101 protein-coding genes and 1 pseudogene (1 of these 102 running past the window's edge) are annotated in these 115343 nt (G+C 38.9%); 23 read left to right on the top strand and 79 right to left on the bottom strand.

Features of this window, described 5'->3' with window-relative positions:
• From BHF68_RS09085 to BHF68_RS09065, 5 genes are all read right to left on the bottom strand, one after another.
• Positions 1–120, bottom strand: the 5' portion of a protein-coding gene (locus tag BHF68_RS09085) for a TorD/DmsD family molecular chaperone (protein WP_069643331.1). Its footprint begins 507 nt before the window's first position; the window shows 120 of its 627 coding nt (coding positions 1–120); its start codon is at positions 118–120; the stop codon falls past the left edge of the window.
• Between the two features lie 35 nt (positions 121–155).
• Positions 156–1328, bottom strand: coding sequence for an NrfD/PsrC family molybdoenzyme membrane anchor subunit (nrfD, locus tag BHF68_RS09080; RefSeq protein ID WP_084019330.1), 1173 nt, complete (start codon positions 1326–1328; stop codon positions 156–158).
• A 15-nt stretch (positions 1329–1343) separates the two neighbouring features.
• The gene (locus BHF68_RS09075) at positions 1344–1883 is read right to left on the bottom strand and encodes a 4Fe-4S dicluster domain-containing protein (RefSeq protein WP_069643330.1); all 540 of its coding nucleotides are present in this window, start codon (positions 1881–1883) and stop codon (positions 1344–1346) included.
• 1 nt (position 1884) lies between these two features.
• Complete coding sequence (gene srrA, locus BHF68_RS09070; RefSeq protein WP_069643329.1) at positions 1885–4071, bottom strand: respiratory selenite reductase catalytic subunit SrrA; 2187 nt, start codon at positions 4069–4071, stop codon at positions 1885–1887.
• Positions 4072–4405: 334 nt separating this feature from the next.
• Positions 4406–5608, bottom strand: coding sequence for a YeeE/YedE family protein (locus BHF68_RS09065; protein ID WP_069643328.1), 1203 nt, complete (start codon positions 5606–5608; stop codon positions 4406–4408).
• A gap of 60 nt (positions 5609–5668) precedes the next feature.
• Between BHF68_RS09065 and BHF68_RS09060 the strand changes: the two genes are divergently transcribed.
• A complete protein-coding gene (locus BHF68_RS09060; protein ID WP_069643327.1) occupies positions 5669–6592 on the top strand; it encodes a LysR family transcriptional regulator in 924 nt (307 codons plus the stop codon).
• Positions 6593–6603: 11 nt separating this feature from the next.
• Here BHF68_RS09060 and BHF68_RS09055 read toward each other — a convergent pair whose 3' ends face one another.
• The 7 genes from BHF68_RS09055 to BHF68_RS09025 form a co-directional block, all read right to left on the bottom strand.
• Positions 6604–6840, bottom strand: a complete 237-nt coding sequence (locus BHF68_RS09055) for a sulfurtransferase TusA family protein (protein WP_069643326.1) — start codon at positions 6838–6840, stop codon at positions 6604–6606.
• Positions 6841–6956: 116 nt separating this feature from the next.
• Positions 6957–7916 (bottom strand): GGDEF domain-containing response regulator, encoded by a 960-nt coding sequence (locus BHF68_RS09050; protein ID WP_069643325.1) that lies wholly within the window; start codon positions 7914–7916, stop codon positions 6957–6959.
• Positions 7917–8011: 95 nt separating this feature from the next.
• Complete coding sequence (locus BHF68_RS09045) at positions 8012–8935, bottom strand: GGDEF domain-containing response regulator (RefSeq protein WP_069643324.1); 924 nt, start codon at positions 8933–8935, stop codon at positions 8012–8014.
• 291 nt (positions 8936–9226) lie between these two features.
• A complete protein-coding gene (gene argS, locus BHF68_RS09040; RefSeq protein ID WP_069643323.1) occupies positions 9227–10909 on the bottom strand; it encodes an arginine--tRNA ligase in 1683 nt (560 codons plus the stop codon).
• A gap of 32 nt (positions 10910–10941) precedes the next feature.
• Positions 10942–11415 carry a YwiB family protein gene (locus tag BHF68_RS09035; protein WP_069643322.1) on the bottom strand — a complete coding sequence of 158 codons (474 nt, stop codon included), beginning with the start codon at positions 11413–11415 and terminating at the stop codon, positions 10942–10944.
• A gap of 154 nt (positions 11416–11569) precedes the next feature.
• On the bottom strand, positions 11570–12400 hold the full coding sequence (gene speE, locus BHF68_RS09030) for a polyamine aminopropyltransferase (RefSeq protein ID WP_069643321.1): 831 nt from the start codon (positions 12398–12400) through the stop codon (positions 11570–11572).
• Between the two features lie 15 nt (positions 12401–12415).
• The gene (locus BHF68_RS09025) at positions 12416–12877 is read right to left on the bottom strand and encodes a pyruvoyl-dependent arginine decarboxylase (protein WP_069643320.1); all 462 of its coding nucleotides are present in this window, start codon (positions 12875–12877) and stop codon (positions 12416–12418) included.
• Positions 12878–13209: 332 nt separating this feature from the next.
• Here BHF68_RS09025 and BHF68_RS09020 point away from each other — a divergent pair, with 332 nt between their 5' ends.
• A complete protein-coding gene (locus tag BHF68_RS09020) occupies positions 13210–15153 on the top strand; it encodes a transglycosylase domain-containing protein (RefSeq protein ID WP_069643319.1) in 1944 nt (647 codons plus the stop codon).
• 131 nt (positions 15154–15284) lie between these two features.
• Positions 15285–15797: a hypothetical protein gene (locus tag BHF68_RS09015; RefSeq protein WP_069643318.1), complete on the top strand. Its 513-nt coding sequence runs from the start codon at positions 15285–15287 to the stop codon at positions 15795–15797.
• Between the two features lie 19 nt (positions 15798–15816).
• On the opposite strand, the gene BHF68_RS09010 is transcribed toward BHF68_RS09015, so the two are convergent.
• The 8 genes from BHF68_RS09010 to BHF68_RS08975 all read right to left on the bottom strand — a co-directional run bounded on the left by BHF68_RS09010 (position 15817) and on the right by BHF68_RS08975 (position 24360).
• Complete coding sequence (locus BHF68_RS09010) at positions 15817–16650, bottom strand: metal ABC transporter permease (protein ID WP_069643317.1); 834 nt, start codon at positions 16648–16650, stop codon at positions 15817–15819.
• 31 nt (positions 16651–16681) lie between these two features.
• Positions 16682–17440: a metal ABC transporter ATP-binding protein gene (locus BHF68_RS09005; RefSeq protein ID WP_069643316.1), complete on the bottom strand. Its 759-nt coding sequence runs from the start codon at positions 17438–17440 to the stop codon at positions 16682–16684.
• Positions 17441–17549: 109 nt separating this feature from the next.
• Entirely contained in the window at positions 17550–18605 is a 1056-nt protein-coding gene (locus BHF68_RS09000) for a metal ABC transporter solute-binding protein, Zn/Mn family (protein WP_069643315.1), read from the bottom strand.
• Between the two features lie 234 nt (positions 18606–18839).
• A complete protein-coding gene (locus BHF68_RS08995) occupies positions 18840–20396 on the bottom strand; it encodes an ammonia-forming cytochrome c nitrite reductase subunit c552 (protein ID WP_069643314.1) in 1557 nt (518 codons plus the stop codon).
• A complete protein-coding gene (locus BHF68_RS08990) occupies positions 20389–20856 on the bottom strand; it encodes a cytochrome c3 family protein (protein WP_069643453.1) in 468 nt (155 codons plus the stop codon). The genes BHF68_RS08995 and BHF68_RS08990 overlap by 8 nt, the downstream gene beginning before the upstream one ends.
• A 469-nt stretch (positions 20857–21325) precedes the next feature.
• Positions 21326–22840 (bottom strand): ammonia-forming cytochrome c nitrite reductase subunit c552, encoded by a 1515-nt coding sequence (locus BHF68_RS08985; RefSeq protein ID WP_069643452.1) that lies wholly within the window; start codon positions 22838–22840, stop codon positions 21326–21328.
• 25 nt (positions 22841–22865) lie between these two features.
• The gene (locus BHF68_RS08980; RefSeq protein WP_069643313.1) at positions 22866–23345 is read right to left on the bottom strand and encodes a cytochrome c3 family protein; all 480 of its coding nucleotides are present in this window, start codon (positions 23343–23345) and stop codon (positions 22866–22868) included.
• 262 nt (positions 23346–23607) lie between these two features.
• A complete protein-coding gene (locus BHF68_RS08975) occupies positions 23608–24360 on the bottom strand; it encodes a DUF3153 domain-containing protein (protein ID WP_069643312.1) in 753 nt (250 codons plus the stop codon).
• A gap of 141 nt (positions 24361–24501) precedes the next feature.
• On the opposite strand from BHF68_RS08975, the gene BHF68_RS15145 reads away from it, so the two are divergent.
• Positions 24502–24747, top strand: a complete 246-nt coding sequence (locus BHF68_RS15145) for a GIY-YIG nuclease family protein (RefSeq protein ID WP_218070350.1) — start codon at positions 24502–24504, stop codon at positions 24745–24747.
• Here BHF68_RS15145 and BHF68_RS08970 read toward each other — a convergent pair.
• From BHF68_RS08970 to BHF68_RS08945, 6 genes are all read right to left on the bottom strand, one after another.
• A complete protein-coding gene (locus BHF68_RS08970) occupies positions 24734–25513 on the bottom strand; it encodes a pseudouridine synthase (protein WP_069643311.1) in 780 nt (259 codons plus the stop codon). The two genes, BHF68_RS15145 and BHF68_RS08970, sit on opposite strands and share 14 nt — an antisense overlap.
• Positions 25494–27968 carry an ATP-binding protein gene (locus BHF68_RS08965; RefSeq protein WP_069643310.1) on the bottom strand — a complete coding sequence of 825 codons (2475 nt, stop codon included), beginning with the start codon at positions 27966–27968 and terminating at the stop codon, positions 25494–25496. Before BHF68_RS08965 ends, BHF68_RS08970 begins: the two co-directional genes overlap by 20 nt.
• Complete coding sequence (locus BHF68_RS08960) at positions 27949–29415, bottom strand: metallophosphoesterase family protein (protein ID WP_069643309.1); 1467 nt, start codon at positions 29413–29415, stop codon at positions 27949–27951. The genes BHF68_RS08965 and BHF68_RS08960 overlap by 20 nt, the downstream gene beginning before the upstream one ends.
• Positions 29416–29469: 54 nt before the next feature.
• Positions 29470–31488 carry a transketolase gene (gene tkt / locus BHF68_RS08955; protein ID WP_069643308.1) on the bottom strand — a complete coding sequence of 673 codons (2019 nt, stop codon included), beginning with the start codon at positions 31486–31488 and terminating at the stop codon, positions 29470–29472.
• Between the two features lie 183 nt (positions 31489–31671).
• The gene (locus BHF68_RS08950; RefSeq protein ID WP_069643307.1) at positions 31672–33684 is read right to left on the bottom strand and encodes a TRAP transporter permease; all 2013 of its coding nucleotides are present in this window, start codon (positions 33682–33684) and stop codon (positions 31672–31674) included.
• 150 nt (positions 33685–33834) lie between these two features.
• On the bottom strand, positions 33835–34896 hold the full coding sequence (locus BHF68_RS08945) for a TAXI family TRAP transporter solute-binding subunit (RefSeq protein WP_069643306.1): 1062 nt from the start codon (positions 34894–34896) through the stop codon (positions 33835–33837).
• A 411-nt stretch (positions 34897–35307) separates the two neighbouring features.
• Here BHF68_RS08945 and BHF68_RS08940 point away from each other — a divergent pair, with 411 nt between their 5' ends.
• Positions 35308–35742, top strand: coding sequence for a universal stress protein (locus BHF68_RS08940; protein WP_084019324.1), 435 nt, complete (start codon positions 35308–35310; stop codon positions 35740–35742).
• Between the two features lie 90 nt (positions 35743–35832).
• Positions 35833–36261 (top strand): universal stress protein, encoded by a 429-nt coding sequence (locus BHF68_RS08935; protein ID WP_069643304.1) that lies wholly within the window; start codon positions 35833–35835, stop codon positions 36259–36261.
• Between the two features lie 126 nt (positions 36262–36387).
• Here the strand turns inward: BHF68_RS08935 and BHF68_RS08930 are convergent, their stop codons facing one another.
• On the bottom strand, positions 36388–36588 hold the full coding sequence (locus tag BHF68_RS08930; RefSeq protein WP_069643303.1) for a cold-shock protein: 201 nt from the start codon (positions 36586–36588) through the stop codon (positions 36388–36390).
• A gap of 113 nt (positions 36589–36701) precedes the next feature.
• Positions 36702–40499 (bottom strand): phosphoribosylformylglycinamidine synthase, encoded by a 3798-nt coding sequence (locus BHF68_RS08925; RefSeq protein ID WP_069643302.1) that lies wholly within the window; start codon positions 40497–40499, stop codon positions 36702–36704.
• 259 nt (positions 40500–40758) lie between these two features.
• On the opposite strand from BHF68_RS08925, the gene BHF68_RS08920 reads away from it, so the two are divergent.
• The gene (locus BHF68_RS08920) at positions 40759–41205 is read left to right on the top strand and encodes a PH domain-containing protein (RefSeq protein ID WP_069643301.1); all 447 of its coding nucleotides are present in this window, start codon (positions 40759–40761) and stop codon (positions 41203–41205) included.
• Here BHF68_RS08920 and BHF68_RS08915 read toward each other — a convergent pair.
• The 4 genes from BHF68_RS08915 to BHF68_RS08900 all read right to left on the bottom strand — a co-directional run bounded on the left by BHF68_RS08915 (position 41177) and on the right by BHF68_RS08900 (position 44958).
• A complete protein-coding gene (locus tag BHF68_RS08915) occupies positions 41177–42628 on the bottom strand; it encodes a sensor histidine kinase (protein WP_069643300.1) in 1452 nt (483 codons plus the stop codon). The two genes, BHF68_RS08920 and BHF68_RS08915, sit on opposite strands and share 29 nt — an antisense overlap.
• The gene (locus BHF68_RS08910; RefSeq protein WP_069643299.1) at positions 42629–43324 is read right to left on the bottom strand and encodes a response regulator transcription factor; all 696 of its coding nucleotides are present in this window, start codon (positions 43322–43324) and stop codon (positions 42629–42631) included. It abuts the gene before it with no gap.
• A gap of 106 nt (positions 43325–43430) precedes the next feature.
• Positions 43431–44198 (bottom strand): ABC transporter permease, encoded by a 768-nt coding sequence (locus BHF68_RS08905; RefSeq protein ID WP_069643298.1) that lies wholly within the window; start codon positions 44196–44198, stop codon positions 43431–43433.
• Positions 44191–44958, bottom strand: coding sequence for an ABC transporter ATP-binding protein (locus tag BHF68_RS08900; RefSeq protein ID WP_245669655.1), 768 nt, complete (start codon positions 44956–44958; stop codon positions 44191–44193). The genes BHF68_RS08905 and BHF68_RS08900 overlap by 8 nt, the downstream gene beginning before the upstream one ends.
• Before the next feature lie 290 nt (positions 44959–45248).
• Here BHF68_RS08900 and BHF68_RS08895 point away from each other — a divergent pair, with 290 nt between their 5' ends.
• Entirely contained in the window at positions 45249–46151 is a 903-nt protein-coding gene (locus BHF68_RS08895) for a LysR family transcriptional regulator (RefSeq protein WP_069643297.1), read from the top strand.
• Between the two features lie 83 nt (positions 46152–46234).
• Positions 46235–47080, top strand: a complete 846-nt coding sequence (gene speE, locus BHF68_RS08890; RefSeq protein WP_069643296.1) for a polyamine aminopropyltransferase — start codon at positions 46235–46237, stop codon at positions 47078–47080.
• 37 nt (positions 47081–47117) lie between these two features.
• On the opposite strand, the gene BHF68_RS08885 is transcribed toward speE (BHF68_RS08890), so the two are convergent.
• Entirely contained in the window at positions 47118–48269 is a 1152-nt protein-coding gene (locus BHF68_RS08885) for a polysaccharide deacetylase family protein (RefSeq protein ID WP_069643295.1), read from the bottom strand.
• 181 nt (positions 48270–48450) lie between these two features.
• On the opposite strand from BHF68_RS08885, the gene BHF68_RS08880 reads away from it, so the two are divergent.
• Positions 48451–49182, top strand: coding sequence for a VanZ family protein (locus BHF68_RS08880; RefSeq protein ID WP_069643294.1), 732 nt, complete (start codon positions 48451–48453; stop codon positions 49180–49182).
• 169 nt (positions 49183–49351) lie between these two features.
• The gene (locus BHF68_RS08875) at positions 49352–50875 is read left to right on the top strand and encodes a M14 family zinc carboxypeptidase (protein WP_176719911.1); all 1524 of its coding nucleotides are present in this window, start codon (positions 49352–49354) and stop codon (positions 50873–50875) included.
• A 62-nt stretch (positions 50876–50937) separates the two neighbouring features.
• Here the strand turns inward: BHF68_RS08875 and dtd are convergent, their stop codons facing one another.
• The 3 genes from dtd to BHF68_RS08860 all read right to left on the bottom strand — a co-directional run bounded on the left by dtd (position 50938) and on the right by BHF68_RS08860 (position 53160).
• Entirely contained in the window at positions 50938–51390 is a 453-nt protein-coding gene (gene dtd, locus BHF68_RS08870) for a D-aminoacyl-tRNA deacylase (RefSeq protein WP_069643292.1), read from the bottom strand.
• On the bottom strand, positions 51386–51880 hold the full coding sequence (locus tag BHF68_RS08865) for a low molecular weight protein-tyrosine-phosphatase (protein ID WP_069643291.1): 495 nt from the start codon (positions 51878–51880) through the stop codon (positions 51386–51388). The genes dtd and BHF68_RS08865 overlap by 5 nt, the downstream gene beginning before the upstream one ends.
• Before the next feature lie 113 nt (positions 51881–51993).
• Entirely contained in the window at positions 51994–53160 is a 1167-nt protein-coding gene (locus tag BHF68_RS08860) for a polysaccharide deacetylase family protein (RefSeq protein WP_069643290.1), read from the bottom strand.
• Between the two features lie 232 nt (positions 53161–53392).
• Here BHF68_RS08860 and BHF68_RS08855 point away from each other — a divergent pair, with 232 nt between their 5' ends.
• A complete protein-coding gene (locus tag BHF68_RS08855) occupies positions 53393–55090 on the top strand; it encodes a methyl-accepting chemotaxis protein (RefSeq protein ID WP_084019322.1) in 1698 nt (565 codons plus the stop codon).
• Between the two features lie 97 nt (positions 55091–55187).
• Here the strand turns inward: BHF68_RS08855 and BHF68_RS08850 are convergent, their stop codons facing one another.
• From BHF68_RS08850 to addB, 4 genes are all read right to left on the bottom strand, one after another.
• Positions 55188–56519, bottom strand: a complete 1332-nt coding sequence (locus tag BHF68_RS08850) for a trypsin-like peptidase domain-containing protein (protein WP_084019321.1) — start codon at positions 56517–56519, stop codon at positions 55188–55190.
• A 183-nt stretch (positions 56520–56702) separates the two neighbouring features.
• The gene (locus BHF68_RS08845) at positions 56703–58433 is read right to left on the bottom strand and encodes a methyl-accepting chemotaxis protein (protein WP_176719910.1); all 1731 of its coding nucleotides are present in this window, start codon (positions 58431–58433) and stop codon (positions 56703–56705) included.
• A gap of 173 nt (positions 58434–58606) precedes the next feature.
• Complete coding sequence (gene addA, locus BHF68_RS08840; protein WP_069643288.1) at positions 58607–62536, bottom strand: helicase-exonuclease AddAB subunit AddA; 3930 nt, start codon at positions 62534–62536, stop codon at positions 58607–58609.
• Positions 62514–66029, bottom strand: a complete 3516-nt coding sequence (addB, locus tag BHF68_RS08835; RefSeq protein ID WP_069643287.1) for a helicase-exonuclease AddAB subunit AddB — start codon at positions 66027–66029, stop codon at positions 62514–62516. The genes addA and addB overlap by 23 nt, the downstream gene beginning before the upstream one ends.
• 198 nt (positions 66030–66227) lie before the next feature.
• Between addB and BHF68_RS08830 the strand changes: the two genes are divergently transcribed.
• Together BHF68_RS08830 and BHF68_RS08825 are read left to right on the top strand one after the other, a co-directional pair.
• Positions 66228–67175 (top strand): sulfurtransferase, encoded by a 948-nt coding sequence (locus tag BHF68_RS08830; RefSeq protein ID WP_069643286.1) that lies wholly within the window; start codon positions 66228–66230, stop codon positions 67173–67175.
• 140 nt (positions 67176–67315) lie between these two features.
• Positions 67316–67786, top strand: a complete 471-nt coding sequence (locus tag BHF68_RS08825) for a hypothetical protein (protein ID WP_069643285.1) — start codon at positions 67316–67318, stop codon at positions 67784–67786.
• An 18-nt stretch (positions 67787–67804) separates the two neighbouring features.
• Here BHF68_RS08825 and BHF68_RS08820 read toward each other — a convergent pair whose 3' ends face one another.
• From BHF68_RS08820 to BHF68_RS08785, 8 genes are all read right to left on the bottom strand, one after another.
• A complete protein-coding gene (locus BHF68_RS08820) occupies positions 67805–68602 on the bottom strand; it encodes a DUF2797 domain-containing protein (RefSeq protein ID WP_069643284.1) in 798 nt (265 codons plus the stop codon).
• A gap of 27 nt (positions 68603–68629) precedes the next feature.
• On the bottom strand, positions 68630–69268 hold the full coding sequence (locus tag BHF68_RS08815) for a 3'-5' exoribonuclease YhaM family protein (RefSeq protein ID WP_218070344.1): 639 nt from the start codon (positions 69266–69268) through the stop codon (positions 68630–68632).
• A gap of 354 nt (positions 69269–69622) precedes the next feature.
• Entirely contained in the window at positions 69623–70210 is a 588-nt protein-coding gene (locus BHF68_RS08810) for a YdcF family protein (RefSeq protein ID WP_176719909.1), read from the bottom strand.
• 101 nt (positions 70211–70311) lie between these two features.
• Positions 70312–71505 (bottom strand): DUF8173 domain-containing protein, encoded by a 1194-nt coding sequence (locus BHF68_RS08805; protein ID WP_069643281.1) that lies wholly within the window; start codon positions 71503–71505, stop codon positions 70312–70314.
• Between the two features lie 19 nt (positions 71506–71524).
• The gene (locus BHF68_RS08800; protein ID WP_069643280.1) at positions 71525–72091 is read right to left on the bottom strand and encodes an NAD(P)H-dependent oxidoreductase; all 567 of its coding nucleotides are present in this window, start codon (positions 72089–72091) and stop codon (positions 71525–71527) included.
• A 111-nt stretch (positions 72092–72202) separates the two neighbouring features.
• Positions 72203–73240: a UDP-N-acetylmuramate dehydrogenase gene (gene murB / locus BHF68_RS08795; RefSeq protein WP_176719908.1), complete on the bottom strand. Its 1038-nt coding sequence runs from the start codon at positions 73238–73240 to the stop codon at positions 72203–72205.
• A 61-nt stretch (positions 73241–73301) separates the two neighbouring features.
• The gene (locus BHF68_RS08790; RefSeq protein WP_069643278.1) at positions 73302–74354 is read right to left on the bottom strand and encodes an alpha/beta fold hydrolase; all 1053 of its coding nucleotides are present in this window, start codon (positions 74352–74354) and stop codon (positions 73302–73304) included.
• Positions 74355–74383: 29 nt separating this feature from the next.
• A complete protein-coding gene (locus tag BHF68_RS08785; RefSeq protein ID WP_069643277.1) occupies positions 74384–75088 on the bottom strand; it encodes a cell wall-active antibiotics response protein in 705 nt (234 codons plus the stop codon).
• Positions 75089–75363: 275 nt separating this feature from the next.
• Between BHF68_RS08785 and BHF68_RS08780 the strand changes: the two genes are divergently transcribed.
• Positions 75364–76110 carry an SIMPL domain-containing protein gene (locus BHF68_RS08780; RefSeq protein WP_069643276.1) on the top strand — a complete coding sequence of 249 codons (747 nt, stop codon included), beginning with the start codon at positions 75364–75366 and terminating at the stop codon, positions 76108–76110.
• A 166-nt stretch (positions 76111–76276) separates the two neighbouring features.
• On the opposite strand, the gene BHF68_RS08775 is transcribed toward BHF68_RS08780, so the two are convergent.
• From BHF68_RS08775 to BHF68_RS08765, 3 genes are read right to left on the bottom strand one after another with little or no spacing between them, the layout of a single operon-like run.
• Positions 76277–77221: a glycine betaine ABC transporter substrate-binding protein gene (locus BHF68_RS08775; protein ID WP_069643275.1), complete on the bottom strand. Its 945-nt coding sequence runs from the start codon at positions 77219–77221 to the stop codon at positions 76277–76279.
• A 20-nt stretch (positions 77222–77241) separates the two neighbouring features.
• A complete protein-coding gene (gene choW / locus BHF68_RS08770) occupies positions 77242–78072 on the bottom strand; it encodes a choline ABC transporter permease subunit (protein ID WP_069643274.1) in 831 nt (276 codons plus the stop codon).
• Complete coding sequence (locus BHF68_RS08765; protein ID WP_069643273.1) at positions 78073–79284, bottom strand: quaternary amine ABC transporter ATP-binding protein; 1212 nt, start codon at positions 79282–79284, stop codon at positions 78073–78075. It lies immediately after the preceding gene.
• Positions 79285–79566: 282 nt separating this feature from the next.
• On the opposite strand from BHF68_RS08765, the gene BHF68_RS08760 reads away from it, so the two are divergent.
• Together BHF68_RS08760 and BHF68_RS08755 are read left to right on the top strand one after the other, a co-directional pair.
• Positions 79567–80121 carry a GbsR/MarR family transcriptional regulator gene (locus BHF68_RS08760; protein WP_069643272.1) on the top strand — a complete coding sequence of 185 codons (555 nt, stop codon included), beginning with the start codon at positions 79567–79569 and terminating at the stop codon, positions 80119–80121.
• A gap of 10 nt (positions 80122–80131) precedes the next feature.
• Entirely contained in the window at positions 80132–81787 is a 1656-nt protein-coding gene (locus tag BHF68_RS08755) for a CoA-disulfide reductase (RefSeq protein ID WP_069643271.1), read from the top strand.
• Between the two features lie 142 nt (positions 81788–81929).
• Here the strand turns inward: BHF68_RS08755 and BHF68_RS08750 are convergent, their stop codons facing one another.
• The gene (locus BHF68_RS08750) at positions 81930–83240 is read right to left on the bottom strand and encodes a Na+/H+ antiporter family protein (protein ID WP_069643270.1); all 1311 of its coding nucleotides are present in this window, start codon (positions 83238–83240) and stop codon (positions 81930–81932) included.
• Between the two features lie 160 nt (positions 83241–83400).
• On the opposite strand from BHF68_RS08750, the gene larA reads away from it, so the two are divergent.
• Positions 83401–84672 carry a nickel-dependent lactate racemase gene (larA, locus tag BHF68_RS08745; protein ID WP_069643269.1) on the top strand — a complete coding sequence of 424 codons (1272 nt, stop codon included), beginning with the start codon at positions 83401–83403 and terminating at the stop codon, positions 84670–84672.
• Positions 84673–84740: 68 nt separating this feature from the next.
• On the opposite strand, the gene typA is transcribed toward larA, so the two are convergent.
• Complete coding sequence (gene typA, locus BHF68_RS08740) at positions 84741–86546, bottom strand: translational GTPase TypA (RefSeq protein ID WP_069643448.1); 1806 nt, start codon at positions 86544–86546, stop codon at positions 84741–84743.
• 250 nt (positions 86547–86796) lie between these two features.
• On the opposite strand from typA, the gene BHF68_RS08735 reads away from it, so the two are divergent.
• Positions 86797–87342, top strand: a complete 546-nt coding sequence (locus BHF68_RS08735) for a LemA family protein (protein ID WP_069643268.1) — start codon at positions 86797–86799, stop codon at positions 87340–87342.
• A complete protein-coding gene (locus BHF68_RS08730) occupies positions 87342–88244 on the top strand; it encodes a M48 family metallopeptidase (protein WP_084019318.1) in 903 nt (300 codons plus the stop codon). The genes BHF68_RS08735 and BHF68_RS08730 overlap by 1 nt, the downstream gene beginning before the upstream one ends.
• 123 nt (positions 88245–88367) lie before the next feature.
• Here BHF68_RS08730 and BHF68_RS15240 read toward each other — a convergent pair whose 3' ends face one another.
• The 15 genes from BHF68_RS15240 to BHF68_RS08655 form a co-directional block, all read right to left on the bottom strand.
• Positions 88368–89027, bottom strand: a complete 660-nt coding sequence (locus BHF68_RS15240) for a stalk domain-containing protein (protein ID WP_069643267.1) — start codon at positions 89025–89027, stop codon at positions 88368–88370.
• A gap of 124 nt (positions 89028–89151) precedes the next feature.
• Positions 89152–89898, bottom strand: coding sequence for a stalk domain-containing protein (locus BHF68_RS08720; protein ID WP_069643266.1), 747 nt, complete (start codon positions 89896–89898; stop codon positions 89152–89154).
• A 246-nt stretch (positions 89899–90144) separates the two neighbouring features.
• Positions 90145–91434, bottom strand: coding sequence for a BaiN/RdsA family NAD(P)/FAD-dependent oxidoreductase (locus tag BHF68_RS08715; protein ID WP_218070343.1), 1290 nt, complete (start codon positions 91432–91434; stop codon positions 90145–90147).
• A gap of 19 nt (positions 91435–91453) precedes the next feature.
• Positions 91454–92296 carry a Cof-type HAD-IIB family hydrolase gene (locus BHF68_RS08710; protein ID WP_069643265.1) on the bottom strand — a complete coding sequence of 281 codons (843 nt, stop codon included), beginning with the start codon at positions 92294–92296 and terminating at the stop codon, positions 91454–91456.
• 197 nt (positions 92297–92493) lie between these two features.
• Positions 92494–93744 (bottom strand): NAD(P)/FAD-dependent oxidoreductase, encoded by a 1251-nt coding sequence (locus BHF68_RS08705; RefSeq protein WP_069643264.1) that lies wholly within the window; start codon positions 93742–93744, stop codon positions 92494–92496.
• Between the two features lie 152 nt (positions 93745–93896).
• The gene (locus BHF68_RS08700; protein WP_069643263.1) at positions 93897–94421 is read right to left on the bottom strand and encodes an isoprenylcysteine carboxyl methyltransferase family protein; all 525 of its coding nucleotides are present in this window, start codon (positions 94419–94421) and stop codon (positions 93897–93899) included.
• Positions 94422–94507: 86 nt separating this feature from the next.
• The gene (locus BHF68_RS08695; RefSeq protein WP_301553615.1) at positions 94508–95671 is read right to left on the bottom strand and encodes a type III polyketide synthase; all 1164 of its coding nucleotides are present in this window, start codon (positions 95669–95671) and stop codon (positions 94508–94510) included.
• Between the two features lie 94 nt (positions 95672–95765).
• On the bottom strand, positions 95766–96311 hold the full coding sequence (locus BHF68_RS08690) for a DUF2812 domain-containing protein (protein ID WP_069643261.1): 546 nt from the start codon (positions 96309–96311) through the stop codon (positions 95766–95768).
• Positions 96312–96313: 2 nt separating this feature from the next.
• Positions 96314–96637, bottom strand: coding sequence for a PadR family transcriptional regulator (locus BHF68_RS08685; protein WP_069643260.1), 324 nt, complete (start codon positions 96635–96637; stop codon positions 96314–96316).
• 292 nt (positions 96638–96929) lie between these two features.
• Positions 96930–98117 (bottom strand): dicarboxylate/amino acid:cation symporter, encoded by a 1188-nt coding sequence (locus BHF68_RS08680; protein WP_069643259.1) that lies wholly within the window; start codon positions 98115–98117, stop codon positions 96930–96932.
• Between the two features lie 164 nt (positions 98118–98281).
• Entirely contained in the window at positions 98282–99610 is a 1329-nt protein-coding gene (locus BHF68_RS08675) for a dicarboxylate/amino acid:cation symporter (protein WP_084019314.1), read from the bottom strand.
• Between the two features lie 227 nt (positions 99611–99837).
• Positions 99838–101982, bottom strand: a complete 2145-nt coding sequence (locus BHF68_RS08670; RefSeq protein WP_069643258.1) for an ATP-grasp domain-containing protein — start codon at positions 101980–101982, stop codon at positions 99838–99840.
• A gap of 15 nt (positions 101983–101997) precedes the next feature.
• Positions 101998–102873 carry a response regulator gene (locus BHF68_RS08665; protein WP_069643257.1) on the bottom strand — a complete coding sequence of 292 codons (876 nt, stop codon included), beginning with the start codon at positions 102871–102873 and terminating at the stop codon, positions 101998–102000.
• A gap of 32 nt (positions 102874–102905) precedes the next feature.
• Complete coding sequence (gene ggt / locus BHF68_RS08660; RefSeq protein WP_084019313.1) at positions 102906–104525, bottom strand: gamma-glutamyltransferase; 1620 nt, start codon at positions 104523–104525, stop codon at positions 102906–102908.
• A gap of 84 nt (positions 104526–104609) precedes the next feature.
• Positions 104610–105638, bottom strand: coding sequence for a CapA family protein (locus tag BHF68_RS08655; RefSeq protein WP_069643255.1), 1029 nt, complete (start codon positions 105636–105638; stop codon positions 104610–104612).
• Between the two features lie 229 nt (positions 105639–105867).
• Between BHF68_RS08655 and BHF68_RS08650 the strand changes: the two genes are divergently transcribed.
• Positions 105868–106371: a nitroreductase family protein gene (locus BHF68_RS08650; RefSeq protein ID WP_069643254.1), complete on the top strand. Its 504-nt coding sequence runs from the start codon at positions 105868–105870 to the stop codon at positions 106369–106371.
• 39 nt (positions 106372–106410) lie between these two features.
• Here the strand turns inward: BHF68_RS08650 and BHF68_RS08645 are convergent, their stop codons facing one another.
• The 6 genes and pseudogenes from BHF68_RS08645 to BHF68_RS08620 all read right to left on the bottom strand — a co-directional run bounded on the left by BHF68_RS08645 (position 106411) and on the right by BHF68_RS08620 (position 110406).
• Positions 106411–107682 carry an MFS transporter gene (locus tag BHF68_RS08645; protein WP_069643253.1) on the bottom strand — a complete coding sequence of 424 codons (1272 nt, stop codon included), beginning with the start codon at positions 107680–107682 and terminating at the stop codon, positions 106411–106413.
• Between the two features lie 103 nt (positions 107683–107785).
• Positions 107786–108001: pseudogene (locus BHF68_RS08640) on the bottom strand (NUDIX domain-containing protein); the annotation flags it as partial.
• 179 nt (positions 108002–108180) lie between these two features.
• Positions 108181–108849 (bottom strand): class I SAM-dependent methyltransferase, encoded by a 669-nt coding sequence (locus tag BHF68_RS08635; RefSeq protein WP_069643252.1) that lies wholly within the window; start codon positions 108847–108849, stop codon positions 108181–108183.
• Positions 108850–108989: 140 nt separating this feature from the next.
• Positions 108990–109616 (bottom strand): hypothetical protein, encoded by a 627-nt coding sequence (locus BHF68_RS08630; protein ID WP_069643251.1) that lies wholly within the window; start codon positions 109614–109616, stop codon positions 108990–108992.
• A 216-nt stretch (positions 109617–109832) separates the two neighbouring features.
• Complete coding sequence (locus BHF68_RS08625; RefSeq protein ID WP_069643250.1) at positions 109833–110147, bottom strand: type II toxin-antitoxin system RelE/ParE family toxin; 315 nt, start codon at positions 110145–110147, stop codon at positions 109833–109835.
• A complete protein-coding gene (locus BHF68_RS08620) occupies positions 110140–110406 on the bottom strand; it encodes a type II toxin-antitoxin system prevent-host-death family antitoxin (protein ID WP_069643249.1) in 267 nt (88 codons plus the stop codon). Before BHF68_RS08620 ends, BHF68_RS08625 begins: the two co-directional genes overlap by 8 nt.
• A gap of 299 nt (positions 110407–110705) precedes the next feature.
• Between BHF68_RS08620 and BHF68_RS08615 the strand changes: the two genes are divergently transcribed.
• Positions 110706–111149, top strand: a complete 444-nt coding sequence (locus tag BHF68_RS08615; RefSeq protein ID WP_084019312.1) for an IS110 family transposase — start codon at positions 110706–110708, stop codon at positions 111147–111149.
• A 30-nt stretch (positions 111150–111179) separates the two neighbouring features.
• Here BHF68_RS08615 and BHF68_RS08610 read toward each other — a convergent pair whose 3' ends face one another.
• The 5 genes from BHF68_RS08610 to BHF68_RS08590 all read right to left on the bottom strand — a co-directional run bounded on the left by BHF68_RS08610 (position 111180) and on the right by BHF68_RS08590 (position 115173).
• Positions 111180–112028 carry a hypothetical protein gene (locus BHF68_RS08610; protein ID WP_069643247.1) on the bottom strand — a complete coding sequence of 283 codons (849 nt, stop codon included), beginning with the start codon at positions 112026–112028 and terminating at the stop codon, positions 111180–111182.
• A 220-nt stretch (positions 112029–112248) separates the two neighbouring features.
• A complete protein-coding gene (locus BHF68_RS08605) occupies positions 112249–113073 on the bottom strand; it encodes a pentapeptide repeat-containing protein (protein ID WP_069643246.1) in 825 nt (274 codons plus the stop codon).
• A 384-nt stretch (positions 113074–113457) separates the two neighbouring features.
• Entirely contained in the window at positions 113458–113904 is a 447-nt protein-coding gene (locus tag BHF68_RS08600) for a hypothetical protein (protein WP_069643245.1), read from the bottom strand.
• Positions 113905–114100: 196 nt separating this feature from the next.
• On the bottom strand, positions 114101–114853 hold the full coding sequence (locus BHF68_RS08595) for a hypothetical protein (protein ID WP_141706255.1): 753 nt from the start codon (positions 114851–114853) through the stop codon (positions 114101–114103).
• A 44-nt stretch (positions 114854–114897) separates the two neighbouring features.
• Positions 114898–115173, bottom strand: coding sequence for a hypothetical protein (locus BHF68_RS08590; RefSeq protein WP_069643243.1), 276 nt, complete (start codon positions 115171–115173; stop codon positions 114898–114900).
• A gap of 72 nt (positions 115174–115245) precedes the next feature.
• Here BHF68_RS08590 and BHF68_RS15845 point away from each other — a divergent pair.
• A partial coding sequence (locus BHF68_RS15845) for a LuxR C-terminal-related transcriptional regulator (protein WP_141706230.1) occupies positions 115246–115343 on the top strand: 98 nt, incomplete at its 3' end.

Genomic DNA, 115343 nt, shown 5'->3' with positions numbered 1-115343 from the left:
CTCTTCTTGGATGTTTTCCTCACTGATATATTCATAGAATTCACGATTTGGATATTTGTAAAACTCAGCTAATAATTGAAACATTTCGACCATTGCTTGCTTTTGCATATTGTTTTGCATACGCGCCAACACCTTCCCCTGTAGTAAGTTACTGATTATGCTTCTGCGTTTACAACTTTCTCTGCTTTTTCTGCTGGTTCTTCATGTGCATGCTCTTTATAGTCTAGCGGTAGCTTTTGCTCAGCTAGCAAGAATAAGAACAATGCCATCCCTAGTGCTCCGATGATAACTCCCCACGCTGGTAATGCAGTATGGTATACATGTAGCACCGTTTCTTGTAGTCCATCTACGACTTTAAGTGGTACAATCTGACCAGCCACGACTAAATCGTAACGCATGAAGAATATCCCAATCATTGTGAAAACCGAAGCGATAAAGACTCGCCTCACTTGGAAACCGCCTGGTAGCATAAGAATTAGGAATGGTATAAGCATGCCAAATCCTACTTCAAAGACCCAGAAATTAAATGCCAATGGCCCACTGATAAGCGCCATTACACCTTCGTACTTACCGTACATACCACCATATAATCCAGTAATTAACTTCCAAGTTACGAAGAACATCGTCATTCCAATAAACATAGCAAGTAACTTACCTAGTACTGGTACGATATGTTCTCCTTTGTATTTAACCGTTCCACCTTTTTTCTCTACAAAGTAAAACATGATTGAGAGAATAGCAGCCCCTGACAAGAACGCTGACATGATAAAGTAGATTGATAGATACGGTCCTGCCCAGAATGGTCTGGCATTGATAAATCCGAATACAGCACCTAGGTTACTGTGGGCAGCAATCGCTGAAATAAATGCTAATGTTCCAGCTATAGTTGCATACTTGTGATTATTCTTAATCATAAAGAATAATTCAACGAACAGCAGAACCATATACAGTCCATATAGTGCTCCCATCCACCAAATTGCTGACATGAAATTTGGTGTGAATAGAATCCATATCATATTTAGGGGGCTTCCCAGTTCAAGTCCAATCACGACAAATCCTGCTAGAAGAGTTATGATGGCAAATGTGACTGCACGCTTGCCTATAATTTCAAATCTCTCAATTCCAAACACGTGGCCTAAGGAAGATACTAGGCATAATCCTGTACTAGAAACTACAAAGAATACATATGCCCCTATCATCGCTCCCCATGGTACACGGTCTGTTGTTCCCATGGCAGATTCTCCATTGATTACAATCAATGCTCCACCTATTATTCCGATTACTATCATAACGGCTGAAATAATCATCCATAATTTTGCTTTACTCACGTTCTCACCTCCACACTATTTCTTTACATAATAGATTCTTGGTTTTGTGCCTTTTTCAGTAATAAGTTGATACACATCAACCTTAGCCATCTTTTTACTAATTTCACTATTTGGGTCATCCAAGTCACCAAAAGTACGAACGCCACACATACATGTGCTTGCACACGGCGGCTCTTCACCTTGAACTACAGTATCAGCACAGAACTTACACTTCTCTGGTACACGATCATCGTTTAATGTCCGCACATCGTAAGGGCAGGCCGTCATACAGTATTTACATCCTATACACTTCCTATGATCAACTAGCACTAATCCATCTGAGCGCTTATATGTCGCGTGTGTTGGACATACATGTAAACACGGTGGGTTGTCACAATGCATACATTGAACAGGTACGATTTCCTGTCGTACATTTGGATATTTGCCACGCTCTCTAAACTCTAAACGATTAAATTGCAAGTGTGGCGGTAGTTGGTGCTGCATTTGGCAAGCAATTTGGCAGGCTCCGCATCCAGTACAACGGGAAGCATCTATTAACATTCCGAATTTAGCCATCTTAGCTTACCCCCTTTGTAATGCTTACAATTATTTCTTGGCAATTAGTTCCGCCTGCCATTGGCTCAACCATTACCTCCAGGAAGTCATTAAAGTTTACACCTATCCCATAACCGTTCTTTTGTCTTGGCGAATAGTTACCATAGGAGTTTGCAACCCAGACACAGTCAGGGTGTAGCAATTCAGTAACTTTAACTTTCGCTTGTTTCGTGGATACGGACGAGTGAATTGTTACAACATCACCATTTTTAATGCCAAGTTTTTCAGCACGTATTGCGTTCATCCACATCCATTCTCCGTTATATTTTTTCGTCATTTCTAACAGGTATGGATTATTTGAAGTGACACTATGGGAATGCCATGGTTGTTTTCCATGAATTAAACGGAATTCATTCTCTGCTTTCGGCCAAGTAGCCGGTGGTACCCATGTTGGGAATCCACTAAATCCATGCTCTGCATACTCAGGTACACTGAAATTGACTTTTCCTGTTGAAGTATTATGCTCGGATGGAATTCCTTCTACGAAATGACTAGTGAATTCTATTACACCTTCCTCATACAATCGTTCGCGACTAACATCTTCAATCGTTGTAAGTGCTGCTTCAACCTCTTCATCTAACGTAAAATCAAAATACCCTTCATATCCCATAGATGTTGCTATTCCATCAATTATGTCCTTAAGGTGTCTTGTGTTATGAATTGGCTCAAGCGCCGTTTGACGTATTGCTATTTGTGGATAAATGTGTGCCACATGACCATTAACATTACGAGGGGCTTCCGTTCTTTCCAAATAGTAATGTTCTGGTAATACATAATCAGCTGTGTAAACTGCTGTTTCATTCCAATCTGTTGGAATTACAACCACAAGCTCGGCATTTTTGATTTTTTTCTGTTCTTCTGGATTTGGTGCCGTACGTAATGGGTTGTAATGATATATAAATACTGCTTTGATAGTGCCATCTTCAATCAACTTCGGTGTAAGCTGAGCAATTCCGCGCCCTGGCTCAACTGTTGGATACTTTCCAGCTACACCTGCTCCATCAGCTCTGTCGCCTCGACGCTTGAATCGTGGAATTTTACGATCAACTGAACCAAATGGTACATTCTGTGCAGGATACAATCCTCCAATTTTATAGAAGTTGCCTAGTAAGGCATTCACAATAACGTTCATCTGTGCCGTTTGGGTACTATTTGCATAGTGTGCATGAAGACCATGCCAACCTGGTTCTAGGATAGCTTTAGGCGCTTTTGCTGCCATCTCTCTAGCTATTCTGCGAATAGTTTCTGCTGGAATGCCTGTAACCTCAGCAGCCCAGTCAGCATCGGCAGTTTTGTTCGCTTCCCAAAACTCATAAAACCCGTGAACATGACGACCAATAAATCTATAGTCGTATAGATTCTCAGAGATGAGAGTGTGGGCAATCCCTAAGAAGAATGCTAAATCTGTACCTGGACGAATAGGTATCCACTCATCAGCGAGTTTTGCCATTTCATTGTACTTTGGATCGACAACTACTAATTTGGCGCCTCGTTCTAGAGCTTTATGGATTTTTGACATACCGTTTGGAATAATCCCACCGGCAAAGTTACGACCTGCAAATAATAAATAATCTGCATTTTCGTGGTCAGCCGCTAATGAAGATCCTACCATCTTAGGCCATACATTAGTTTTCGATGTAAAGCATGTTGAATAGTGTGTACAATAGTTCGGCGAACCAATTAAGTCTAGGAAAATATCAGCATAGAATTTACCTCTAGGACCATGCTCTACCCAAAGTACTGAATCTCCTGAGTGTTGGTCTACAATATTTGTAAGTTTTTCACCAATTTCAGCGTTAGCTTGTTCCCAACTAATTGGTTCAAAACTATCCCCCACTCTCTTGTACGGTTGATCTACTCTTGATGGATTATATACATCAATAGCAACTCCATGACCACGAGCACATAGTCTTCCTCCAGCTTTTAGGTGTAATGGATGTCCTTCTACTTTCCAAAGTCGGTTGTTCTTCGAGTAAACAGCTTTGGTGCACATACTAGAACAGCCATTACACTGGGTCCACACTTTTTTAAGTGGAGCTTCAGAAGCTACTTTTTTGTGCTCTGAGAAATTCAGATAAACAGGCACAGCAGCAACAGCGCTCGCTGCGGCCGTCGCTTTTAGGAAGGTACGACGGTTGAACTTATTCATACGATTACTCCTTTCCTTCACCTTTATAAATGAAATGTTTTATTCAGATAGCTTTTTTGCAACTGCTTTGTGAAGAATCCTTGATTCTATTTCCACTATATTGCGGCAAATGTCACAGGTCAATTCATCAAAAATTCATAAATTTTTTGAGTACTATTCCGTTTTCGCATAACAGCAGTCTGAGCTTCAAAAAGTGCCATAAGAAATTTTTATAGCCATAAAAAACAAACATATCCTTCGCTGAAGGATATGTTTGTAATAATTATAAAAATCGATTATGCTGTTTTTATAAGCTATAGACTACCATCAATAGTAATGAAATAGTGTAAGAGCTTCAAACTAAGTAGCGAGTTAGAATCCTTATCCCTACAAGCACTCCTAATGTCATAAACAATAAAAACACCCAGCCATGGAGGGATAATGAAGGAATACCCGACATAACGGCACTAACATTACAGCCGTTAGCTAATCGAGCTCCAATTCCCATAAGAAACCCGCCCACGAGCGCTGAAACTACAAAACGGTTATGGGCAACAGAGCGAATTCGGAATTCACCAGCTAATAGAGCTGACATAAAGGAGCCTACTACCATAGCGATTACAAGTGGGACTAATGGATGCCATAGTAAGATTTCAGATTGATCAATAACACGAGCGAAAATCTCCCATTGGCTAATATTTATAAAAAATTTATTTGTAAGACCTGCAAACAAATGGGTCAATCCGCCAGTAATTCCCCAGGTTTTATTCCAGAGGAATACCAGTGATGTTAAAATCGCTAAGCTTATTGCCCCCCATTTGTAGGACCAGGGCTTAAGCAGATTCTCTACTGAAACTTTCTTATAATTTTTAAAATTTGTTGCTGCTACTTCCTCGCTCGCTTTGTTGCTTACTTCAGTTGCATTAGCGTAATTGATATCATATTGATTTTTTGTCTCGACCCATTTAAAGGTCAGGTATATGGATGCAAGGACCAGTAATTGTGCCACCATTGCACCACCTATACCAAAGCTATCTGCTAGAAATAGCTGCGGAAAGCCATAGTTATAATCAACATACAATGGGTAAGTCCAACTACCGATGAGAAGACCAGAAATAAGACCTAAAAATGCCCACCATTGCATAACCAAACCTTCACCCATTCGTATTAATGTACCAGAGGCACAGCCGCCAGCTATAACCATACCGATACCAAACACAAATGCACCTATGACAGTTAAGATTCCGACCGCTTCAAGCTTACTTGTAATTGTAATCGGTGTTTGCAAAGAAACTGCATAGAGAAATCCAAATATTGAAGTAGCTAGGGCTAGATATAACAAGATGCTTTTTGCTAATGTAAAGTTTTGTAATAAGAATACATCCCTAATAGCTCCCACTGTACAAAAGCGTGAGCGTTGAAATACAAAGCCAAAGGATAAACCTAAAAACCAAGCTATAGCTATATTATAATGGGACATTAATGATGTAATTAGTAGAAGCACCGCACTTGCACCAAGTATCATGTAGCCGACCTGTCTTTGCTTCTCTTTGTTCATAACGCCCCTCCTCACTATAATTTTATACTATCTTCATTAATTATAAGGACGTGATCTCAAGTGAATTTATCTGCCATTGAATCCTTTTGCTTAGTTGTTAAGTTGGGAAGTATTTCTAAAGCAGCAAAAGAATTGCACATTAGCCAGCCAGCCTTAAGCTTACAAATACAAGAGTTAGAGAACCAGTTAAATGCCAAATTATTAGAACGTAGTAACCGGGGTGTTTCGGCAACAGAGGTTGGTCATATTGTCTATGAATACGGACTAAAGCTTGCAGTTCTCGCTTGTAATTTAAGAAAAGATGTTGAACGTGTTAATAACAATCAAACGGAGCTAACCGTTGCAGTCTCTAGTACAATTGGGCAGTTTGCTTTACCTTGCACTTTATACATTTTCCACGAGCAATATCCTGAGAGTAAAATTAATACTAAAAGCTCAAATACCCGTGAAGCTATTGAATTAACCCTTAATGGTAGCGTAGACTTTTCAATTCTCGAAGGTCCAATAAACGACGACGATAAGCTTAAATTAAAAGATGAAGGCATTATTCTACAACGGATTGCCCGTGACGATTTAATTATCATTGCCCCATATAACGAGTACTGGAAAGATGTTGATGAAATCTCCATGAGTGATTTCCTGAAATTACACTGGATTTTCCGAGAAAAAGGCTCAGGAATACGCTCCACTATTGAAGCCAAATTACTACAAGAGGGATATAATCCCAAGGACTTACATATTACAATGGAGCTAGATCAGACGAGTTCTATTATCTCATCCGTCGCTGCTGAACGTGGCTTATCTATTGTTCCAAGGCTAGCTGTAAAAAAAGAGCTCCATTACAAAACACTTAAAGCCATTCGTGTTAAAGAATTTCTATTCTATCACACTATTAGTCTCGCCTATAGTCCAAAACGTATTAAGTCAGGTCTTGCAAATGCGTTCCTGGAGTTATTGCAATCTAAAGAAAGGGGTTTTTGCTAACCCCTTTCTTTTTATTTCTTCACTTGTTTACGAATCTTAATATTCCAAATTCCATAATCAATCTCTTCCGACGAGCTAGGGTAACCCATTTTCCTTTGGAAATGATTTACTACGGCTTGCATAGTACAGCTATGATCTGTTTTGATGTGTAATTCATCACCAGTCTGAAGGTTTTGTAGTTGTTTTTCTGCTTTAATTATAGGGATTGGACACATCTCACCTATACAATCAATTGCCACCACTTGCATGATACTACCTCCATCTATGTTGTAAGAAAATGAATTTATATATATATATTTCTGTGACTTTAACATAAATTCATTATATAATATTTATATTTTTTTCACAATTAGAATATTCTTAGTTACAATTCACATGTGTTAGATAAGAATGAACACTGAACAAGCTCTTTATTGTATGACACTGTTTTATTTCTCCCATTATTCTTAGCATGATACAGAGCTGCATCTGCATGCTTAATTAACATGCTAGGCGTCTCAGCTTTTGCATCAGTTAGCTCAGCCACCCCTAGACTTACAGTAAGCACCTCAGAAATTTCCGAATCCTCATGTGGTAGCTGAAGTGCTTCTATCGCCCTTCTCATTTCTTCTGCGACGATAAAAGCCCCATCAATTCTAGTATCAGGCAGTAACACAACAAATTCCTCTCCGCCATAACGGCAAACTATATCAGCGGGGCGTTTGAGCTGCTGTCTCGACACTTCCGCAATAGCTTTCAGAGCTTCATCCCCAGCTAAATGACCGTAACGATCATTGTATCGCTTAAAGAAATCGACATCAAATAAGATTAGCGATAACGGAGTTCCATTACGTGTAGCCGTCCCCATTTCTCGCTCTAGCATCTGGTCAAAATAACGGCGATTCGAAACACCAGTTAAGCCATCTAAAGTCGATAGTTTTGTAAGCTCTAGTTCCTTTTCCTGACGTTTTTTCATTTCTTTGCTCAACATCATCATTGAGCACACTCTCGCCCTTAGTTCAATTCTATTAAACGGTTTGCCAATAAAGTCTGATGCACCTGCTGCAAAAGCCTTTTCTAGTACGTCGATTTCTTTATGCTGAGTGACTATTATAATCGGAATATCTTTATAAGCTGTCATCGACTTAATCTCTTTACAGGTTTCAATACCATCTTTACCAGGCATAACTATATCTAGTAAGATTAATTCTATTTCGTCGTTAAGAGTTTCTATACCTGCTTGACCTGAATCAGCAAAGACAAGATTGGCTTTACAATCATCCTCCAAGAATTTTTTAATTAACATCTGCGTGTCTTTACAGTCATCAATAATCAATATTGCCATTCTTACCCTCCTCAAAAGCAAACAAACTTTATACGTATCCGTTCAAAACACTACCATTAATGCCAAATGTTTTATCATTTACTATTTTACCATATTTAATAGGTTTCATATATGTATACTACTTGATTTCTCCCCTGTTTTTTCGCTAAATATAAAGCTTTATCTGCTTCGCTGATTAATATGTCAGGTGAGCCATCTAAACACTTTTTATATTCTGCTATGCCAAGACTTACAGTAATCTTGTTTGAAGCAAGCGAATACAGATGCGGTATTTTGAGTTCTTCTATGGATTTGCGAATATCTTCTGCCACTAGATAGGCTCCTGATGCTGGTGTATTAGGTAAAACTACCACAAACTCTTCACCACCATATCGTGCAATAATGTCTGAGCTGCGCTTTAATTGCTTTTTCGCAGTTATTGCCAATGCCTTAAGCACTTCATCTCCAGCTAAGTGGCCAAAATTATCGTTATAAAGCTTAAAATAATCCACGTCAAATAAGATAATTGATAGGGGCTGCTGGTTACGAAGAGCTAACTTCCACTCCCTATGTATCATATGGTCAAGAAAACGCCGATTTGCAATACCTGTTAAACCATCCACCATAGTTTGCATCATTAGCTCTTCTTCCCGTGCTTTGCGTTTCTTCATTTCTTTGCAAAGCTGCAATAACGACCTGACTCTAACCCTGAGTTCTACTTCATTGAACGGCTTACAGATGTAATCAGAAGCCCCTACTGAAAATGCTCGCTCAAGGGTAACGACATCGTCGTTTTGCGTTATAATCATCACAGGTACATCTTCATAATTTTGTTTTTGTTTGATTATGTTACAGATTTCGAGTCCATCTTTTCCAGGCATAGTGATATCTAATAAGATTAAATCTATATCCTCCGAAAGCTTCTCTAAGCACTCCTCACCTGAGAATGCCTGCCTTATTTCTATGCCGCTATTCTCTTGTAATACATCTTTTATGAGCCTTTGTGTTAATTGACAGTCATCTACTGTTAATACAATCATTTCGACACTCCTTAACCCATATATTACTATTCATATCTTTTAACCTGGAAAAATAAAAAAACCGACCTGATGGTCGGTTGCGCTACTTGCTCCAAAATCACCGAAGCGCCCATATTGAAAGGTGATTTTAATGCCCCAAAATTGAATTATATAATGTTTTTATACTTAATTGTTACTTCACTTTGAGTTATTCTATTATTCGTTAGCGACTTAAGCAATAGGACCAAAGTATCATTCGTAAACTAATCGGATCTAGTACGCTAATATTTTAGCTTTATAATAACTCTATACTTACATCTTCTCTGGGGCAGAAATCCCCATCAGCTTCAATACATTTTGAAGTGTCTGCTGAACTGCTAGTACAAGTCCGTAGCGTGCATTCGTCAATTCTTGGTCGTCGCTAATAATCCTTTCAGCTCCATAGAAGCTATGGAATAACGTAGCTAGGTCAAATGCGTAACGAACGATTCTGTGTGGTGCTAGCTGCTCGGCTGCATACGCAAGCTCCGTCGGCCAGTCTGCTAGCTTCTTCATCAACTGTACTTCATGCTCAGCCTGAAGCACCTGCCAATTAACCTGTTTATAGTCAAATCCATCTACAATCGCCTTTGCCTGCTCGGACATCTGTCTTGTGATGCTACATATGCGGGCATGGGCATATTGCACATAGAATACAGGGTTCTCATTTGACTTCGTCTTTGCTAAATCTAAGTCAAAATCTAAGTGCGTGTCGATACTGCGCATAATGAAGAAATAACGGGTAGCATCAACACCTACTTCCTCCATCAACTCAGCCATTGTCACAGCTTTACCAGTACGTTTAGACATCTTGACTAGTTCGCCATTTTGATATAGATTTACTAGCTGCCCTAGTAAGCAAATTAGGCTATCACGATTATAGCCAATCGCTTCAACGGCTGCCTTCATGCGGGCTACATATCCATGATGGTCTTGACCCCAAATATTGATAACCTTATCAAAACCACGGTTATACTTATCCCTATGATATGCTATATCAGGAGTTAAATAGGTATAGCTTCCGTCAGATTTTACAAGTACACGATCTTTATCGTCCCCTAGTCTCGTACTTGCAAACCATACCGCACCATCTTCTTCGTATATATATCCCTGCTCTCTTAGCTTGGCTATGGCATTTGGTATAGTGTCTGTATTGTATAGAGAACGTTCACTAAACCAGACATCGAATTCTACCCCGAACTTAGCAAGGTCTTTCTTAATATTTTCGAGCTTTTGTTTAAGCGCATACTCCTTTAACTGCTCATGGCGCTCTACTTCATCCATTTCCACATAAAGGTCGCCAGATTCTGCTACTAGCTGCTCACCAATTTCAACAATATCCTGACCAAAATATCCACCCTCAGGCATCTCAGCATCTTGGCCTAATGCTTGTAAATAGCGAGCAAAGACTGATTTCCCTAGGTTGTCTATTTGATTGCCTGCGTCGTTAATGTAGTATTCTCTAGTTACGTCATAGCCAGCAAAGTCTAATATATTCGAGAGCGTATCGCCAACGGCCGCCCAACGTGCATGCCCTAGATGTAGGCTACCTGTTGGGTTAGCACTAACAAACTCTACCTGAATCTTCTGCCCCTGACCTAAGGTACTTGCTCCGTATGATTTTCCTTGCTGGAAAACCTGCTCTATACCTTCATATAAATAATCATTGCTCATATAAAAATTAATAAAACCAGGTCCGGCAATCTCTACCCGCTCTACTCCAGCTTCCTTCTTATCTAAATTGTCCAATATTGCTTCAGCAATCTGTCTAGGGTTTTTCTTAGCAAGCTTAGTCAATTGCATAGCAACGTTGGTTGCAAAATCTCCGTTTTTAGTGTCTTTAGGAATTTCAATAATAAAATTTGGAAGCTGTTGCTCTTCAACAAGCTCCGCTTTCTTAACGGCTTCTGTCACATTTTTATGTAATTTATTCTTTAATTGTTCGATAATGCTCATAAACTTCACCTCATCTATGAAATTTGTGTAAATCAATGCTTATAACCTTTTTGTTTCATAGTTCCAGGCATGATACGAATATCTACCTTTCTTGAACCTAGGCGCTCGCCAGCAATATCTAAGACATAATCGATCTGAATAAATCCATCATCTCTAGAGACAAACTCAACGACCATATCCTTAGTGTCTACTTCTAGAGGCAGCACTCCAAATGGAGTTTCGTATTCTGAGTAATGCTGTTTACCTTTGATAAATTTCTGTTTTGATTTAATATTGCCAAACTTAAGGATAGTCACTTCCTGTCCTTCAATTTTAATGACCGTTTTAATCTCCTCGTCCTGCTCTGTGTCATTATAATGAATGTAGGTCGTGCCTTCTTTAACCTGTAGTACTCCTTCGTACCAGTTTTCAATTTTTTCTACTGAACTATAAATACCTTCTTCTAATAGCTCCTGATCTTCTATCTGATGTATCGCTTGTATGTATAAATGAACTTGTTGATCCATAGGCGCTCCTATCCTTTGTCTTTTTTAATATTTCTATGCTGATTTAGGAATTATTTTGCTACTGTATCCTTATGCTATCCAAAAAAGTGAAAAAAGGCAACCGTTTCCGATTGCCTCCGCCATATTTATCTCAGTATATTTTACGATTTATATTTTACTTTAATAAATCCTGTACAAACTTCGGTAGCGCAAACACTGATTTATGAATTGCTGGTGTATAGTATTTAGTGCTTGTCTCCTTTAATTGTGTCTCTGGAACCTCTAACGGGTTATACTTCTTAGAGCCCATCGTAAAGCTCCAAACACCACTTGGATAGGTAGGAATATGAGCTAAGTACAATCTCGTAATCGGAAATAATGATTTAATATCCTTAAAGACACGGGTAATCAAATCGTCATTGAAAAACGGCGACTCTGTTTGTGCAACTAAGATTCCATCATCTTTAAGTGCTTCATAAATGCTTTGATAAAAAGTCTTAGCAAATAGTCCTTCAGCAGGGCCAATTGGCTCTGTTGAGTCTACCAGAATTATGTCATATTCACCTTTATTTTCTTCAACGTGCTTGATGCCGTCAATCACTCGCACATCTACCCTTGGATCACTTAAACCAGCAGCAATCTCAGGTAAGTACTGCTTAGAAAGCTCAATTACACGTCCATCAATTTCTGCAAGTACTGCTTTTTCTACAGTTGGATACTTAATAATTTCACGAATCGCACCGCCGTCACCACCACCTACTACTAAAACTTTTTTCGGATTTGGGTGTGTGTTCATAGCGACGTGGGAAATCATCTCATGATAGACAAACTCGTCTTTATCTGTGGTCATAACCATTCCATCAAGAACGAGCATTGTGCCGAACTGATTCGTCTCTATTATATCTATTTTTTGAAAATCTGATTGTTCACTATGTAGCACATCTGTAATTTTACAAGTAATCCCTATATTAGGCGTTTGTTTCTCTGTATACCAAAGTTCTGACATTGCAATCAACCTTTCTTAATACCAAAGTGGCGCCGCTGCAAATGCACAGCCTATTTTTTCAACCTTGTGGTCTACAGCACAAACCTTAATCTCTTTTAGTGCTAGGTTACGAACTTCGAAAGCTTCCTCAACCATTTTACGGATTGTTACTTCCGCCTCTTCCTTAGAGCACTTTCCTGAAAACTCCATGATAACACCCATAGTATCTTCCTCAGGAACTCCGACAGCTACAGCTGCTGAAATTGTTTCTCCAGGTACATCAGATACGATTGATCCGTAAGCAATTGGAGTTAAAGCTCCTAATGGTAATGCAAAATCTGGGTCAAACTCGCAATACGGTGGTAAGATTGAACTTACTTTAACGAGGTTTACATTTCCTACTCCTGCTTTTAATAATGCGTTGTCAAATGCAGTAAGCTTACTTTTTCCCTCTGCACCGCCCGCTACTACTTTAAACTTTTTTGGTGTCGGTAACACGACAATCACTCCTTAATATATAATATCAGGCGAAATATTACCGGCTATCCTCAAAAGCTGCGATGCTCTTTTTGGAAGCTTTTCTAAATGCCAATACGTATTATACCTACATTCGCCTTAAAAATAAATAGCTTTTTTAAAATTGTTCCTCTATTATTTTTTATTATTCTTTATTCCTAGACAAATTGCAAATAATTAACTCACCTATTGTGCAAAATTTTATCCCAGGGACTAAGTTTTCTTTATACTTTTTTAGTATAAAAATGGTTTCAACGGCAAAACTGGATACTAGTAATTTACAGAATGTATCTGGATTTGTAGGAGGAACTAGTATGTGGGGAGCTACTAAATGGGTTATTAACAAGCTAATTACATTGACAGTCATTGGTGTTATTGGACTTGTCGGGTTTGCAATATATTTAAAAGGTCAGCCTTTACCAGAGCAAAACATTCATTATACGACTAAAGTTTTTGCACGTGATTATCAATTGATTGACACACTGTCAATTGCCGAAAATCGCGTGCACGTACCTTTAAATGAGATTAGTGATTACTTAAAGGATGCTACTATCGCTATCGAAGATCATCGCTTTTATAGCCATTTAGGCTTTGATATTAAAGGAATTATACGTGCTGTTTACGTTAACTTACAAAACCAATCTCGAGTACAGGGCGGAAGTACAATTAGTCAGCAACTAGCCAAAAACTTATATTTAAGCCATGAAAAGACCTGGGAGCGTAAGTTCTCGGAGATGATCCTTACAGCGCAAATTGAGCTTCATTATACAAAGGACTACATTTTAGAAAAGTACTTAAATCAAATTTATTACGGACACGGTAGCTATGGCATAGAAGCTGCTTCCCAGTCTTATTTCGGCAAATCTGCTAGTGAACTAAACCTAGCAGAGGCTACTATGCTCGCTGGAATCCCAAAGGGCCCTAGATTGTTCTCGCCATTATTAAATTATGAAAATGCTGTTCATCGCCAGCAGCTCATCTTGCAACGCATGTATGAAAACGGTTATATCACACAAGCTGAGCTTGATGAAGCTGTGCAGGAAGAGCTTGTTTTCCATGAGTCCTTGGCTAAGAATGCAGCTTCATACTACTTTCGTGATTATGTAATCAATGAGCTCATACATTTAGGCTTTGAAGAGGAATTTATACGTTCCCAGGGGCTAGAAATAGTAACAACATTAGATAAGGAAAAACAGCAAACTGCTGCATCCTTAATCGATAGCCATCTTCAGGATCGTGATGAGATTCAAGCAGCACTTGTTACTATTAACCCAGAGAACGGTGATATCTTAGCAATGATTGGCGGTAAAGATTATCGCGAAAGTCAATTTAATCGAGTTACAGCTAGACGACAAGCAGGCTCGACCTTCAAGCCCTTTGTTTATTTAGCAGCCCTCGATAGCGGGTTAACATCCGTATCCAAGCTAAAGAGTGAACCAGCACGCTTTACATATGATAGAGGGCGTCAGGAATACACTCCGAGGAACTTTAATGATTTTTATTTTAACGACGATATTACATTCTTAACGGCATTAGCTGCCTCAGATAATGTAGTGGCAGTTAAGGCAAACTTAATGGTACGTCCTGAGCTTGTGAAGGACACTGCGCACCAGCTTGGGATTAATAGTAACTTACAGGCAGAGCCGTCGTTAGCGTTAGGAGCATTTCCTGTTAGTCCCTTAGAAATGACCGTGGCCTACGGTGCGATTGCTAACCAAGGAATCCGTGTTGAGCCGAGAAGTGTACTTGAGGTGCGCGATCATCGCGGGCGCTTATTATATAGTGGTGAGCCTGAGAAAAAGGTTGTCCATCAGCCTGAAACTATGTATATACTTACAGATATGATGCGTTCTGTATTCGAGCCTGGTGGTACTGGGTTTCGTGTCGCGCACTTGCTACCCTTCGATGTTGCTGGTAAAACAGGAACAACCGATACTGATGCTTGGATGATTGGCTTTACCCCAGACAATGTTACGACTGTATGGGTTGGTTATGATCGAGATCGTTTTATTAGTCGCCAGGAATCTTATCTAGCTACACCTATTTGGGCCGACTATATGTCACAGGTTTCTGGTACAACTATGACTGTTATGTCGCAGGACTCTAATACGGTTGAAACTACTATGCATTATCGTCAGTTTCCAATCCCTAGAGGTTTAAATGCGGTAACAATATGTCTTGATACAGGCGAACGACCTGTAGACGGTTGCACCAATACACGTACATTGTACTTTTTGCCCGGTACTGAGCCTAACTAAGTTGATTTAAAAGATAACTAACCCTATAGCACTATTGAGCAAAGCTTGTCTAATATGCCTAGGGGTGGTAAACTAACAATAGTATTTAAATATATGACATGACATAGAGAATACAATGGGAGTTAAAGTGAATGAGGCTAAAAGGAATCTTTATTGGGATGTTTGTCGTAATAGGTCTAACGGCGATTATATATTATATCGAACGTGGACCCGACCACTCTGCCGTCTTTGACGGAGAATTATTAGTAATCGAGGACTCTGTCTATGATACGTTATCAGGGGCAGAAATTGAGCAGATGCAAAACTTTGCCATACGAGCTATCAACGCTGCCGATGGGGAGCCAGCTATTTATTCTCCACATGCAAAGTATTTAGATAATGGCGCAATCCTTGCCTACATGATGTTCGTAAATAATACTGGCGAAACAGTAACAGAATTACACTCTATTAGCGTAAAACTTATCTCAGGTAATAACCAAACAGTGGCCGGCGGGATATTCCCTAGTGTTACAAATATGCCAGCCATCGCACCTGACAACTTGTTTTTATTCTCCTTAATATTCCAGCCCGAGGCTGTCAGACAGCAAGAAGCTGACCTAGCCTCATATTTTACGGAAACATTCTTTGAATATACTAGTCAGTGATAATAAATCACTGGCTTTTTTATATGCTTTTAAAATACCGTTTGCAGGCAAGTGTAAGCAATAAAATCACGACAGCAACCAAGACTATTGTTCCACCTGTAGGCCAGCTTAAATAGTAGGCAAGTACAATTCCAGTAATAATTGCTATCTGGGCAAAGACTATGGCATAAACAATGGTTTGGCGAAAACTCCTGGCAATCTTAAGGCTAGCAGCTACGGGTAATGTTATCATTGAAGAGATTAATAAAATCCCTACAACCCGCATACCAACAGCAATAACCAATGCTACTAGAATAATAAACAGAATGTTAATTCGACGACTTGGTATGCCAGCTAACCTAGCCCCCTCTTCGTCAAATGTTAGATACAATAGTTCATTAAAAACAAAGTACACTAGAGTAATAACAATCATTGTAACTGCTAGAATCAGCCATACATCTGTCTTATTTACTGCATTTACACTACCAAACAGATAACCGAAAAGCTCAGAATTAAAACCATCCGCTAAGCTGATAAGAATCACACCAAGCCCAAGTCCTGTAGCCAAAATAATTGGTATTGCAAGCTCTTGATAATATCTATATACCTTGCGAAATTGTTCAATCAGCATCGCGCCTACAACAGACATGCCCATCCCAGAAATAACCGGATTTATTAGTAGCATTGGGTTCAGTTTATTCCACAGCATCCCAGCAGCGATTCCCGTTAATGTTACGTGGGACAGAGCATCTGCAATTAGCGATAAACGCTTGAGCACTAAGAAAACACCGATTACAGGTGCAATCACGCCTAGTAATATACCAGCCATAAAGGCACGCTGTATAAATCCATAGTTTAGTAGTGCTTCTATCAATGTAATCCTCTCCTACGATACTTATTCTTATTTAGTGCCCGTGCTCCATTATATGAACAGCGTGCTGATAGGCTTTGGTCATAATTGCTTCTTGATTCTTTATAAATTCTTGGTTATCCCCATGGAAGTAAATTTTTCTATTGAGACAAGCGACACGGTTGACACAGGTTGTAATTGCCCCGATATCATGACTTACGAGTATTATTGTCTTTTTATGTATGCAGTGCAGTACCTCTAATAACTTATAGAAACTGTTCATTGACTTAGTATCCACACCAACTGTCGGCTCATCTAATACCAGTAATTCAGGATTACCCACTAAGGCCTTAGCTATAAATACTCTTTGCTGTTGACCTCCAGACAGAGCTCCAATTAGCTGATTCTTATAGTCCATTAAATCGACTAACTCAATAGTGTCTAGTATTATTTCTTTATCTTCTTTAGTAAATCGTTTAAACAGGCCCTTCTTGCCAGTTAGCCCCATCGAAACAACCTCATATACAGTTGCAGGAAATCCCATATTGAAGCTATTTGCTTTTTGCGATATATATCCGATTCTATTTCTCTGTTGCCATTTAGAGTTCGGTTTCCCATACAATTCAACAGAGCCACTATCAGCTTGCAATAGCCCAAGGATGATTTTTAATAATGTTGATTTTCCAGAACCATTAGGGCCTACAATGCCTAAGAAATCTCCCTCGTTGATGCACATATTTATATCCTCTAACACAAGCCGATTTCCATAGGAGAAGCTTACATTAGATACCTTTATAATGGTTTGCTTATTCATATGTCTCACTGCTTTCAATTACTATTTTTTATCTGCTTTAAAATACTTTTTTTGACTACTTCCAGTTGCTACTTTTCTGCAGACAAGACGCTCACATATAATCTTATTATTATTGCAATGCAATTAACAAGTTTTCTAAATTTTGATACATAAGACTAAAATAAGTTTCACCAGCATCTATGTCTTGTTGTGTTAAATTCTCAATTGGGTGTAGAATCAACACCCTTGCCCCTACCTCTTCAGCTATTACTTGAGCAGTCTTATTGCTTACAGTTGTCTCAAAGAACACATATTTATTGTCAGACTCCCTAAGAAAGTCAATAATTCCACGAAGCTCACGGCTACTTGGTTCTGACCCAGGATGAATACCCGTAATCGGTATTTGCTCAAGATTATAGCGATTTGCAAGATAACCATATCCTGCGTGAGAAACGACAAACGTTCTGCTAGTTACATCCGCCAACTCCTCTGACAATACTGAGTCTAACTCTATCAATTCAGCCTTGATTTCATGAAAATTAGCTGCAAATAATTCTGCACTTTCGGGCTTCACTTCTTTAAGACCTTGATATATTTGCTCTGCTTGCATACTTGCTAAAGTAGGGTCTAACCAAACATGGGGATCGTATGCTCCATGACTATGACCGTGGCCTTCGATTCCAAATAGACCTAAAAACCAATACCATGCACTTACATACCAAGAACGAACACCACAGCATGAATCATGTTCTGCCTCCACTAAAGGCAATCCTTCAGTACTATTGATAATATGTAGGTCATGATCCCCTTCAAGTGCTTGTAGCAGCTTATCTATCCACAACTCAAAACCAGCACCGTTATATACAAACAAATCAGCATTTGCTATCCCCATCATCTGCCTCGTGCTTGGCTCATAGTCATGGGCATCTGCACCAGGTGGCATAATTGAATATACGGCAACCTCGTCTCCACCAATCCGTTTTGTGAATTCATATAATGGGTATGTTGATGTAAATACAATTAACTTTCCTGCCGCTTTTGCTTCGTTGATACTTTCTTCAGCGTATGCAGTTGCGTCTATCGTAGCAACGTTATTACTGCAACCTGTAGTGCTGATTATCAATAAGAGCAACATAAATACAATGAATACTCTATTATAGCATTTATCTTTCTGATATTGTTTCACCATACATCCTCCCCAGAATCAACTCGTATATAGTATATTTCGTCCTTTAGCAGTTGTAAATTATAAGCGCTCTAAACAACTATTAAATCACAATTATATTAAATAATATGTATTGCTGGAGACCACAAGATATTACCTAGATATACAATTCTATAGGTCTATAGGACAGAAGAAAAGAAGCAGCGGGAGTAGCTGCTTCTTTTCTTCTTATACTATATATGATTGGGGAATCAATTAGCGAATACGGTTGTTCTCGTCATCCCATAGTCTTTCAGCTTCCGGTAATAACGGAAGGTATTGTAACCATTGGTGGGAATCTAAGTGAGCTTGGCTTTGTTGTAGCTTGCGGCTATGCTCTAAGATTGGTGGAACGATATCTTTAATATCTCCCTCTAATTGAGGAGCAATTCCGTAATTAGTAGCTCTCTTAGCTAATTCTACAGCTCTCATACTGTCTTGAATTGAGATAGAAAGCGTCTCTAAAGCTTTAGCTGGGTTATGGAATCCTGCGCTGTTCTCAGCTGATACATAATCCCAGAATAATTGTCCTTTACGTGTTAATTCCACAGCTTCTGCTAATAATTCATCAAAGTTAGCACGCTTTTCACCTTCGAACTCTCTAGCTAAACGTACAGCTTCGTGTGCACGAACTGATTCGTTTTGAGCTACCATAAGTTGATCCCAAGTTTTTTGTTGCGAATATACTACACGATCTTTAGCCCAACCAGCGTCTTTGTCACCATGGCACTGTAAGCAAGATTGCTCAACTGTAAATAATGGTGATCTCCAGTGATGCGAAGAAATCTTTTTCTTACCATCTACACGTACATAAGGCATATGGCAGTCAGAGCAAGATACGCCTGCAGAACCGTGAGGTCCATCTTGCCACATTTCAAACTCTGGATGCTGAATTTTAATTAGTGGTACTCCAGATACTGGATGTGTCCAGTCGGCGTATTGACCGCTAAAACCATCAATCTCAGGTGTTCCATCTGCAAAGAATTCATACATATCTTGAGGGTCAAAACCTTGATCCCATGGGAAGTGTGGTTTTAACTGAGCTCCACCTTGTGCTCCACGTTGGAAATAATACTCAATATGACACTGTGCACATACATATGAACGCATGTCGTTCTTAGGAGCTTCTCTCCAATCAATGCCTAAACGTAGTAATGCTTCGTCTAATGCTACTTGAGTAATAACTAATTCCATTGTTTGTGGATCATGGCAGTTAGAGCAACCGATTGTGTGCATACCTAAGTCATGCTCTTCACGAAGTTCATGAATATCCATCGCCCAAAAATCATCGCCATATTTTTCTAAGTATTTTGGAATTGTTGTAGTCTTACAAGAGTAACAAGCAGCTCCAAAGTTTGCTTTCTCATTATAGCTATCCACACGGTCAATACGTAGCATATCTTGTAATGCGTATGTGTGACCACGAGCGCGATCGTATTCATACATGAAAGGTAATCCTAGCCAAAGGTTCTTAAGATATGGTTGTGCATATGTGTAACCTTTAGGCAGAGGATTTACTCCGTCATTCTTTCTGTGTGGCACAGAACCACCAAATACAGTCATTTGTGTATCATCATTATTTCTCATATAACTTTCCCAGTGTAATGGGAATAGCTCTTTAAAGGCATCATTTCTATACTCATCTGCAGCTAGGCCTGTGTTATATACCGGACCAGCTGTCGTTGGTACATTCGAAGATGTACATCCAACAGCTACTAACATAGCAACTAACGCTACAAGAGCAAATACTACTAGTAATCTTGATTTACTCACCTGCTACCATCCTTTCTGAAATAGGTAATTTGTTAAAATGCGGTACTGTTTGGTGACAGTCAAAGCAATACTGTTTTGCATCAGTTGCCACGTTTTTATTTGTCATTCCGTGACAGTTTAAGCAGTTTTGGTTAACGATTTCTTTTGTTTGGTTTGTTGAATGAATAACATCACTAACTTCACCGAAGGTGTTGATGTAAATGTCCTTGGCACCAGCTTTCATTTTGAAAGGAATCTTTGATGTTATATTGTGTGGTGCATGACAGTCGTTGCAGGATAGATTAGCATGTGTAGAAACCTGATGAGTGCGTACAACTTCGTTCATAACGTGACAGCTACTGCAGAATTCTGCTGAGTCTGTAGCTTTCATCGATATTGCAGTTCCTGAATATACGACCACTAGCGCAATTAGCACAAAGAACATTACTGCCCACTTGTTAGCACTTTTGATTTTGTCCATAATATTGCTCACCTACATTTCACTCCTCTCTTAGTATTTTTTATAAGCCCCTTCTTTAGTACTAGGTGGAACTTTACTTGTATAATATAAAAATTTGATATGTAAGTCTGTGATGAGTGTCACAAAATTGAAGTTTTTTTCAAATTTCCTTCGATTATGTGTCATATTTTTGACATCATTAATCACAATGTGAATATTTCTTCACATTATTTCATTTGACCGTGATGTTAGTCACTTTTTTCTATGGCTACTTATAGTTCTTGTTCAATATCAAAAACTTTTTTGCTGTTTATGGAATTTTGACTTCATACCAGTATGAAGTCACGTGATAAACATCAAGTTGCTTTACGCATGATTGTCTTATAATTGTCTTATGATTATCGCATTATTATATTAAGTGCAAAAAAGACGGGGGCTAATATTCTAGCCCTACCGTCTTCTATCAACTTCTCTACTTAAAAATATTTAATTAACGAAGTCTTTCAGTACCATCCCACATTAATTCTCTTTCAGGTAATAGTGGCAGGTATTGCAGCCAAGTATGCGAATTCAAGTGTTCCTGTGATTGCTGTAGCTTACGGCTATGCTCTAAAATCGGAGGTACAATTTCATAAATATCTCCCTCTAATTGTGGTGCAATTCCGTAGTTCGTTGCTCTTTTAGCAAGCTCAACCGCTCTCGCACTATCTTGCTGAGAAATCGCTAATGTTTCTAATGCTTTCATAGGGTTATGGAATCCAACACTGTTCTCTGCAGATACATAATCCCAGAAAAGCTGAGCTTTACGAATTAACTCACGGGCCTCTGCTAAAAGCTGGTCATAATCAGCATGACGCTCTCCTTCATACTCTGAAGCTAAACGTACTGCTTCATGAGCCCTTACAGAAACCTCTTGGGCGATTAATAACTGATCCCAAGTTTTTTCTTGTGTGTATACTACACGATCTCTAGCCCATCCTGTGTCTTTATCTCCATGGCATTGTAAACATGACACTTCTATAGTTTTTAGTGGTGATGTCCAGTGATGGGAGGAAATCTTCTTCTTACCATCTTCACGCACGTATGGCATATGACAATCTGCACATGTTACACCAGCAGCTCCGTGCGGGCCATCATGCCACATTTCAAACTCAGGATGTTGAATCTTAATCATTGGTGTCTGTGAAATAGCATGGGTCCAATCAGCAAATTGGCCTCTAAACCCATCTATCTCTGGATTGCCATCAGCAAAGAATTCATACATATCTTGCGGATTCATACCATTATCCCAAGGGAAATGTGGTTTAGCCGCTACACCGTAGTCAGCAGTCTCAAAATAGTACTCCACGTGACACTGTGCACAAACATAAGAGCGCATATCATTTTTTGATGATTCTCTCCAGTCAATACCTTGACGCTGTAAAGCTTCATCTAATGGCACACTTCGAATTGCTAGCTCCATCGTCTCAGTATCATGGCAGTTGGCGCAGCCGATAGAGTGCATGCCTGGTTGTTGAATTTCACGTAGTTCATTAAAGTCCATAGACCAGAAATCATCGCCATACTCTTCTAGGTAAGCAGGCATCATAGTAGTTTTACAGTTATAGCACGTAGCTGGTAAACCGCCTTTTTCTTCATAACGATTTATACGATCAATTCTTAGAATATCTTCAATAGCATATGTGTGACCACGAGCACGGTCATATTCGTACATAAATGGATAGCCCATCCAAAGATTCTTTAAGTACGGTTGAGAAAAGCGATAGCCTTTAGGTAGTGGATTTACACCATCGTTTTTTCTATGGGGTACAGATCCACCGTAAACTGTCATTTGTGTATCATCATTATTTCTTAAATAGCTGTTATAGTGAACTGGAAAAATATCTTGAAACTTTGTATTATCAGGTTCATATGAGCCCAACCCAGTACTGTACGTAGGCGTTGCAGTTGTTGGAACATTTGAGGAACATCCAACAGCTATAAGAAGCGCTACTAGCGCAACCATCGCAAATACAGTAAGTAATCTTATTTTACTCACCTGCTACCATCCTTTCTGAAATAGGTTTTTTACCAAAGTGAGGTACTGTCTGGTGGCAATCGATGCAAAAATCCTTAGCATCCATAGCTACATTCTTATTTGTCATATCATGACAGTTCAAACAATTTTGATTCACGATTTCCTTTGTTTTCGAAGTTGATTGGATAACATCACTCACTTCTCCGAATGTGTTAATATAAATATCTTTAGCCCCTGCTTTTGCTTTAAAAGGTATCTTAGATAAGATATCATGGGGTGCATGACAGTCATTACATGTTAGATTTGCATGGGTTGATATTTGGTGGGTCCGCACTACTTCATTCATAACATGGCAGCTACTGCAAAATTCTGCTGTATCTGTTGCTTTCATTGAAATTGCTGTTCCCGAGTATAGTAGAATAGCAACTAATAAAGCAAAAAACATGACTGTCCATTTGTTGGCACTTTTTAATCTGTCTTTCAAAGTACCCATTCTCTCACTCCTTCCTTGATAATGAATTTTAAATTTCCCCAATGTAGATGTTTAACTATACTACAAATATATCATAGCTCTTTTTGACCATGTAGTCTGTGTGTGTAGTCACAACATATTAGATTAATTCAAAAAAATGCAACAAATTTGTCACATTATCTGCAAACGCTATTTATCCCCATAACAAAAGCACTTAGCCAGTGTTGCTAAGTGCTAAAAATAATGTTAACTAACTTAAAAATGAATATAATTTGATTTTTGGTTACATGTGTCTACCAGATGTTACCGAAAATCTATAATATATGAAACCAATTACTGTACTAATTATAATCAAAGCAATCAATAATAGAATCCTGTTCACATTTGGTAGCCTAGCAGTTACTTCAATCTCATTATTCTTACCTGGTTTTATATCCCAAACTAATGTATAGCCGTTATCCCGCACTTCATCTGCGTTATGCTTAGTCGGCTGCATTGGTAGCGTTAGAATAAATTCGAGATTAATCTGTTCTATCGCTAGTGCGCCAAGCTGCGATAGCTGACTAGGCAGATTTATGTCGATTGCGCTTAAATCAATATTCCCTGAAGCATTATAGGTTGTGAAAAACATTCGTTCACGGACAGTCAGCATTGGCTCATTAACCGTTACCTGCTGCTCAGTTGCTTCTCCTATAAACGGTAACTTTATTTCAAACATATCAAAATCAAAACTGGCATCATCTAATGTTTCCAAGGTTTTACGTAGCTGCAGCCCTGAGAATTGGTCTGTAGTATAGCTGGAAACTATATAGCCCTCCTGTTTTGCCCCTCGACGCAGGTCTAATACTAGATTATCCCCCGCCAAAGCCAATAGCCCTAAGGTCGAGCGATGAACACCTAGCTTGTAGTCTAAATCTGCTGAGCCATCAGCATTAATAGTTATATGGAAGGCGCCTTCTGCACAACCAGTAGCTACTAAAGCTACTAATAGTAGTATTACAATTATCCCCATACGTCTCAGATGATGTTTCCCCATAAGTAGTAGCTGACCTCCCATTTTGATATCGAGTATCCAAAGCAAAACAAAGACTTAAGCTATTTAAAAGTCTACTATAGTATTTTAACACAGTGAATAGTATACTTGTTCTGGAAATGTCTATCATTAGGACGGTGATTTATTATCTACTATGTATATATTTTAAAATGTGCTGATAGCACTTTATATATAGGATATACGAACAATCTAGAAAAAAGAACAAAACTCCATAACGCAGGTAAAGCTTCAAAATACACTAGGTCTAGGTTGCCTGTGCAAATCGTATACACCGAAGACCACGACACAAAGTCAAGCGCTCTCAAGAGAGAGATGGAGCTAAAACAGCTTACAAGACAACAAAAGCTTAGCCTGATTAAAAATTATTGATTTCCTCTTCCGTCAATTCTCGGCAGTCCCCCAAAGAAAGCTTCGAATCTAAAATTATGTTGCCCATGGAAAGACGCTTTAGATAGACAACTTCACTTCCTACCGCCTCTGCCATTCTTTTTATTTGATGGAATTTACCCTCTTGAATCGTTAATAAGAATCTTTGCTTGCAATAGGGACTAACTGGCTGCTCTGGGATAACCGCTTGCAGCCCTTGTGGTATTATTTGCTCCGCTACTTCTTCGCCCACAAGCATCTGTACCTTTGCAGGCATTGTATGGTATCCATCTTCAAGGGTAACGCCCTGCTCTAGTTCTAATATTTTACCCTCTGTTAGCGAGCGATTAACTTCAACATAATACATCTTATCTACATGTTTTTTTGGTGATAAAAGTTGATGAGAAAACTGTCCATCATTAGTTAATATCAGTAGCCCCTCAGTATCTTTATCTAAACGCCCTACAGGGAATGGTTCGAAAACCTGATATTCCTCTGGCAAAATATCTGTAACCGTTTTATGCAAATAATCCTCAGTAGCCGAAATTACACCTGCAGGTTTATTAAGCATGACATAGATGTGCTTTCGATAATGTAACACCTGACCATCAAAAACTAACTCGTCGGTTTCTGGGTCAATTTTTTCGCTACTATCCTTTACAGGTACACCGTTAACTGTAACTGCACCTGACCTACATATCTTCTTAACCTCCTTACGTGTACCAACTCCAAGGAATGCTAAAATTTTATCAATCCGCTCTTGTGCCATTATTAATCCCCTTTCTATAAGACTCGATATTCTGTTCTCTTAGCTCGAATGTGGCTAGCCCATCTGGCGCTATTTCTTCAAATGCTTCTATAACATGTTCATGGCAGGTAAAAAAGAAAATCTGATGCTGTGCACTTAAGCCACTTATAGTCCGCATTGTCGATAACATTCGTTCTCTGTCAAAGTTAACTACTAGATCATCCATAAATATTGGCCAGCCAATTTGACGGTTATTGAACTGCTGCATAAATCCTAAGCGCAAGGCAAGGTATAGCTGCTCTTTAGTTCCTTGACTTAATTGCTCCGCTTGTAGCCAATCGCCCTTTTTATTTCTAACCCTTATTTTTTTCTCACCTATAGGTAGCGCTACTTGTTGGTAGGCTTGTTCTGTAAACGCTTTAAAAAACTCCGAAGCTAATCGCATTACTTCAGGCTGATGCTCTGCCTCAAAGGTTTGCTTAGATTTTTCTAATACCCATTTAGCCATTGTTGCAATTGTCCATTCTTTAACATTTGCGAATAGCGCTTCATGCTCTTTAGTGCGTTGAAGATTAAGTTCAACTAGTCGATTATCTGTCGCTAATTGTTCTAATTGTAGTTGCAGCTTCCCTAGCTGCTCCCTTTGAGTTGATAGTGTTGAATTTACATCGGCTATTTCTTTGGTTGTGAGTTCTATTTGGGCTTGTATTTGTAAAATGTTAGTTTTCTGTAGCCCCTGAACAATTTCCTCCATCTGATGTTCTGGCTGTGCAAGTAGCCTTATACTTTGCTCAAGCTGTTCCAATAAATTAAGCTTTACACTTATTCTTTCATTTAGGCGTTCAAAGTAGCTCTCTATTTGCAAATCATCCTGTATAAGATGGTCCTTATCTGGTAATAAGTTTAATTTCTCCATAATATTCTTCATTTGCAGACACTTGCTTTCAAGCTCTTGTCTGTAGTCTGTTAGTTTAACCTTCATGTTATTCTTTGTGTTAATTTGATATTGGATATTCTCTATGACGACTATCATTGTATTGATTTGGCTTGGATTTGCTTCTAGTGGAAGGTTGCGCTCCATTAACCATTGCTTCCATTCACCTATAGCGTGCTGATTGCGTTCATCAGCTAATCTATGCTGATATTTAGCCTGTTTAATTCTTAGCTCCCTGTCTTTAAGTACTGCCCGCCACTGGTTATATGCGTATCCCCATGCAAATAAAACAGCTGTACCACTTCCTATAAATAATAGCAGTGTCACTAAATCATCAATAAACGACCCTGCATCTCCGCCTAGCAATACGCCAGTCATAGCGCCGAGTACAACAATCGTTAATAGACTAGGTTGTATAAGCTGCGACCAAGGTTTTTGCGAGCTCTTATGCAAGAATTTTTGCTCTTCTAACTCATTAACAATACCTCGTTTATGATTTTCTTCCTGTTCTTGCTTGCTAAGTTTATTATCGATAGTCCTTAGCTGTTCTTTCAAGGACAGGTCAATTACAAAATCAGCTATCCTATGTTCATCCCACGCCAAACCTAATTTATCTATTTCTGCTCGAATTTTTGCTGATAATTGTTGTTCATCTATTTCAAGCTCCTTTACTTTTTCACGAAGCTGTCTTTGCCTAGGTATATTATCGAGTATTAATTCTATGTCTGCTTGCGCTTCTTGCCAAAGTCGTTGCTGTTCGACCGAACAAAGACTCTCTAGCTGCTCTCTTGTATTTATGTATCGCTCCCAATGGGCCCATGCGCGCTCAAGCTTCTTACTGAATAATAGTTGATTTTGTAGCTTTCCCACAGCAGTTGTAAGCCCTTGTATTTCCGTCTCTATTATTTGTTTACTTTCACTGATCTGACTATAGCAATCAAGCTCAAGCTTTACTTGATTGTACTGGTTATCCAAATTGCTGAGAGTCGATATCTGTTGAATTATGGGCTGCTTCTTACCTTTTCTCCTGAACAGCCCCTGACGCTTATTATCTAATGTGTTAATCGTCTCAACGTAATTAACTCCATGGGCACCAAGGCTTGCGCTGTATAAATAATCGGCCAACCTTCCCTGCTCAAGGGGCAGTTTAGTTAGCTCCTCATATGACAACCAAAAAATCGCTTTGAATAACTCTTTGTCAATGTTTGCAAAGTTCATGTCCCATAAGGCATTTGCATCCTCCCCTTGTTCATCAATGCACAAAAACTCCCCCGACTTTTTTCGAGGGTTTGCAAGACGTTCGAGGGTATAGTAGCGACTATATGAGTCTTGTATGTAGATTTTTCCACCATGTACGCCACCCTGTAACGGTGGGCATTCATGGGATTGCAGTCCATAAAGTACACAGGCTACAAATGACATTAAGGTCGATTTTCCTGCTTCATTACTACCGTAGATTACGTTTAATCTGTCTGAAAATTGCGGGCTCATGAGATCACGGAACTGTCCATAGCCATTTATATTAATTTTCTTGATTTTCACTCATTTCAACTCCTACCACACATGCACTATTCCCATTTCTATCTATTATATCAAGCAACAAATCTAATCCAAGCTGTTCTACTTCATCGAGCCACATAGTCCAGTCTTTTTCTAGCTTGATTAGGTTCCATTGTTCCTTTCCCAACTGCCCCGCATTAGTTTTGGTTATTTGTTGAAATGTTGGTAGTCCATACAGTTCATCCAGCTCTTTTCTTAGTTCTTTAAAGACCTGAGGATTTGTCCTAAGCTCCTCAATTAAAGACAGGAATTCTCCCAATAGGGTATCCTGTTGTCTTAGGTTTCCAATATTAACGATAGGAAGGGTTTTGTTTACTATCGATATTATTAATAGTTTCTCTAATGATAGCTCTTCTGCAATATATTCTAGTACGCCCTGCTGTCGAAGCGCCGTATAGTAAGGTGTTTGACCCTTAAGATTAAGCTTAATTATATGATGTTTATCTTCGTCTTTTATATTCCTAGATAACTGGTTTTTGATATTATCTACAATTATTGATATAGCATTATCTTTATATTCGTTATCGTTATAATTGTTATATTTGTTTTCCTCGTTATCCTCGTTAGAATCCTCATCTTCATTATTGGTCTCGACTAAAACCTCTAGCTCCTGCCAGCGTACAGCATCCAAAGCATGAAAGTTTAACTCTACCTGCTGCTGATCTATACATTTAACAAGGTAGCAGCCCCGTTCACCAATCTCTCCAGAATGTCTGCCTTGAACATTGCCTGAGTAAACAATGTAAGGATGTTGATTATTCAAAATTGTTGGTTTATGAATATGCCCTAAGGCCCAGTAGTCAATATTTGATTGCTTAAGTTTTTCCAGCGTAAATGGTGCATAAGGTTGAGCGTCTGTGTCTAAACCAGATTGTCCGTGCAGGATTGCAATTTTCAGTATTTCTTCCTGCGGTTTATCCTGTGGTACTTGCTGTAATTCCTGCTGCTGTTTGGCAATGCATTCCGAAGCTAAATCCTTAGTAACCTGGCGCTGCCAGTAGCTTCTCCCATACAGCCTTGCTACTTCCTGTCCCAGCTTGTAGTGACTTATACTAATAGTCTCATCAGATGGAAAGATATGAACATAGGGATGACCCCCTATATCTATGAAGTTCCTCGTGGGATCCTCCGTTAAGGGGTCATGGTTTCCATGGATTATATATATATGGATTTTAGCGTCCGTTAGTCTTTTCATTTTATTGATGAATCTTACTTTGGCTTTTACGCTATAGCTTTCCTTATCAAAGATATCTCCCGCAATAATCACAAAGTCTACGCTTTCCTTTAAAGCCAGTTCAATAAGATTATCCAACGCCTGCCAGGTTGACTCTTTTAAAAGCTCTTTCCAAGATCCATCAAGACCCTTTGTATGTTGAAATGGGCTATCTAAGTGTAAATCCGCAGCATGTATGAAGGTTATAGGATGCACGCATTTTCCCCTCTCATCCTTATAGTATACTAATTTCTAATGCAATAATAGCTGTTACCGTAGCTGCAACACTTTTTCAACAACAGCTTCCGTGGTTATGCCAAATTTCTCATATAACTTTTTATATGGCGCTGAGGCACCAAAATGGTTAATGCCTATACACGCCTGAGAATTCAATGTGTAGCGTTCCCAACCAAGTGTCATCCCTGCTTCAATCGATACTCTGCAGGTTACGTTATCGGGTAAAACCTGCTGTTTATAATCCTCTGATTGCAATTCGAACATCTCCCAGCTTGGCATACTTACAACCCTAGCATCTATATTATGATTCGCTAATTTGCTAGCAGCCTCTAAGGCAAAATGCGTTTCTGAGCCAGTGCCTATAATTATTGCATCTGGATTCTGTTTTTGTTCCTTACGTAAAATATATGCTCCTTTAGTTGCATCCGCTACATTTGGGTAGCTTTCCTCATCAAGCACAGGTAGATTTTGTCTTGTTAACGATAAGACTACAGGACCACTTGCAGCATCAACAGCCCATTGCCAAGCTCTAGAAGTCTCATTGGCATCAGCAGGCCTTATGACTGTTAGTCCTGGAATAGCCCTTAGACTAAGTAGATGCTCTATAGGTTGATGGGTTGGCCCATCCTCTCCCAAACCAATACTATCATGGGTGCAAACATATATTACCTTCAAACCCATTAACGCAGCTAAGCGGATAGATGGGCGCATATAGTCAGTGAATATAAGGAACGTACCTCCATATGGTATCAGTCCGCCATATAAAGCCATTCCATTCAGAATTCCGCCCATTCCATGCTCTCTAACCCCAAAGCGTATATTCCTAGCTTCGTAATTTAACGCTGAAAAATCCAGCTCTGATTCTATAATTGTTTTATTGGATGGTGCTAAATCTGCCGAGCCTCCAATAAGAGCTGGTACTTTTTTAGCAATCTCGTTTAAAACTTTTCCTGAAGCGTTTCTCGTTGCAATCCCCTTGTCGGTTTTAGGAAACTTAGGAATTGTGCAATCCCACTTCGTTGGTAGCTTGTTATCTTGCATATGTAGCCACTCTTGACCAAGTGCAGGGTATTCCTGAATATACCTTTCTAACTCCTTATTCCAAGATTGTTCTCGGTTATTTCCACCCTGCTTCATAACACGATAATGGGATAAAATCTCCTCTGGAATCTTAAACGGCTCTGTTTCTGTCCAACCAAGCTGCTCCTTTGTTCTTGCCAATTCTTGTTCACCTAGTGGCTCACCGTGGGCCGAGGCCGTATTCTGTTTGGTTGGGCTGCCATAACCAATGTTTGTTTTAGTTATAATAATTGATGGCGCTTGATTCTCAAGTTTAGCTTGTGTTATTGCGTTGTCTATAGCAGTAACGTCATTACCATCTTCAACAGTTATTACATGCCACCCATATGCTTCAAAACGCTTTTTAGTATCATCTGTAAAAGCTAAATGTGTATGTCCTTCAATCGAAATTTCATTATCATCATAGAGGCATATTAGCTTTCCAAGCTTTAAATGACCAGCCAAGGATGCTGCTTCGTGGGAAATTCCTTCCATCAAGTCGCCATCACTAGCTATGACATATGTATGGTGATCTACAATTTGAAAACCATGTTTGTTAAAGCGTTCTGCTAAGTGCGCCTCTGCCATAGCCATCCCGACAGCATTTGCAAAGCCTTGACCTAATGGCCCAGTAGTCGTCTCCACTCCTGGGGTATGCCTGTACTCTGGATGGCCTGGTGTTTTACTATCCCATTGGCGGAAATTTTTAATATCTTCAACGCTAACATCATATCCCGTTAAATAAAGTAATGAGTACAGAAGCATCGAGCCATGCCCAGCCGATAATACGAACCGATCTCTGTTTTGCCAGTTTGGATTATTTGGATTATAGCGCATGTGCTTCATCCATAATACATAGGCTGCCGTTGCCATGCCCATCGGCATACCAGGATGACCTGAATTTGCTTTTTCCACCGCTTCTGCAGATAATACGCGAATAGCATTAATATACGTCTGCTGATTATCAAATTGTTGTTTATTCTGTTCCGTCATCTGTACCACACTCCCTTTGTTAACTTTAAACTCTAAAGGCTTTATCTTTTCCCTTTTCGTTATACTGTTATCTACATTATAATTTATAACTTGTGATATGTACAAAAAAGAAACTATCAACACACTTTTAATGTGCCGATAGCTCCTCTAATCCAAGCTTTTTTACTTGTAATCTTCTTTCAGTTATGCTGATTCAGTCGCCCGGTGCTCATATTGACTAATGACCGACTGCTTCAATGCTCCATACTTTCTGTACTGCATAAAGATAACAACTGCTAACAGTGCTGCACCAGTAAGGTCTAAATATACAGGCTTAGATACTAATAGGAATGTAGACACCAATAGTATCAATTGTTGTAAGCGTGTAACCTTACCGAAGCACCAGGCTTGAACAGCCGATGCTAGTGCATATAAACCAACTGCTGCGGTAACTGATCTAATAACTATATCTATTATTTCACCCTGTAGTAGAATTGCTGGCGCATAATAGAACATAAATGGAACAATATATGCCGATATTCCTAAACGGAACGATGTAATACTTGTCTTCATTGGATCAGAGCCACTAATTCCCGAAGCAGCATAAGCAGCTAAGGCAACTGGTGGTGTAATCGCTGATAAGCATGCATAATAGAATACGAAAAAGTGTGCCATTAGCGGATCAATACCCATACGGATTAATCCAGGTGCAATAACAGAAGCTGCTACTGCATAGGCAGCCGTAGTTGGCATACCCATTCCTAAAATAATAGAAATTAACATTGCAAAGAATAAAGCCATAAAGAACGAGGTTCCTGCAAGACCTAATAATAGCGATGCAAACTTCAGACCAATACCTGTTAAGGCGATAACCCCCATGATAATACCAGCGGCCGCACAAACAGCCATAAGCTGAATACTACCACGCACACCAAGGTCTAGAGCGTTCCATATTTCCTTAGGCCCCATACGATTTTCTTTAGTTAACCAACTGACTAAGAAACTAGCAAAAATCGCACTTACACCTGACATGATAACAGAAAACCCACTTGCTAGCATACCAAATAGCATTAATACTGGAATAAACATGTAACTGCGTAACATAACACTCTTAATATCTGGTAGCATATGGCGTGGGAATCCGTCTAGACCAAGCTTACAAGCTTCCTTATCTACCATAAGATACGTCGACCAGAAGTATAGAGCTGCTGGTATAACCCCGGCTACCATAATACTCTGATACGGAATACCCGTCATTTCCGCCATGATAAAGATACCAGCACCCATAATCGGTGGCATAATCTGACCACCAGTTGACGCAACAGCCTCTGTCGCTGCGGCAAACTTCGGGTTATAGCCAACCTTGCGCATCAACGGAATCGTTAAACTTCCTGTTGCAACTGCATTACCTGCTGATGTACCATTCATCGTACCCATAAGAGCACTTGATAATACAGCAACCTTAGCAGGTCCTCCACGTGCGTGTCCACTTATAGCGAAAGCCCATTCAACGAAGAACTTACCAACGCCCGATACTTGTAAAAAGGCACTAAAGATAATAAATAGTATAATATATTTGGATGAGATCGAAATTGGTACACTAAATACTCCATCTAAGCCGTAGATGTAAGTGAAAAAGCGTTCCATTGAATAACCGCGATGCTCTAAAATCCCAGGCATATACGGCCCTGCAAATGCATAGGCAATAAATACCATTGCAAGAATAGTTAGCGACCAACCACTAGTACGGCGAGCTAACTCCAAAACTAGTATAGTACCTATCAAAGCTACTACAAAGTCCATTGTTGTAGGCAGTACACCCATACGGAATATTAACTGATCAAAATACAAGAAAATGTATACAGCTATACCTATACTTGCGGCGATACACACCCAGTCAAGCAAGTGAATTTTTGCCCTTGCCCTCTTCCAGCCTGGTACTAATGCGAAACCTAATGCTGATAATAACACTACGTGCATAACTCTAAACTTCCACGGATCCATCGGTGCTATTGTCAATGTGTACATGTGAAATAATGCAGTAACTACAGCAATTAAAGATAGTGCTCTTCCTAACCATCCCACAATTTCACGATGCGAGGAAAACTCCGCTTCATCGTTCGTCTCTAGTACAATTTTTCCGTCCTTCATCTGAAAATTTCCATGCTTTTGCTCTGGAGACGATGCTTTGACTTCTTTTGTCTCTTTTTCAGTCATTGGGAAACTCCTTCCATAAAAATACTTGCGTATTCTTCAAGTTTAGTCTCGATGTCAAAATGAAAATCCCACCCACCGAAAGGCGAGTGGGATTCAAATAGCTATTTTAGTCTATCACAAATTCCCTTTATTGGAACTAGTAATTAACGACTATTTTACATCAGGATGTATTTGAATGCCAATCTCTTCAAAGTACTTAATTGCTCCTGGGTGCATAGGCATCCAAGTGTTGTCAGCTGCGAACTCTGGTAAAGTCTCTGCTGCTGCTTGGTGCGCTTGCATCATCATATCATTGTTCTCCATAATCGCTTTAACAATCTCATATACTAAGCTGTCTGGAAGATCTTTATTAGCAATTGCCCAGTTACCAATCGCAACTGTTTCAACTGGCTCAGTTAAGAAGTCAGGGTAAGCCGATACTGGAATTTGCGCTGCAGTCCAGAACGGATATTTCTCCATAACTTTATCTCTTAACTCACCATCAACACCGAACATAACAAGGTTCATTTGTGAAGAAGTTTCTAAAACCCCTGCAACTGGTATACCAGAAGCAAAGCTATTTGCATCTAATTGTCTGTCTAAATGGTTACCTACTAGATCACTAAGTCCTGCAAAACGGAAGTTTGGATTAACTCCTGCTAATTCAGCAAAGCTCGGGTGATATACTCCTGCAGTACCACCTTGTGGTCCTGCTCCTATACGCTTACCGTCTAAATCTGCAATGCTCGTAATTCCAGAGTTAACACTTGCCCACCATTGTGAGTAAGTATTGTACATTGGGAAAATAGCTCTCATGTTTTGGTGCTCGCGACCGTTCGTCCAGTCACCTTCGCCATGCCAACCTTCCCAAGCTGGTCCCATCGTTACAAGACCTAAGTCTAAATCTCCAACTTCTACTAATTGAATGTTGTGTACAGGGCCACCAGTTACCTCTACTCCTGTTGAAATTCCAACTTTTTCTTCTAATACGTTAGCAATACCACCAGCGTATACATAATATGCTCCACCAATAGAAGCAGCTCCTAATTGAAGACTTCTTGGCCAATCAGACTTGTCTGGGCCATCTGGTGCTGGTGCTGGATCGCCATTACCTGGTTGTGGTGCTGGATCTGAAGTTGATGTATCTTGCCCTCCGCCGCCACATCCTACTACTACTAAAGATAGTACAAGTAAAGCTGTTAACAATACGGTTAATTTCTTACTTCTCAACATATTATTCCTCCCCTTCTTCTGTGCACATTGTTTATCTGTTATACAAACTGTGCTATTACACAAACTAATATTAACACTGTTTTTAGCACAGTTCAACATTTTGTTCATATTGTTCATTGTGGAATTTATTTGAATTTTCTTGTGCTTCAAAAAAACTCCTGGTACAACAATACTTATCTGCACTAAGCAATGTTTCAGTCAAATATAACTACTCATCATACTCTATAACTATATAGCATTATTTTGAAACTGTGTTTCAATAGGCGAATCATCAGTTTTGCTAATAACTCAAGCAAAAAGCACATAATACTTTTATAAATTGTGTGTTTTTTATTATTATATAAGTAAGAACAGTGAGCCTTGGCGATTATCAAGATTTATAAACAATTTCAGAAGGAGAGGTTGATTATTATGTACAAAAAAGTATTGTTAGCAATGGACCGTTCAAACGAATCTGAAAAAGCCTTTAATCGTGCAGTAAGTATCGCTAGGGATAATCAAGCAATTTTGACAATTGTACACGCACTTGGCATACCAACTGATTACGACTATAAGCTGTTAGCACCAGATGATGATAAGCGCGATTTAGCCCGTGAAGAGGCAGGAAAAATGTTAAATACTTATAAAGAAAAGGCATTTCAGCAAGGTGTTACAGCCGTTGATTTGGTCATTAAGCATGGGATGGCCAAAAGAGTGCTCACAGAAGACGTTATCCCCAGTGTGCAGCCTGACTTGGTTGTAGTTGGTGCTACTGGAATGAGCGCCTTAGATCGTATACTAATTGGTAGCGTATCTGAATACGTTGTGCGACACTCTCCAGTAGATGTACTTGTTGTAAGGTCTTAAACTTTAAAACAGCTTGCATATTGCACAACTTTTCGAGATAGGATAGATTTAATACAAACAATACTTTTATGAACTTAAGGAGGTTATCAAATGGCGTATAAATCAATTTTAGTTGCAGTAGACAGTTCTAATGAATCTAAGAAGGCTTTCAGCAGGGCTGTTACATTAGCTACAGAAAACAATGCAACCTTAACAATCACCCACGTTGTCGACATTCCTATTTACTCAGATTATAAGCCTTATGACGCTGAAATTCTCAATTTAGCAAAGCAGAGTGCCGAGGAGCTCATCGTAGAATTTAAAAATTCTGCCTTAAACACTGGAGTTTCAAAAGTTGAAACTCTCTTAGAAACAGGGTCAGCTAAACGCGAGATTATTCAAACTATTATCCCTAAGGCTAATCCAGATTTAATTGTAGTCGGAGCAACGGGAACTAACGCCCTTGAAAGGGTATTAGTTGGTAGTGTATCTGAATACATTATACGCCACGCCCCATGTGATGTTTTAGTTGTAAGATAGGTTATATAACGGTTAGTTGATAAATTATTAACAAAACTAGTTAAGGGCTGTTGCAAAACGAATGATTAAATTCGTTAGCAACAGCCCTTTTCTAATGGAATAAACAGCTATCTATATATTTATATATTAGACTTTGTTTACATTCGCAGCCTGTGGTCCACGAGCACCATCGACAACTTCAAACGATACTCTCTCACCTTCTTCTAAGGTTTTAAATCCATCTCCACCGATAGCAGAGAAATGCACAAACACATCATCTCCACCTTCAACTTCGATAAAACCAAAACCTTTGCTAGCATTGAACCACTTTACTGTACCTTGTTGCATAATTCTTTTCCTCCTAAAATTCAGTACCCACTTTATTAGTGCATACTATATAAAATTTACTTCTGTCTTAGTTTGTAGCAATTTAACAAATTTCATACCTAAAAATGTAAAAATTATTGAAAGTAGCGTACCCCAGCGTTAAAGAGCTGTTGATCTTTATTACCACTCGTATTAATTCCAACCTGCTTACCGATACGCTCAGAGTGACCCATTTTCCCTAATATACGTCCATCTGGACTTGTGATTCCTTCAATGGCAAACATTGATCCATTTGGGTTATAGCGGATATCATAGGTTGGCTGACCCGCTTCATCGACATATTGCGTCGCTATTTGGCCATTTGCTGCAAGCTGTTGTATTACGTCTTCAGGAGCTACAAAACGACCTTCACCATGGGAGAATGGTATGTTATGCATATCTCCTACCTGTACGTTATTAAACCACGGTGACTTGTCAGATACTACTTTAGTCATTGCCATACATGATATATGACGACCAATGGTATTATAGGTCAGTGTTGGTGACTCTGGTGTCATCTCACGGATTTCTCCGTGCGGCAGTAATCCTAGCTTGATTAAGGCTTGAAATCCATTACAAATTCCCAGAATCAGACCATCACGTTTTTGTAAAAGCTCCATAGTTGCTTCTTTAATTCTAGGGTTTCTAAAGAGGGTAGCATAGAATTTCCCTGAACCATCAGGCTCATCACCACCACTAAAGCCTCCTGGCAGCATCATAATCTGCGCTTGACTCAGCTTGTCAACTAGTACCGCAACGGATTCTTCAATATCACTAGCTGTTAAATTACGGATTATAAGTGTATCGGCGAGGCCACCAGCCTGTTCAAAGACTTTTTGTGTATCATATTCACAGTTTGTCCCTGGAAATACTGGTATGACAATCCTTGGCTTAGCTATCCTTGCTAAGGCAGTGCTTTTTACAACTTTTGTTTGCTCTTGCGAATAATCTTCTATTGCTTTATCACTGTTAATTGATGCTGTCTTTGTTGGGAAGATGTTTTCTAATGGCTGTTCCCACGCCTTATACAAGTCAGCAATCAAAATTTGCATAATAGCTTCAGTAGAATCTTTTTCTTCTATAAGTCTAATTTCAGGTTGCTCTATTGTCTGACCTAGCACTTGATAGTTTGCATCCCCTAAAGCTGCTTGAACATTTATATCAGCAGGCATCTCTAGCACAATTGACCCGTAATCTGGGCTAAACCAATCTATCGCTTGCGCCGCCTGTAGCGATACGCCAATTTTATTACCAAAGGTCATTTTCGAAACTGCCTCAGCTAATCCGCCATATTTCACAGTGTGAGCCGCAAGAACACTACCATCTTCAATCAGCTTTGTGATTGTCGCGAAGTTTGTTTTTAGTTGAGCGAAATCAATTACGCCCTGCTCATCACGGTCTGCCTTTACTAATACTAGCTGACTGCCTGCTTGTTTTAGCTCAGGCGAGATTACGTTTGCTGCATTTACGACAGCTACCGCAAATGCAACTAGGGTTGGTGGAACATGAATATCCTTAAATGTTCCAGACATACTATCCTTACCACCAATTGCTGGGATACCGAACTCCTTCTGAGCTAGATATGCTCCTAACAGTGCACTAAACGGCTTACCCCACTTCGTTTCATCAGTTCCTAGCTTTTCAAAGTACTCTTGCAATGTAAGTCTAATTCCTTCATAGCTACCACCGATAGCTACTACCTTAGCAACTGCTTCAACAACGGCATACATTGCACCGTGGAACGGACTCCATTTGGATAATTTAGGATTGTATCCATGGGTCATAATTGTTGCTGTGCTTGTCTCGCCCTTAAGTACAGGGATTTTTGCTACCATTCCTTCAGTTGGTGTAGCTTGATGCTTGCCGCCAAATGGCATTAACACAGTGCCAGCACCAATGGAGCTGTCAAAGCGCTCGACTAATCCCTTCTGACTACATACATTTAAGTCCTGTAGGTTATTAAGCCATTGTTGCTTTAAATCGACTGATGATTTGGTCGCGAAAAACGGTGCTTGCTCATCAGGTGCTTGCACGTGTACTTTTGTAGCCTGTTTGACACCGTTAGTATCTAAGAAATCCCTACTTATATCAACTATTGCATTGCCACGCCAGAACATTTGTAGGCGTCTCGAATCCGTAACCTCTGCTACAACTGTTGCCTCGACATTCTCTGTCTTTGCAAGCTCGATAAATCGTTCTGCATTCTCAGCAGCTACGACGACAGCCATGCGCTCCTGGGACTCAGATATTGCTAATTCTGTTCCGTCAAGGCCTTCGTATTTTTTCGGAATTACATCAAGATTTATTTCAAGACCGTCTGTCAATTCACCAATGGCGACTGATACACCACCAGCACCGAAGTCATTGCATTTTTTAATCATTTGACTTACTTCTGGTTTGCGGAATAGACGCTGAATTTTACGCTCTGTCGGTGGATTACCCTTCTGCACCTCTGCACCACAGCTAAACAGTGAATCTTCATCATGCTCCTTCGAGGAACCAGTTGCGCCACCGCAGCCATCACGGCCTGTGCGTCCTCCAGCTAGGATAACAACATCACCCTTAGCAGGACGCTCACGCACGACGTTTTCCTTTGGCGCTGCAGCTACTACTGCACCAATTTCCATGCGCTTAGCTATAAAGCCTTCGTCATATACTTCTGCAACATGTCCAGTAGCTAGTCCAATTTGATTACCATATGAGCTATAACCCGCAGCAGCTTCCGTTGTGATTTTACGCTGTGGAAGCTTACCTGGAAGAGTGTCTTCAATTTTCGTACGGGGATCGCCACTACCAGTAACACGCATCGCTTGATAAACATAGGAGCGTCCAGATAATGGGTCACGAATGCAACCACCTAAGCAGGTTGCAGCACCACCAAATGGCTCTATTTCCGTCGGATGATTATGGGTCTCGTTCTTAAACATAACAAGCCATTCTTGATTCTCGCCGTCAACATCTACATTTACTACGATACTACAAGCATTAATTTCTTCAGAGGCATCTAAATCATCAAGCTTTCCGAGTTTACGCAGCTCCTTCATACCGATAACTGCCATATCCATCAGGCACATTGCCCGCTCCTGACTTCCATAAACAGCTTCGCGCGCATTAATATAGTGCTTATACGCTTGTTCAATTGGCTCTGTTAGCTTGCTTTTATCAATCTGAACGTCAGTAATCTCTGTCATAAAAGTAGTATGACGACAATGATCAGACCAGTAAGTGTCAATTACTTTTAGCTCAGTAATCGTTGGATTACGTTTTTCCGTATCACGGAAATACTCCTGACAGAACTTTAAGTCTTCATAGTTCATCGCAAAACCAATGTCATCCATGAATGCTTTAAGTGCTTGGTCATCCATATCTACAAAGCCATCAATAATCGCTACATCTTTAGGCTCGTCCATTACCATCTCAAGTGTTGTCGGTTTTTCTAGCTTTGCTTCCCTAGATTCTACAGGGTTAATGTAATAATCTTTAATTTTAGCCACGTCAGCTTCTGTGATATTGCCTTCGAGAACGATAACACGCGCCGTGTTTACATTCGGTCTGTCCCCTTGGGTTAATAGCTGTACACATTGAGCAGCGGAGTCTGCCCGTTGGTCGTATTGTCCTGGCAAGAACTCAACTGCAAAAACCTTGGCACCTTCTGGCAATGGATACTCTTCCTCATAAACCGTATCCACCGGTGGCTCTGAGAAAATTGTGTTCTTTGCTTGGGCAAATGTTGCGTCATCCATCCCAGAAACATCGTAGCGATTAATTGCACGTACTTTCTTTAGCTCTGATATGTTTAGATTAGTAACGAATTCCTTAGCTAGCTTTTGAGCCTCGATGTCAAAACCTGGCTTCTTCTCTACATAGATTCTTCTTACGTCGTTATTGACCATGATTCATTCTCCTTTACCGCATATCATCTAATGAGTTTCTCTTATATTGTCCCGTACTTACACTACTATTATTGTAACAGATTTTCTTTTATGATTGTTATTAATGTTAATAATGCATTATATAAGGTCCGCTAATATATGCATGCTATTTGCATTTCAATAATTAATATAACCAGTATAGGTTTTTAAGTAAAAATATGCTACTATACTATGGGCTACCTACTACTTTTAATAATCATATACTGGAGGGTCAACATTAATGAATTTTAAAACTAAAAGAGACCGTTTTTTCGTTGTTATATGGATATCGCTGGTATTACTGATCAACTTATCTTTCCTAGTGCCTTTTCTCCTTACTGAGTTTCACTCGAACGAATTTATGATTATTATGTTTTTAAACATCATTACTACGGGCTTGCTTATATGGCTAGCAGTCGATATAAAGTATGTTTTATACGAGGACTATCTATACGTAAAAGGTGGACCGTTCAGGTCCAAAATTAAGTACCAAGATATATTTAAAATTACAGGAGATCCAAATATTTGGGTAGGATACCGTATTCTATTTGCCAAGGATGCGATAGAGGTTCACTACAAAACTGGATTTGGCAGTGTCATAATTTCCCCTGAGAATAAACAAATTTTTATAGAGGAATTGTTAAAAAAGAATAATTCCATTAAGGTTTCAAAAATACTGGCAAAGTAAAATGCACCGTAGTTCCTTGTCCTAATCTGCTTTCAATCCACATCTTACCACCATGGGCATCAATAATATATTTACTTATAGATAGACCTAGTCCTGTACCGCCAAATTGACGGGAACGGGATTTTTCCCCACGATAAAATTGGTCAAATACATAGGGCAAATCTTCTTCAGCAATCCCCCTACCATTATCTTTGATAGACACTAGCAGAAATGCAGTATCAGCTTGCTCTACTTTAATCTCTATTTTGCCCGTTTTGTCGTCAATATAGCGTCTAGCGTTATTTACTACATTCTCCATTACCTGCAGAATGCGTTGTTTATCTGCCCTCAGATAGCCATCAGAAGCTTTTGCTTCTATAGTTAATTCAAGAGTGTCTGCAGCAAACTGCATCTCAAACTGAGCCAATATCGAATTGAAAAATTCGTCAAGCTGATACTCATTAAGTATTACATCCATTTTCCCTACTTCTAACTGGGAGTACTTATATAGGTCGTCAACCAAGCGGTCCAATTGATCTGTCTTGTCATGAATGACAGATAGGTATTTGTCTAGCTGTTGTTGATTGTTCGCAATTCCATCCTGAATACCTTCCACGTAACCCTTGATAGACGCTACTGGCGTTCGGATATCGTGCGAAATATTTGCTACAAGCTCTTTTCGCAGGCGTTCCTGCTCTGCTTGCTTATCTATCGACTCCTTTAACCTATCCTTCATTAACTGAAAAGCTTTGACCAGTCTGCCAAATTCATTATCTTTGTGGTAGTTCATGGTGAAATCAAAGTCACCATCAGTAATGCGTTCTGTAGCACGATTAAGCTCAGACAACGGACGTAAAATGCTACGGGAAATAAACCAGGTAAAGCCGCCTATTGCAAGCACTAATGATATAAAGCCAAATAATAGACTTGCACCTAGTACTTTTGCAAAACCGACCATAATTTGAGACGGCATTGAGGTTGGGCTAAAGTAAACTATTACATGTACGTTTGTATCATAGTTCACCTGTACAGTCATAGTGCTTTGCGAGAAATTATCGATTAGCCCACCAAAGCGCTCATCACGTGCTTCAGTATCAATCGCTGCATTATTAAGCCTTTCAAAGGAATCAAACAGCAGACTGCCGTCCTCTGCATAAATTTGCACATCAATCTCATAGTGCTCTAAAACACCTGCAATTTCTGTGGCGAACAATTCTGGTTGATTAATGAGTTCTGTATAGCTTGCAGTTATAGCATCTCTAAGTTCGATATTTATATATTGCAAGCTTTCAAGCTGTTCCATATCATATTGGTTTTGCATTTGTCCAACCAATAACCACATAGAACCCGCAGTAGTTACTATTGGCACTACGATAACTGCCAAAAAAGCTAGAATAAGCTTGGTCTGAATGCTAGTTTTTATTGCTTTGGAGCTAAGCTTCATTTATTTACCTCCAAACTTATAACCAACACCCCAAACAGTTTTGATATACATTGGAGCAGCTGGGTTAGGCTCAATTTTTTCTCGCAATCTTCGAATATGTACAGTTATTGTGTTAATATCGCCGAAGTCATCATATCCCCATACCTGATTAAAAATTTGTTCTCTAGTGAAAACCTGTCCTTGACTAGTTGCCAGAAAACTCAGCAGAGAAAACTCCTTTGCCGATAATTCTACTGCTTTTCCTGCAACATAAGCGTTATGCCCCTTAGTATCAAGCTCTAAATCTAGGTATTTTAACGTTTCGTTTTTTGCTTTTACCTCAGATAAATGAAAATACCTACGCAAATGGGCTTTAACCCTAGCAACTAACTCGCTAGGGCTAAATGGCTTTGTCATATAATCGTCCGCTCCCAAGCCTAAGCTCAGGACTTTATCAATATCGTTCTTCTTAGCACTAAGCATTATGATTGGAATTGTTGAATGATTGCGTATTTGCCGACAAAGCTCCGTTCCTTCTAATTTTGGCAGCATAATATCAAGCACTGCTAAGTCTGGCTGTTTATCATGGTAAAGTCGAAGCCCCTCTTCACCATCAAATGCCATTATTACTTCATAGCCTTCGTTTTCTAGGTAGTCTTTAACTAATTCTGTTATTTCCCGTTCATCATCGACAATTAATATTTTCTCACCTGACATCTTTTCACCTACTCATTCAGAAGTCATAGCTACTTGGTTTAACGTTTTATTTTGTCATTATGCATTCTACATCTATCATACTACTTATACGTCCTACTGGAAAGTATTACAATATAATTTGCTTGCGTTTGAACATAGCCACTGCAAGCACTAGGAAAGCAACAGCATAAGCAGCTAAAACTACAACTGTGAACAAAAGATTTTGTCGTAAAGCAGGTTCAATCACTTGAATGTAAAAGGAAAGATGGGTAGTGATAAGATATGGGCGCACCTGCTCGACTAACTGTCCAAGAAAAGTTAGTGCAAAAAACACACCTATACTAACACCTATAGCTGTTGTGCCACTAGATGCAGCAACGCAAATCGCTAGAATTACAAAGGCAAATGCCATTAATGGTATCAGCGAAACTAAGTGACTGGCTAAAGTAATTAGCACTCCGTTGATTCCTGATACTGTTTCACCACCAATTAAAACCCCTTCACCCCAGCCGAATAACAGAGTTCCAATTATATAGCTAAAGATCATCGACACTAGTAGCAGTACTGAGGTAATAATCCCTACAGCAATAACCTTAGCTGCTAAGACTTCTGTCCTTAATACTGGTTGAATCAGGCTATTTTTCAATGTGCCTTTCTCGTATTCAGAGGCAAACATTTCAGCCAACATAACTATTATGAATAACGGCAGCAGCATGGAAATTGTGCCAGATAGCATGTTTATGGCATAATCCTGCCCTGTAAACGGGATATCAAGTTCAGGTATTATTAACGAAGCCGCTGGCAGCAATAGTATACCTATTGTTAGGAATAAGAAAATCACCAGTTTACGGTTCGCAATCATTTTATATATTTCATTGTAAATTAAGTTAGACATGCAGTTCACGCTCCTTCTTTGTCAGCTCGATAAAGTAATCCTCGAAATTATCAGCGTTTGCTTCTTTTAATAGCTCCTGCACTGTACCAGTAGCTAATAATTTTCCTTCGTTTAAGATAGCTACACGGTCACAAGTAACCTCAACTTCCTTCAGTAAATGACTCGAGATAAAAAACGTTATATCCCGCTCAATAGCTAGCTGTCTGATTAATTCACGTATTTCCCGCATACCCTGGGGGTCAAGGCCATTGGTTGGCTCATCTAGGATTACCAGCTTTGGTTTATGCAATAATGCTCGCGCAATACCCAGGCGCTGTCTCATACCAAGGGAATATGTGCGAACCTTATCCTTACTACGCTTTTTCATCTGTACCATTTCAAGGACTTCATCAATATTCTCTTTGGTTACACCATCGTATACGTTTGCTGCAAGACGTAGATTATCATAGCCACTCATATACGGATAAAAGTATGGCGTTTCTACTATTGCTCCAACTTCACGAACTGCGCTTTTAAAATCCTTTTTTATGTCATGACCATGGATTTTTATAATGCCCTGCTGAAAATCTATCAAACCTAGCATCATGCGCACAAGGGTAGTCTTACCAGCCCCGTTAGGACCAAGAAAACCATATACCTCTCCTTGTCTTACTTCAAATGTAATATCATGAATCACCTTGTTTTTAGCAAAGGATTTAGCCACATTGTTTACTTGCAGAACAACATTATCGTTAATCATTTGTTCGGAACTGTTTTTCACATTAATCACCCTCCTGCGTTGATTTATCTCAGCGGCGTTACTAATCTCCCAGTGGAGATAAGTGCCGCCAAGCTTCGAAATAAGTGCAACTAGAGTTCAGGTGGTGTAAAAACTCCATCTGAACTAAGTTTTCTTTATATACAATTTGTGCTACAATTTTTTCTATTAGTATTATTGTGCCCGAAAATACTTACATACTGCTTATTAAATTATTAAGAGTTTATTAACTATTCGGTATTAAATCGCAAGCTATTAAATCATATTTAGGAACTCTAAAAAGGAGATTAACTATGGATATAAGCTTTGAACTCTACAAGGTCTTTTACCACGTTGCTTCAAGCTTAAGCTTTTCTGAAGCGTCTAGTAGGTTGTATGTGTCACAATCAGCCATTAGTCAGTCAATTAAACTCCTTGAGGATAAACTCGGCTGCAAGCTTTTCTATAGAAGTACAAAAAGTGTCAGCTTAACCCGCGAGGGTGGAGTTTTGTTCCAGCACATTGAACAGGCCTACTATGCTATTAAAAACGGAGAGCGCAAGCTGTCTGAGTTAGCATCCCTACAATCTGGCGAGGTACGCGTAGGTGCAAGTGATACCATTTGCAAGCACTATCTGTTGCCATATTTCCGTGAATTCAACAGAAAATATCCACAGATAAAAATTCATGTTACAAATCGCCCTTCCCCTACCTGCCTCGAATTGTTAAGTAAAGGCGCCGTCGATGTTGTGATTATTCATCTGCCAGAGAAGCTAAAGCATGACTCTGTGCGGATTCTTGAATCAAAATTGATTCAAGATGTATTTGTGGCTGGTAATGGGTTTTCTAAACTAAAAAATAAAGCACTTGCACTTCAGGAATTAGCTGACCTGCCATTATTAGCATTAGAGAAAAATACCACTACGAGGGATTTTCTCGACCAATATTTATTAACCCACAAGATATCACTAGAGCCTGAAATAGAACTTAGCAGCTTAGATCTACTGATTGATTTGGTGAAAATCAACTTTGGTATATCCTTTATAACTAAGGATTATATCCAGCAGGAGCTAGCGTCGGGTGAATTATTCGCCCTCAATGTCCAAGAATACATACCAAGCCGACAGCTAGCAATTGTCGCTAACAAGCATATTGAATTGCCTAAAGCAGCGTTGGAGTTTGTTAATTTATTAAAGCCATCTTTTCAAAACGATTGAATAATGAATAAGGCTTACATAGATTAGTTTTTCTTAATAGGAATAGAGAGATATTATATTATTTACTGGGGAGGTAATGATTTATGAAATGGCTTAAAGAAGTAGACGGAGAATTATGGTTAACAGAGGATGACCGCGAAAACCTTAAGCTAAGTTATCGAGTTAAGAAAGTAATACATGCTGAACAATCCCCGTTTCAACATGTTATGATACTAGATACTTACGATTTCGGACCAACATTAGTGCTTGATGGAGTTATTCAAACAACTTCAATTGATGGTTTTATATATAATGAAATGATTACCCATATACCAATGATGACCCATCCAAAGCCAGAAAATGTATTAATTATTGGTGGTGGTGATTGCGGTGTTGCCAGGGAAGTAGTAAAATACGACAGCGTGACCCGAGTTGATATGGTGGAAATTGACGAATTGGTCGTGAAGCTATCTAAGAAGCATCTACCTGAGGTTTCTGGCAACCTATCTGATCCACGCGTGAATTTCATTTATGCTGATGGCACCAAGCATGTTAGAAATCAACCAAATCAGTATGATGTCGTTATAATCGATTCTTCTGATCCAATCGGACCTGCAACTCAGTTGTTTTCACTAGAATTTTACACTGGTGTCGCAGCTTCTTTAAAGGCTGACGGACTAATGGTGTGTCAAAGTCAATCTCCAATATTTCATATGGATATCGTAAATGAAACGCAAACAAAGCTTAAGACGCTATTCCCTCATACAGACGTCTATACTGCCGTTGTGCCAACATATCCAGGGGGCTTATGGAGCTTTTCTCTAGGCTCTAAGAAGTATACACCTGAATCAATAGCTACGGGCTGGGATAAGGCAGCATCCTATGTGAACGCTGATATCCTCGAGCGTTGTTTTAGCATTCCTGAGTTCATGAAGCAGGCATTAAAGTAATTAGTTTAACGATTTATGGTAGGATAGGTGATGTGTTTCACCTTATTCCTACCTTTCTTTTAAATGTCCTTAAGTCATCGGAGTAATTAATGCGTATCCGTGCTAGTTGATAATAATCTTGATTGCTGTTAGCAAAGCCATATTGAGTAGTCAATGCTGTTTTATACCCTATGTCTTCTAGGGCTTTTAATGTATAGCTCTGATAGCGACCATAAGGATAACAAAAATGCTCCACCATTCTTCCTAGCCAGCTCTCTAGAGTTGCTTTTGACCATGATAGCTCTATATCGGTTAAGTGCGCTGATAGCATTGATAAATCCGAGTGATAGTATCCGTGACTACCTATCAAGTGTCCATAGCCAGCTAGCATTTGAATTTGCTCTATTGACATCAGGCCAGGACTGTTGTTTAACACTCCCCCAGGATTCACATAAAAGTTGCCTCTATATTCGTGTCTTATTAAAATTGGGTTTGCATTGATTAAATCAGTTAGGTAACCGTCATCGAAGCTTAGAACTATTGGCTTTTCAGGTAGTGGGTCTCCATATTCCCAATGCCTATATACCTCCTCCATTGTTACCGTGTTATATCCATTCTCTTTAAGCGTTCGCATTTGCTCATTAAAATTTTCAGTAGATACATATAACTGCCTCATAGGATTACCTGCACTAGGCTCTGCAATCTTGTGATACATCAATATTGGAATACTATTATGCTTAATATTTGTCGTCGGTAGATTTATACTTTTAATTAAGAAAACATGAGCTTGCGTTTCTTCATTGTTAGCTATTGAAGCATTAGTTATAATTACATTATAAGTGTACTTATTAAGCCCTAACCCTAATATATATAGAAAAGTTTCATCAATATAAATTTTTGAATCAATTCGCTTATATGGAACTAGCAACATATGCTTATATCCTTTATATGTAAAGGTCTGCTTATCGATATAGATGATATCTTCTGCTGAAGTTTGCCCACGAAATGCAAGAAATGCTCCAGAATAGTCTGCTTGCATATCTAGTAACTCTGCTATTTCATTTGCTTCTATGAATACTACGTTGTTAACATTTCGATAAACATGCGTACCGTCTTCTTTTACATTACGGCTTTCACCTACAGCGATTCCATAACCAGTAACGATTATTAATAATGCAATTATTAAAGCAATTGTTGTTCGCTTTCCCATATATCAATTTCCCACCTTATAAGCACTTGTCTAACATGGTGCTATGTCAATATATGTGTGGGAATTTAGATTTATACTTTAATTTAAGAGAAGCTACACCTTCTCACCTTGCTTTATGGTAAACTTTTATATAGTAGTTATGAATTTATGTAGAAACAAGAAAGCTTATGGAGGTGATATTGTGAGGGCGCGCGCTTGGATTATTGTCATATTGTTAATTGGAGGGCTATATTTCTTATCTTCCATACCAGGATTACGTGTTTTACCAGTACTAAGCTCGATTAATTCTGCAATGTCGAACATAGACTTTCTAATCGTGCGATTGTCTGAATGGCTTGCTGCTAAGGTCCCACTAAACTTTGGTGAACTACGACATATAGATACTTTAACTCAGGATTTCCTCGCCTATGCTCGAGATAACCCAATCATTATTGAGTTCTTCTTACGAAAAGTTGCCCACGTTGTCGTGTTTTTCATAATAACTATTGCACTTTTTTTCTTATACCACCAATATATAAAGAGTTCAAAAATCTCAGTGGCACTAGCATTTATTAGTGGCGGTATCATAGCATTCGTCGATGAATATAGACAATCATTCGTCGATGGAAGGGTTGGAAGTACTGTTGATGTTTTTATCGATATGATAGGAGTAACCCTAGCAACCTGTTTAATTGTATTCTCTTTGTTCTTAACTAAAGCTGGAAGACAAAGATTCTATCAACAAAGCAACCATGAAATAGATGGTGATGAGGATAAAGAAGTAAAGAGCGATAAAGATAACGATAAAAAAGTAGTTAGTAGTGACGAGGAAAAAATCGATGAAGCCGAAGCTGCTAATCAAGCTAAAATCATGGAGCTGCAGAAAAGGATTGACGAGCTGGAAAAAGACCTAGCCAGCAAAGATATTACATAATAAAATACCATGAAGCTAGTAACGAACCGAAACTATCGTTTCAATTCGTTGCTAGCTTCTTTTTTGTAACTATTTCTGGGTCTAACTTCACTCCCGATGAATATACTTTTTAAAAAATTCTAATATATTATATGAAAATTGATAATGAGAGTATTGACAGAAGGGATGATTGTTATTGAAAAGAAGGGATTTTCTAGTTAGCACCTTTGCCAGCGCTTTAGCAATAAGTGCTTTAGATTTTAAGCAAGCTCACGCCTATAATATTCCCTATAATGGGCTTATAGACATACAGATGAACGGTAAGTCTCAGTACCTTGATGATTATACACCTTTTATCGACGAAAATAATAGAACTATGGTGCCTTTACGTTTTGTATCAGAGAAATTTGGACGGACCGTGGATTGGCACGAGGAATCTCGCTATGCGATTATCAGAGACGATGACAGCAAGGCTTTATATTTTCCTGTTCATAGCAATTTCTATATACGTAATGATGGCGAAACAATTGAGATGGACACGGAATCAGTAATTCATAATAACCGACTTTATATACCACTCAGATATCTAGCAGAAGAGCTGAGCCTAAGAGTTGACTTTACATTTAATAACAATAAGCCGCTGATTGTATTAGAGGATAAACTCTATATAAATTCTAGAAATCCAGATTTAAAAAGTTATAGTGTATACCCATTTAACGCCACCATCTTATACACCTATAATGATTTAGTAGCTGACCTTAACTGGCTAAAACGCTATTATGGTGACGTTTTAGATATTCATAGCATGGGCAAATCCACTTCTGGAGAGTATGATATCTGGGGGATTCGCTTAGGCAACGGAGAAAAAGTTGCAACAGCCCATGGTGCTATGCACGGCAACGAATGGTTGAACATCCCGATATTGATAGAACAAATTAAAGAATATGCTAGCTTGTATAAAAGCAATGGATACTATCAAGGTAAAAACGTAAGACAGCTCCTAGATGACGTTTCGATACACTTTATCCCTTCAGTAAATCCAGATGGTACAGCCCTGTGTCAATTCGGTGCATACGCTTTTCCGCAGCGCGCGGAAGAGCTCTATCGCTTAAATAATAACCATGTTCCCGCAGGATATGATTTTACACGTTGGAAAGCAAATATTAATGGTGTGGATTTAAATAGAAATATGGATACTGGTATGCGAGAATTACTTCGAGATGATATTTCTAACAGACGAAGGCCTGGTTTCCTAGAACCTACTTACGCTTTTTTCATGGGGGATGATGTCGAGAGTGAGGTAGAGTCTAAAATACTATGCAACCATTATCGTCAGAAAAACTCTGTGTTACTACTAGATTATCACAGCAGTGGCAGAATCTTGTACTGGAACTTTAGCAATACCAACTATAATAGACAGGACGACGGCAGCTTCGTTCAAGTACCTGATTTATTAACTACGCAGGCACGTAAGATTGCTAGTGCTATGTCCTCTGTAACAGGATATATTAACCATGATGCTTCTGCCGTTCATAATAATACTACTATAAATCGCTGGGGTACTTATAGACTGCAAATACCGAGCATTACTGTGGAGACAACAAACGTAGTCGATGTACAAAGAACTGTCGGTGCAATGAAATTTATGAACGCCTACTTCAATGAAAGAAGCAGGGTTCTTTACGCTACCTTAACCGCTGTTGCTGCTATATAATGTTTATAATTGCGTGGAGATTGTTGACGCTTCTATGCAGAAAGGTGATTGTTCAAAAACAATCACCTTTCTTTACTATCAAGTATTATGGTTACTGGCCCATCATTTATTAGCTCTACTTGCATAAATGCTCCGAATTTCCCTGTGGCAACTGTAAAACCTTCGTCCTTGAGCTTTTGTACAAACTGTTCATACATGGCATTGGCTTTATCAGGTGGTGCTGCTTGCGTGAAGCTGGGACGTCTCCCCTTCCGACAATCAGCGTACAGAGTAAATTGAGATACAACAAGGATTTCTGCACCTATATCTTTAGCTGACAAATTCATTTTCCCAGCCTCATCCTCGAAAATCCGCAAATGTATCATTTTATCAATTATATACTGCATGTCCTCATCAGCATCTTCTGGACCAACTCCCAAAAGCACCAATAAGCCTTTATCAATAGCCCCAGAAGTTTCCTGCTCCTTTGGCAGATATACATTGCTACTAACTACTCTTTGAATTACTACCTTAATCTGAATCTCCCCCTATGCTATGTTGCTTCTTAATAGTTGTTAATAACCCTTTGCAGCCATCTTCAATCAAATCATAGACCTTGTCAAATCCACCTACGTAATAAGGATCTGGCACATCCTCATAAGATTTATCAGTAGCAAACTCTAATAATTTAGCTACATAATTGTCTTTTTGTTGTTTTATGCTTTGTAGCAATCGATTAACATTTTCTAAATTCTCTTGATCCATAACTATAATGTAATCAAATCTATTAATATCATCTGGATGCAATTGTCTTGCTTTAATCCCTTGATAGTCAACCCCATGCTCCTGAAGAATATCCTGCGTACCTTGGTGAGGGGGTTTACCAACATGCCACCCCCCTGTTCCAGCCGAGTCTATGAAAATATGATTATTTAGGCGCTCTTGTTTTACTAATTTTCTAAACACCGCCTCTGCCATTGGCGACCTACAAATATTGCCTAAACAGACAAATAGAACATGTATCATCCTACTTTTTCCTCCCCATAAATACTCCAATTTCATCATTTTAACATAACTTAGTAAGCTAATCTAATACTTATTAACTTATCTGCATATATCAACTCTGATTATATCAACTCTTATTCACTCATATCTTCTATTCCAACGAAGTTTTTAAAGTAGGCTAACTTAGTCTTGGAAACTACGCATAGCCTGGAAATTTTATATTTATCTGTTCCAGGCTCAACACGGTAAGGATTAGTAGTAAAAGCCATGGTATATCCAGCTTCATTTAGTGCTTGGATAATATTTTTGTTGTATTGTCCGTAAGGATAGGCGAAATAATCAGTACCTAGAAGATCACGCGACTGCTTTAAATCCTTAGTTATTCTACTTTGGGAGCGTGACTTTAGAAAACTCACATTCATTGATATGTAATGCAAATCATGTGTGTGACCAGCGTAATCGAACACATCCCTGTAGTCATCCATCTCCTGCCAGCTAAAAAATTGTAACAAATCTGGATCAAATTCTACTGGTTCATCCCTAAGCATTCCTGTTATCGTAAAGATTGTTGCGCGAAAACCATAATCCTTTAATATTGGGTAGGCATAAACGAAGTTACTTAAGTATCCATCATCAAAGGTTATTACTACACTTTTTTCTGGAATTTGAATTAAGCCATCGAGAAACAGTGCAAGCTCATCCATAGTGAGTGTAACAAATCCATGTTCATTTAGTAAAGACATATGCTCCTCAAACATTTCCACGGATATAGCAATGTTGTTATTGCTATATTTTCTGTTTTCCTTAGCTCGCAGCAAGTGATGGTAGGATAGTACAGGCACATCCTTGGCGGGTTTTATTGTATACAATGAAGCAATCAATGCCCGTGCTTCTTCAGGCTCTAAAAAGGTCTGTCTGCCCGCCGAACCACTTATCGACTCCAACAATCGTACAGGCATGTTATGCTTATCTGCCATAACCTGCAGAATGTTGTCCCTTGTAATAAATTTATTATTTGGTTCGCTATACAATTGCTGTAATTGCTGTAATTTCTGCATTGCTTCTATATTAGGAATTAAGCTCCACCATCTCACTGTCCCTTGAACATATATTGGTTCGAGCTGATTATAGAGCGCGTCAATTTCAACTTGAAAATCAGAAATAGCTACGTTGGTATTAGTCGCACTGATATTAATTGCACAGGTATAAATAGCAGTGTTTATGTAACTTATATATAAACTCGTTACAATAGCTAAGGCAATAGTAAAAACGCCAAACCTTTTAAATACAGTCTTGAACATTTGCATACTCCTTCAACATTTAGATATATTCCTTGCTTATACAGTATCATTACCCAGAATCTATATTGAAATGTGCAAAATGAGATTTATGCTAAATATTCCCACTGTACTAAGACACTATTTCCTAGTAATTTAGAGCGATTGTAATTTTTGCTTCTTATTATATACTATGACTTTGTAATAGTTGTTTCACAACAGTTATATAACAGTATTTTCCTGGAGGTAAGGAACATTGAAGCTATGGAAGAACTTAAAACTAGGCTATAAAATCGGCATTATTACTATTAGTTTGCTTTTAATGTTTGCTGTCATTGCTGGAATAGTAATGATTAAACAAATTGAAGCTGGAGTGAAATCTACAGCTTTAGAGAAGGCAGTTTCTGATTTATATTTAGGGTACGAATATATAGACACCCTATACCCCGGTGACTGGCAGGTAGTCGATAACGAACTATACAAAGGAAATATCCGCATGAATGAAAATTTCCAGCTAGTGGACAGAATTGGTGAGTTAACAGGGGATACAGTAACTATATTCCTTGGAGATACGCGAGTCGCAACAAATGTTACGATAGATGGCAAACGAGCCGTCGGAACACAGGTTTCAAGTCAGGTTGCTGAAGCAGTCCTAAGCCGAGGTGAAGTCTTCTTAGGAGAAGCAAATGTTGTAGGAACTGTATACCAGGCTGCATATATGCCTATTAAAAATGCTGCTGGAGATTTAATTGGTATATGGTATGTTGGTGCACCGCAGGAATTTATTGATTCTACAATCACATCAGCAAAGACTGCATTATTCATTTCCCTTTTAGGTATAATATTCATTGCAATTGTTGTGATAGTTTTCTTCGTGTTAGATATCAATAAGCGTTTACGCTCCTTAACAGATGTGTTTGCCGAAGCAGGAAATGGCAATTTTACCATTCAACTTACTGATGTGTCTAATGACGAGATTGGTATATTAAATAAAAGCTATAATCAAATGCGCAACAATTTAAGTGATTTGATTAAGCATATTATACGCTTATCTGATAACCTAGTCCATTCCTCAACAAGTCTTGCTGCGGGCTGTGAGCAAACCATCAAAGGTACTGAGCATATTAACGCAGCTATAGAAGAAGCTGCTGCTGGTTCTGAACAGCAGGCAATTTCTGTTGAAAAGAGCAACACGGCTACAACTGATATAACATGTGACATACAAGCAGTAACAAGTAATATTATAGACGTTGCAGCTATCTCACAAAAAACATCTGAACAGGCCGATGATGGTAATCACTCTATTCAAAAAACTATGTCACAGATGAATCAGGTGCGCGACTACGTTAACGATACAGTTACAAATATACAATCCCTAGAGGAACGTTCTAAGGACATAGAGAAAATCGTAAGTGTAATAACAGGCATAGCTGAGCAAACAAACCTATTGGCATTAAATGCTTCCATTGAAGCTGCAAGGGCAGGAGAGCATGGCAAAGGTTTTGCTGTAGTAGCCGAGGAGGTTCGTAAGCTTGCTGAACAGTCAGAGATTTCTGCCCGTCAAATCACAGAGTTAATAGGTCAGGTTCAGGCAGATACTAATACTTCTGTAAAGGCTATGAATACTGTTCAAACTGAAGTGCTAGCAGGACGACAAATGGTTGAAAATGCACAAGCTATCTTTGCTAACATAGCTCAATCAACAAAGGGTGTATCATCACAAATCCAAGAAATCACTGCTACATCAGAGATGCTTGCCAATAACATTGAACATATATCAGGTGCAATTAAGGATATAAGCGATATTGCGCAGGCCTCCTCAAGCCAATTCGAGGAGGTCGCAGCCTCAACAGAGGAACAAAGTGCCGCCATTGAACAGATAACTGCCTCCGCTAGCTCTTTGCAATCTATGGCAGATGAACTTAAGAACTCAATAGCGAAATTCAAAGTCTAAAGTAAAAATTTAAAGTCTAAATAAAGGCGCTAATAATCACTTACCTGATTATTAGCGCCTTATCTATAATATTTGTTGTTTTCAATAAAAGTCAGTTTTAGCGTGAGTTAGGCAGTTCTGCTAGCTGTACTTGGACTTGTTGGCGATCTTGACCTCTGTAGAAAGCAACTATTACGGTCTGCCCTACGGATTTCCTAAACAACACCCTGCGTAAATCAATGACATTATTAACTGGCTCACCATCAATAGCTACAATTATATCCAGCATCTGTAAGCCTACTTGTTGGGCTGGCCCTATTGGCTGCTCCGCTATAATTACACCCCTATTAACAGGTAGCTCCGCACGTTGTTGCACTGGTAGCGATTGTACATCCCTAGGTGTTATTCCTAGGTATGGACGTACAACATAACCGTGCTCCATAAGATCTGATATAACAGGCATAGCGTTTGATATAGGAATAGCAAATCCGATTCCTTCAACACCACTTTGGGCAATCTTTGCACTATTAATGCCTATCAAATTACCCTTAACATCAACTAGCGCCCCTCCACTATTTCCGAAGTTAATGGCCGCATCTGTTTGAATAACTTCAACTTCATGTACAATAGAGCCAGCAATAGTAACAGGCAACAAACGATTGGTACCACTAACTACTCCTACTGTCACAGTCTGTGCAAAACGTTGCCCCAAGGGATTGCCAATGGCTATAGCAGGCTCACCTTGACGCAATTGATTGGAATCACCAATAGATATCACCGTAGTTCCCCTCAGCTCTGAAGCGTTAGCCCTTAGTACCGCTAAATCTGTCAGCTCATCAGAACCAATTAATTCTGCATTTATACGGTCACCATTTGGCAAAGAGACGTTAATTTCATGTGCATTCTCGATAACATGATGATTTGTTATTATGTATGCGTTTCCGTTTTCTATCATATAGATAACTCCCGATCCAGTACCAGCTTCTGTAAGCATTGTCCCTGAACGGAAGGTCCTCTGTAGATTCACTACCCCAACTACTGAATGTTTAGCCTTTTCTACTGCTTCTATTATCGGACTGTGGAAGTCATCACCAACAATTTGCCCTTGAGTTTCTTGGGTTTGTTGATTTTGCTGTACATTTGTTGGAGTCCCTTGCGGCGTTGTTAATATGATGCTCCTAGTCTCTGGATCATAATCTACATCATACCCTAGTAAGTTTGCTACTTCCCTAACTGGAAGGTAGGATCGATCATTATAAACGATTGGCTGGTTTTCAACTTGTCTTTGTTCACCGTTAACAGTAAAGTTAAAGCTTGATAATTGTGCTATTATCTCACTAGACGCTGATACGTTCACTGATGCCATTAGTATAGCACCTAATAAAAAACCGAAGAGTATTTTACGCATATTCTCAGCTCCCATTCTCAATTCTCTGTTCTCGTTTTTCATTTCTCTTTTCTCAATTCATTATTCTCTTTTCTTATCTACTAATATATCAGATTGTATTGTCTTGAGAACAACTGTTATATGTTAAAAGGTGTATAAATATATAAAAAAAGCATCTAATACTACAAGACTATTCGTAATATTGGATGCTTTCTATTTAAGAAGATGTATTTATAGTTTTAGATTTTAGTTAGTTTTGAACTTTTGCACTTCTGCCTTCAGCTTATTTGACATATCTGCCAACTCATTCGAGTTGTTTGAGATTTCTTCGATAGTGGCTGATTGTTCTTCAGCAGCTGCTGCTACCTGCTGACTTGAAGACGCCGACAAAGCTATGATTGAAGATATCTCTTCTATTGCCTCCATGACCTTGTTCGCATTTTCCCGCAAACTATTAAATACGTCTTGAATATTAACCGCGTCAGATTCTGACTCTTCAACGTTCTTAACAATCTGATCTAAAGCTTCCCCACCATCACGAATGATGCTTACTTGTGTCTCTACCGCTTCAAGATTGCTCTCCATTGTTCTAACTGTAACTGATGTTTCAGCCTGTATATCTTGAATTAAGTTTGCAATTTTTTCTGCGGCCTGGTTAGATTGCTCTGCAAGCTTTCTTACCTCATCAGATACGACTGCAAAACCTCGACCCTGTTCCCCTGCGCGAGCTGCTTCGATTGCTGCATTAAGTGCCAATAGATTAGTCTGATTAGAAATATCTGAAATAATTGTAACGATGCCACCAATCTCGTCTGAGCGGCGTCCAAGCTTTTGGATTGCATCTGTTGCAAACTGCACCGTTTTAGTAACCTCACCTAAATTGTCAATTGCTTTGTTAATAGAGGCCTGCCCCTGTCTAGCTGTAGTTGTTGAGTTTTTGGCTTTTTTAACAGTTTCTATAACTTCATGATGCCCAGCTTCCACACTTTGTTGAGTGCTCTCCATCATGCCCATGATATTATTTGCATACTCAGATTGTCTATTTGTTCCATCAGCAACTTCATTAATATTTTGGGCTACCTGCTGAGAAGCCTGCTCTGTTTGCTTTGCTCCATCTGAAAGGTTATTTGATATATAAGCAACCCTTTCGGCGCTATTTGTTACACTTCCTACAATTTCTTTTAAATTATTAAGCATTTGATTAAAGGACTTGGTTAAATCACCAATCTCGTCCTCTCTATATTTATCTATTGGTTCAATCGCTAAATTATAATGAGAGATTTCATAAGCTGATTTCTGCAGCCTACGAATTGGTGTGAAAATCAAATACTTTAAAATAAAGAATAGAATAGTAGCATAAATACTAGCTGAGAAGTACGCGACAATAACATTTGGAATAATTCCATCTCTAGCTAATTGAAAATAATAATCCTCAGGCACGCCAGTATACCAAATTCCTATAACATTGCCCGAACCGTCATAAATTGGGTCATAGGCAGTCTGATTCCAAGTGCCAACAACGTCAGCCCTACCTAAAAAACGCTGCTGTTGGTTGAGCACAACCTGGCCAACAGCATCAGATATCTGCGTACCAATTGCTCGATTACCTTGAGCTGTTACAACATTAGTAGCTACCCTGGTATCCCCTTGGAATATTGTCACAGTATTATTGCCCATTAAGGCACCCATGTAATCTACCAATTCGAGAATTTCTGGATTGTCATTAATTCGGGTAGCACCTTTGTATAGGCTACCGTCCTCGATACGCCATTCCCCTGGAATTCTAGCATCAAACAATTCATATCCAAGCTGCAAATCGCCAATTAGCTTTTCCTGAGAGCTTGTAATTAAATCATCTCTATTTAATCCATAGCCAAATCCAACCTGCATAATAGCTGCTATGAATATTCCTATCCAAACAACTACCATAACTTTTACACCGATATTTTTAGAAAGCTTAATTATCCAGTTAAGCACGTTCTTCTCCTCCCACATATCCCAATCTTTAGCTCGTGTTCGTATCTATACTTTATATAATTATTTTTTACATCCTTCAACTCTATTGTAACACGAAACTATAGAAACTGTGAAAAAAATTAGATTTTCCAGATTATTTATATTAAGTTATATCACACGAGCATAATTATTTATTATGCTTTGACTATTCTCATGCCATTGAAGAAGTATAGATACTTTTCCTGTAGCGTCCGCTTCCATATTTGTTCAATAGCTTTAGTATATAGCTCAATTTGCAGCTTATATCGATTTGCTAAATCTTGATTTGATAGCTTGTGAATCCTATCAGTTTTATAATCTAAGAGCACTAGCCCGCCTTCATCTTCAAAAACGCAGTCAATAACTCCCTGGATTAAAACATGTTCTATACTGTCAATATAGTCTGCATTTTGTGTGCGGTCCTTTTCGCATCTCCAGTCTGAATAAATCTCGTTAGCCAGTAGCGCAAGGCTGAATGGAATCTCACGTTGAACGACAGTCGCCTTATTAAGGCGCACACCTATATCAGTTTTGAAGAACGCAGCAATATCGTTTAAGTCAACCTCCTGCAATTGCTCTGCAGTAGCAAATTCATTGTCCTCCATCCACTTAGACTGCTTTCGTAGGCTGTCAATGGTTACTTCCACAGATAAATCTACATGCTGCATAAACAAATGAATAATAGTACCCCGCTCCGAGGCAGTCAGCTTCTTATCCTGCATAAAATTTGGTCGTTCAATAACGACCGATTGCTTGTTGTCTAATAACATATTTGTACTAGAATGCTGGTTATATAGCTCAGAATGCATAGAATTACGTTTTATCTCAGATACAGATTGTTTTGCTAAATGCTGTGTTGCCATGTCCTGAGGATAGCCCCATTCCAAACGTCTAATTACTTGCTCACGATAGTCACTAGAAACAGGAACTGGCTGCAGCGCTTTAATTGATTCTGAGTAAGCTTGATCACCTTCTGTAAGCTCTTTATTTGCTTTAACTAAATCCTCAATATTGTAGGTGGTAATCTTCCAGCTTGCTTTGTGCTTAAGAATCTGTTCAAAAATCTGCTCCTGAAAGTCGTTGCAACAACCAGGTAAGTGCTGCTGCAATGAGCCCGCCTCACGATGACGTATTACTGCTGGACCTATCCAATCCAAGTATGTTTTACCGCCTGCCCGCTCGTAATCAGGTAGTATCCAGTCTTGTAGTGCTATATGCTGTCCCCATTTGTTAACTTCCTTCTCTAGCCCTTTTAGCGAGCCTACAAGAAATAGCTTTTCCTTAGCGCGCGTCAGGGCAACATAGAGAATCCGCATCTCTTCAGCTAATTGCTCCATTTTCACACGCTGCCGTATGGCCAATTGAGGTAGTAACGGATAGCTAACCCGTTGTTCTGGATTTACGTATATCGTTCCAAACCCAAGCTTTTTGTGAACTAAATATTTACCACGGATATCCTGGAAGTTAAATTGTTTCCCGAGCCCTGCAACGAATACAACTGGAAACTCAAGGCCCTTACTCTTATGAATGGTCATAATTCTAACCACATCTTCCTGCTCGCCGATAGCCCTCGCAGTTCCGAGATCTCCGCCTCGCTCCTGCATACGCTCGATAAAATTCAGGAAGCGGAAAAGTCCCCGAAAAGATGTTTTCTCATATGCACGCGCCCGATCATATAAAGCGCGCAAATTCGCCTGTCTTTGATTCCCAGCTACCATCCCGCCAACGAAATTATAATAGCCAGTCTCACGATATAGCTGCCAAATCAGGTCAGATAATGCTCCTTGACGTGCTCTGGTACGCCATGTTTGGAGCTGATTGTAGAATTCTTGTAGTTTTATATGTGCACTACTATCAATATAGGCTTTTAGAGCCTCATAAAACGGTGCTTTTTTGTTCGCAATCCGAACACAAGCCAGCTCTTCCCCAGACAAACCGACGATTGGAGAACGCAACACTGCGGCAAGAGGAATATCTTGATATGGATTATCAATGATTTTTAGCAACGACATCATTACCGTTACTTCAGTTGCCGAAAAATATCCTGAAGCTAACTCTGCATATGCAGGAATCCCCTGCTGCTTTAGCTCATCTATTATCACAGGTGCCCAATTAGCTGTAGCCCGTAGTAAAATTACTATATCACGAAACCTAATATTTCGCATTGGCTGTGCTTCATCTTGATTTTTATCAAATATTTTATAGCTCGGTTTATCACCTTTGCCAATTAAGTCATGTATTTGCTGTGCAATTACCCTTGCTTCAAGCTGAACTACCTCTAAGTCCTCTACATCTTCATCAACCGTGCTTGTTGATACACCTCGTTGTTCATCTTGATCTATGTCCTGGTCTGTGACCTGATATACATCATCAAATTTGTCGTTTGTTTCATCCACTTCTTCATCCTGTTTGTCGTTTGTTTGCAAACGGTCAATAAGCAGCAATTCCGCTCGACAATCCTGCTCAGGATAATAGGTTGCACCATATTCTAATTGTGCCTTTTCATCGTATGGAATTTCTCCAACGGTCTCATCCATTATTTGCTTGAAAATAAAGTTCGTGCTATGGATGACCTCCTGCCGACTGCGGAAATTCTTCGCCAGGTCAATTCGCAGGCTATGTTGTCCACCAGTTTGAATATTATTGCTTTGGCTGCTTTCACTTTGATTACTGTCGTTTTGATTACTATCGCTTGTATTGCTATTACTTTGAAAGCTTTTATATTTTGATAGAAATAGCTCTGGCTCTGCTAAGCGGAAGCGATACACACTTTGCTTTACGTCACCGACCATAAAACGGTAATTACCATCTGACTGTAATAAGTTCAATATCGATTCCTGCACTAGATTCGTATCCTGGTATTCATCAATTAGGATTTCTGCAAATTGCTTTTGTAGCTGTTTAGCTGCAACGGATGGAACAAGCATATTGCCTGACGCAGTAGTTTGAGCATCTGTAAGTATCTCTAGGCAATAGTGCTCTAAATCGGCAAAGTCCACTAATCCTTTATTCATTTTTGCTAGCTGGTATTGTCTTGCAAAAGTTTTAACTACATTTACTAATTCCCCTATAATTGGAGCCATTTCACCAATGTCCTGCAGGTATGCTTCAGGACTTCTTGTAAATGTTGCTTCCTTTAAGCCTTTTAGCTTCTTTTTGGCCTGCTCACGCAAATCCTTTACCTGCTCCTGTAAATTTTTATCACAGGAATCTTTTTTGCAAGCTTTTAGTCTGGAGAAGCTCAGCTCATTAAAAGCCTCATAGGTTGCTTCCCAGGTCTCCTTTGCAGCACCGTAAATATACTCTATCTGCTCTAAGTCCATGTTAATATTATCTTTATATGGTGCAGGCCCTAAAGGCTGGAGCGTAATCTCAAGTGCTTTCTCTAGGATACAGCGCACACCCTGAAGCTGGAGCCGAATGTCCCCCATGAAATCTGCAACCCAAGGCAGCTCATCAATGGTACTAACACCATCTATACAGTAATTAGCTGCAACCTGATTCAGCCACGTCTCTGGTGCAGGATGGCTTCTCGAGTAGTCGTATAGCTTTAATATCATGGTTTGCAGTGCTACATCACTTCGATCATCGGCATAACAATCTGCCAGCCTGATGAAATTAACATTTTGCTCGTCTGCGTAGTAGCTCTCCAGCACTTCCTCGAGAATTTCCTCACGCATTAAAGCCGCTTCTGTGTCATCTGCAATGCGAAAGTTCGGATCTATATCTATTAGGTAATAATATTTTCTAACTATATCCAGGCAAAAGGAATGGAGTGTAGAGATAGCTGCTTTATTCAGTAAGGCAAGCTGCCTTTGGAGTTTGTTGGAATCTGGCGTTTCCTTTAGGGCTTTCTCTAAACGGTCGGCAATTCTGTGACGCATTTCTGCGGCAGAGGCATTTGTAAAGGTAACGACAAGTAGCTGATCGACGTCAATTGAATTGTTAGCCTCAGTGATTCGGCGAATAATTCGTTCTACCAGCACCGCAGTCTTCCCTGATCCAGCGGCGGCAGCTACTAAAATATCCTGCTCCCTTGTAATAATTGCTTGCCATTGTTCATCAGTCCAGTGACCTTGACTCATCCCCTTCACCTCCAATACTTGCAGTTAGATGTTCTACATCTTTAATAACCCGTACTCTACGGAATTCATTTTCTTCTAAGCCCTGGTCAAACTGACATACTGGGCGGTAGGAGCAGTATCTACACGGCGTTTTTTGTTTTATTCTATACGGCTTAATAGCAATCGTGCCATCTACAATTTCTGTACCTAACTCACGAATAATGCTGCGCACATGATTCCGAAGTAACTCAAACTGCTGACGTGATGCTACATTTGAGCGACTACCGAAATCGCCGTTGACTTTTATTGTAGCTGGAATAATATCAGATTTTCTGCTGCCTTCTCCTAAAAGTGCGGCGTCCATCGCTGCCGCTATGGTTTTCTCGGCAAGAATTAAACCCCTTAGCCTGTATTTCTTAAGATGCTCCTGGTCTAATTGCTCTATAGTAATTGCTTCCTGGGTTTTTATTATTGGATTGTGGACATGGAAGTAAAGCACACCCGCTGGAGCTGCCTGTTGTCCGAGCCATTGCTCGGCAAATGTAAGCACCACATCCAAGTACGTGAGCATCTGCAGAGATATGCCGTCTGCTAGCTCGGATAAATCCAAGGCAACTTGACTTGACTTGTAATCGATAACTCGCAGAAACAATTCATCACCTATTAATGCTTGGTCAACACGATCTATACGTCCACGCAAGGAGATAGTTCTACCATCAGCTAACTGTAGCTGGAGTGCAGGTATTTTCTCACCTACATCAAAGCCTATCTCCAAGCCGATTGGCGTGAATCCGCTAGCCTGTGCTTGCTTACCTAATACAATCGTTGTTCTTGTTAAAACCTCTGTCAAACGCTTTAGAATATATTGGTAGCGCTTTGAGCTTAGAAGCACTTTATTTTGTACCCTTGGGGCAATTTGCCCAACAGCCTGCTTAGCTAATTCAGTATATTCCGCCTCTGTAACCTCACCCCAGTGCTTACCCTGGGTAGTTAAAATGTCGGCAATAAGCTTCAATGAGCCATGGTACAACTGACCGATGTCTGGATTTTCTAATTTATAGGACTCCCGCTCCTTGAGCTGTAATCCGTAGGAAGCATACTGGGCAAAAGGACAACCGCGGTGCTTTTCCAGCCTAGAAACGCTAGTCTTTATATCTTTTCCGTAAAGTTTTTCACTAGTTTGCTTCCTTAGGTTTGGCTCTTGATTCTTATAAAATAAGCTATCTATTACCCGCTGCCACTGACCTGACAGACCCTGGCTTACACTGTTGTTTGCACTTTGGTTTGCATACCAGTTATACGTATCCCACCAAAGATCAGCCACTTGATAGCCACGCTTCCAGTAGCGGAGCTGACTGGTTAGATAGGATATGGTCACATCAGGGCTAGCGATATAATCAAGCTGTTTTTCTTCTAGTTCCTCCTGTGGATCAGCAAGTATAAATGGCGTCTGTGCGTTAGGAAACATCTCCTTTAGCTGTCCAATTAGAGCTGCTGGTAGCAGGGTTTTCCCTTCTTCGTCGGCCAATGGATAGCTAACCCAGAGGCTGTCTGACGCACTAGCTAATGCATTGTATATGGTAAATGGTTCTTCTAATAGCTGTGTTGTAAATGTCGGGGCGATTTCTAAGCCTGCCCCTTGTATAAACCCTCGATCATCCTCCGTGAAAACTCCACTTTCCTTCAGCTTAGCAGGTACCACGCCATCATTTACTCCGAGGAAAAAACTACTCCGAATTCCCTGTAATCTTGAATGGTCAATATTCGCTACTACTACCTGATCAAAGGCAGGCGGAACTTGCGAAAACTTCATACTCTCTAAGCCGCTATCAACCATCTTTGAAAATAATTCTAAGCTTAGCTCTGTTTCGCCAATTATCTCCACTAGCTGGTCAAATAGCTTTATCACAGCCTGCCAAGCCTGCTGATGCTGACGACTTACCTCAAGCTCACCCTCTGCTTCAGCCGTTTGCTGCCATTCTGTGATTGTTTCTGGAACATGCAGATTAACTAGATAATTGTACAGCACCTCCGTATATTGACGGCCTGTACTTGCCTTTTGCAGGTCTGACTCTAATTGTATAAGGGGCGTGGCAATTATTCTACGCCAATAATTGATTTCCCTTTCCTTATGCACGTCATCTGCCGAGGCTTCAAATCCCGTCTCAATCGAGCCTCTAGATGTATACCTCCAATCCTCAGCAGTCTTCCAGCGTTCACCATAAATCCCCTGTGCAAGAACATAGTTTTCTAGTTGGTCGAGGGATTCCCTTGCCGCCGTCATTAAATCCGTCTTTGCACAACGAAATACAGCCTCATAGCGCCAATTATGATTGACGACATCTAGGCTGGAACGTATTAGCTCTATCAATGGGTGATGGAGCATTGGTTTTTTTTGATCAAAGAACAAAGGAATTTTATAAGCTGCAAATGTCGTCTCTATTAGCTCCTGGTAATCATCAGTATTTCTTAAAATAATGGCTAAATCACGATAGCGATACCCTTGATCGCGAACTTTACTAAGTATAGCCCTCGCTAATCCCTCTACCTCAGCCCTGCGATTAACTGCAGAGGCTATCGATATCGCTGTTTCTCCATTGTAAACCCTTACTGGACGTCTATGGTAGTTAGCTTCTAAATGCGCTAAACATGTACTTGAGAATTTCAAGCTATCCGCTAAAACAATCGGCTCTTCTATTTCTATGCCTTGAGCCTGTGCAAGACCTTGAACTCTTTGATAGGTTTTTGCGGTATTGTGAAATAAGTGCAGTTCGTGGGGCAGCTCCTGATTATAAGGCTTATCCAGGGTATGGGTGATTTTAACATTTCGGGCATATTTCAATATAGCTTCTATAACCAATAGCTCCTGTGGTGTATAGCTATAGAAACCATCAATCCAGATTTCTGCTTGTCTAATATAGTTTGATACAGGAATTTTATTAGCTAATAGACGTAGGTAATCTTCCGCAGCAATATATTTGTCACTAAGCTCAGCTTCTACTGCTGATAATATTAAATGCAAATCCTGGAGCTTATCGAGTATCGTTTGCTCGCTTGAACCAGATTTCTCTTCTATCTGTTGATATAAAACTTTTAAATCCTTTGCTCCAATACAGTAACGCTTACATTCTACGATTAACCTCTCTATATTATCAATAAAACCTGTCTGGTCTGCCGCCCTAGCGTAAAGGCGTAGCTCTTGTTTATGCTGCTCAAGTAGCTTGCGTAACAGCATATGAATACCCACACTATCAATGTGCTGTCGAGATAGGCCACCTGTTTCCTGTAGTACCTTCCACGCAATTCTTGTAAAGCTGTATACCTGTGCCCGAATCATCCCCTGCAGTCCTGGTGTCGTCGCTAATGTATACTCTGCTTGGAATGTCATTTGTTCTGGAACCAGATAAATAATAGGAGATCCTGTGGAATCTGCTATTAGTTTCTGACGAATTTGCTCCACACAGGTATAGGTCTTCCCAGAACCTGCTCGCCCTATAATTGATTGTAAGCCCATCGAAATCCTCCTGAATCTACATTAACATTTTCAAACAGACGTTCTTGTATAAAGAGTATATCATTTACAGGTCAAAAATTAAATGTGCTAAACAGCCCTTCAGATTTTTATAAGAATTCCTTATTTGACCCATAAGTTTTGTTGATTTATAATCTTGTTGTTATACTAACTACAAAGACATATAAAGGGGAGTTACACATGTTAAGAAAAGGTCTTTTACTACTTTGTCTGCTAGTTTTCTCATTAGCATTGGTGGCCTGCGGAAGCAGCGACACACCAGCACAAGAATCACAATCAGATAACGGTTCAGGAACACCGAATGAGTCAACTGCTGTTGCTACTGATTACTTAGTGAATGTTGCTTGGTTAATGGAAAATCTTGATCAAAACCTACTTATAATTGATGCTAGAGGCGATGACCCATATGAGAACGGTCATATCCCTGGTTCTATCCCAGTTCGTTGGCAGCAATTCTCCACCATGGAAGGTGGCCCTGGAGATGAAAACTGGGGCACACTCTTAGATGCTAACAGCTTGTCTGAGCACTTAAGTTCAATAGGTGTTAACAACGAGCAAAAAATTATTATTTATGCAGACCCAAATGGTTGGGGTGAAGACGGACGAATTCTCTGGATGCTCCGTATGGCCGGAGTTGAAAATAGTAGAATACTAGATGGTGGCTGGCCAGCATGGGTAAGCGAGAATGGAGAAGTAAGTAAAGCTGCTTCTGTGGCAATCGTATCTGATATTGAAGTTTCTGATTTAAACTATGATACATTTGCTACAACAGATTGGTTATATGAAAACCTTGAAACAGCAGTTATTATCGACACCCGTAATCCTAAAGAATACGAAGGGGCTACTGACTTTGGCGAAGCCAGGGGTGGTCATATTCCAAATGCAATAAACATCCCGTTCAAGGAATTCCTAAACAATGATGGCACTATAAAGTCAATTCCAGAAATACAAACTCTAATGTCAAATAACAACATTTCTACCAGTGACCAAATCGTGACCTATTGTACGGCAGGCATCCGCTCCGCACATATGACTATGGTTTTAAAAATGGCTGGTTATGAAAATGTAAAAAATTATGATGCCTCTATTTATGAATGGGCAGGAAATGAATCACTGCCACTCGAATAATTTAATCACTTTCACAAATAAGCTAGAAGCAATCGGAATGTGTTAGAAGCTATTGGATTGGTATGTGGTGGCATATCCACCTAACTTGTACTACCAATAGCTTCTTGTTTTTCGATATAAGACATTAGGAGAATTGCTATATGAATAACACTTCAAAAAAAAATAACATTTTTCTTATTGCAATTATTAGTGCCTTAGCTTGCATACTAAGTTTTATTCTGTTCTACCTGTTTTCAGTAGCATTTCAGGCATTCGTAAACCAATCTGTTTCCCTCTTAATCTACCAAGATATAAGGGGTTTAGAAATACATCTCTATCGTTATGGAAACCTTGCACCATTAATCGCTATTTTTCTAACAAGCATATCCGTCTTTTTATTGCCACTGTCAAGCAAAAGCCTATCTTCCATCGCTACGGCAAGTAGCCAATTAGTCGGCTATCCAACCAGCTTTATTAGTGTCTGGTTAGGTTTAATATTTACATCGGTTATTATTTATTTGTTGCTTCTATTAATCTTTTATTTCCAAAATATCAAAGCACGCTTTCTTCCATATTTTATTGGTAGCGCTACATTAACACTTTTCCTGACAATATACCTATTATTTCGTTAAATACATCTCCATACCTCTCTATTTTTTAGTATCAAGTTCTATATGATACCCTGCAAACTTTTTCATGTTCATTATTCCTGAGGCAAAGATAAAATACTGACCCTTAATACCTACTAACTTGTCTTCTATCTGTGCTTGCTTGTCTAAGTTATAGGATGTGAGTTTGCTTGCTGACTGTTGCATTGGATATTGGAATTCTATCAATTGCTCCTCCCGTAATACATAAGGGCTATATTCCTCAGGTATATTAGTTACGGCCTGTTGGCGAGCGTCCTCAAGCTTCATGTCCGTAATTTCACCCTTCAGCATTTTGCGCCAGTTAGTCTTGTCTGGGTAATGCTTTGTCAACAAAAGCTCTAAATCTCCAGCGTCCTTTCTTGTAGGCAGCTTAGCAATTGGTACTGCCTGCACTGCGCCTTGATCCCCCCAGCGCTTCAAGGTATTCGTAGCACGGGTAAGGCCGACTTTAACATCACTACTGACCGCTAGATAAACATAATGTGGAGTCATACAATGACTTTCAGCAAACTCGTTATCCCTACACGTACCCTGATGGTAATGACAAAGATTTGGCTTCACTATACATAAATCATTTTCTGGTAAGCTTTTAAAGCATGGATAACATGATCCGTTATTAAAGGTTTTCTTAATAATCCGACCACAGTGTATACATTGAATTTTATTTTCAAAGGTAATGCTGATAGATTCACCTATCAGCTCGTTAATAGGATGCTTCTGTTCATCAAGTGTCAAATAGTAATGTAGTGGATTATCATATTTATGACTGAGCCCACGGTTTAATCCCCTAAGTTTCATAATTTCTCCCCTAATAGATAGTAATTCTTAAGTAGCCTCTGGTTTTTCAGGTTTATTCATAGGCTTATATACTCGACGATTGCCTAAAGACCAAACCCGCTCCGATAAAGCGCCCTCTTCTGTACTGCTCAACGCCTTATCCATATCGTACATACGACTATCAATCATATCAATATAGTGTAGCAGCTCTGCTTCTGGAATCATAGGCGGTTTCGGGCTGCCAAATTCAGGGACGTTGTGGTGCGCTAGTATCATATGCTGTATTAATAAGGATTTCTCCTGACAAACCCCTAACTCATCAGCAACTCTATCTACCCTCTTAATACCTTGTACTATATGTCCAAGCAAATGCCCCTCAACTGTATAATCGGAGACAATACCAAGTTTGTTTGCATCCATTTCTTCAAGCTTTGACATATCATGCAGGATAATCCCAGCGTATAGTAAATCCCTATTAATATTACTGTATATTTGCGATAGACTTTCACCGGTGCGCAGCATTGTCATAATGTGATACAAGAGTCCCCCACGTATTGAGTGATGATTTTTCTGTGCGGCAGGATAGTATAATAGCTTTTCCTTAGACTCTTCTAATATTTTACTCACTAAGGCCTCCAGCTCAGAATCACCCATGGCAGCTACATACTGCATAATTTTTTTATACATAAATGCGGGCTCGTAGGGAGCTGTTTGTACGTAATCCGCTATATCGATTTGGTCTTGTGGAAGTACTGGCCTGATTTTCTCAACCTTAAACTGAAGCTTACCCTGCCACTCCGTTATAAGTCCCTTTACTTTTACAAGAATAGGTTCATCCTTTTCAAAAAACTGCTCTATTTCTGCTGTAATTTCCCAGACTTTGGCGTTGATTTCACCTGTTTTATCTCCTAAAACTAAATCTAGGTATCTAGTATTATTATTTGTACTCTTTATAGCGTGGCTTTTTACTAGAAAAAAGCCAATTATACTATCCCCAGGGTTAAATTGATTAATCGTTTTAATGGTAGTACCTCCTCACAATTAAACTATACGATCAAATATATAGGTTTTTATTATTGCAAAATATTCCCTAACCATGAGACGAACAGTTGCAACTTGGGGTGTTTTAGCAGGTATTCCGTAAGGCTCAAAACCGAGTCGTTTTGCTATCAGCTTTGCCCTATACAAATGAAAATCACTTGTTACTATCATAAGTTTAATAGCTTCTCCATCCAATTGCTCTTCCAATGTCTGTTCTTCTAATGTTTTATCATCTAATGTTTTCTCTTCTAACGTCTGTGCTTCTAATATTATTTCTTTGCTAAATAGCAGATTTTCAAATGTGTTCGTTGCCTGCTCTTCTTTTATTATGCGCTGTTTGTCTATGCCGCGCTCGACCAAGAATTTTTTCATTATTTCCGCTTCTGTATAAGCTTCACCTGCTCCCAATCCACCTGTAACTATCACCTTGCTATCAGGATACTGCTCTAGATATTTAAGTCCTGATTGTAAGCGATAGCGCAGGGACAATGAGGGTTGATTTTCTCGAAGTCCCGCCCCTAGTATTACTACGTAGGATGTCTCTATATCGCTTTCATCTACGATTGCAGATTGGATTAGCAGGTGCAAAGCAACCACTCCAAGTAAAGTTAAAGCGCTTATAATTATTATGATTAGTTTAATAGTATTCCCTCTGCATCTGAGCACATTAATTCTCCTACTTGATTAACTTAATAGTCTGCTAGTTCATCATCCGTCGGCTCATCTTTGTTATCTTTATTTAATAAATACATTAGTAGAGAACCCAGTCCCCCAAGCACCATAACAATATATGTGATTATTTTGATATACGGAATGCTCGTTAATATTAGAATAACAACTAAGCCTAATAGCACTAACCAAATTCCACCGTGTTTCTCAGTCCAGCCTAGCTTATCTGCAAGCAGGTAGCCGATTGCAGCAGCTAAAATAATCTTGGTAAAATACAGACTTGTTCCATAGACGGCTAGTGTGATAAGTCCGACTGGTATTCCTACCACTGTGGTAATAGCAATTACAGCAATAATTGGCGTCGCTATTAATAATAGCAACCCAATACCTAGTGTTTTAAATGGTGTTTTGCGAAGCGGCTCTGAAGCACCTCTCCAGAAATTAGGACTTAGCACATATATGACATACCAAACAATTAAAGCTGCCACAATACTTGCGCCTATTTTAAATAGCTGTTCAAAAACACTAGTGTCTCTTCGTTCAATTACGCGCTCATCCACATGACGCCACGTCACATCTCCAGCGATTTCGGACTGCTGTCCAACCTGAGCCTCATAGGGGCTCGTATAGTAAAGATTGCCCGAAATGCTTGCTGAATTGCGAATTTCTAATTGTTCTACTGCCAGCTTTACATCATCACCAACTGCTCCATTAATGACTACATTTACACCCGCGCCTAACATTTGTCTGTTTATTGTACCTGAGCTAAAGATTGTCTCAGCCGCTACGAGCATATCGCGCTCAAGTACACCCGACTCTGATGTGTGCACCCGTCGTCCTGCTCCGATAACATCACCAATTACTTGACCGTTGATTCGCACTTCCTGACCAGCGGCATAGAGATTACCTGTGACAACACCATTGATAACCACTTCTTGACCAGCAACAAATAACGAGCCATCGACCGTACCATCAATTACAACTCGAGTTCCAGCTAGGAAGGCTGTACCGTCAATCGTTCCAGCCAATCGCACTTGATTCCCTGCATAAAACACTGGCCCTTTAATGTATTCCGCCCTTTCTAGGTCTACATCCGTATGTGCGCGAAAGTAGTCTGGAATATCTGAAAATGCAAAGGTTGCCGTAGCTGTCACCAGTAGTACCGCTAAAACTACTAGCAATATAGTACTTCGCTTAATTTTAATGTTTTTCATACATAAACCTCCATTCGTACTAATAATCCTTCATAGCAATCGCAATTGCCTCTTCCACGAGCTGCTGTTGTTCAGGTAGCGGCTCGTCAATATAGATTATTTCACTTACCGTTCTTTTGCAGTGAAAGTTAATTCCAATCCGTTTAATTGTTCTGTCAAACAGTTCTTCAATAGCTATCTTGTTTTCATCATCTTGCTTAAACTCTTTCTTTGTAACACCGACTCCTATTAAAACTGGATATTTATTTGTCTGATTTTTAATATTCGGTGCTAGATTTGGAATCGTCCGTTGTAATGTAGACATAACCAAGGGCGATAGCTGCTCCCCATCAGTTGGAGTCAATATCACAAGTGCATCTGCTTGTATTATATCACTAGTTAGGCTATTACCTTGATCGTTTATTACACATTTACCAGGTGTTTTAGTCCAGCAATGGTAACAATTTCTGCAGCCTTCAATGTCAATCTCTAATAAATTCATCGTGTCAATTATGATTGCCGATTTCTTAAGCTCTTCTAAAAGCATCTCATGTATTTGTGCATATTCATTTTCATTGTCTAAACTATTCAAGATAATAGCTCTCATTATTTTCCTCCATGCAAAGTCTTCCCTAACACAAACGCTTTAAGTAACTATTCAACAAACAAACAAAAATCCCTTTTTGTAAATACAATTAGGGATTTTTCATAGCTATATCTATTCAGAAATTATTATAACCTCAGGCTCTGGTATAAAGCCGTGTTTATTATTTACTTGTTCTTGTACAAATTTAATTAAATATATTACGTCTGCTGCTTTTGCCTGTTTATGATTAATAATGAAATTGCCGTGATAAGGGGATATCATAGCCCCTCCATATTCCTTGCCCTTAAGGCCAAGCTCATCAACTACTACACCCATTGGTCTGCCAAACTTGTAATTATTCTTAAATACCGAACCACAGGACGGGTAGCTGAAATGTCGCTTGCTACTGCGATCCTCATCTATTTCTTGAAAGCGCTTTGGTAGCACAACTTTATGCTCCTTACTAATATCCTCTGTAATAGCTTGAAAATGTTTATAGAAATTAGCAAGTGACGTAATGTCTGTATAAGGTTGTTTATACAATTGTAATAGATTCTGAATAATTAAATAGCGTTCACGTGTAAGATTTGGAACTAAAAAATCTGCTCCAATAATAATCCAAGGTCTTTTTTGAAAAATAGATTCTTTATAAGCAAAGCTACAGTCTTCGACTGCTATTGATTGAATTGATGAACTATCCTTTGCTATATCTATATAATAAATGCGGTTAAGAAGCTCACTCATTTGATATTCATAGCATTTAGCGTTTATATATATACCTGCACCTATTGTTCCTGGCAGCAAATGTGTAAAATACATGCTTTCGTAGTCGCTTAGGACTCCTATCAGCGGTAAGAACGACAACGGTACTCCCGCTGCTAGGAAAAGCTTCGCTTCACCGCCACTAGCAGCAATATTGCAGTCAATCATGCGTTTTAGTGATATATACATCTTTTCAGCATACGGCTCATCTGGGAACAATATATTAGATCCATACCCAAAAATCTCACAGGGAATTCCTTTTTGTTTGCAAGCATCCAGCAGGCATATTAGCTCATCCACCGTTTCTGGGGTTGCATAAAACCGTGCACTTCCCCCTATTTCATATGAGCTATGTCTTGCTAGCATCTCATTTTCTACGCACAAGGATTCAAAAGTTAATGCTTTCACTGTAAGCATCACCTCTTTTCAATTAAAGTTAGTATCATTCCTATATAGTTATTCTAATAATTTATAACTTATGCGCACTATTAATGCTATTAACAATTTCATTCACAATTTTAATAACATTGTTTGGTTGATCTAAATGGATGAATTGGCTGCTATCAGAGACTTCAATCCACTCACTAGCTGAACTTATTGCTAAAAACTGTTGTGCTTGTTTTCTAGATATTTCATCAACACGCTTAGCGTCTTCTTCCGTTAGCCCTTCGCTGATTAATCCTTTATTAGCAGTTACTGTAGATTGATATAACACTTTTACAGGTATGTCTGGAAAGCCGCCTGCCTTCTTACTTCTCTCCATATTACCTTTTCTCATTGATTCAACATACTCTAGTCGCACCATCTGCATCTGAGTCTGCAAACAAAAATGCTGCCATAGAATATCCCGTGTGTCTTCATTTAGCTTATGATAATAGTATAAAGGTGGGCTTTTAAATAATAGATTTCTAAACCTTCGTATAACCCCTAACTTATTTAACATGAGCATAGACTGTATAGCAGGCAGTTTGTCGATACCGCTTTTGACTAATACATCTTTATTAAGTTCTTTGAAATATATTGAGCTATCTAATGGCTGCGGACTTATAAATACAGCCCCGACAATTTCTTGTGGACATAGCCTGGCAAAATGCTGCAGATATGACGCACCAAAGCCATGGCCTATTAGTAGATACGGCCCTTGTATGCCTTTGGCCTCTAGAATTTTTTTAAGCTCCTCGGCTATATTTTCACTTGTCCTACGCTGATTAGTTAGTTCACTCCAGCCATAGCCAGCTCGGTCGTATGTTATTACTTGCATATGCTTAGCTAAATCATTCTGGATCTGCCACCATTCTGGCGATGCAGAACCTATGGTAGGCTCTATTATTGCTGTTACTGGTCCCTGCCCTTTTATTGTCACATAGACCTGCCGTCCATCGACGTCAATAGTTGTTCCTGGGCCTTTGGCTTGATCTTGCCAATTTCTTGCTTGTTTATTACTGATTATCTTCCCAATTATATTAAATATTACAATAAGCCCAATGGTGATAATGACAGCAAATCCAATTACGTTGAGCATGAACGTCCTCCTTAATCTTTTACATCTACTTAATCTTTAGCAGTTACTTCTACTCCACCTAGTGTAGCACGACAATGAATTTTTAATACAGGTGCGCCTGGGTCTGCAATCTGCTCGACCTTCATAGAGGATACGATGCCACCAGTTTCTTCCCCTAGCATCTCTACACCGCCTAAGACTGCTGTTCCTTCACAAATTACTGTAATATTCTTAGGCACTATAAGTTCAATTCCACCTAGAAGTGCATTACAGCTAATAGTGTACTCCCTATTTTCTAATATAGCTTTCCTTAAGTCAAGTTCTATGCCGCCAAGTACAGCCCAGTAGTCCCCATCCTCTAGCTTCCAGGGTTGCTTCGACTTTTCAATCCCACCGAGGAATGCCCAATTGTTCTTTCCAGATGTTTTCGGACCCCTTAAGAAATTAATACCGATTATTATTAATATTACTGGCCAGAAAAGCTTCCAGAAGAAAGATAAATCAATATTAAACCAATCATGTTTGTTCCCTAAGAAAATTAGACCTATGGCTATTAGTATCAAACCAGTAACAACTTCACCTTTACTTTTCCTACTAAAAAGGAACTGCATACCCCAAATAACAAATACAACAGGCCAATAATTACTGATAATAGAACCTATACTTACATCGATAAAACCAAGGTTGTTTAATAATAGTAGCACGCCTAGCCCGATTATAATTGCGCCGACCCACCATTGCCCTCTTCCATTCATTAACAACACATCCTTCCATGAAATATTCTTTAATTATTAGTAAACTTAACATACATTAGCTACAAATCTACAATCACAACTCTATACATTCTATACAAAGAATAGTAAATCCTGTTTGCTTTTATTACATTTTATTCATTTGTGTGTAGGGATTTGAAACATTCTTGTGGTTTTACTCGTCGTTATAATGAGAGAGCTAATATGATGTGTTGTTAGATATGTGTTATTAGCTGTGTATTTTTTACATATAAAAAAACTACTTAGGAGGTTTTAACATGAGAGGTAATTTAAAATCATTAATTGTACCAATTTTAATCGTCACTATCGTCTTTGTTGTTTATAGCTTTAGTCAGCCTGCCCAAGCGGAAATTGATGTACCAGGAGATAAGACTGACTTGCCTGTTATTAATGTTACTGGTGTCGGAGAAATTTCTGTTAAGCCTGACGCAGCTCAGATTTCGCTAGGTGTACGCACAGAAAGCGCTACCGCGAAGGAAGCACAAACAGAGAATGCGCGTATTACTAATCAATTAATAGCAGCTCTTAAAGCCGCAGGAATCGAAGAAAATAATATGCAGACTCAGAACTTTTCAGTACACCCTCAATATGATTATAACGTCGAAAGGGGACAGACTAGACGCATTATCGGCTATCAGGTGCAAAACATGCTTATCGTTAAAATAGATGATATTGCACAGGTAGGCCCAGTAATAGACAGCGCTAGAGAAGCTGGCGTAAATGAAGTAAATAGTATCCGCTTTCTGACGACTCAAGAACGCACCCTAAGAAACGACGCCTTAACTAAGGCTGTTGAGGACGCAAAGCAAAAAGCTGATACCATAGCTGCCGCATTAGGAAAGACTGTTCAAGATGTCGTAAGTGTTACAACGGACTCCGTCTCCGCACCTCCGAACAATTTTAGAAACATGCAAATGGCTGAGACCGCTGACTCATCTACACCTATTATAGGCGGAGAGCTAACAATTAATGCTTCTGTACATGTGCAATTTACGATGAAGTAGGTATTAGTATAAAGTAATAATATTACGAACAATAACAAACAGCATAATATGTAATCGATTAAAAGGCCCCACTGAATGAAAACTCATCCAGAGGGGCCTCTTATATTTAGTAATCTAACTTATAAACTAATTTCTAGCTTATATCTAGCTTGCAAACTACTTCTAACTAACGAAGGTCTTCAATAGAATCAATATCCATGTATGCTGGAACAACTAAACCAATGCGAGTTCCATCAAGATTTGGACCTAAGTCTACTAAACCTTCACCAAAACGATCCATGTATGATTCGTGAGTTGTTGGCAACCATGCTGCTACCATAGCATCAGCTTCGCCACTTTCAACACCTTGGAACATCGGAGCTGGTTCTAATTGACGCATTCTAACATCGTAACCAATAGACTCTAGTACATATTTAACTACATTAGTACTAGCAATCTCAGAATCCCATGCAACGAATGCTAGATCTATGCGATTACCGTCAACTTCTTCTACACCTTCAGTCCATTCATTTACAGTATCCTGATTAGCAGCAGCCCAGTCTGCAGCTGCTTGTTCTTCAGAGCTACCTTCTTCAATAGCAACCATTACTTCTGCCATATCGTCTGGAGTCCAGAAGAATCTGTCTAAAACAGTGAATGCAGATGGCTCATCTGCTTCTAAGCCTTCACGTACTAGTGTATGAACTTGCTCATCTCCACCATACACACCTTGTGGGTCATCTAAATATTTTAGATCAAAGCTAGCAAACTTCCAGTGTGGTGTCCAACCAGTAACAATTATTGGCTCTTGATTTTCGTAAGCTCTTCTAAGTGCTGCTGCCATAGCTGCACTTGAAGACTCTACTAAAGTCCACTCTTCTAAACCATAAACATCAAGAACTTCTTCAGTTGCCATCATTAAACCAGCACCTGGCTCAATACCTACGATTTCAAAACCTACTTGCTCACCTACTGCAGCTGGTGGCTCCATAATTACATCATCACCAGTTGGATCTGCAACATCTGGTGTATCTACTGGTGGTTCATCAGTACCTCCACACCCTACTACTAAAAGTGACATGGCTAATACTACTGCCAAACTTAAAAACAAAACGCGATATTTCTTTGTCATTTTATTGACTCCTCCCTTTTTTAGCGTTTTTTGTATATATTTTGAGAGATTCGATCTAGCATAATTGCTAAAATAACAATAGCTAAACCGGCCTCAAAACCTCTACCTACTTGTATCTGACTTACAGCTCTATATACTTCTGCCCCTAAACCTGGTGCCCCAACTAACGAAGCTATTACAACCATTGATAGAGCCAGCATTACACTTTGGTTAATGCCTGCCATAATCGTTGGCATTGCCAATGGCAGCTGTACTTTGTATAGCTTTTGGTTTCTAGTAGACCCAAAAGCATCTGCTGCCTCTATTAACTCTTTAGGCACCTGGCGAATACCTAGGTTAGTCAAACGAATTGTCGGTGGCATCGCAAATATGACCGATGCGAATACCCCAGGAACAACTCCGATGTTAAAAAACAAGATTGCGGGTATTAGATATACGAACGCTGGCATCGTCTGCATAAAATCTAGTATCGGCGCTATAATGCTTTGCAGCCTATCACTTTGGGCTGCTGCTATACCAATCGGTATACCTATAATCACCGATATAATTACCGCCGTAATTACCAGTGCCAATGTGTCAATCATCTGCGACCAGTATCCAATATTATCTATAAGTAATAATCCTAAAACCGTAAATATAGCAACAGGCCAGCGGCTTGTCCACCAAGCAAGTGCTGCTAATAAAGCTATTAGTGCTAATGGCGGGAAAAACACTAATATGTCGACGAACGTCTCTATAAACCAGCGAATAAACCTAGCAATCAAATCGAAAACAAAAGAGAACTCTCTTGTCATCCAGTTAACTAAATCATCAACCCAACTTCCTAAGGGAATGCGCGGGATAAGATCCATCTATATCACCTCTTTTCCCGAAGCATCAGTATCTTCTGGTGTATTACCAGCTAAAGCACCCATAATTGCTCCGCGAATTATTATTCCTTTAAGGCGACCATTCTCATCTACAACAGAAACAGGTATAGGTTCTGTTGCAACAACTTCAAACAAGTCTGTAAGTATCGTATCTGGGCTGACCTTAGGCACATCTCTAATCATTATGTCTTCAATTGTTTTACCCTGCTCTACAGCCCTTGATGCATCGTGCGCAGTAACAACTCCTTGCAGGGTCTGTTTCTTATCTACAATAAATATATTAGAAATTTTCCGCTCTTTCATAAGCTGCAGCGCTACTCTAGGGCCCTTGCTAACTCCCATTGTTTCTGCTTTTATCATTACATTCTCAGCCGTAAGGACCTTAGACAAATCAACATCTGCTACGAACTTCTCTACATAATCATTAGCAGGGCTCATCAATATTTCCTCAGGTGTGCCAATTTGCACAATGTTTCCGTCTTTCATGAGTGCTATACGATCGCCAATCCGTAGCGCTTCATCTAAATCATGTGTAATAAAAATAATTGTCTTTGACATTGTTTCCTGCAGCTCTAATAGCTCATCCTGCATATCTTTACGTATTAATGGATCAAGTGCACTAAATGCTTCATCCATCAACAAAATATCGGCATCATTTGCAAGTGCCCGCGCCAAACCAACACGTTGTTGCATACCTCCACTTAACTCATCTGGATAGCTGTTTTCATACCCTTTTAAATCTACAAGCTCTAGTGCCTTCTGTGCTTTTTTCCGACGTTCTAGCTTGTCCATCCCCTGTACCTCAAGTCCATATTCAGTGTTTTCAAGCACATTTCTATGGGGAAACAGGGCAAATTTCTGAAACACCATACTCATCTTTTTCCTACGCACATAACGTAATTGATCTTTGCTCATTTTAACCAAATCTTCACCATCTATAAGAACTTGACCAGAAGTAGGTTCAATTAAGCGGTTAAATAAACGTACTAGTGTAGACTTACCGCTTCCCGACAATCCCATGATGACAAATATTTCTCCTGCTTGTACCTCAAATGTTGCTTGATTAACTCCGACAGTTAATCCTGTTTTCTCTAAAATTTCTTGCTTTGACATACCTTTGGCCAATAATTCAATCCCCTTTTTAGGATTTTTACCAAAAATTTTTGTCAATTGGTTGACTTTAATCTTCCCCATCTTTCCACCTCTTCTGCTGGCTCTATACATTTTCAATCATTTCCGCAGCATTCTTGCTTACTGTATAAGTATATAATCATACTACTCATGTCCACAAACTGCTTATAACGCCACATCCAGCGTAAACTCTGTAAAGTTTTTTCTGTACAAACTTTATTATGTGTTTTCATATAAATACTCCTAAATACCCACAAATAATTCCGATTCCTCAGTTGAATTAAATCTTCTTATCATGTAATAATAGGAAATAAAAATTAGCATTATTCATGAGGAGCTGTAACAATGGGCGCACAAGAACGCTTAGATAAAGCACGGGAGCGTGTCATAGAGTCAATTGCAGATAATATGGATCTGTACGGCGTGCCACCTTCAGTTGGCCGTTTATACGGAACATTGTATTTTCACGGTGAACCAATGACCCTAGACGAGATGAAGGAATCTCTAAAAATGAGTAAAACCAGCATGAGTACTGGTATCAAAACGTTAATGGAACTAAATTGTGTCGAGCGTGTATGGAAAAAAGGTGAGCGTAAGGATTACTATCAAGCTAAAGAGGACTGGCAGCAGATTTTTATCGATTACTTTTCAATTCAGTGGAAAAAAGCCATAATGTCAAACTTAGAATCACTACAAAAATCTAAGAAGGAACTTCAAGCCCTCATCGCTGAACATACAACAGAAAATTCTAAACAGCACCCTAATAGTGAGCAATTGGAAAGTCCTCAATCTTCATTATTCCATGCACAGCAGGATATTGAAAAAATAGATTATGCAATTAATTATTACCATTGGTTAATCGATAATATAGCTAAGCTGGAACAGACTAAATCATTCTAGGAGGCTTCCAATGAAAATCGTAATTATTGGCGGGGTTGCAGGGGGCGCTTCTGCTGCAGCCCGTCTTCGTCGTCTTAACGAGCATGCTGAAATTATTATGTATGAACGAGGTAGTTATATATCCTATGCAAACTGTGGCCTACCATACTTTATCGGTGGCAAAATTACTGATAAGAATAAGCTGACGTTGCAAACGCCTGAGTCCTTCCAAGACCGATTCCGCGTCGATGTACGAATCAACCAAGAGGTCATCGAAATAAATCGACAAAAACGAACTGTGATTGCTAGAGATATATCATCCGGTTCTACAACCGAAGAAAACTATGACAAATTAATCCTCTCTCCTGGAGCTGAACCAGTCATTCCTACTATACCTGGCTTAAACGATGAGCGCATCTTTACACTGCGTACAATTCCAGATACATATCGCATCCATGAGTACATACAAAAACATAATGTAAAATCAGCCGTAGTTATTGGCGGTGGCTACATTGGCCTTGAAATGTTAGAAAACCTAAAAAACGCTGGTATTGAAGTGACCTTAATGCAGCGTTCACAGCAGATATTACGAATGTTAGATTTTGATATGGCAAGTGAAGTGCATCAATATTTACGTGATATCGACGTTAACTTAATTCTAAATGCTGCTATAAATGGTTTTAGTAGCATTGGAGAAAGTCTTGCTGTTGAATACAACGACGGCAGTACTGTAAAAGCAGATATTGTCCTATTATCAATAGGCGTGCGCCCAGACAGTCAGCTGGCTAAAGATGCTGGTTTAAAGGTTAATATCAAAGGCGCAATCGAGGTAGACCCATATTTACGTACATCTGATGAGCATATTTATGCAATTGGGGATGCTATTGAAGTCAATAACTTCGTTACAAATGAACCATCTCATATACCGTTAGCTGGCCCAGCTAACAAGCAAGGTCGTATTGTGGCTGACAATATCATGGGGGCTAATACACAGTTCAAAGGTACTCAGGGCACATCAATTTTAAAGCTTTTTGACATGACAATCGCAGCTACAGGTATTAATGAAAAAGCTGCTACGGGTCTCAATTATCATTATGATGCTATTCATACCTTTTCACCATCGCATGCTACTTATTATCCTGGAGCTACTTTCATGAGTATCAAAACCCTGTTCGACAAGGAATCAGGACGGATTCTAGGAGCTCAGCTTATTGGCTTTACCGGTGTAGATAAACGCTGTGATGTACTGGCAACCGCTATCAGAGCGAACATGACAGCCTATGACCTTGCCGAATTAGAGCTTTCCTACGCACCTCCCTTTTCTTCGGCGAAGGATCCTGTCAATATGATTGGCTTTGCTATTGAGAATATATTAACCAATAAAGTCTATCAGCAGCACTGGGCTGACATCGATAATGTTATTGAAAAAGTACAGCAGGGACAGGCTATCTTACTAGACGTAAGAACTCCGAGTGAATTTGAGCGTGGCCACGTAGACAATAGCCTTCATATGCCACTTGATAATCTACGTTCACATATTAACGAATTAAATTCTAGCAAGGAAATCTATGTTTATTGTCATAGCGGACAGCGTAGCTACATCGCTTGTCGCATTTTAATGCAGCATGGCTATTCCTGCTATAACATCTCAGGTGGATATCGACTCTACCAAATCTTAAGCTATTAAACTTCTTCATAACCATCGCTAAAGGGACACCTAATAAATGATAGAATTACAAAAAGGGAGTATCGCAAGCTACTTAAACAAGTAGTTCACGATACTCCCTCTGCCATCTTCATATCTTATAGAACCTATAAATATAATCCTATTAAAAAATAATTGCTGCAATTACACCGAAAATAATTAGCGGAATGTTAAAGTGAATAAACGTCGGCACACAAGTATCCCAAATATGGTTGTGCTGTCCGTCAGCATTTAAGCCCGCTGTTGGCCCTAATGTACTGTCAGATGCTGGCGAACCGGCATCACCTAGAGCTGCAGCCGTTCCGATTAATGCCGCAATAGCCATTACAGAAAAACCAAGCTCTAAACCTAACGGTACGTATAAAGCTGCAATGATTGGAATTGTACCAAAGGAAGTTCCAATCCCCATAGTAATCGTTAAACCAATTAATAGCATAATAAATGCCGCAATAATTTGACTACCTGATAGTATCCCTGAAGATACTTCTACTAGCTCTGCCACAGCGCCAGTTTCTCTTAAGATTGTGGCATATCCAGATGCTACTAGCATAACAAAGGCAATCATACCCATCATTGCGATACCTTTGTTAACAACATCGTCCGTCTTACGCCAGCTAACAACGTTAAAGACTAACATGATAGCAATACCAATTAAGGCACCTAAAACCATTGAACTAAATTGAACCTGCACAAACAGTGCTGCAACTATAGCAATAACAGTAAACGTGTGCCCCTTGTTCCAGGAGACTTTCTCATCAGGTGTTACCGCGTCTAATAACGAACTCTCTTCCAGTGGTTTGTAGTCACGGGACTTCCTATAGGTAAAGAAAATTGCGATAAACAAACCTACAACCATACCTGAAACTGGAATTAAAAGCGCTAATGGAATTTCACTTATGCCAATAGTCGCTCCGTGTGCCTCCATTTCCCTTTGGATAATACCATGGAAAATCAGCCCATAGCCTGCAGGTAAAAGTATATATGGAGCTTTCAAACCAAATGTAAGAGCTGTCGCAACCGCTCTACGGTCTACCTGCATACGATTAAATAGTGCCAATAACGGCGGAATTAAAATAGGAATAAAAGCAATATGCACTGGTACTACATTTTGTGATAAAGATGCAACGGCTGCAATTGCAAGTAATAAAAAGCCGCGCTTCCCTTGTAAAGCTTTAATCAAAATTTGCACTAAAACATTAGTAATCTTTGATTTGGCAATTAGTACAGCAAACATACCTAGTAAGATATAGCTCAAGGCTGTATTTAATTGACCATCCATTCCTGATACTAGCATTGGAATTGTTTCACCAAGTGGTAATCCTGCCACAAGGCCTGCCACTAACGCTCCAGCTATTAATGCTAATAACACATTCACTCTCGCTAAACTGAGTACTACGACTACAATTACCGAGATTACTACAGGATTAAATAGCATTGTTTTGTCCTCTCCTTTTTCTCTCTAATATACTAAAGTGCTCTTTACCTTTATACCATGCTAAAGCACGAATAGCAATAGCTAACTTTAGCCAAAATAAGAGCTATGGTATAATTAACTAAACTCTTCTAAAAATTTCACTTAGAAAGGATGTTTAAATGTGGAGATTCGTCTACCCTATGACAAAGGTTGCATTGAGTTTACGCCTCCTAGCGGTTGTAATGTAAAAGTACTAACACCTCCTTCCGAAGATTTCAAGCCTGAATTCTCTCAAGAACAAATCGTCAGAAACGCAATTAGTAATCCTATTGATTCACCTCCTCTATCAGAGCTGGCAAAAGACAAGAAAAATATCGTTATTATCACCAGTGACCATACTCGCCCTATTCCCAGCCGCATTACAATGCCTATTATTCTCGAAGAAATCAAAAAAACAAATCCAAATGCAAAGCCAACATTGTTAATATCTACTGGCCTACACCGAGTTAGTACTGATGAGGAATTAATGGAACGGCACGGCCAAGATGTTTTAGATCAAGTGAACGTAATCAATCACGTTGCTACGGATTTAGATAACATGGTCTATTTAGGGGTGCTTCCTTCTGGCGGTGAGCTATGGATAAATAAACTTGCTGTCGAAGCTGATTTGTTAATCAGTGAAGGATTTATCGAGCCCCATTTCTTTGCAGGTTTTTCTGGAGGTCGGAAAAGTATTCTACCAGGAATAGCGTCCAGAAAAACTGTACTTTATAACCATAACTCCACCTTTCTTTCAAATCCATATGCACGTGCAGGCGAATTAGAACGTAATCCAATTCATAAAGATATGGTTTGGGCAGCTAAGCAGGCTAAGCTGGCATTTATATTAAACGTAGCGATTAATGGAGAAAAGGAAGTTATTCATGCCGTGGCTGGCAACCCTTTTGCCGCACATGAGCAGGGCTGTGAATTCGTAAAGGATCTTACTGGAACTGAGGCCATACCAGCTGATATAGTCATTAGCACAAACGGTGGCTATCCACTCGATCAAAATGTATATCAAGCTGTAAAAGGCATGACTACAGCAGAAATGACAGCGAAGCCAGGATCTGTAATTATAATGGTATCTGCATGTAAAGACGGTCTAGGAGGCAGGGACTTCTACCATCAATTAGCTGATTTTCCTTCACCTCAAGAGTCGATGGACCTGTTTATGAAAACACCAGAGGATCAAACACCAGTAGATCAGTGGCAATCGCAAATTTTAGCTAGAATATTATTAAAGCATAAGGTAATTGTGGTTGCTGACGAAAGTGTGGCAAGCTTTGTGAATGAAATGCACATGGAATATGCGAAAACTGTTGAAGAAGCAATAGAAAAAGCACAGCAAATTAAAGGTAGGGACGCTTCAATTACTGTGATTCCAGATGGGGTTGGGGTTATTATTAAGTAATTTAGTTGGACAGCGTATAGATAGAAGTAGCTCGGTATCAATTTAATCGACACCGAGCTATCTCTTATCTACCTCATATTTTGTTGCAAGATTGTTTTACGTAAACGAATCGATTTCGGTGTTACTTCTATTAGTTCATCTTCACGGATGAAATCAATAGCCTTCTCTAAAGTCATTGGTAATACAGGTGTTAATACGATGCCTGTATCTTTACCTGAAGATCGAACGTTAGTTGCCTTCTTCTCCTTACATGGGTTTACGTTAAGATCTTGACTGCGGCTATTCTCCCCGACAATCATACCTTCATATACAGGGTCTCCTGGTTGTACGAACAGAATTCCCCTTGGCTCTAAATTAAATAAAGCATATGGTACGGCAGTACCCTGGCGATCTGAAACCAGTGATCCGTTAATTCTGGTCGGGAAGTCACCACGATACTCTTCAAAACCCTCTAAGTATGAGTTCATTATCCCAGTACCCTTAGTATCTGTTAAGAACTCATTACGATATCCTAACAATGAACGAGAAGGCACAGAGAACTCCATCATCGTGCGTCCGCTACCTTTATTATCCATGTTCATCAAACGGCCTTTACGGAATGAGATTTTCTCTGTTACGATTCCTACGAAGTTTTCATCACAGTCAACGAATAATCGCTCAATTGGCTCTAGCTTCTTGCCATCCTCAATTTTGTAGATAACAATCGGTCGTCCAACAGTAAACTCAAAGCCTTCTCGGCGCATCTGTTCAATTATAATTGCCATTTGTAGCTCGCCGCGACCCTTAACGATAAAGCTATCACTAGCTTCAGCGTCTTCTACCTTAATAGCAACATTTCTTAAGGTTTCTTTGAAAAGTCGTTCGCGAATTTTTGCTCCCTGAACGATTTTACCTTCTTTACCTGATAGAGGTGATGTGTTAATCGTAAACATCATCGAAACCGTAGGCTCGTCCACCGTAATTCTCGGCAATGCTTTAGGTGTCTCTTTGTTCGTGATTGTATCACCAATTTTAACGTTTTCAATCCCTGCTAAAATAACTATATCGCCTGCTTCAGCTTCTTTTACTTCTAAAAGTTTCAGTCCATCATAGACCTGCAGCTTTGAGATACGCAATGGTAATTGCTCGCCCTTATCGTTAATGCAAACTAGTTGATCATTGCTTTTCACAGTTCCGTGGAAAACACGCCCAATAGCCAGACGTCCAAGATATTCTGAGTAATCTAAGTTTGTCACAAGCATTTGGAACGGTTCTTCTGGGTTATGTGAAGGACCTGGTATTTCTTCTACTATTGTATCAAACAGAGGCTGGAAGTTATCGTTCTCCTCATCAAGCGTCAATTGCGCCTGGCCTTTTACACCAATAGCATATAAAACTGGAAACTCTAGCTGATCTTCGGATGCATCCAAATCGATAAACAGATCATATATCTCATCTAAAACTTCCTGTGGCCTTGCGTCGCTGCGATCTATTTTGTTAATACACACAACGATACGCAGGTTAGCTTCTAAAGCCTTCTTAAGTACAAAACGAGTTTGTGGCAGTGGTCCTTCCGATGCGTCAACTAGCAGAATTGCTCCATCAACCATCTTAAGTGCACGCTCTACTTCTCCGCCGAAATCAGCATGGCCAGGTGTATCTAAGATATTAATCTTAACGTCTTTCCAATATACTGAACAGTTCTTCGCCGCTATGGTAATTCCACGCTCGCGCTCTAAATCCATGCTATCCATTACACGATCATCAACATCTTGGCCAGCTCTAAATGTGCCACTTTGTTTCAACATATGGTCTACTAATGTCGTTTTTCCATGATCTACATGGGCAATAATAGCGATATTTCTTACATTTTGATTCTGAATACGTTTTTTCATCACTGATTCTCCAATTTCCTTAATAAATTTCAATATACTATATATATTGCTCCTATTTGTTTCATTGTTATTATTTTCAAATAGACACCATAGTATTATGTCATAGATTGTTTTCTTTTGCATTCTTTTTTTCTTATTATTTTTTAGCATATTGCTATTCAGTTCTGCAATTAATTGCTAAAATATAATCATGCAGAGCAAAGCAAACTATAAAATAAAAATACTATTGTCAAACAAAGGAGGAAAACTTATGTTATGGATTTTTGCCGCAATTATAATTTTAGCATTATTTTCGATTATAACGTACAACCGTTTAATCGCCAAAAGAAATGCTGTAGCAAATGCATGGGCAGGTATTGATACTCAGCTTCAGCGCCGTTATGATTTGATTCCAAATCTTGTAGAAACGGTTAAAGGGTATATGGAACACGAGAAAACGGTCTTAGAAAATGTCACAAAGGCTCGAACAGCTTTTATGAATGCAGGAAATGTAAAAGAACAGGCAGAGGCTGAGAATATGATGGCTGGTGCCCTAAAGACTTTATTTGCAGTATCTGAGAACTATCCTGACTTAAAGGCTTCACAAAACTTTATGATGCTACAGGAAGAATTAGCTGGTACTGAGAATAAAATTTCGTACTCTAGGCAACGTTATAATAATTCAGTAATGGATTATAATACCGCACTTCAAGTATTTCCTAATAATATTTTTGCCAATATGTTCAACTTCAAACCAGCAGATTCTTTCGCTGTCGAAAGTGAAGAAGCAAGAAAAGCAGTTAGGGTGCAATTCTAATGCAAATGTATCAGCAAATTAATCGTAATAAACGAAACACCGTATTTTTCCTTATTGTTTTTATTGGATTGATATTAGTTGCTTCTTACTTTATCGGCTACTTAATTGATCCCGCTGCAAGCTTTACATTTGCAATTATAGCCTTTGTCATTGCTGCTATCGGGGTCTTTTATAGTTATTACAATAGTGATAAGGTTATATTGAAAATGGCAAATGCGCGGCCTGTTTCCAAGGCGCAAGAACCATACTTGTACCACACTATTGAAGGAGTTGCTATTGCTGCTGGTATTCCTACACCAAAGGCTTATGTAATTGAAACAGATGTACCTAATGCATTTGCTACTGGTAGAAACCCCGAAAACGGTGTTGTCGCTGTTACACGCGGATTAATGGATAGGCTTAATCGGGAAGAATTAGAAGGTGTTATTGCGCACGAGATGGCTCATATTAAAAATTATGATATTTTGTATTCTTCAATTGTTATAGTCCTAGCTGGTACGCTAGTATATCTTGCTGAGTTCGGAACCCGCTCCATGCTCTTTAGAAGAGGTGGCGGGGGAAACAATAAAGGAAATGCTGCTATGCTAATAATAGGAGTTGTTACTATAATATTAGCTCCAATCTTGGCAAGGCTTGTGCAAATGGCTGTATCTAGGAGTCGCGAATATTTAGCAGATGCGACAGCAGCTCGCATGATAGGGTATCCAAAGGGTTTATCTTCAGCTTTACGAAAAATTGCTGAGGCGAGTAACCCTGAGAAAGCAAAGAAGGATGGATTTGCAAGTGAAGCAACTGCGAGCCTATTCATTGTAAATCCACTAATGAAACCTTCGCAGCTTAGCCATTTACTGAGTACACATCCACCAATTGATAGACGGATAGCTGCTTTAGACAAAATGTAATTAACTACTTTCTATGGTGCGTAAATATTGTAATAAGCATTAAATATTTGACACTTATTAATTGAAAAAAGCCTCGCTATGAGGCTTTTTTCTTTGTTCTCAAATTTTAAGTTGGGTGCGTTATTATTTTAACTCAAGAACGTTTCTAACTAAACTAACAGTTAGCGATTGACCTGATCTCTCGCTAGCTACTTTAGCAATAGAATGTGCATGTACATAAAGAGCTCCATTCACATTAGCTACTGGCTTATCAAGAAGGTAAGGAGTTCCGTTTACAGATACACCTTTCTCACCTTGTCTAGCCTTTAATTCAAATCCATAAGTGTTGTTTAAGCTGTATGTAGCGTTCGCTACAACTTGCTTAGTAGCTGCATCAAAGCTTAAGTCAGCTCCCATAGCATTAGCCGCTGAGCGGATACCTACATATACATCACCATCAATTACAGCTACATCAACTTTACCATTAACACCGAATAGTTTGAAATCTACTGTCGCTGTTACAGGGCCTGCAGGTGCAGGAGCTGGTGCTGGTGCAGGAGCTGGTGCTGGCGCAGGAGCTGGTGCTGGCGCAGGAGCTGGTGCTGGTGCAGGAGCTGGTGCTGGTGCTGGCGCAGGAGCTGGTGGCTCATGCCCTGGTAACACTGGTAACGCTACACCATCATGACATCCTGAAGCCCAGCATTCTGACCCCATATTTGGAAATGCATTTGCTTCTTGAGCATCAAAAGCAACAACACCTAATAAAGCAATAGCTGCTACTAAAAACCATACTACTTTTTTCATTCGTGTAATTCCTCCTTATTATATTTTTTAATAATTGCTAAAAATAGTTCACCTATAAAAACATATATAGAATCCACTCATCAAACGCACCCTGTTGAATTGTAGATCTATCTATGGCAAACTGCTAGGATCTGAGAAGTGTCATTGCGACTCTTGCAAAGTTACGAATACGAATTTCTAACAATTCATCTTCGTGCTTAATCTCAGCACCAACGCTTTGTGCAAAAGCTTCGGCAGGTATGTATGGACGATAGTCTATTATATATATTGGTTCATTTAAACTAGTCGCCTTACCATTGATATATATTTCCTCCGACAATGACTTGCCACGGAAGTCAACACCAAACAATATAAGAATAAATTGCTCTTCTTCATAATTCCAGCCTAATCTTCTATTATACCAACTGGCTAAAGAAGTAACATCCAAATAAGTAATACCTTCTATGTCGACTATATCAACTTTCCCTGATTGTGTTAACATTTTGAAATCTACTGTATGTATATCTTCATCGTTGATAGTTGGAATAACAGTGACATCTGACTGCTGTTCACCTTCAAATGCTTTATCTGTTCTATTATTGCTGGTCTGTCCATTATTAGTAGATTTTGCAGCTTTATTGCTGTTGCTAGTTTCTTGGTTATTTGCCTGCTTTGCTGTTGTATTGCTAGTTATTTCTTTTAAAGCGTTAGCTAATTGACTGCCCACGACTCTTATAGGATTTCCTTTGTTTTCAGCTAGTGGTTTATCAGCCGCTTCAAACTCTAAGGTCTCTTGTGTAGCATTATATCCAATTGCTAGATAATTTACCATAATCAATGCACAAAATATCGTTACTATTAACGCTATGTAAATCTTGTTTGGACTGTTCATCTCGTTAGCCTCCACCCATAATTAGCCAAGACCATTCACAATAACTTCATTTAATATAATTTATACTTATTATTGACTCAGAGCACCATAGGGTTTTCTCCTAGACTTTTTCCCTTTTAATTATTATGTATTTATACCTTAAAATCCTCCTAAAAAAACTATTTGTAATCTAAATGTTACATGTTTTCTAATTTAGTACTAGTTTCATTATATCATCATATTTATGGTTTTTGTCAAAACATTTTTTTAGCAACTATCACCAGCAACAAAACCTGTTGATAGCGCTATTTGAATATTAAAGCCGCCTGTATAACCGTCTACATCTAATATTTCACCTGCAAAAAAAAGATTGCTTACTATTTTCGACTCCATTGATTTAGGGTTGATTTCTTTTATATCTATCCCACCCGACGTGACCGTTGCCTCATCAATTGGTCGTAATCTATTAATATTTAAAACTAACCCCTTAGAATTTCTAATTATCTCTTTACGATTGTCCTGTGTGATTTGATGTGCTTGCCTATCATATGGCATTTCTGAAAGTTGAAGTATTATTGGAACTAAGCGCTTTGGCAATAATTCTTGTAATATATTAGATATTTGCTTTTTCCCATTTGATGCTAGCAGCTCTAACAGCTCTTTTTCAAGCTGCCGCTCCGTGTAATCTGGCAATATATCAAAAACAATTCTATATTTTTCAGCGGATGTTGTTATATTGGAGCTAGCAGAAAAGATAACTGGGCCAGTGACACCATAGTGGGTAAACAGCATATCCCCAGAATCACTATAGACTACTTTACCTTTTACAGTCTGCTCTATTTCATTTACGTCTTGATTCATAAGCTCTTGTACAACAACATGCACGCTTTGTAATGAAAGTCCTTGGAGGTCTTTTACCCAACACTCTTTAATCTCTAGCGGCAATAGTGAACCTTTTAACGGAGTTACCCGATGCCCAAGACCCTCTGCAAAGCGGTAGCCGTCTCCCGTTGATCCCGTTTGAGGATATGATTTGCCGCCAGTGGCTATTATAAGGCTCTCAGATTTAACCTTAATGGATTTACCAGTAGCATCTTGATAAAAGATAGTAAAACCCTCTGAATCATCTTGTTTTATAGATGTAACTTGTCCTATTCGAATCTCTGCCCCACATGCCTCTGCATGCCTTCTCAGAGCATTTACTACATCCTTACTGCGATTTGATTGAGGTAGTACGCGCCCACGGTCTTCGACCTTAACTGGAACTCCGTAGCGCTCCAATAAATCAATCGTGTCTGAAGGTGAAAATCTACTAAATGCACTATACAAAAATCTCCCGTTAGTTGGTATGTTTGCAATTAATCCTTTTGTATCAGTTTTGTTAGTAACGTTGCAGCGACCGTTCCCAGTTATTAAAAGCTTCTTCCCTAAAAGCACTTGCTCTTTTAATTGGTTCTTTTCTAGTAGAATCGTTTTTAGACCACGACTACTAGCAGTGGCAGCTGCCATCATTCCCGCAGGTCCACCGCCTATGACCACTACAGTTTTATTACGCAAAGATATACACCTACCCCTCTCATTTTCTATTATAGACACTTTCTAGCCATTCTATTACATTGGCAATAGCATGGTAGTCATGATGCGAACACATATGCATCGCTACTTCTTTAGCTTCTGGATGGGCATTCTCAACTGCAAAGCCCACATATGGGCTACAGAGCATCTCTAAATCATTCGTTTCATTGCCAACAGTGACAATGGAATATTCCTTGTAACCAAATTGTTGTTTTAGTACTTCTAAAGCATTTCCTTTTGACACTCCTATAGGTAACCATTCCAGAAAAAAGCGCTCCGAGCGACACATGCGAAAGGGCATATTATCAGTAACTATATTCAATTTATTGAAGTAGCTATTAATATACGCTTCTACCTTTGTTAGTTCATCAGGTTCTGCTGCAAATAGCACCTTACGCCAAGGTAATTCAAGCTCCGTTAGCACATGCTCTTTATCAAGATATGGCTCTTTCTGTCTATGAAATTCTGTATATGAATTACGCCTGATTAATAAAATATCGTTGTCCTTATATATTTCTAATCCAACTTCTTTAAAGTCATTGTAAATACGCAACAAAAGCTCTTCTAATGCATCTTCTAGACTCTTCTCCCATAGTACTAGATTTTGGTCGAAATCATAGATTATAGACCCATTATATAGTATAGCGGGTGCATTAATTGGCAAATCATGCAGATATGGTGCTACTGACGTTTCTTTCCTACCTGTAGCAATGCTCAAACTACCGCCATTATCTACAAAATACTGCATTGCAGCTTTGTTTTCCAAGCTTATTTTATCAGAGCTATCTAATAATGTCCCATCCATATCACATACGAGTAGAACATTTTCAAATAGTTTGGCCAAAGTACTCACTCCTATCACCGAAATGTAAATGTCACACTGTAAATTCTGATGTACCAAAAAAAGAATCGAGAGCTTACTATGCCTCGATTCTACACATTGTTATTTTATATTATACACAAAACCACACACATTCTATTATTAATTATAGGTTAACTGTATTGGAATTTAACTATAGTTGGTGTTAACTACTTCATAATCTAGCCGTTTTGAGTAGTATAGTTTTCCTTTAAGTTAACCTTTGGTAAGTTTCCCATTAGACCCCTCACTACCAACGGTAACCCACCAAAAATATACAGATAACGGTAATGCACAACTTTCTTCATCCAAACTGCTATTTTACCCTCAATTCGGTATTTGCCAAAGACCATACCTACAGCATCAGATGGACCTATCGATGCAACTACACCACGATTTACGAATGTGAATGCATCCATTTCTTTTCCTGTTAAATATTTCTCTAGATTCTTCACTAAGTGCTCACCTTGCTGCATTGCAATCTGCGCAGTAGGGGGCAAGCCACGTCCATTCTCATCTAAGAATATAGAGCTATCACCAATTATAAATACATTGTCATAGTTGATAGATTGTAGTTTCTCGTTTATATTTGCACGACCACGCTGTGTACTAAATCCTGAATCTTCAAGTACCGTATTACCTCGAACTCCACCTGTCCAGATTACCATTTTTGAAGGGATTTGCTCTTCACCAATTTGTACGTAATCTGCTGTGACTTCCTTAATTGGCACTCCTAGCTTTAGTTCCACACCTTTATTCTGTAATATTTCAGCCGTCTTCTTTGATAATTCTTCATCAAACCCTGGCATCACCGTTGGAGCTGCTTCTGCACAAATAAGCCTAATTTTGTCTAACGGTACATCATATTTAGGTGCTACCTTAGGTAGCCATTCCCCTAGTTCTCCAGCTAATTCAACACCAGTAAATCCAGCTCCACCAATTACGAAATTCAGCAGTCCGTCTTTACATTCGTCTGTTTTATACTTTGCAAGACAGCTCTCTATTTGTACTTTAATTAACCTCGCTGCATTTAAACTGCGAAGTGGATAGCTGTTTTCCTTCAGTCCTGGAATGCCAAAATACTCAGGATCTGATCCTAAGCCTATAACTAAATAGTCGTATGCTAATTCCTGATCCTCAAGTAAAACTTTTTGTTCTTCAGGGTTAATCCTGCTTACAACACCTTTAACAAGTTTAACATTATCATCGATTAGCTTGCTAAGCGGAATGCGAACTTCATCACCATCTAAGTGCCCGCCCGCAGGCTCGTGCAGCTTTGTTACCATTTGATGATAGTTATGCTTGTTTACTAGCGTAATATCTATATGTAACTTGTTCGCTAGCTTACTAAGCCCTTGAGCTGTAATTACACCGCCATAGCCAGCACCCAAAATTACTACTCTTTTTCTGTCTTGTTGCTTCTCTTGATTCATTTTCAGGAACCTCCGTTTATCATCCGAATTAAGTACATGCTTGTGAATGTTCTCACATTCACATACTGTTAGCTCTGATTATACAAGAGAATGTGTTGTAATACAATGATACTTTAGGGCTATTTCGTGAAAAGATTCACTATCTTCTTTATTTAGCTAAGTTTTTCGCCCGCAAGCAGCCTGAGTGCTTTCTCTTCCGCTGGAATACGCACATATAGTAGTATCCAGGCGTTAAGAACAGTAAAAACAGCTGCCGTAATAAAGGCTTGAAAAATCAAAGGTATAGCAATAATCTCAAGTGCAACAATTAAATAGTTAGGATGACGAATAAACCTATAAGGCCCTCTATTCACCCTTTCTGCATTAGGTATTACTAGAATCTTCGTATTCCAATACTGGCCCAATGAACGAATCGTCCAAAAACGCAATGCTTGGGCTAGCATAAATAAAACAAACGGTATCCACCACCATGTAGCTAGCTCAGCACCACTTGCTATCACTTCCGTTAACAATGATACGAAGAATAGAACGTGCATCATAACTATATACTTATAATGCTCTTTACCATGCTCAACCGCACCTTGCTCGCGCATCCATTGCTCATTTCTAGCAGCAATTTGTAGTTCTCCAATTCTCTGTAATATAACAACTATTAATAATCCAATTAAAAACAACATATAGTGACCTCCTTAGTACTAGGTAGTCCTATTGTTGCCTCTAATTTAAGCTTTTAATCTATAATCTATTCCTTTACGCTAACCATTCACGTCCATTTTATCAGAGCTAGCTCAGAACTAAACCCTGGACCGAGGGCTAGCATTATGCCAATGTCACCTTCACGACATTGATTTGCATTATAAGTACTCTCCATAAATTCACTCAGCACAAACAATACAGTCGGCGATGACATATTTCCGTATTGCTGTAAAACCAATCTGGATTTTTCTGTCATCTCAAAGTCAAGCTGCAAAGCGTCCCTATACGCCTGTAAAACTTTTTTGCCACCGGGGTGGGCAACGAAGTGCTTAATGTCTTTAGCTGCAATATTGTTTCTAGTAAGAAATTCTTCTAAATTCGGCTTTAGCCATCTACGAATTATCGATGGGATATCCTTTGAAAATACTACATACAGCCCATCATCCTTCAAGTCCCATCCCATAACATCCTCTGAGTTAGGCATGAACGTAGACATGGTATCGAAGACTCTTGGAATAGCTTTACGAGCAGATGCTTCAGAGCTAGCAATAAGACCTTTTCTCCAGTTTAATAGATTTGATTGATCACCGCTAACTAAAGCGCACGCTACACCATCAGCAAACAGCGAAGTCCCAATTAGATTGCTTTTTGAGTAATCCTCTCGCTGAAAGGTCAAACTGCAAAGCTCAATACATAATACAAGTACATTAGCCTCTGGATATGCTTTACAATAATCAAAGGCTCTAGAGATACCCGCCACTCCTCCAGCGCAACCAAGACCCCAGATAGGAACCCTTTTAGTGTGAGGAGAAAACGAGCGCAGATTCATAATCCTAGCATCAATAGTCGGAGTAGCTATACCAGAGCTAGAAACAAAAAATATAGCATCAATCTCGTCACAACTAACTTTTCTTCCTAACAGCGTCTTTAGCTGCTCGTGTTCGAGGCATCTGTCTATTGCTTCAACACCTAATTCTACTGCTGTTTTAATATATAATTCGTTTTTTTCCTGAAATGAATGCTTATGTTCAAACCAATCCGCTGGTGCAGATATATGCCTCTTCAATATTTCGCCGTTTTGCACCACCTGTAGCAATCTATTAATATCTTGATGATGTTTAGAGAACAGCTTTTCAATAAACGCGGACGTTGTTTCTTGATTAACCTGGTATTGAGGGTTACATGTGCCTAAGGATAAAATCATAGCCATTTCCATTTTCCTCCACTTCATTCTGGATAGCTAATAGTATAGGCATCAGTTAAGCGATTTATTCCGCAAGGTATAATCAGATACATTCTATGATAGATAGTTACTCAATCGAGATTCACTCATAGAGCTTTTTTGCTTTTTTAAGTTTGAACATCGAGATCATAAAAGAAATTAACACTGGAGTTAGCACTATAACAACAAACCAGTTAATCAACGACAAATAGAGACTGATTTTCCCAGATTCGTTTTCTGCGTTTAATCCTAAGTTTGTATTCATAAAAGCTATTATTAGATTCACGACAGCAACAATCCCAATTAAGGTTATTACACTTTTATAGTGCTTAATTCGAGAATCATAATCCGTATAGATATCAAAAGAGCCTTCTGTTGCACGTTTGCGAAAAAAAGCCCAGCTGTAATATGTAGCAACACACTCTACTCCATACTCCTCCATAGATTCAATATATACTTGACCTTCTGCGCTACTAGGAAGATGGTCTAACAATTCCAATCGATATATATACTCTCCAGGTTTTCCTTTCTCAAATACGTATCTAGCTAAAGAATAATCCACAAGATGTAACCCTTTAGCCGCCATCTCATTAATCCATTTTTCTTCTTTTTCAAAATTTACAAACAACTTTCGTACTACTTTTTTCATAATTATTCACCTCGTGCTATTTTTCGCCCATTTTTAAGTAGCTCTTCCAATCTAGTGATTTCTTTCTGAACAACTTCCCTACCAAGAGAAGTAATCATATATTCCTTTTTTCTATCGTCAACTGGAGTCTGCACACTCTCTATCCAGCCCTTTGCTAGCATGTTGTTAATTGCTCCATATAACGTACCAGGTCCTAGCCTCACTCTTTCATTGCTAATTTCACTCACGTATTGCATAATCCCATATCCATGTAGCGGTGTGTGAACAGCCAATAAAATATAGTAAATAGCTTCGGTTAATGCACCTGTTTCTTGTGTTTTTGACATTATCTCACCTACAATCTTTGTCTATATTGTTATTATTTATTTCTAAGTTTTTCTTGAAAACTATGCGATTGCATCTGCTAGCGATATATCTACCGACGATACATCGTAAGCCGATATACAGTAATTAGATTATATCGCCAGACGATATAATTGTCAATATATATTTTAACTACTTCTATAAAAATATAAGCTGCGCTTAAACGTCTAATCCTGACATTTAAGCGCAGCTTATTTATATTATACTTTATTGCTTATATCATACATTTTTGCATCAACATATTTAGTATCTTTATTAGATATCTTTAGAAACATCCTCTAGCTTGTTACCAGAAATCTTATTCATGATAACTGCAATAGCACCGTCTCCTGTTACGTTAGCCGCCGTACCAAAGCTATCCTGTGCAAGATATAACGCAATCATTAACGAGATTAACGTAGGGTCAAATAGAAGCATAGACTCTAATAGTCCTAGTGCTGCCATAACTGCACCACCAGGTACTCCAGGAGCTGCAACCATAGTTACTGCTAACATTAAGATGAACGGTAATAAAGCTCCAAAAGCTACGTCCATTCCAGTTAAGAACATGATAGCGATTGCGCAAGCTACAAGTGAAATTGTACTACCTGAAAGATGGATTGTTGCTGATAACGGTACTGCAAAGTCAGCAACTTCATCTTTAATGCCATTTCTCTTAGTTTGTCTTAATGTAACTGGAATTGTTGCTGCCGATGATTGTGTACCGATAGCTGTGAAGTAAGCTGGTAGCATTGTGCGAATTAGCTTAAACGGATTACCTCCACCCACTGAAGATGCTACCGTGTACTGGAAGATAATATAAATGATATGGATTGCAATAACCATTACAAACACCTTCGCAAATACAGATAATACTGTACCTACTTGACCACCATAGGTCATGTTTGCAAAGATACCTAAAATATGAATTGGTAATAATGGAATAATTACTTTTGTAATCACTAGCTTAATAATACCTTGAAAATCTGCCATGAAATTCTTTAACGTATCACCAGGAATAGCAGCAATACCTAATCCTAATGTAAACGCTAAAACCAATGCTGTAATTACACCCATAATCGGTGGAATTGCAAGCTCGATTATTGGAAGTACCTTGATGGCTTCTGTGTCTTCAACACCACCAGTAATAAAGCTTCCTACTTCGATAATATTTGGTAATATCATGATACTTACAAAAAACGCAAGTGTCCCTGCTATTACCGTAGAAACATAGGCAATACCCGCATTAATCCCGAGCATTTTCCCTGCTTTTCTACCTAAGTCGCCAATTCCCGGTGCAATAAAACCAATGATAATTAATGGAATGATGAATGAAAGAAAACTACCGAAAATGCCGTTAAAGGTTACCAAAACACGAATAACCCACTCAGGTAAAAACGTACCAATGACAATACCTAAAAGAATGGCAGCAATCAACCTTGGCAATAAACCAAATTTTTGCATTTTCCTACTCCTCTTCTTTATTTTATTAGCCTACTAAAGGCCCATATCTATATTTTTCACTATTCTAGCAAAAATTGCAATTTAAAAGAGTATTGCGAAAATGCTAAATTCATAAAATATTCAGATTTTAGATTTATAATAGAGAATTTAGCAATTTAAAGCGTTTATCCTTTAATCCATTTGTCCATTACCAAACATGCTGTTAAGTCACCTGTTACGTTGATAGCAGTTCGGGTCATATCTAAGATACGGTCTACTCCAAGTATCAAGGCTATTCCTTCAGGTGGAATACCGACGCTACTAAGTACCATGGCTAAAATCACAATACCTACCCCGGGTGTCGCTGGAGAGCCAATCGATGCTCCAACTGTAGTAACAACAACAAGTGCTAATGCAGCCATACTTAGTTCAATCTGGTATACCTGGGCCAAAAACATCGTCGCTACTCCTTGATATAGAGCAGTTCCATTCATATTAATTGTTGCTCCCAACGGGATTATGAATTGTGATGTAGACGGTCTAACTCCTAGCTTATCTTCAGCAGTCTTAATCGATAGTGGCATAACTGCTGCCGAGCTTGATGTAGAAAAAGCTAGTAGCTGCACATCTTTAATAGACTTCATAAACCATCCAATTGGCTGCCTAATAATCGTAGCAACAATCATTAAGTAGAAAATCAACAGTATAAACAAACCCAATATTACAGAACCCATATAAACGGTCATCCCTAATAATGCGTCTAAGCCAGTACGGATTGTCGTTTGTGCAATTAGACCAAAGACAGCAAACGGTGCTAAAACCATAGCCCACTTAACGACTGTCATTGCAACCTCCTGGATTGCTCCTAGTAAATCTAATAATATTTTTGCTTGCTGAGGCGCCATTGCTAATATAGCCATTCCTAGGATAACAGCAAACAGAACTACTTGGAGCATTTGCTTTTCTACCATTGCTCCCAAGGGGTTATCTGGCAGTATGTTGGCGATAACCTGTGGCATTTCCGTAATCGAAGGGGCTTCTATGGGGCCATCCACATGCTGCCCTACAGCACCTTCCATTGTCACTTCTATAGCAGTGTTATCTATGTATTGCCCAGGCTGAATCAAATCAGCAATCGCTAAACCTATAATAATCGCAATCGTTGTTGTGATAACAAAGAATAGTACAGCACGAATCCCTAGCTTCTTCAATTGTTCCATATCCTCACTTGAGGCTAAACCCGTTATAATCGAAGCAAATACTAAAGGAACAACAATCATCTGAATCAGACTTAAGAATATCTGACCAGGAAGCGCGAGCCAGTTACCTATAACATTAGCTTTATCTTGATCAACAAGACCTGCGTCTGGGCCTAACAAAAAACCAACAAATATCCCTAAAAACAAGGCAATAAGAATTTTAACCCATAGACGGCCTTTAATCATATTTTGCAGGTGACTATTCATTTCTTTTAACGATCTTGGATGTAGTAATCCTAAATAGTTTTTGACCATGAGAAAACCTCCCCACAACTAATTGTTATGCAATTTCTTGAACTAGCATCCACTATCCAGTGTATGATGATTCTCAATAGATATATCTATCTCATCAAAATGATTAAAAATTATCTATATCTAAATCATCAGAGAAACTCTTAAAACATTCAAGAAATAACATGTTAATTATGTGTAGAGAGGCAACGTGTTTAGTTTTTAATTATACCTTTGATTATTATCTTCCCTTAATCCTTTAGTAAATAAAGCGTTAGCAACAACAGTCTTTGTAGAAGTTCTCCCCTATGAATTGCCTCATCAGGAGTGTATATATCCTTACTAGCAGGTGCTAAACCACATAAAACTGGTGTCTTAGTAGGTACTACTCCAGCTGCTGATGGAAGCAAGCTTGAATCTACGCCAAACGGAAGCTGCCATTCCTCCGAGATGCTTTTCAGCTGTTCTATTAGCTTCTTCGTGCTTCTGTTTCGTATTAATGGCGCTCTTTCTTCTAGCTTCTCTAAGTTTGAGTGAATCTCTTTATCCTGAACTACAAATATCTCCTTCAGACGCTTCTCCACTAAATCCGCATGCTTTGAGTTTAAGTAGTTTACATATATATTTGCTTGCAATCGATGGGAGAGCAGTATACTATAGCGGTCCGAATGAATATCGAGCACAGCAACAGATAGCTTATCTTCTGGACGGTTTAGCTGAGATATTTGATCGTATCTTTCCATGAACCAGGACATTACATCCTTCTTCACCTTTGAACCAACGCGCATTGACGAACCATCAATGACTACCTTATATTTTCTTGATCCTCTTCGCTGGTCAACGACTTTACCCTGATAAATACCAGGATTCATGACTAAAACCTGTTCATAGTTACTGGCGGCCATCTGTAGATATGTGTTGCTATAACGCATTCCACGACCTTCATCACTATATGCAAGAACACCGATTTTCTTTCCCTTCAGTTTCTTAATTATCTTCAAAGCTGATAATGCATAAAGCACTGTGATGATGCCAGCACGACTTGATGCTATACCCTCTCCATGAAGCCATTCAGGGTCTTTGCGGAAAGGAACTGGATATACTCTACGTTCAATTGGAATGTCTATTGGAAACACTAGTAATGTTCCTTCTTTTTTCTGCTCTTCAGTTTCCCACGTCCATACAGAACGTCGATTACTTAATTCGTCAGATAGATGCAAACCAATCTTTTGTAAGCGCTCATCTAGCTTCCTGACAATCGTACTTAAGCCTACGGCATCCTCTGTTCTACTTGATATATTTGTCCATAGCTTTAGTTCTTCTTCAATTTTGTCCCTGTTTTTAGTCAAATAGGTGAATACTGCCTGCCTTTTATCCCTGGTACGTGTTTGCAGTTGGCTCGCTAACGGTGTTCCAAAATAGCGCTGACTGGCAACATCAACTAGGCGATTGACCAATTTGTCATAGTCTAAGCCAACGTAGTTTGCAGCGTATACATATGAACCACCTAAGCCTAAGCTCGCAAGGGAGTTGATTTCTAAAATATAAGGATTACCTTCTTTATCAATTCGGAAATCTACCCTAGCGCTGTCAAATAACCCGATAGCCTTAAATGCGTCAATGGCAAGCTTCTGCACTTGCTCTGATTGTTCAGGAGATAAATTCGCTGGACATACATGCTGTACGGTCCTACCACTCTGTTTAGTCTTATCTTCATATGTATAGATTTGTTCACCTTCACCAAATTGCAGCTCAACTGGTGGTAGTGCCTCCACTGGCTGGTTACCTAAGAGTCCTACATTTACTTCCATACCCTCGATAAATTCCTCTACCAATGTCGGACCATTGAATGTATCATAAATGAATTTGACCCCTTCACGAAGCTCTTGCTCATTTCGTACGACTTTTAGACCAAAGGAGACCGCTTCATCCCTTGGTTTAACAATCATTGGATAGCTTAAAGCTTCATCAAGTGGATCGTCTGGCTTTTCTAATACAGCAAACTTTGGCGTCGGCAGACCCTTTTGTATGAGAATCATCTTCGTAACTACCTTGTCCAAAGCAATTCCATGACTCTCTGGACCAGACCCTACGTAAGGAATACCAAGCATCTCCAGAATACTAGGAATGTGTGTATAACGGGCCCTACCTTGAATTCCGTAACTAAGGTTAAATACTAACCCTGGCCGCTCACCACTGATAACCGAAGGCATAAATTCCTCAAGCTTACGAATGATGTTTTTATCACCCTCGAAGGCTTGTACTTGATGACCTTGAGCTTTCAGCGCATTTTTTATGCGATTTATAGTTTGTAATCCGTACTTCTCACGATTTTGCTTACCAAACAAATTGATAACGGCCTGACTATCTCGATTATAAATAATAGCAATCTTCAAAATATCACCCCATACTTATATTTTACTAAGAATTTTATTATGTACCTGCTTATCTCTTTTCATTGCGACAGTCATTCTTTCAATTAGAACGTCTAATAGTTGCTCACGTGTCTCTCCATCCTCAGGATATGAGGAGAACGTCATCTGTACATCATAAAATTTAAATTCCCGTTTCTCTGCTTTAATTTCTCTGCATTTGTTTAATACTTTCCTTCTAATATGAAGTGTTTGCCCTTTATCACAGAATGGAAAAATCCCAATAAAGGTTTGCGATCCATAAGGTAAAAACACATCAGTGTCCCAGAACAATTGCTGCAACTGCCTATGTATATAATAGCTTTGTTTAATATAGGTTGCGTCTACCGTTAGATTAAATGGCTGGCTTGTATCATAGAAAGCTAGAAGCATTATAGATAAATCGATTTTGCCCTTTTGAGCCTTTCTAATTTCACCACGTAAAAATCGGTCAAGATTCATAGTTATCATAGGCTTTATTTCACTGCTACCTGAAGCTGAAGAATAGCTAGTTGACCCTATTATTTTCACAAACCTCGACTCAAGCTCTGCGTCTTCATAAGGTTTCAGGATGTATTCTGAGGCTCCTGCTATTATTCCATTAATAAACATGTTTCTATTGGTTTGTGCCGTTACAACAATTACAGGCACAGAGGAATTTTTTATCTTGAGCTTTTTAATTAAATCAAATCCGTCTGCGTCAGGTAACTGTATATCCATAAACACTATATCAACGTTATATCGGTAATCCTCCATATGGTTGAAAAACTGCTCCGCTGTCTCTGCTTCCAGCACATGAAAATCGAATTTTTCTATTAATTTACACACCCGTTCACGGGCAAGCTTTACTGAATCTACAACCACGGCTACTCTCATAACGCTTTATCTCCTCTCAGCTATCCTTGAACTTACATACCTTTGGCAGACCCATCCCGCCTAATATCTGCAACACCAACAAATTTCTGTTCTGGTTTGTGTGGCAGTAATATCGCTTGTACGCACCCTAAGTAAAAGCTATACGCACCTCGTTTAACAATATGAAATCCTGCTTTTTCTAAATGTTCTATTGTCTCCGAACAAAAGCGCTCCTTTTCAATTTGCACTTTTTGTGAGCTCGAGGAGTGTAGCCTTGGGGCAGCTATTGCAGTCGCTAAATCTTCACCCGCATCGAAAACCCTCGATATTACTTGCACTAAACTAGTAGCAATCCGTTCACTACCAGGGCTTCCTAGTAATAAGCGCGGCTTATTATTTTCATAAACTAATGTCGGCGCCACGCTACTCCATGGGGCAGTACCAGGTAAAAAGTAATGCGGATGGGTCATATCTTCGTAGTTGTATGCACTCATATAATTATTATAAAAAAATCCAAGCTCCTGCGCCATCGTTTTGCTGCCAAACACTAGCTCAATCGATTGTGTTATACCAATCATATTCCCCTCAGCATCAGCCACAGACAAATGCGTTGTTTCCCCCGAGGTCTTAGGTGGCGCACACAGCTCGTCTTTAGGTATCCGTACCACTATCGCCTTTATACGATCAGTAATCTCCGCTGCATAGCCTTTATCGACCATTAGTTGATTCGTTGATTGCAGATATCGAGCAGGGTCAATTGGCATCCGTTCTCTATCCCTTAGCGCCGCACGAAATGCTAGGGCTAATATTAAGATTGCCTGTGTTTTATTTAAATCTAACTCTTCTGGCTCAAAGGTTTCTAAAATATTTAGAATCTGCACTAAAGCTCTACCTGCACCCGGCGGTGGAAAGGTTTCTATTTTCAAGCCTCGGTAAGTACCTTCTAAAACAGGTCGCTCTATCGGAATCGGAATTTGCTGCAGATCAATTTCCGTAAAATAGCCTCCCTGCTCTTGCATATCAGTAAGGATTTTCTCAGCTATCTGACCATGGTAGAAATCACGCCAACCTGAGCTAGCCATTTGCTCTAAAGTGCTTGCAAGACTTTTCTGAACTAAGCGTTCCCCGGCTCTCAAGGCATTACCATTCGAGAAAAAGATAGAGCTTGCCAGTCTGTCCCTTAGTAAGTGCTCCCTTTCCTTCATTAGCAATCGATGCTGTAAGGCAGTTATTAAATACCCTTCCCTAGCAGCTCTTATGGCGGGCTGCAACACCTCTTCAATAGTTAGCCTTCCATATGTCTCTAATAAATATCCTAATGTAGCAGGCGTGGATGGCACAGTTGTTGCTTTAATACCTAGCTTTAATCGTTTGCTCGGAATATTACTAGGATTAATACTAAATGGTGACCTTGAGGACCCGTCAACTGCTACAGATGTTTCGGCATTGGCCATTTTAAGCAGTGCCATGCTTTGTCCACCTAGTCCTGAAGCCTGGGGCTCAGTTACACCTAAACAAAAAGCAGCGGCAACAGCAGCATCAATCGCATTACCGCCTCGCTGTAAAATTTCAACTCCAGCCTCTGTTGCAATTGTAGATGCCGTCGATACCATCCCCTTATCACTCATGGCTAAGGTCTTCTTTTTTTGACGCGTCTTTGTCCCACTACCCATAGTAAGAACCCCCATTAATCTGTACTTAAACATATACTAGTGTAAATATAGCATAATTCCCTACTATTAGTGTGTCAATTATTTTCACCTAGCCTTACCCTTAATATGTGATGTAATACTTTTCCATGCTTGCTTCAAACTCTCGCTGTCAGTTTTTGATATAAACGTATCTGGCTTATCTAGAAAACGCTTAACAGGTAGAACACGATAAACTTTTTTGCCATTAACCGCACGCTCTTGCACCCAGGTCGGTAGATAACTATAGTCAGCAACTGTGACGTTATTATTGTCATCTTTTTTAACTTGTATTTTTAGGATAAGCGCACGTTCACTGTGCTTATTATTTAGCATTTTTTGTGATATGAAATTACCTAATGAGTAGATAACTAATTTGTTCTTTTGCTTGTGAAACACAATCGGCTGTAGTACGTGTGGGTGGCAGCCTAGAATTATATCTGCACCATATTCCAAAGTTTTTTCTACAGTCTTTTTCTGCTTGTCACTAGGATATCTATAGAACTCCCGTCCGAAGTGCAGACATACTATGACTAAATCACTTTTATTTTTTAAGCGTTTAATGTCTTTATTCAGCTTTGGGTAATAGATACTATTTACTGCCCATTTCCTGTCCTCTGGTACTGGTATGAAATTCGTGCCATAGGTATAGGAAAGTATGCCAATCTTGATTCCTTTTACGTTTACAATTAAATCCTTACGTGCTTCATTTGCTGTTCTATAAGTACCCGTATGCATCAAGCTATGTTTATCTAAAATATCTAACGTTCTATTCAAACCAGTGATTCCACAGTCCATACAATGATTGTTAGCAGTCGTAAGTATATCAAACCCGACTCTTTTAAGTGTTGACGCTAGTTCATCTGGACAATTAAACATCGGGTATTTTGTTTTAGGATTAATTCGAAAGTGAGGAAATTCAGGTCCAGATAGGGTGGTTTCTAAATTCCCTATAGTTAAATCTGCATTTTTAAGCTCTGGCATAACCTCTTTAAACATTTTATCAAAAGAATAGGAACCACCATTAGCTCGTGCAGCATTTATCTGCGGCCTCCACATCAGGATGTCCCCAACTGCAGCAATATTAATCGTCGTCACTCGTCTCACCCCTAGATATTAACCTATTATCTAATTCAATATATTCAGGCAGTAAGTGATTTGTCAGGGCAAAGCTGTATTTGATTAAAACGCCCTGATTAATTGCATATAATAATTTTTGAAAATAGTACTAGTGATGTATAATGGAAATACTATTCAAAAAGAGCTACATAGTAAATATAGTAGCTTTATTTGATTTAACAACTTATCAAAGAGGGGGAAAGACAATATGGATGCTATTTTCAAACGTAGAAGTATTAGAAAGTTCACAAAAAATGATGTATCTGAAGCACAAGTGGAAAAAATCTTAAAAGCTGCTATGAGTGCCCCATCCGCTGGGAATCAGCAGCCCTGGCATTTTATTGTAATTCGCAAGCCATCAATACTTAAAGAAATACCAAAAATACACCCATATTCAAATATGCTTTTGGAAGCTCCCCTCGCAATCGTCGTTTGTGGAGATCCTAGTTTGGAAAGATTTAAAGGTTACTGGGTTCAAGATTGCTCTGCAGCTATTCAAAACATGCTAATAACTATTACAGATTTAGGCCTTGGGGCGGTTTGGGTTGGTATTTACCCTGAGGAAAGTGCAGATGCAGACGATTTCAGAAAATTATTAAACATACCTAATAGCGTAATACCGTTGGCAGTTATCCCGATAGGGCACCCTGGAGAAAACAAATCTCCAGCAGATCGTTTTAACGCTGAACGAATCCATTACGATTGCTGGTAATCTCTTAAAGACGACCACTACAATATTCTAGCAACTCTATTAACGACCCTCAAAACGCAAATGTTTTGGGGGCTGTTTTTCATGAATTAAAAGCACCCCTAACAAACCAAGAGCAGAAAAGATAACAATAATAATAAAACCATAGTAGTACCCATCCACGCTGCTACCAGTTACCTTCATGGAAAAGTCCAATATATACCCGAGCATACTTGGTAATATTGCTGCACTCAAAAATCCGCCTGTATTTACAAATCCCGAGACAAATCCCGCGTCCTTAACTGGAAAGGATTGACGTACCGCTGCAAAGGTAAGGGCACTTGAACCAAAACCAAATCCAACAATAAAGAAAAGTATAATTAATATAGGAAGTGGCGGACTCCCATTGAACAATAAAAACGAACCCCAGCTAAGCAATACAATACTATGAATAATTAAGTACGGCCTTTTAATAGTATCTAAGCGACTTGAAATCCAACTTGCTAATGGTGCTCCTATAAGTGCCCCAACAAGACCTATCATAATCAATTGACTTGCATCAGAACGAGCAATCCCATAAACATCCATCCCGTAAGGCACAGCCCACGAACCTATAAATCCTATATAACCACCTACAATGCCAAAATGACATAAAAACAAAGCCCACGCCTGTTTATTTGAAAATATTCTACGCAATAAAGTTAGTAGTGTTTCACGTTGCATTTTATTTTCTATCGCTGCGTATTCCTCAACAAAAATTTGCTTCTGTTTCTTTATAAGTACAAAGTAAAGCAAACTACCACATAAACACAGTAGTAATCCTGTGAAAAAAAACGCTAGTCTCCAGCCTAGCAACCCAATCCACAAAGTGAAGGGTACAGTTGCCAATAAAAAACCCAGGCTTCCAGTCATACCCGCCAGCCCTATTAGCTTAACAAACTCTTTCGCCTTAAACCATAGGTTCAAAATCAAAACCATGTTGACCCATATGGTCGCATCTCCCGTCCCTATAAGCACTCTTGATATAAACAAGACTATTTCATGGTTGCCCAAACTATATAGAATTGTACCTAAGCCCGTTATTGTAGTACCAATAATCAGTAATAAGTTAGGACCGTAACGGTCAGCTAAAATGCCCATCGGAATTTGCAAAACTGTATACAAAAAAAATTGAACACTAATTAGTAACCCTACTGTAGATGCCGTTATATTAAAATCCGCCATCAGTTGATTAGTAATCAACCCTGGCGCCGTCCGTTGGCTTGCAATCAATAAATAGGTAAACATTACAGTAGCAAATACAACCCATCTAAATTTGCTATTTTGTTTATCCACTGAAGTATACTCCTGATAGTTTTTACTCTATTTATATGAACCGACTCTATATTGGGTAACTAGTATCCTTAGCTTAATAACTTAATAATTATAAAATATCTCAACTCTCTTTCAAACTAATCAATTTTATATCATATATATTTAAACCTGTTTCCTCCAGTGTTTCTCTTTTTAAAGCTTCTTCCATCTTTTCGCCAAATTCTATATGCCCTCCAGGAATTACATATTTATTCCCCCATTTATGAGATTTACATAAGAGTAATTTACCATCAGGATTGAAAATAATAGCACTGACAGTTGGCTCAGGGAATTTATTCATCATTTTTGTGTAACCTCTCCTTTAGTACATGCTATATTCAACAGTGCACTTCTTCGTGCATTCATAGCTACCGCACCCTTGTAGGACTGCGTTGTTAGGCGTGTACTATGCTCCTCAGTCAAGAGCAGCAGGACGCTGCGACTTTATATGAATTAAGTTAACACTCACGTGAGTAAAAATTATATCTTTTTAAGAGTGACACTATATAATCGTTTAGGGAGTTCTCCTTCCTCAAACTCATTTATTTCTAGTAGTTCAAATCCTTTAGACAATCGTTTTATCATTATTTCATCAAAGAAGTTTATAATAAATCCCTGTATTTCATACATGTTTCCACCTTTATGTGTACCAGTTCCAAACATTGAGTCTTTGGTGTTTCTGACTGTATATACATTGATAGCGCTCTGTTTTAACACTCTTTTAATTTCTTGAGATAAGAATTCCAGCTCTTTATTAGTAAAAGCCATACAATATAACATATGAGAAAAACAATAGTCAAAATAATCCTTCTCAAAAGGAAGAGATTCTCTAACGTCATGCTGAATGACAATAATAGAATCTATTAAACCTGCCGCCTTTGCTTTGTCACGAATCGTTTGAACTCCCTTTTCTGTGTATTCCAAAACATGGACCTGAAAACCTTGTTTTGCTAAATACAAAGTGTCCCGCCCTAGTCCTCCACCTAACTCTAGAACCTTTGTATTCCCTTTCTTTTTAAACTGTTTAGCCGCTATTTTAACTGCATTACTTGGAGATTCAAAAAATGATTGTGGATTTTTTGAGTGATCCCAATGTTTTTCCCAGTGAGAGTGTTGTAAGTCCAAGTCTTTTTTCGTTTCATTATCCAAGATATTTCACCCCAAATTTCTCTTTTTATCCGCGCAGGACGTGCTGCAGTTGCTACATGCCGATTCCTACGGGTACTACTTCGTGTATCCCTGCTTCCGCGCCCTTGCTGGACTGCGTTGTTAGACCGACGTCTACTATATTAATAATCTACCTCTTCTATAAAAATAATCTCTTTCAATCCTAGGCTACTTGAAACATCTGTGTTAGGTTGTACCCAGTAGGTATATGAATTAAATACAGCTGATATCTTACATCTGATATCTATGCCCATCTCTGCTTTCTCCCATATTAAACTGTCCCTATCTTCTCCTATGTTTTTAATAACTTCTTCGTCACTTAAAACTCGGAAATAACCTTTATAATTGTCATCAAAATTAACTGGTTCCCATGTTGTCGGAACAGGCAAATTATTAATTATATCTACTTTACTTATTAGTATTCCGTATCTACTCTCTCCAATAATATTAGGTATTAATTCTCCCGATAGAGTGAAAGTTCCTTCAAAAACAACTTTCTCCATCCCATATTCATCATCTAGATAAACATCAATCACCGTAAAATTACCAAATTTATCACCTACTGCTATGCCTTGAGAATCAAAATAGATATTATCTTCCGCCTCACTAGATGGTGTTGCTTCTATTGGAAACTGTTCTTGGATACCGGTATTAATAATATCTTTTTTATCACTTATCGAATCAGATTGATCGCAACCTGCAGTTATAGTAATCAAAAATACCAATAATATAATCCAATATCTTTTCATTTCTACACATCCTTGTTTGATGTCGTCTAACGGACGGGTATCTACGACGTGACCCAGCCTTACATAGCTCTTATGTTAGGCTGGGTCATGTGTTGTCTGTATTAACTTCTATGCTTTTTCCTCGGACAACCGAGCGTAGATGCGTTGTTAAGTGTTGTTGATTGCCTTCAATGAACAGAGACCGACAGGACGTCGGTGACTTCATCATATCCAATTTTATAGCAAACTCAACCAGTTTCTCCTTTTATAAAGTATCCTAATTACCGTAACTATCCGACTACTCTCCTCGACAATATAAAAAACTAAATAATTATCGACTATAATCTTTCTTATGCCAAGAAGAGTAAGTCTTTCATCTGGTACTATCGCATTCCTCAAAGGCATAATCTCTAAACGAAGAATTTCATTACCAATTTTATTAATAACTTCTTTAGCGGTAACAGGGCTCAAAAATTCTTTTGTGATGTACTTACCAATTTGACGCAAATCTTCTTCAGCTGGTTCAGTAATTCCAATTAAATATCTACTCATTTTCTAAACCTTTCTGAATGTCAACTAATGCTTCATTGAAATTTCTTACCTTCTTCTCTTTCTTTGCTTCTAATCCATCGTCAAGTAATTTATATAATTCATATTTTCCAACAAGACGCTCATAAGTTTCAATACTCATTACAGCTAAATCGCCTTGACCGTTTTTAGTAATGTATACAGGTTCATTATACTCGTGGCAAAACTGTGATATTTCATTATACTTATTCCTAAGATCTGAGCTTGGTCTTATCTCTGGCATAACTACACCTCCAGTTCTTTATATCAATATTATATCGTAATATCGATATACCAACAACTGTTTTGACTTAATAAAGACCTGTTTTTGTTAGGAAATACTTCTTATGCGGTGCTGTGCACACAGCGAAGAAATGCGGTGCGGCAGTTGCTTCGCGATAGTCCGTCATAACTATGCTTCTTGCATCAAATTGCTTCCGCACCCTTGTGCATACACATTGTTCGTATAATAGGTTCATAACCAGTTTAATCTGGATATGAACTTTTTTAACGTACACATTGTTGGGACTATGATCCCGTCGTATAAACTGTTCAAGCCTAGGCAATCTTCATATCTCGATTACTGGTAATTTTTCTAGGCCGCTGGTGGAGTTCTTTGAAAATGAGGGATACAGAGTTATTATTCTTAATCCCCTTCAAACTCACCAGCAAAAGAAAAAGTCTATTCGTAAGATTAAAACTGATCCAATTGATGCTAATCGCATTGCTCAAGTTTATTACTTAAGTGATTTTAAACTTCGTAATAAACTTGATAATTCTCTAATTGATCTAAGAAATCTTTGTCGTCAATATGATGGTTTTAATACCCTATATACGGAGGCTCAACTTCGCTTTAGAAGTACTCTTGATCTGGTTTTTCCAAACTATGATAAAGTATTTTCTCACCTTTGTTGTAAAACCTCTTTGAATGTTATTTCTAACTTTCCTTCTTCCAAACAACTGGTAGCTTTTGCAGGTGGTTTATAGGTAGTATCCTTACACAACCACACTCTGAATTTATATTACCTTTTTCACTTTTGCTATTATTATGCCAAGCAGAACTACTATAAAAATGTAATAGAATACTTGATAGTTTGGTTTATTATCTTCTATCTTAAAGTGCAAATACAAGTCTTTTATGGGTAACTCTTCAAACTCACCAATCCATTTAGAATCGTCTATCTTTTTAAGGTCTAATGAACTATACAAGATATGTGAAAATGGTATGTTAAGATTTATAGTTAAATCCTGAAAGCTTTTCCAATTGGATGCTGGAGTAAGGAGATATGCGAAACGATACGCTGGATTCTTGGCACCTACCCTCTCATTAACTCCTGCTTTTACTATGTATCTTATCTCAAGAACATTTTCGCCCGATATTATAGACGCTGTAAAGGTTTGTGCTATTGGTCCTTTTATTTCCCACGCTTCTAGAGAATGTGCTTCTACTAAACTTCCGTTTAATGGGTTGACCCAATTAGCGTCATATTCTACATCAAGCATTATTGGATAGGTTTTACCCAAAGGTATTTCCTGTCCATTTAAAACAACAGTCCAATCCCTGCTTTCTCCATCTTGTGGAAACGCAATTGGAACAGTAATCTCTTTGCTACTATAATTGTATAGCTCATATTTTACATACACTTCTACATCGATATCGGAATACAATTCATTATTGTTTGTTTTCTTAACCAGGTTTATATTTATTAACTCTTTAGCAACTGCTATATTTGTTTCTTCTATTGGAGAAATGGAACCTGTTATTGTGCCAGGATCTCTATAATTATAAGGAGATCCATTTGCCATTGTATTAGCAGGATAAAGAATTGTAACAATTATAAATAGCATTACAAGTCTTCTAATCATATTTTCACTCCTAGACTTTTCTGCTTTATGCTTCTCCGAAACTGATATTTCCTATAACGTGGCACGTCCGCAAGCTGGACTGCGTTGTTATGCGTGGACTATGACCCTCAATCAAGAGCAGCAGGACGCTGCGTTATTTCATTATTGTGCTTTTTATATTTAATGTTAGTAACTAGCAAAAATGTCTATTGAACTAATGTTCACCGTTAGTGCGAGAAGATTAAGAAACATTTTTGTTAACCCAATGGCTTGGTCTTTCTAAATTACTTGGTATTTTAGTATGAACATCTCCAACTGCTGAATTGATTTGTGACTGTGTAAGAAAAAGAACTTCAGATAAATCAGCACCCCTTAAATCTGCGTCTCTAAGGTCAGCACCAATAAAATCAGCTCCCCTCAAATCACTTTGGCTTAAATTTGATGCTATCATTAGTTTTCCACGAAAATCTTCGCCTTGTAGATTAAACCCCTTTAAATTCGCTCCTAAATAGTCTGACTTTTTCTTCAAACCGTTCTTTTTACCTTTTTTATTCCTGTTGGCTCTATACATTTCACTTGAGTCTATTAACAGATCGTTGACCTTGCTTCTGTGTGCCGTTATATCAATTATTAAAATCTCTTCTGGCTTTTTTATGGTTAGTTCAATCGTTTCTTCGTAAATCTTTTGCAGGCTACTATGTAACGATTGTGTTTCCTTTAAAGTAAGAGTTTGTTGGAGATACCAGAGCATTTCATACAGTTGTTGGGCAAGAGGAAATACAGCAAACATTTCCTCTGCACGCTCAGCATCTTCACGCCAATCTTTACCTTTATAAATAGATTGTGAAACATGCTGACCAGCACCAAAACACTCATAAGAAACACAACCACGAAAGCCTTTCTCCCTCAATTGATTGTGTATAGTACACAAGTTATTTGAACATAAATTACGGCAAGGATTTCCGCCATCTTTGTTAAAAGGAAAGTCAGATGATTTTCCATAAGGTAACGCTACACAACATAATCCAAAACAATTAATACAATCCGATTTTAATTCATTAAACATTTTTCAGCACTTCCTATATCTCACATTTTTTTCTTAATAGAATAATTTTAATAGTTTTCTAACAGTTCAACTTAATCTACTCTTTCATTAACCTGCTTCGTTAGTTTAATAAGCTTTTCAATAATATGTGCAGTACTCTATTACTATTTTATGAATCCCGCGCAGGACGCGCGGCAGTTGCTTCGAGCTAAGTCTACAGTGCAATTCTTCATGCATCCAATTCTTCCGTACCTTTGCTGGACTGTGTTGTTCTGCGACGTATCGTGCATCTTGACTAAGCAAACGAACGTAACACCTGCACAATATAACAACAAACGTTCCCGTTTGTTTATAGATAAATATAATATGTACTCTAAATCATACTTACTCATTTTACAACGTATCCTATATCAACACATCTCGCTTAGCCATCGCCTTGCAATAAACAAAAAGTCCGAATGTCATTAGCATTATTGCTATATCAAAGAGAGATACCCATGGACCAAAAACATTCCACCTATTCATAAATGCAAAAGTTATAAATTGTAATATCAATATAGAAATAGCAGATATAAGCGCCATCATTACTGCCCAGCGCGAGCGAAACAAAAGTAGTATTGGTGCTATTACACCACTGACAATATTTATTATCCAGAGCATTAACGTTAGCACAGGGTAGTCTGTGAAATATTCAAACACTTCATCTCCATAGTTGTTAGAACTGTAATATTCGACATTATGCCCAAGCATCATAACAAAATCATATACCCCGTAGGCATAAAGAAACAAGAAAAGTATCCCTATAAACCAAAGACTCCATGGTCCTCTAAATCGATGTTTTTCGATATTCATTGCTTATCGACCTCCTTCTGATTTGTAGCTGATATGTCGTAGAACGGTTTGCATCACCGACGCCCCTGAGCCTTACAGGCGCAGACCGAGGGTTAGATAGCTCCTTATCTTAGCCTCGAGCAAGCCGACTCTGGTTAGGCTCAGGGGTGTGGTGATGCGTTGTTATATGATGTGTATAGTCAAACTTACAATCTGATTACTTAGGATTCGAATTCGCTATTACCGATACTATTATGTTCTTCCTATCTATAATATTATTTAAATCTGTTTCATTACTCTTTTGAATTTCCATTGCTAACATTAAACTCTCTAGTAGATTAACTAACCAAGTAAAGTATTGCTCTATCTCTTCCGTTCTTATATTCTCATTTATTTGGCTATCATTTAAGTCATCTATTCTATTATGTTCATTAATCATTAAGTAAGGTAAGCTATATATCTCGCTGTTTATTAAATTTCTGATTTCTTCTGTTTCTTTATCTATTGGAGTTGGTATGTGTGTCACATATGTTGCAATAGAGTTTTCTGCTTTTCTAATACTATCTAAAATAATCTTTAATCTGTCTTTTTCATTTATTTCATCATTTTCAATAGCTTCTGTTACTTCTGAAGTTAAAAGACTAATTTTGTTTTGAATCTTGACATATGCGTCTATATATTCTGAATATATTCTATCTCTTTTATCAAAATCTTGTACTCTACATCCTGCGGTTAATAATACCGCTATAATAACTGCTATAAGTATCATTTTATTCCTTTTATCCATAACAACCTCCAATAAATCGAAACTAAATCCATTTCTCCACATATCATATAACGGACGTGTATCATCGGTGTTTCTGAGCTGTGCTCTCGGTGAATACTTCTTTGCGGTGCTCCGCACCCAGCGAAGAAATATGGTGCGACAGTTGCTTCTGCCTCTTCTACAAAGCGTTGCTCCTTTTATCAAAATGCTTCCGCCCCCTTGCGGTGATAATTGTGTTATGCGGAGGCTCACCCTTCTTTGAGTCTGCTTTCAAAAAGTAACTTATCTAAATCAACTACTCCTCTTACTTTCATAAGAAAATCGGTTCCAATTATACCATCAATCTCAATACCATAATCCATTACACCTATATCTACGGTAAAGTCTTTAATCTGTAATCCATTCAATTCTATCAAATCTATTTTTTTCAAAAAAACGTATTCACTGAGTAATATTTTAGAAATGAACCACGTGTGTACTTGAAATGAGCCACCATGTTCATCAGATAGAGCCACTATGGTCATGGCGAGAGCCACCTCTTGTATAATGGATAAATGCACCATCAGGTGCAAATCAAATACAGGAGGTCAAACCAAATGACCAAATATCGAGAAATCCTTAGGCTTAATAGTCAAGGTATGAGCCAACGCAGTATTTCATCTAGCTGCCAGTGCTCACGAAACACCGTCAAGAA

The organism is Desulfuribacillus alkaliarsenatis (genome assembly GCF_001730225.1).
GTDB lineage: Bacteria > Bacillota > Bacilli > Desulfuribacillales > Desulfuribacillaceae > Desulfuribacillus > Desulfuribacillus alkaliarsenatis.
This window is presented reverse-complemented; position numbering and strand designations above follow the sequence as displayed.

Excerpts from the sequence above, each read along its gene's own strand:
- BHF68_RS09075 (WP_069643330.1), bottom strand. The coding sequence starts at position 1,883 with ATGGCTAAATTCGGAATGTTAATAGATGCTTCCCGTTGTACTGGATGC.
- srrA (WP_069643329.1), bottom strand. The coding sequence starts at position 4,071 with ATGAATAAGTTCAACCGTCGTACCTTCCTAAAAGCGACGGCCGCAGCG.
- BHF68_RS09065 (WP_069643328.1), bottom strand. The coding sequence starts at position 5,608 with ATGAACAAAGAGAAGCAAAGACAGGTCGGCTACATGATACTTGGTGCA.
- BHF68_RS09055 (WP_069643326.1), bottom strand. The coding sequence starts at position 6,840 with ATGCAAGTGGTGGCAATTGATTGTATAGGTGAGATGTGTCCAATCCCT.
- BHF68_RS09050 (WP_069643325.1), bottom strand. The coding sequence starts at position 7,916 with ATGGCAATATTGATTATTGATGACTGTAAAGACACGCAGATGTTAATT.
- BHF68_RS09045 (WP_069643324.1), bottom strand. The coding sequence starts at position 8,935 with ATGATTGTATTAACAGTAGATGACTGTCAATTAACACAAAGGCTCATA.
- argS (WP_069643323.1), bottom strand. The coding sequence starts at position 10,909 with ATGAGCATTATCGAACAATTAAAGAATAAATTACATAAAAATGTGACA.
- BHF68_RS09035 (WP_069643322.1), bottom strand. The coding sequence starts at position 11,415 with ATGGATCAACAAGTTCATTTATACATACAAGCGATACATCAGATAGAA.
- speE (WP_069643321.1), bottom strand. The coding sequence starts at position 12,400 with ATGTCAGAACTTTGGTATACAGAGAAACAAACGCCTAATATAGGGATT.
- BHF68_RS09020 (WP_069643319.1), top strand. The coding sequence starts at position 13,210 with ATGTGGGGAGCTACTAAATGGGTTATTAACAAGCTAATTACATTGACA.
- BHF68_RS09015 (WP_069643318.1), top strand. The coding sequence starts at position 15,285 with ATGAGGCTAAAAGGAATCTTTATTGGGATGTTTGTCGTAATAGGTCTA.
- BHF68_RS09005 (WP_069643316.1), bottom strand. The coding sequence starts at position 17,440 with ATGAATAAGCAAACCATTATAAAGGTATCTAATGTAAGCTTCTCCTAT.
- BHF68_RS08990 (WP_069643453.1), bottom strand. The coding sequence starts at position 20,856 with ATGGACAAAATCAAAAGTGCTAACAAGTGGGCAGTAATGTTCTTTGTG.
- BHF68_RS08985 (WP_069643452.1), bottom strand. The coding sequence starts at position 22,840 with ATGGTTGCGCTAGTAGCGCTTCTTATAGCTGTTGGATGTTCCTCAAAT.
- BHF68_RS08980 (WP_069643313.1), bottom strand. The coding sequence starts at position 23,345 with ATGGGTACTTTGAAAGACAGATTAAAAAGTGCCAACAAATGGACAGTC.
- BHF68_RS08975 (WP_069643312.1), bottom strand. The coding sequence starts at position 24,360 with ATGGGGAAACATCATCTGAGACGTATGGGGATAATTGTAATACTACTA.
- BHF68_RS08970 (WP_069643311.1), bottom strand. The coding sequence starts at position 25,513 with ATGGCACAAGAGCGGATTGATAAAATTTTAGCATTCCTTGGAGTTGGT.
- tkt (WP_069643308.1), bottom strand. The coding sequence starts at position 31,488 with ATGACGGAACAGAATAAACAACAATTTGATAATCAGCAGACGTATATT.
- BHF68_RS08950 (WP_069643307.1), bottom strand. The coding sequence starts at position 33,684 with ATGACTGAAAAAGAGACAAAAGAAGTCAAAGCATCGTCTCCAGAGCAA.
- BHF68_RS08945 (WP_069643306.1), bottom strand. The coding sequence starts at position 34,896 with ATGTTGAGAAGTAAGAAATTAACCGTATTGTTAACAGCTTTACTTGTA.
- BHF68_RS08940 (WP_084019324.1), top strand. The coding sequence starts at position 35,308 with ATGTACAAAAAAGTATTGTTAGCAATGGACCGTTCAAACGAATCTGAA.
- BHF68_RS08935 (WP_069643304.1), top strand. The coding sequence starts at position 35,833 with ATGGCGTATAAATCAATTTTAGTTGCAGTAGACAGTTCTAATGAATCT.
- BHF68_RS08930 (WP_069643303.1), bottom strand. The coding sequence starts at position 36,588 with ATGCAACAAGGTACAGTAAAGTGGTTCAATGCTAGCAAAGGTTTTGGT.
- BHF68_RS08925 (WP_069643302.1), bottom strand. The coding sequence starts at position 40,499 with ATGGTCAATAACGACGTAAGAAGAATCTATGTAGAGAAGAAGCCAGGT.
- BHF68_RS08920 (WP_069643301.1), top strand. The coding sequence starts at position 40,759 with ATGAATTTTAAAACTAAAAGAGACCGTTTTTTCGTTGTTATATGGATA.
- BHF68_RS08915 (WP_069643300.1), bottom strand. The coding sequence starts at position 42,628 with ATGAAGCTTAGCTCCAAAGCAATAAAAACTAGCATTCAGACCAAGCTT.
- BHF68_RS08910 (WP_069643299.1), bottom strand. The coding sequence starts at position 43,324 with ATGTCAGGTGAGAAAATATTAATTGTCGATGATGAACGGGAAATAACA.
- BHF68_RS08905 (WP_069643298.1), bottom strand. The coding sequence starts at position 44,198 with ATGTCTAACTTAATTTACAATGAAATATATAAAATGATTGCGAACCGT.
- BHF68_RS08895 (WP_069643297.1), top strand. The coding sequence starts at position 45,249 with ATGGATATAAGCTTTGAACTCTACAAGGTCTTTTACCACGTTGCTTCA.
- speE (WP_069643296.1), top strand. The coding sequence starts at position 46,235 with ATGAAATGGCTTAAAGAAGTAGACGGAGAATTATGGTTAACAGAGGAT.
- BHF68_RS08885 (WP_069643295.1), bottom strand. The coding sequence starts at position 48,269 with ATGGGAAAGCGAACAACAATTGCTTTAATAATTGCATTATTAATAATC.
- BHF68_RS08865 (WP_069643291.1), bottom strand. The coding sequence starts at position 51,880 with ATGATACATGTTCTATTTGTCTGTTTAGGCAATATTTGTAGGTCGCCA.
- BHF68_RS08860 (WP_069643290.1), bottom strand. The coding sequence starts at position 53,160 with ATGTTCAAGACTGTATTTAAAAGGTTTGGCGTTTTTACTATTGCCTTA.
- BHF68_RS08850 (WP_084019321.1), bottom strand. The coding sequence starts at position 56,519 with ATGAAAAACGAGAACAGAGAATTGAGAATGGGAGCTGAGAATATGCGT.
- addA (WP_069643288.1), bottom strand. The coding sequence starts at position 62,536 with ATGAGTCAAGGTCACTGGACTGATGAACAATGGCAAGCAATTATTACA.
- addB (WP_069643287.1), bottom strand. The coding sequence starts at position 66,029 with ATGGGCTTACAATCAATTATAGGGCGAGCAGGTTCTGGGAAGACCTAT.
- BHF68_RS08830 (WP_069643286.1), top strand. The coding sequence starts at position 66,228 with ATGTTAAGAAAAGGTCTTTTACTACTTTGTCTGCTAGTTTTCTCATTA.
- BHF68_RS08825 (WP_069643285.1), top strand. The coding sequence starts at position 67,316 with ATGAATAACACTTCAAAAAAAAATAACATTTTTCTTATTGCAATTATT.
- BHF68_RS08820 (WP_069643284.1), bottom strand. The coding sequence starts at position 68,602 with ATGAAACTTAGGGGATTAAACCGTGGGCTCAGTCATAAATATGATAAT.
- BHF68_RS08815 (WP_218070344.1), bottom strand. The coding sequence starts at position 69,268 with ATGTATAAAAAAATTATGCAGTATGTAGCTGCCATGGGTGATTCTGAG.
- BHF68_RS08805 (WP_069643281.1), bottom strand. The coding sequence starts at position 71,505 with ATGAAAAACATTAAAATTAAGCGAAGTACTATATTGCTAGTAGTTTTA.
- BHF68_RS08800 (WP_069643280.1), bottom strand. The coding sequence starts at position 72,091 with ATGAGAGCTATTATCTTGAATAGTTTAGACAATGAAAATGAATATGCA.
- BHF68_RS08790 (WP_069643278.1), bottom strand. The coding sequence starts at position 74,354 with ATGCTCAACGTAATTGGATTTGCTGTCATTATCACCATTGGGCTTATT.
- BHF68_RS08785 (WP_069643277.1), bottom strand. The coding sequence starts at position 75,088 with ATGAATGGAAGAGGGCAATGGTGGGTCGGCGCAATTATAATCGGGCTA.
- BHF68_RS08780 (WP_069643276.1), top strand. The coding sequence starts at position 75,364 with ATGAGAGGTAATTTAAAATCATTAATTGTACCAATTTTAATCGTCACT.
- BHF68_RS08775 (WP_069643275.1), bottom strand. The coding sequence starts at position 77,221 with ATGACAAAGAAATATCGCGTTTTGTTTTTAAGTTTGGCAGTAGTATTA.
- choW (WP_069643274.1), bottom strand. The coding sequence starts at position 78,072 with ATGGATCTTATCCCGCGCATTCCCTTAGGAAGTTGGGTTGATGATTTA.
- BHF68_RS08765 (WP_069643273.1), bottom strand. The coding sequence starts at position 79,284 with ATGGGGAAGATTAAAGTCAACCAATTGACAAAAATTTTTGGTAAAAAT.
- BHF68_RS08760 (WP_069643272.1), top strand. The coding sequence starts at position 79,567 with ATGGGCGCACAAGAACGCTTAGATAAAGCACGGGAGCGTGTCATAGAG.
- BHF68_RS08755 (WP_069643271.1), top strand. The coding sequence starts at position 80,132 with ATGAAAATCGTAATTATTGGCGGGGTTGCAGGGGGCGCTTCTGCTGCA.
- BHF68_RS08750 (WP_069643270.1), bottom strand. The coding sequence starts at position 83,240 with ATGCTATTTAATCCTGTAGTAATCTCGGTAATTGTAGTCGTAGTACTC.
- typA (WP_069643448.1), bottom strand. The coding sequence starts at position 86,546 with ATGAAAAAACGTATTCAGAATCAAAATGTAAGAAATATCGCTATTATT.
- BHF68_RS08735 (WP_069643268.1), top strand. The coding sequence starts at position 86,797 with ATGTTATGGATTTTTGCCGCAATTATAATTTTAGCATTATTTTCGATT.
- BHF68_RS08730 (WP_084019318.1), top strand. The coding sequence starts at position 87,342 with ATGCAAATGTATCAGCAAATTAATCGTAATAAACGAAACACCGTATTT.
- BHF68_RS15240 (WP_069643267.1), bottom strand. The coding sequence starts at position 89,027 with ATGAAAAAAGTAGTATGGTTTTTAGTAGCAGCTATTGCTTTATTAGGT.
- BHF68_RS08720 (WP_069643266.1), bottom strand. The coding sequence starts at position 89,898 with ATGAACAGTCCAAACAAGATTTACATAGCGTTAATAGTAACGATATTT.
- BHF68_RS08705 (WP_069643264.1), bottom strand. The coding sequence starts at position 93,744 with ATGAATCAAGAGAAGCAACAAGACAGAAAAAGAGTAGTAATTTTGGGT.
- BHF68_RS08700 (WP_069643263.1), bottom strand. The coding sequence starts at position 94,421 with ATGTTGTTTTTAATTGGATTATTAATAGTTGTTATATTACAGAGAATT.
- BHF68_RS08695 (WP_301553615.1), bottom strand. The coding sequence starts at position 95,671 with ATGAAGTGGAGGAAAATGGAAATGGCTATGATTTTATCCTTAGGCACA.
- BHF68_RS08690 (WP_069643261.1), bottom strand. The coding sequence starts at position 96,311 with ATGAAAAAAGTAGTACGAAAGTTGTTTGTAAATTTTGAAAAAGAAGAA.
- BHF68_RS08685 (WP_069643260.1), bottom strand. The coding sequence starts at position 96,637 with ATGTCAAAAACACAAGAAACAGGTGCATTAACCGAAGCTATTTACTAT.
- BHF68_RS08680 (WP_069643259.1), bottom strand. The coding sequence starts at position 98,117 with ATGCAAAAATTTGGTTTATTGCCAAGGTTGATTGCTGCCATTCTTTTA.
- BHF68_RS08675 (WP_084019314.1), bottom strand. The coding sequence starts at position 99,610 with ATGGTCAAAAACTATTTAGGATTACTACATCCAAGATCGTTAAAAGAA.
- BHF68_RS08665 (WP_069643257.1), bottom strand. The coding sequence starts at position 102,873 with ATGAGAGTAGCCGTGGTTGTAGATTCAGTAAAGCTTGCCCGTGAACGG.
- ggt (WP_084019313.1), bottom strand. The coding sequence starts at position 104,525 with ATGGGTAGTGGGACAAAGACGCGTCAAAAAAAGAAGACCTTAGCCATG.
- BHF68_RS08650 (WP_069643254.1), top strand. The coding sequence starts at position 105,868 with ATGGATGCTATTTTCAAACGTAGAAGTATTAGAAAGTTCACAAAAAAT.
- BHF68_RS08630 (WP_069643251.1), bottom strand. The coding sequence starts at position 109,616 with ATGAAAAGATATTGGATTATATTATTGGTATTTTTGATTACTATAACT.
- BHF68_RS08625 (WP_069643250.1), bottom strand. The coding sequence starts at position 110,147 with ATGAGTAGATATTTAATTGGAATTACTGAACCAGCTGAAGAAGATTTG.
- BHF68_RS08620 (WP_069643249.1), bottom strand. The coding sequence starts at position 110,406 with ATGCCAGAGATAAGACCAAGCTCAGATCTTAGGAATAAGTATAATGAA.
- BHF68_RS08610 (WP_069643247.1), bottom strand. The coding sequence starts at position 112,028 with ATGATTAGAAGACTTGTAATGCTATTTATAATTGTTACAATTCTTTAT.
- BHF68_RS08605 (WP_069643246.1), bottom strand. The coding sequence starts at position 113,073 with ATGTTTAATGAATTAAAATCGGATTGTATTAATTGTTTTGGATTATGT.
- BHF68_RS08600 (WP_069643245.1), bottom strand. The coding sequence starts at position 113,904 with ATGAATATCGAAAAACATCGATTTAGAGGACCATGGAGTCTTTGGTTT.
- BHF68_RS08590 (WP_069643243.1), bottom strand. The coding sequence starts at position 115,173 with ATGACCATAGTGGCTCTATCTGATGAACATGGTGGCTCATTTCAAGTA.